This is a genomic window from Amycolatopsis sp. cmx-4-61 (genome assembly GCF_046548775.1).
In the GTDB taxonomy this organism is placed as follows: domain Bacteria; phylum Actinomycetota; class Actinomycetes; order Mycobacteriales; family Pseudonocardiaceae; genus Amycolatopsis.
On record NZ_JAEBEI010000013.1, the window covers coordinates 113,498 to 222,979 of the forward strand.

Sequence of the window (109,482 nt, forward strand, 5' to 3'; positions counted from 1 at the left end):
GCGCGCCCACGCCTTGCTGTGCTCGCGGGCCCGGTCCAGGTGCGGGTTCAGCCGCGCCGGGTGGGGCATGTAGAACTCGGGGAGGACGAACGGCTGCTCGGGCACACCGCGAGGCAACCAGCCGGCCGCGGTGTCCGCCAAGGGGAACAGCCGGGAAGCACACGAACGTGACGGGCACTTCCCCCGGCCGGCCCAGCGTGTCCGGGGTCCGATCGGCACGTGGTGGCGGGCCGTCGCACGATGGGGGAAGTCCCCGAGCGAGGAGAGCAGATGACCGACGAGAACCGGGTGGTCGACAACCCGGACGAAGACCGCTACGAGCTGTGGGCGGGGGAGAAGCTGGCCGGGATCGCGCAGTACGACCGGCGCGGCGACCTCACGGTGTTCACCCACACCGAGGTCGACGACGCGTTCTCCGGGCAGGGCCTGGGCAAGGTGCTGGCGGCGGGCGCGCTCGACGACGCCGTGGCCCACGGCCGGACGATCGTGCCGGTCTGCCCGTTCATCGCCGGGTACCTGCGGAAGAACCCGGGCTACGAGGACCACGTCCGCTGGCCGCGCGAGTAGGCCGGAAGCGCTACAAGCGTTGGGCCGTCCGGGTGATCTGAGTGGTATGTCCGGTTCCTTTGGTTATTAACCAACCTTCGTCGGTAGTGCGTTGGTTGCCTGGCAACGAAAGTGTCGGCACAGGCTTCGAACGCCCACCCTGGAGGAAGCTGATGACTCCCCGGAAGACCGCCCTCAAGACCCTGGCCGTCTTGTCGGCCGCCGCGCTGACCAGCGGTGTTTGTGCCTCGGCGGCCACCGCGTCCCCCTTGGCCTTCGCGGCACTGCAGGCCCGCGCGATCACCGGCGCCACCCAGGTGGCGGACGCCCTCGGCGCCGCGTCGGGCGGCGTCTACCTGGAAAACGGCAAGGCGGTCGTGAACGTCGTCGACGACGCCGCACTCCAGCGCGTGCAGGCCGCCGGGCTCACCGCGAAGAAGGTCAAGCACACCTTCGCCGCGCTCACGAGCGTCAAGGACCAGCTGGACGCGGTGAAGGACGTGCCGCAGACCGCGTGGGGCATCGACACGAAGACCAACCAGGTCGTGGTGAAGGTCTACGACGCGGCCAGCAAGGAGACCGCCGGCAAGGTCACCGCGGCTGCCGCGAAGTACGGCGACAGCGTCCGCGTCGAGCACCGCGCCGGCAAGCTGTCGCTGTACATCGCCGACGGCGACGCCATCCAGAACAGCCAGGGCCGCTGCTCGCTCGGCTTCAACGTGACGCGCGGCGGTGCGCCGTTCCTGCTCACCGCGGGCCACTGCACCAACCTCGGCGGCACCTGGGCCGGCGGTGACGTCTCGGGCGCCCAGGTCGTCGAAAGCGACTGCCCGGGCGCCGACTCCGGCCTGCTGACCCGCCCGAACGGCACCGGACCCGGCGAGATCAACACCGGCCAGCCGATCACGAGCGCGGCGGCCCCGACCGTCGGCGAGCAGATCGAGAAGCAGGGCTCGACCACCGGCGGCGGCAGCGGTGAGGTGACCTCGGTCGACGAGTCGGTCAACTTCGACGTCGGCGTGCTCAACCACGAGTTCGGCACCACCGCGCACACCGACCACGGCGACTCCGGCGGCCCGGCGTACGACGGCTCCACGGGCCTGGGCACGCTCTCCGGCGGCGACACCGTGACCAGCTACTTCTACCCGCTCACCCGCGAGCTGCAGGCCTACGGCCTCGAGCTCGCCTGAGCCGCGCGAAGGCCCGCTCACCGCCGTCGGGGCCGGTGAGCGGGCCTTCGCTTTCTCACGCCTCGAGGCGGCGGGCGCGGTAGACGGCGTCGGTGTGGTGGCCCTCGCCGCGCGTCTCGCACGTCTCGACCACCCACCGCCACGGGTCGCCGAGGTAGCCGGTGATCTCCTCGGGCTCGAAGTACAGCTCCTCCGGCGGCTTCTGGCCGTCGAACTCCCGCATCGCCTTCGGCGAGTGCCCGACGACCAGGAGCGAACCGCCGGGCCGGATCGCCCTCGCGGCCGCGGTGAACACCTGGCGGCGCAGGTCCGGCGGCAGGTGCATGTACTGCGCCGAGACCAGGTCGTACTGCGCTTCCGGCTGCCACTCGAGGATGTTGCGGTGCAGCCAGTTCACCGTCACGCCCGCCTCGGCGGCGGCTTCTTCCGCGCGGGTGAGCGCGGTGGTCGAGATGTCGACACCGTCGACCGTCCAGCCCTGCTTCGCGAGCCAGATCGCGTCGCCGCCCTCGCCGCTGCCGAGGTCGAGGGCGTGCCCGGGTTCCCGGCCTTCGACCTCGGTGCGCAGGTTCACGTTGACGTTCCCGCTCCAGATCCGGTGCTCGTCACGCTGGTACATCGCTTCCCAGAAGTCCTGCTTGAGCATGGCGTCGACGGTCATCGGGTGGTCGTGGGGCATGGTTCCTCCTCAAGGACGTCCCCCGAGCATGCGGCGGACGTCCCTGAGAAGGCAAACCACGTTGCCGGAATGGCAACTAAGCGGTGCCGTACACCTGCAGCTCGTACAGCGAGTAGCCGTACGACGTGCCGCGCGTGACCCCGTTCATCCGCACGTACCGCCCGGTGCCCGAGAGGCCGGTGAGGTCGTCCGTGCCGCCGTCGCCGGTCGTGGTGCGGTAGACCGTCGTCCAGGTCGAGCCGTCGGCGGACGTCTGGATGCTGTACGCCTTCCCGAACGCGGCTTCCCAGGTCAGCTTGACGTGGGTGATCGAAGCGGCGGCGCCCAGGTCGACCCGCAGCCATTCGGTGTCGCTGCCCTCCTTGGACGCCCAGCGCGTGCTCGTCAGGTTGCCGTCGAAGGCCGCGCCCGCCGGGTAGGACGACGACTCGGCCGACGACGCCGTCGCGGGTTTGCCCTGCGACAGCAGGGTTTCCTGGCCGCCGCTCGCGGTCACCGTGACCCCGAGCGACGTCGTCTTCGTGCCGCCGGTGAGCGTGACCGTCGCCGAGCCGGGCGCCGCCGTGACCGCGGCGGCGACCGTGACCGTCGAGGTCCCGCCGGCGGGCACCGACGCCGGCGAAAAGGCCACGGTGACGCCCGCGGGCGCGCCGCTCGCCGACAGCGTGCCGGCGTCGGCGGAGGTGACGGTCGCCGTCGCCGAAGCGCCCGGCGCGACCGACAACCACGACGGCGTCACGCTGAGGCCCGAGGTGCCCGCCGCGGTGAACGTCCAGCGGGCGGCGGTGCCGGAGCAGCTTCCTGCGGTGAGGGTGCTGCCCGACGCGCGGAAGCACTTGCTGCTGGTCTGGATGTCGGAGATGGTGCCGTCGGGGTTGATCGACCACTGCTGGGCCGGGCCGCCGGTGCAGGTCTGCAGCACGATCGAACTGCCGGAGAGGCCGGCGCACTTGCCGTCGATGACGAGGAAGGCGCCGTGGAAGGTGAACCGCTGCGCGGCGCTCCCGGTGCACACGGCCACTTTCAGCGTCGTGCCGCTGGCCGGGGCGTCGAGGCAGGTGCCGGTGAAGTTGTTCCTGTACTGGCCGACCGTGGTGTTCGGCCGGGCGCCGCCGTAGCACTCGCCCGTGCCGGTGTCGAAGATCGGCGTCGCGTCGTAGGGCTCGTTCGACGGCGGATCGACGACGACCGGTTCCATCACCGGCGTGTTGTCGGGGTTGTAGTGCGTGAGAGCGTCTTCGCAGTCGATCGCGTCGAAGGCGCTGCCGCCCTTGCCGCCGAGCCAGAGGTCGATGTGGCGCAGGCCGGGCCCGCCGTTGGGACCCTTGCTGTTCCAGTCGTCGGAACACTCGTCGCAGCCGTCCTCCATGATGAAGTACTTCTTCACCCGCGGGACCCAGACCTTGGTGCCGGGCTTGAGTTCGTCGCTGCTGGTGGCGAAGGTGACCGGGTCGGCGTAGGTGCCCTTGCCGCCGGCCGTGCCGTGGATCTGCGGGTAGGAGATGTCCCCGCCGGGCGGGGTGTTGTCCCACCAGCCGTAGAAGGTGAGGAAAGTCGGCTGGGTGGTGGCCGCGTTCGCCGTGGCCGCACCGGTGAGGGCGGCGGCGAGGGCGAGGAACAGGGTCACGACGAGCACGAGCGCGCGCCGGGTCATGCTGCCTCCGGGAGGACTGGGCGGACGATGACTGCGGCGTCGCTCCAGGTTCGCCGGACGGCGGCGGCCCGTCAAGACCTATTCGTAAAGTTTCCTAACAAACACGGGTTCCCGTCCCGCTCGGCGGGAAAACCCGGTGCGCCGGCGGGTCACTCGGTGAAGATGGCGGCATGAGCGAACAGCGGGAAATCGTGGTCACCGGGGGCGGCACCGGCATCGGGCTGGCGATCGCCGCCCGGTTCGCGGCGGCGGGCGAGCGGGTGACCGTCACCGGGCGGCGCCCGGACGTCCTCGAAGCGGCCGCGGCGAAGATCGGCGCGCGGGCGGTGGCGTTCGACGCGAGCGACCCGGCGGCCGTGCAGGCCGCGCTGGCGGACCTGCCGCCGCGGGTGGACGTCCTGGTCAACAACGCCGGCGGCAACACCGACCGGGTCCGCGAGGCACCCGCACCGGGTGACCTGAAGGGCCTCGCCGACGCGTGGCAGGCGAACTTCGAGGCCAACGTGCTTTCCGCCGTGCTCGTCACCGCGGCGCTGAAGCCGCGCTTCGCCGACAACGTGCGCGTTGTGACTCTCGGCTCCATCGCGGCGAAGCAGGGTTCCGGCTCGTACGGCGCGGCGAAGGCGGCGATCGAGGCGTGGAACACCGACCTCGCGCGGCAGCTGGGGGCCGGCGGGACGGCGAACGTCGTCGCGCCCGGCGTAGTCCTCGACACGGAGTTCTTCCACGGCACGGTGACCGAAGAGTGGCTCGAGGCCCGGGTTTCGGTGGCCGTCAACCGGCGGGCCGGCCGTCCGGACGAGATCGCCGGCACCGTCGCGTTCCTGGCGGCTCCGGAAGCCGCGCACCTGACGGGCCAGGTCGTCCACGTGAACGGCGGGGCCTACGGCGCCCGCTAGGCCATCCGGGTCGCAAGTGGCGCGGCCGCCCCACGGCGGCCGCGGTCCTCTCCATGGTGGAAGTGTCCAGACCACCGGAAGAGAGAGGTGATCCGCCGTGACGGCCGCTCCCGCAACCCCGGCCCTCCCGACGACCCGGCCGGCCGGCTGCCCGTTCGACCCGCCCGGCGAGTACGCGAACCTCCGGGAGACCGCGCCCACGTCGACGGTGCGCTGCCCGGCGGGCATGGACGCGCACCTCGTGACGCGGTACGCCGACGTCCGCGCGGTCCTCGCCGACCGCACGATGAGCTCGCGCGGCGCGTCTTCGGTGCACGTGCACCCGAACGCGGACCTGGACTTCGAGGTCAGCCCGGGGTCGATCATCCAGCTCGACGGCGACGCCCACGCGCGGCTGCGCAAGAAGGTGATCGCGGAGTTCACCGTGCGGCGCGTGGAGGCGCTGCGCGGGTACGTCCGGCAGCTGGTGGACAGCCACCTCGACGCGCTGCTCGCGCAGGGGGCGCCGGCCGATCTGGTGCAGCACTTCGCGTTGCCGATCCCGTCGCTGGTGATCTGCGAGCTGCTCGGCGTCCCGTACGCCGACCGGGCGCACTTCCAGCGGCAGAGCACGACGCTGGTCAGCACGGACGCGACACGGGAGGAAAGCGAGCAGGCCTACGACGCGCTTTCGGGCTACCTGGCCGAGTTGTTCGTGGCGAAGCAGCGGAACCCGCAGGACGACCTGTTCAGCAGGCTGGCTGCCGCCGAGGACTCCCTGACGATGGAAGAGCTGGTCGTGCTCGGGCTGAGCCTCCTGGTGGCCGGGCACGAGACGACGGCCAACATGATCGCGCTGAGTACGCTGGTGCTGCTGGAGCACCCGGAGCAGCGTGCGGAGGTGCTGGCCTCGCCGGAGCGGGCGGTGGAGGAGCTGCTGCGGTACCTGTCGGTGGTCCAGTTCGGCGTGCTGAGGTACGCGACCTCGGACGCCCGGGTCGGCTCGCGGGCGGTCCGGGCGGGGGAGTGGGTCGTGGCGGCGTTGAACTCGGCCAACCGCGACGAGTCGGTGTTCCCGCGCGCGGACGAGCTCGACTTCGGCCGCGAATCGCCGCGGACGCACGTGGCCTTCGGGTTCGGGGCGCACCAGTGCGTCGGCCAGCAGCTGGCGCGCGTGGAGCTGCAGGAGGCGTTGACGGGGTTGTTCCGCCGGGTCCCGGATCTGCGGCTCGCGGTGCCGCGGGAGCAGCTCGAGTACAAGCACAACACGCTGGTGTACGGGGTCCGGGAGCTGCCGGTGGCCTGGGGATTACGGTGACCGCGTGAAGCCGATGCCCGCACGCCGGCTCTGGGCGGCCGTGGAACCGTTGCACGCCGTCGTCTACTTCGCGCCCGAGACGGCCGAAGCGGCGAAGGCGGTCGGCTTGCGCGGCTACTGGATGGGGTACTTCGCGGGCCGGCTGGCGCCGCTGGGCCCGGTCGGTCCCGGGCCGGCGGCCGCGGTGCTGTTCGGCTTCGCACCGGCGATGGTGGCGCGGGCGTTGCCGGACGCGTGGTCGTTCGCCTCGCCCGAGGCGGTCGTCCGGTCCCGGCTCGAGGCAGTCTCGTCGGCGCTGAGCCGGGTGGCGGGTGACGTCTCGGAACTGAGCGCGCTGCTGTGGCGGGCGGTGGCCGCGTGCGAGTTCGGCGGGCGGCCGCTCGCGGCGGCGTGGGCGGCGGTGCCGGAACCGGCGGACCCACTGGCGCGGTTGTGGCTGGCGGCGACCATCCTGCGTGAGCACCGCGGCGACGGTCACGTCCTGGCCGCCGTCCACGCCGGGCTGAGCGGCTTGGAGACGACGCTCACCCACATCGGGGACGGAGTGCTCGGCCGCGGGGACATCCAGCCCCACCGCGGCTGGTCGGAGGCGCAGTGGGAGGCGGCGGCGGCCCGCCTGCGCGACCGCGGGCTCCTCGACGCGGACGGCGTGCTCACCGAAGCGGGGCGCGCGCTGCGCCGCCGGATCGAGGAGGACACGGACCGTCTCGCGGCGGCGCCGGTGGCCGCGCTCGGCCCCGACGTCGAGCGCCTGCTGGCGCTGGCGGTGCCGCTGAGCCGGGCGGTGATCGACCGCGGCGTCGTCCCGGTGCCGAACCCGATGGGGGTCCCGCGGCCCTGAGCCGTCGATTCCGGGCCCGGTCGTTCGACGCACCGGTGAACGCACCCGGACTTCGGAGGACTCCATGGCGCTGCTCGAAGGCAAGAACGCGATCGTCTACGGCGCCGCGGGGCGGATCGGCACGGCCGTCGCCACCGCGTTCGCCGCGGAAGGCGCGCGGGTGTTCGTGACCGGCCGGACCCGGTCCCGGCTGGACGAGCTGGCCGGCGGCATCCGCGCGGCGGGCGGGCGCGCCGAGGCGGCGGTGGTCGACGCCCTCGACGAGCGCGCGGTCGACGAGCACGCGGCCGCGGTGGCCGCCGAGGGCGGCATCGACGTCTCCGTCAACCTCATCGGCCACGGCGATGTGCAAGGGACGCCGCTGGTGGAGATGGCGCTCGCGGACTACGAGCGCCCGGTGGTCACGGCGGTGCGCACCCAGTTCCTGACCGCCCGCGCGGCGGCCCGCCACATGATCGGACGGCGCTCCGGGGCGATCCTGTTCTTCGGCGGCGCGGCCGAGCCGGTGCGCGAGTTCGCGGTCGGCGGGCTGCAGGTGGCGTTCCACGCCCTGGAGGCGATGCGCCGCCAGCTCGCGGCGGAGCTGGGCCCGCACGGAATCCGCACGGTGACGCTCCGGACGGGCGGCATCCCCGAAACGCTCCCGGCGGACTTCCCGGGCCGCGAGGCGATCGAGGAGACGATCGCGGGCAAGACGATGCTGGGCCGCACGGCCACCCTGACCGACGTGGGCGCGGTGGCGGCCTTCGTGGCCTCGGACCACGCCCGCACGATGACGGCGGCCACGGTCAACATCAGCTGCGGCGCCCTGGTGGACTGACGGGCGCCCGACGTCAGCGAGTCCCGTCGCGTTGCTCGACCACCAGCCGCTGGTGCCGGGCCGCCCGGACGCGGTCGCCGCAGGTCGTGGAGCACCAGCGGCGGCGGGCGTGCTCGCGGAAGTAGTAGCGGACGCAGCCGTGGGCCTCGCATGGGCGCACCAGGGATCCGAGCTCGCCGGTCACCACCTCGATCGCGTCACGGGCCAAGGCCGCCAACGCCGCGTCGAAGCTGCCCGGCCGCGTGCTGTGCCACTCGCGCGATGGCCCGTCCTCCCACGTCAGGCGGGGTGCGGCGGCGTCCGCCTGCGCGGCCGCGTTCACCGTCTCCACCGCCGTCGCGGCTGGATGGCCGCCTTGCGTCAACGTGGCCAGCAGCTCGCGGACCGCCGCGCGCAGGTCCGTCAATCGGCGCAGATCGACGTCGGCGACAGCCAGTCCGTGCTCGCGCAGCCACGCGGCCGCGCCGGCGGGTGCGGCGAGGTCGTCGGTCTCGCCGGCCGGTGTCAGGCGCCGGGTGTTGACCAGTGCCAGCGCGGGCGAGCGGTCCTCGCCGGGTGCCGCCGTGACCATGTCCGCCTCCCGAAGTCCGTGCCCAGTTTCCCCGGCGCGTTGACAGCCTACGCCGACTCATGGATAAATGGGCAAATAACCATGAGAGGAGACCACCGTGGTCACCGTGCACCACCGCTACGCCACCGTCGCCGGGCACCGGCTCTTCTACCGGGAGGCCGGTCCCGTCGGCGCGCCCACGATCGTGCTGCTCCACGGCTTCCCGACGAGCTCGCACATGTTCCGGCACCTCATCCCCGCGCTGGCCGACCGCTACCACGTCGTCGCGCCGGACTACCTCGGCGCGGGCGCCTCCGACGCGCCGCCCACCGGCGAGTTCACCTACACCTTCGACGCGCTCGCCGAACTCACCCGCGGCCTGCTCGACGAAATCGGCCTGGACCGCTTCGCTCTCTACATCCAGGACTTCGGCGCGCCGGTGGGCCTCCGCATCGCCGCCGGGAACCCCGATCGAGTGACGGCGATCGTCACGCAGAACGGCAACGCCTACGTCGACGGACTGGGCGTCGGCCTGCCGCAGAAGCTCGCCGCCGGCACGCTGACCGAGGACGACCTGCGCGGCATGGTCACCCTCGAGGCCACCAAGGCGCAGTACCTCGACGGCGTGCCCGACCCGTCGCTGGTCAGCCCGGACGTCTGGATCCACGACCAGGCGCTGCTGGACCGGCCCGGCGCCGCGGCGATCCAGCAGGCCCTGCTCGCGGACTACCACCACAACATCGGCCGGTACCCGGAGTTCCACGAGTACTTCCGGACCAGCCGGGTGCCCCTGCTGGCCGTCTGGGGCGGCAACGACGAGATCTTCGTCGCCGACGGCGCCCGCGCCTACGCCCGCGACCTGCCGGACGCCGAGATCCACCTGCTCGACTCCGGCCACTTCGCCCTGGAAACGCACCTGGACGCGATCGCCGGGTACATCCGGGGTTTCCTCGGCCGCGTGCTGCCCGTTGACCGGGACGCCCGTTGACCACCGGGCCGGCGCGCTCGTAGGGCTTCCCGGCGGCGAACGCGGTGGACGGGAACTCCGCGCCCGCTGAGCGAGCGCGGCCGGCGTCGATCCACAGTGGATGTACGTCCGGAACTGCTTGAGTCGGGTGAAGCAGCGATCGTGGCCGTCGCAGCCCAGGTGGATCTTGGTGGTGGGTCCGCCGCCACCACGACCGAAGATCGAAGCGCGTCACCAACACCACCACTTCGAGGACGAGCCCTAGCGCCAGCTGTCCTCGCCGAAGCCGAGGGTCACCGGGCCGCGGCGGGTGCCCGCCACCGTCTCCGACGGCAGCACCTCGTCCAGGAACGCGTAGTCCGGGCTGCGGGTGCGCGCGTGCCACTGGGCGATCTCGTGCCAGCCCGGGGCGGCCAGCGCGCCGCCGAAGTGCTGGACCGACAGGCTCGCCGTCAGGCAGGCGAACCGGAGGCGCTCCACCAGCGGCCAGCCGGTCAGGGTCGCGGCCACGAAACCCGCGCCGAACACGTCACCCGCGCCCGTCGCGTCCAGCACGTCCACCGGCAGCGCCGGGACCGCCGCCGTCTCGCCGGTCGTCCCGTCCACCGCCAGCACTCCCGCGCCGCCGCGGGTGATCACCGCGAGGGGGACCAGCTCCGCCAGCCTGCTCAGCGCCGCTTCCGGCGTGTCCGTGCGGGTGTAGCGCATCGCTTCGATCTCGTTCGGCAGGAACGCGTGGCAGCACGCCAGCTGGTCCAGCAGCGCCGCCGACCAGGCCTCCGACGGGTCCCAGCCGACGTCGGCGAACACGAGGCTGCCCGACTGGTGCGCGGTGTGGACCCACTCGGCCGTGTCGAGGCCGATGTGCGCGACCGTCGCCCGGCTCGGCGGCGGCGAACCGGCCAGCTCCGCGACCGGCACGGGCGGCGGGTGGCCGTGGGTGACCATCGCGCGGTCGCCCGCGTAGGCCAGGGAGACCGTCACCGGCGAGTGCCACTCCGGGAACTGCCGCGACCGCGACAGGTCGATGTGCTCCTGGCGGGCCAGCACGTCCCAGCAGTAGCGCCCGTAGACGTCGGTGCCGAACGCCGCCGCCAGCGACGTCCGCAGGCCGAGGCGGCTCAGCGCGACGGCGAAGTTCGCGATCCCGCCCGGCCCCGAGCCCATGCCGCCCGTCCACACCTCGGTGCCCGGCGCCGGCGGGTGTTCGAGCCCGGTGAACACCAGGTCGAAGAACAGCAGGCCGGACAGGAAGACATCGATGTCGGGTGCGGGCTCGGCCGGCACGGGCGCCTCCACGTCGGTCAGGCAGCGGTCGGCCCGAGCCTGCGTCAGCGGCGCGTGATTCGCAAGAGGGGTGCGGCTTCGGCCACGGCATGCGGAATTCCGGCTGCTAGGGTCGCCGGATGCGGCACTGCAGTCATTCGGAGCTGCGCTCCGGGCCGGGGGCGCCGCCACCCGGTCCCCCGGAAAGGCTGTGTCGTCCGGGCCTGGGTCATCCGGGCCTGTGTCATCCGGCGCCACGCCCCGAGCCGGGGGCGCTGCCACCCGCACCCTCGAAAACCCGGGACAGTCACCCGATCGGTGCCGGGCGATGAGGCTGGCGATCCTCGGCGGCGGCGGGTTCCGCGTGCCGCTGGTGCACGGGGCGCTGCTGGCCGGCGGCGAAGTCACCGAACTGGTCCTGCACGACGTCGACGCCGGCCGCCTCGCCGCGATCGAACGCGTCCTGGCCGAGCAGGCCGCCGGCGCGGCCGGCGCGCCGCGGGTCCGGACCACCACCGACCTCGCCGCCGCGGTGTCCGATGTGGACTTCGTGTTCTCGGCCGTCCGGGTCGGCGGCCTGCGCGGCCGGCGGCTGGACGAGCGGATCGCGCACGCGGAAGGCGTGCTGGGCCAGGAAACCGTCGGTGCGGGTGGGATCGCCTACGGGTTGCGGACGGTCCCGGTCGCGGTCGCCCTCGCGCGGCTGATCGGGGAGCTGGCGCCGCGCGCGTGGGTCATCAACTTCACCAACCCCGCCGGGATGGTCACCGAGGCGATGGCCGCGCACCTCGGCGGCCGGGTGATCGGCATCTGCGACTCCCCGGTCGGGTTGTGCCGCCGCGTCGCCCGCGCCCTCGGGATCGACGCGGCGACGGCGAAGTTCGACTACGCGGGACTCAACCACCTCGGCTGGCTCCGCTCGGTCCGCGTCGGCGGCGAGGACGTCCTGCCGCGGCTGCTGGCCGACACCGGCGCGTGCGAGTCGTTCGAGGAGGGAAGGCTCTTCGGCGCGGACTGGCTGCGCACCCTCGGCGCGATCCCGAACGAATACCTGCACTATTTCTACTTCGCCCGCGAGGCCGCCGGCTCCGCGTCACGCGGGGCTTTCCTGCTGGAGCAGCAACGCGGTTTCTACGCCGAACCTTCGCTGGCGTCGTGGGAACGCACGCGCCTGGAACGCGAAGCGACGTACATGGCCGAGACGCGCGAAGGGGAGCGTGACGACCTCGAGGGCGGCGGCTACGAGAAGGTCGCGCTGGCCTTGATGCGCGCCCTCGCGCACGGCGAGCGCACGACGTTGATCCTCAACGTCCGCAACGGTTCCGCGCTCCCGGGCGTGCCGGGCGACGCCGTCGTCGAGGTGCCGTGCACGGTCGACGCCGAGGGCGCCCGCCCGCTCGCCGCCGCGCCGCTGGCCGGCCACGCGCTGGGCCTGGTGACGACGGTCAAGGCCGTCGAGCGGGCGGTGCTCGAAGCGGCGGCGACGGGTTCGCGGGCGGCGGCGCTGCGGGCGTTCGCGCTGCACCCGCTGGTCGGCTCGGTGCCGGTCGCGCGGCGGCTGCTCGACGCCTACGTCGCCGCGCACCCGGAACTCGCCTACCTCGCTTGAGGCACCGCCATCGCGTTGAACTCCGCTTCGGCTTCCCGCTCGACGTAGAGCCGCCACGCCCGGTCGGCGATGGCGTCCGGATCGAGCGTGCCCACGGTGAAGCCGTGGTCCTGCGCGGTGAACACGCGGTGGATGTCGCCGCGCTCGATGAGGCCGCCGATGGTGAGGATCCCGGCGTGGACACCCTGCTCCCGCAGGGCGGCGTGCAGCGTCAGCACGTACATCCGCAGCGCCGCCGACGCCGGGGCGAGGCTGCCGAGCATCGGCATCGGGTACTTGCCGCTCAGGCCGCCGGCGAACAGCAGGGAACCCGAACCGCGGGCCAGCAGGTCCGGCAGCACGGCCTGGACCAGGTTCGCCGCCGGGAGCACGACGGAGGCGAACGACGCTCCCAGCGCGGCGGCGCCGGCTTCGGGCAGCGGCGTGATGCCCGGGCCGGAAGTGGCGTCGGCCGGCCCGAAGTACACGGCGTCGAGCTCGCCGGCGTCGGCCTTGATGCGGGCGAGCACGGCACGGAGCTGCGGTTCGTCGGTGACGTCGGCCGTGTAGGTGCGGGCGTCGATCCCGGCCAGTGACGCGCGGTAAGTGCCGTGCCGGGTGTCGGTGCGGGAAACCAGCGCGGTCGTGAAGCCTTCGCGGCCGAAGCGGTGGGCGATCGACAGACCGAGTCCGGGGCCGACCCCCAGGACGGCGAGCACTTTCGACACGGAACCTCCTGAACTTGAGTGTCTCCTCAACTTATCCCCAAGTTGAGCAAGCCGTCAACTTGTTCTGTGTCCACAATGGACGTCGTCCGGGTGAGGCCGTCCGGGCGGTTTCCGGCGTCCGGACGGGTTTCCCGTGGTCACGGGCCTTCCGTCACGCCGGGAGCGGCGCTCATCATCGGCGGCATGACCGCTGCCTATCCCGCCGAGAAGGACCATCCCGCCGTCCCGATGGGGGCGCTCTACGCCGGGCACCCGCCGATGTCCCGGATCGTGTTCCCCAGCGGGCACGAAGGCTGGCTGGTGACGCGCTACGACGACGTCCGCACGGTCTTTTCCGACCCGCGGTTCAGCCGCAACCTGCTGTACCCGGGCGCGCCGTGCCTGATCGAGCCGGGCGACTTCTCGACCGGCGAGCACAGCATCCTCAACATGGACCCGCCCGACCACACCCGCCTGCGGCGGCTGTCGGCGCAGGCGTTCACCGTCCGCCGGATCGCGGCGCTGCGGCCCCGGATCCAGGAGATCGCGGACGGGCTGCTGGCGGCGATGGTCGCGCACGGGCCGCCCGCGAACCTGGTCGAGGAGTTCGCCTTCCCGCTGCCGACCGCGGTGATGTGCGAGCTGCTCGGCGTCCCGTTCGCCGGCCGCGAGCGGTTCCGGCAGTGGTCGCGGGTGATCGTGACGCCGATGCAGCACGAGCCCGCCGACGTCGAGCAGGCCCGGCGCGACGGCGCCGAGGACATGGCCGCACTGGTGGCGGAGAAGCGGGCGCGCCCGGCGGAGGACTTCCTGAGCGCGCTGGTGCACGCCCGCGACGAAGACGGCGACCGCCTCACCGAGCCGGAGCTGATCGACCTCGCCACCCAGCTGCTGCTCGCCGGCCACGAGACGACGGTGAGCCTGATCGGGTGCGGGATCGTCCTGCTCTGCGGGCACCCGGAGCAGCTGGCGGCGTTGCGGGCCGATTCGTCGCTGACGCCGGGCGCGGTCGAGGAGATCATGCGGTACGACGGGCCGGTGGACTCGTCGCTGCTGCGCGTGGCGCTCGAGGACGTGCCGCTGGGCGGGGTGCTGGTGCGTCGGGGAGTGGCGGTGCTGGCGCACGTCGGAGCGGCGAACCGGGACGAGAACGTGTTCCGGTCGGCGGCGGAGTTCGACATCCGCCGGAAAGACGCTCCGCAGCTGGGCTTCGGGCACGGGATCCACTTCTGCCTCGGGGCGGCACTGGCCCGGCTGGAGGGCGAGATCGCCCTGCGTGCCCTGGTGGACCGCCTGCCGGGACTGGACCTGGCGGTACCGGCGGAGTCGATCGCCTGGCGACCGCCGTTGTCGGTGCGCGGGCCGGAGGAGGTGCCGGTGACCTGGTCGGTGTGAGCCTGCGCCGAACGCCCGTGCGCGTTGGCGCCACCGGCCGAGCCGCGGCTGGCGACGCTGCTCCAAGCGGGTAGAACCTGTTCCAGTTCTGCGCCGGTGCGGAGACCATGGCCCTCGCTGTTCCGCGAGCGAGGAGTACGCCATGGATGCCGACCTGACCCGCCGTCAGCTCCTGCGCGGCGGTGCCGCCGGTGTGGGGCTCGCCGTCACCGCCGGGCCGGCGGCCCCCGCCGCGGCCGCACCGGCCGGCGAGTACGACGTGGTCGTGGTCGGGTCGGGCGCGGCGGGCATGACCGCCGCGCTGACCGCGGCCAAGCGGGGGCTGAGCGTCGTCGTGCTCGAGAAGGCGCCGACCTTCGGCGGGTCCGCGGCCCGGTCCGGGGCCGGGATCTGGATCCCCAACAACCGCGTGCTGCTCGCCGCCGGCGTGCCGGACACCCCCGCGAAAGCCGCGCAGTACCTCGCCGCCGTCGTCGGGCCGGATGTCCCGGCCGCGCGGCAGGAGGCGTTCCTGCGCCACGGCCCCGCCATGATCGACTTCGTCCTGGCCAACAGCCCGCTGCGGTTCCGGTTCATGGCGGGCTACAGCGACTACTACCCGGAACTGCCGGGCGGCCTGCCGAACGGCCGGTCGATCGAGCCGGACCAGTTCGACGGCAACCTGCTCGGCGCCGAGCTCGCCCACCTCAACCCGCCCTACCTCGCCACACCGCCCGGGCTCGTCGTCTTCAGCGCCGACTACAAGTGGCTGAACCTCGCCCTGGTGAACGCCAAGGGGGCCGCGGTCGCCGCCGAGTGCCTCGCCCGCGGCACGGCCGCCGCGGTGGCCGGGCAGAAGCCGCTCACCATGGGACAGTCGCTCGCCGCCGGGCTGCGCGTCGGCCTGCAGCGGGCGAACGTCCCGGTGCTGCTGAGCACCCCGCTCGTCGACCTGAACGTCGAAAACGGCGCGGTCACCGGGGTTGTGACGCCGAACGGTCTGGTGCGGGCGCGGCGCGGGGTGATCGTCGGCTCGGGTGGCTTCGAGCACAACGCCGCGATGCGCGCGCAGTACCAGCGGCAGCCCATCGGCACCGACTGGACGGTCGGCGCGAAGGAGAACACCGGCGACGGCCACCGCGCCGGGCAGCGCGCCGGCGCGGCCTTCGACCTGATGGACGACGCCTGGTGGGGCCCGGCCATCCCGACCCCCGGCGACCCGTACTTCTGCCTGGCCGAACGGACCCTGCCCGGCGGGCTGATCGTGAACCAGGCCGGGCAGCGGTTCGTCGACGAGGCCGCGCCCTACAGCGATGTCGTGCACACCATGTACGACAGGAACCCGTCGGCGCCGGACATCCCGGCGTGGCTGATCGTCGACCAGAACTACCGCAACCGGTACCTGTTCCGCGACATCGCGCCGCTGCTGCCGTTCCCGGACGCCTGGTACGCCGCCGGCGCCGTCTTCAAGGCGTCGACGATCCAGGGCCTCGGCACGCAGATCGGCGTCCCGCCCGCCGCTCTGAAGTCCACTGTGGATCGCTTCAACGGGTTCGCCCGGTCCGGTGTGGACAGTGACTTCCGCCGCGGCGCGAGTGCGTACGACCACTACTACACGGACCCGGCGGTGACGCCGAACTCCTGCCTGGCGCCGCTGTGGGCGGCGCCGTACTACGCACTGCGGCTGGTCCCCGGCGACCTCGGCACGAAGGGCGGCATGCGCACGGACGCCCGGGCGCGGGTGCTGCGCCCGGACGGCTCGGTGATCCCCGGCCTGTACGCGGCGGGCAACGCCAGCGCGGCGGTGATGGGCCACAGCTACGCCGGCGCGGGCTCGACCATCGGCCCGGCGATGACGTTCGGGTACATCGCCGGAAACGACGTCTAGAACTCCTTTTCCACCAGCGGGAGCACTTCGGTGCCGAGCAGTTCGATCGCGCGCATGACCTCGGCGTGCGGGACGCCGGACCAGTCCATCTGCATCGCGTACCGGTCCGCGCCGGTGAGCTTGCCGACCGCGATCAGCCGCTCGGCGATCTCCTGCGGGCTGCCGACGAACAGCGCGTTCGCGTCGCGGGTGTATTCGTCGTACTCCGCGCGGCTCGGGACCGCCCAGCCGCGGGCGCGGGCGCCGTACTTCATGGTCTCGAGCCAGTACGGGTAGAAGGTTTCCTTGGCTTCCTGCGACTTCTCGGCGATGAAGCCGATCGCGCCCATGGTGACGTGCAGGTCGGCGGGGTCCTGTTCGCCGGCCTCGCCGGCCCGGCGGTAGAGGTCGACCAGCGGGGCGAACCGCTCGGGCTGTCCACCGATCACGGCGTACACCACGGGCAGGCCGAGCAGCCCGGCGCGGATCGACGACTCCGGGTTGCCGCCGGTGCCGACCGAGATGCGCAGGCGCCTGCCGTAGGGCCGCGGCAGGATCCGCGCGTTCTCCAGCGGCGGGCGGAACTTGCCCGACCAGGTCAGCGGGTCTTCGCGGTCGATGCGCAGGAGCAGGGCGAGCTTCTCCTCGAAGAGTTCGTCGTAGTCGCCGAGGTCGTGGCCGAAGAGCGGGAACGACTCGGTGAACGACCCGCGCCCGGCGAGCAGCTCGGCGCGGCCGTGGCTGAGCTGGTCGAGCGTGGTGAACTGCTGGTAGAGGCGGACCGGGTCCTCGGTGCTCAGCACGGTGACGGCGGAGCTCAGGGTGATCTGGTTGGTGACACTCGCGGCGGCGGCCAGCACGGTGCCCGGGTTGGAGATCGCGTACTGGTCGAGGTGGTGCTCGCCGAGGCCGTAGAAGCCGAGGCCCAGCTCGTCGGCGAGCTTGATCCGCTCGAGGGTGTTGGCCAGCGTCTGCGCGACGGTGGGCTGCTCGCCGGTGCGCGGGTCCGGCGCACGGTCGCCGAAGCTGTAGATGCCGAGTTTCATACAACGCTCAACTATCTCGCGGCCGGATTCGTTCCCTCGGGCTCAGCCGAGCCGGGGCTCGATGGCCTTGAGGGTCTTCTCCGGCAGCTTCAGCGCGGCGACTGTCCGCATCGTGCGGCCACCGTAACGCGGCGAATGGACGGACGGGAGGAGTTGATTGTTGGTTCCACGGCCTGGGCGGGTGGTCCCGCTGCTGTCGGAACCGTCTGCGGTCGAACTCGTCTGCCGCTGGCACCCGCCGTTGCCGTCGGAATCGCCTCGCCCCGAATTCGTCTGCCTCGGAACCCGCGGCCGGGGGAGCGCCCGGCCCGGGATCGCTGCGGGGGCCGTAATCGCCCAGACCGCCGCCGCGGCCCGGAACCCCGGGGAACCGCCGCATCCCTCAAGCCGTCCACTCGGGATCGCGGCCCAGGTAGCGCAGCAGGCTCGCCACCGCGTTGTCGTCGGGTGACTCCGGCAAGGCCGGTGCGTACGCGAAGCCGCGCAGGGGGTCGGCCAGCTGGTGGGCCACCGGGAGGAGCTGCTCGGCCAGCTTCGGCGTCAGCGGGGACTTCTGGCCCGTGGCCTTCGCGATGTCCCACGCGTGCACCGCCGCGTCGAGTGCGGCCGCTCCTGCGGCCAGTGGGGCCGGGAGGGCTCCCTGCGGCAACGGCGTCGGGACCTCCGTTGCGTCAAGCGGCACCGTTGCGAATGCCGCCGCCGCCGCGGTCAGGGTTGGCTCCAGGAACTCCGCGGGTGCGGCCGGCAGGGAACCCGACGGGGCGAACGGGTTGAAGTCGGGGCCGCCCGAACCCGTGATCGCTGCCGCGTAGCCCAGCTGGTCGCCCGCCGCGTGCTGGAGGACCTGCGTCACGTTCCACTCCGTGCACGGGGTCGGGGCCGTCCAGTCGCGCACGCCCGCGATCGCCGATCGCAGCGCTTCGTGGGCCGACGCCAGCACCGGCCAGGGTGAGCCGCTCGCCCGGCTCGCGAAGAAGCGGCGGATGTCGCCCACCAGGACGTCGGTGGCCTCGTGGGCCGCGTAGTGGCCCGCCGCGTCGCGGGGACCGCCGGAGGCCGCTGCCGTGTCGTAGCTGTTCCAGCTGACGATGTTCGCGTGGTCGCGCTCGGCGAACCGCCTGATCGACCGGAAGTCCCCCGCGAACATCGCCAGGGCCGTCGGGACCGTCGTCGGGCCCGCCGGACGCGGCTTCGCGTGCGCATCCTCGTAGTAGAAGCGGATCGACGAACCCGCCGTGCGGGTCAGCCAGTACAGCGCCACGTTCGCCAGCACGAACTCCGGAGCCAGGTGCTCGCCGAACAGCTGGGCGTTCCACGCCAGCAGGCCCAGCGGCGAGTCCGCGAGCGCGAACGCCAGCGTGTGCGGCTGCTGGCTGTGCAGGACGTTGAAGGAGAACATGTTGTCCATGAACCACTGCAGGTGCGCCAGCGCGGCCTGGTCGGCTTCGCTCAGGTCCGCCAGCTCGGCCGGGTCGCCGGTCGGGAACGAGAACAGCTGCGTGACGTGCACGCCGACCACCTTCTCCGGCGCGAGCCTGCCGATCTCCGGCGAGATCATCGACCCCGCGTCGTTGCCCACCGCGCCGTAGGACTCGTAGCCCAGGCGGCTCATCAGCTCGGCCCACGCCGCCGCCGTGCGGTGCGTGCCCCAGCCCGCCGACCGGGTCGGCCCCGAGAAACCGAATCCGGGCAGCGACGGGATGACCAGGTGGAACGTCGGCTCGTCCGCCGATCCCGGCTCGGTCAGCGGGCCGATCACGTCGAGGTACTCGACGATCGACCCCGGCCAGCCGTGCGTCAGCACCAGCGGGGTCGCGTCCGCCCGCGACGAGCGGACGTGCAGGAAGTGGATCGTCTCGCCGTCGATCTCGGTCAGGAACTGCGGGTACGCGTTCAGCCGCGCCTCGAACGCCCGCCAGTCGAACTTCTCCAGCCAGTACTCGGCCAGCGCGCGGACCCGCTCGTTCGTGACGCCGTACTCGGCGGGCAGCTCCTCCGGCCACCGCGCCCCGCGCAGGCGGTTCTCCAGGTCGTCGAGGGCGCGCTGCGGGATCTCGGCGCGGAACGGGCGGAGAAGGGGGACCGACATGACGAGCTCCTTCGATCGGGAACGGAATGCTTCGTTCCGAAGATTAGCAGACCGGAATGATCCGTTCCAGTGCTAATCTCGTCCCATGCCCGAGTCAGCCCCGCCGGAGACCGCCCTGCCCGGCCGCCGCGGCCAGGCCGCCCGCAACAACATCGTCATCCTCGACGCCGCCCGCCACGTCTTCCTCGGCGATCCCAAGGCGCCGATCTCCCAGGTCGCCGAGCGCGCCGGCGTCGGCATCAGCGCCCTGTACCGCCGCTACCCGAGCAAGGAGGCCCTGCTCTGCCGCATCTGCCACGACGGGCTCCTCATGTACATCGGCGAAGCCGAGTTCGCCGCGGAGGAGCCGGACGGCTGGGTGGCGTTGACCAAGTTCCTCGAGCGGGTGGTCGACCTCGACGTGCACTCGCTGACCGTCCACCTCGCCGGCACGTTCACCCCGACCCCCGAGATGGGCCGGGACGCGCGGCGGGCGGGCGAGCTGACGAAGCAGCTGGTCGAGCGGGCGCGGGAAACCGGGCGCCTGCGCCCGGACGCCGTCGCCGAAGACATCGGCATGATCCTCGAGTGCTGCGCCGCCATCCGTGTCGACGACGAGGAGCGCACCGCCCAGCTGCGCAGCCGGTACCTGGCGCTGCTCGTCGAAGGCCTGTCGGCCCACGGCCCGGATCTGCCGGGGCCGCCGCCGCGCCCGGGTGAGATGAACGGCCGCTGGCGTCCCTCCTGACGGGGGTGCCGCGGCGCGTCCGGATGGAGGTAACGAATTCTCCTGGCGCGACGACTGATCAGCGTCGGCTGTCCAAAAAAGACCTACGCAAGATCTGTCAGAGCGGCATTCCCCGGACCGGAACAGCGAGATGACGACTATGCAGAGAAGCTGGCGACGGACCACGATCCTGTCTTCGGTGGCCGCACTGGCCACGGCGTTCATCGCAATCGCCCCCGCCGCCCAGGCGGACACGCCCACCAGTTCCGTCGAAGTCAGCCCGGCAACGGTGCTGCCGGGGCAGACTTTCACGGTCACGCAAACCATTCACAACCCCACCGATTTCACGGTGACTTTCGCGAAGGGTGCCATTTACGGCACGCCGACCGCGATCACCGATGTCGTCGACATCGTGTCCTGCACCAACACGACGGCGGTCGGCTGCTTCCAGGCCGGCAGCAGCTACCGCGCCGCGTTCGGGGATCTCGAGGCGGGCGGCACGAAGACGACGGTGTGGACCCTGCGCGTCAAGGACACCGCGGCACCGGGGCAGTTCACGCTGCAGCACCAGTTCGTCGGTGACAACTACGCCTTCGACATCCTCGACGGCCCGGTGATCACCATCGCGAACCCCGTGACGCAGGCCGACGTCAAGGTCGCACTGGGCGCCAACGGGCACGGCGGGCTGAACGCGCGCATCGACTACGCGGTGACCGTGACGAACTCCGGCCCGTCCGCCGCGAGCGGGATCCGGGTCGTGGCCACGTATCCGGCGGGACTGTCGTTCGCGAGCGGCTCCGGCTGCACCCCCGTCAGCGGCACCCGGACCGTGAACTGTGACGTCGCTTCGCTGGCCAGCGGCGCGTCGGCGACGCCGAAGTTCTCGGTGAACGGCGGCCTGCTCGCGCTCGGTTCGTACACCACGACGGCGAAGCGGACGGCGAGTTCGCCGTCGGATCCCAACCCCGCCAACGACAGTGCGTCGAAGACGTGCTCGGCGCTCACCGGGCTCGTCGTGACCTGCTGAGGGTCGCGAGAGGCGAACCGGGCTCGGGTCCTCCGCCAGGGACACGGGCCCGGTTCCGCGTTTCCGGGACCCAGCCCGTCATCTAGCCCGTCACCGAGGCGTACAGCTTCGCGATGTCGTCGTCGAAATAGGCGCTGTAGGAAACGTCCGGGGTGTCGCCGCCGAGCTGGTAACCGCCGATCACGCCGATGACCGCGCCGTCGGTCACCCACGGCCCGCCGCTCGTCCCGTCCGGGAAACCGGGGCACGCCACGCGCAGTTGATAGGGGCCGGATTGCGTGGTGTTCCCGTCGCACACCACCGGGGAATCGGCCGTGTCGGGGTAGCCCGTGAGGGTGATCCGGTGCTCGAACCCGCGATTCGTGCCGAGCACGTTCGCGCCGGTGCGGCTTTCCAGCGACGCCGTGCTTCCGGCCTGCCGGACGGTCAGGAACGCGAAATCGAGATCCGGGTCCGCCGAAGACTTCCAGCCGTCGGCGACGGCCACCGAGGTCACCGTCCACGTCCCGAACGGCGAGACGCCGTCGTGGTAGCCGGGGACGAAGCTCATGCCGTCCTTGACGCAGTGCGCGGCGGTCAGCACGAGGTCGCCCGCGGCGGAGTGCACGACGCTCGCCGAGCAGTAGTGGCTCCCGCCCGCGAACAACGCCCCGACCGCGGACGCGGCGGAGGGTGCCGGAGGGGCCGCGACAGCCGAAGCAGCGGGTGCGGGCGCCGCGGTGGTGACCGGAGCGGCCGCGGCGGCCGAAGCAGCGGGTGCGGGCGCCGCGGTGGTGACCGGAGCGGCCGCGGCGGCCGAAGCAGCGGGGGCGGGTGCCGCGGTGGTGATCGGGGCCGGCGTGCCCGCGGCGTAGGCGTCGTCGGCGGTCGTGCCGGTGCCGAGGACCAGCCCGGTCCCCATGACCAGCAGCGCCGCCGCGGTCGTCAGCGCGGTGCGGGGAAACTTGATCGCCACCACTCCAGATCACCACAGCGGCGCCGGATCCGCAGTGTGCGGAGCCCGATGCACAGCGCTCTCATAGTGACTTCACAGCGCCGCACAGCACCCGGCGCCACGCGGCCGGTTCACCGGGGCGGCGTGAGACCCCGGCGGTGCGCCCAGGCGGCCACTTCGGTCCGGTTCGCCAGCCCGAGCTTGGCCAGCACGCTGCGGACGTGGCTTTCCACCGTGCGCTCCGACAGCACCAGCCGGTGGGCGATCTGCCGGTTGCTCAGCGCGCCGGCCACCAGCGTCGCGATCTCCCGCTCCCGGCCGGTCAGCGGGTCGGCTTCGGTCCGCACGCGCTCGAGCAGCGCGGTGGCGTCCCGCAGCCGGCCGGGCATGCCGAGCCGCCGGGCCTCGTCGGCGGCCTGCCGGGCCAGGGTTTCCGCGCGCGGAAACTCGCTGAGCGCCGCCAGTTCGACCGCCAGGCGAAGGCGTTGTGGACGACGTAGGGGCGGGCGCCGAGCCGGGTGTCCCAGGCGATCGCCGCCTCGAACAGCGGCACGGCCTCGGTGTGCCGGCCGAGGAGCGCGGCCAGCCGGCCCGCCCAGCTGCTGGAGCAGTCGCTGCAGAAGGTGCCCGCGCCGCTCGAGCCGACCGGCGGCGCACCCGCCAGCCGCGTGGCGAGCCAGTCCGCGGTTTCGCGGTCCTCGAACGCTTCCAGCAGCGGCAGGAGGTTCGGCCCGATCCCCGGGGCCTGCCCGATGAAGTCGGGGTCGCGCAACCGGGGACGCAGGGCGTCGTACTCGGCCCGTGCCTGCTCGCGGCGCCCGGTGACCAGGGCGCACAGCGGCCGGGAGATGACCGTGATGGGCAGCGGCGGGGCGCTCGCCAGCAGTTCGTCGTAGCCGCCGGGCAGCTCGGCCGGGTCGCCGACCACGTCCGCCAGCTGCTGCGCGAAGGCGAACGACATCCCGGCCGCGGACCGGTCCTCGGCCAGCTCCGCCTCGGCGAGCTCCAATGCGAGCCGGTTCTGCGTGCGGGCCTCGGTGAACGCGCCGCGGTAGGCCGCGACCGAGGCCCGCAGCCGCAGTTCGTGCCAGCGGACGAGCGGCAGCCGGGTCGTCGCGGCCAGCGCCGAGATCGCGGCCAGTTCGGCGTCGACGACGGGCACGGTGCCGACCTCGAACGCCGCGTCCAGCCGCCACTTGTGCCCCCACAGCGCCACCAGTGGCCGTCCCGTGCCACCGAGGGCGACGGCGAGCGCGCCGAGCCGCAGCCGCTCGGTCAGGGGCAGCTCGAACGGCCGGATCTTCATCCGGGCGCGGACGGCGTCGAGCAGCGCCTCCTGGTCGCCGGAGCGTTCGGCCAGCGCCAGCGCTTCGTCGGCGGCTTCGACGGCCTCGGTCGCGCGCCCGTAGTCGGCGGTCACGGCCGCCGACTGGGCCAGGAGTTTCGCGCGCACCGCCGGGTCGGCGTCCGGGCCGGTGGCCGCCAGCGCCGACGCCGTGAGCCCGGCCATCTCCGGCAGCAGGTCGGGTGCCGAGGTGTCCCGGACGACGAGCGCCGCGGCCGCCACGAGCGCCGGGTCCGACGTCAGCTCCGCGGCTTCGCGTGCGTGGCCGAGGCTGCGCGCGAACCGCCCGGCCCGGTACTCCGCGGTCGCGAGGTCGACGAGCAGGGGAGCCAGCCCGTCGCGGGTGCCCGCGCGGCGGCGGCAGTCGAGCGCGAGGCCCAGGAAGCGGGCCGCTTCGGTGAAGGCGAGGGAGCGGGTGGCGTCCCGCGCCGCCGTTTCGGCCCAGTCCGCCGCCCGGGCGAGGGCCTCGGGCGTCGCCGCGGCCCGCAGCCAGTGCCCGGCCACCACCCCCGGCTCGGCCCGGTGCTCCAGCGCGGCCGCCGTCCGGGCGTGCAGCTCTTCGCGGACGCCTTGGTCGAGGTCCGCGTGGATCCCGTCGCGCACGACGGCGTGGGCGAACCGCCGGAAGCCGGCGACGGCGGGCCGCAGGACCCCGGCGCGCACCGCCCGGTCGAGCGCCGCGACGACGTCGTCGAGCGGCTGTGCGGCCACTTCGGCGACGACGTGCGCGTCGACCTCCTCGCCGAGGACGGAGGCGATCGCCAGCAGCTCCCGCGCTCCGGCGTCCAGCCCGGCGACGGTGGTGCGGACGAGGTGCCGCAGCTCGGCTTCGCCGCCGGCGGTCGCCGAGGACCGGGCGACCGCCTTGAGGTAGAGCGGGTTCCCGCCCGAGCGCCGCAGCGCGTCCGCGGCGTCGGCGTCCGCCCGGCCCACCTCGGCCAGGTAGGCGCGGACGTCCGGCTCGGTCAGCGGGTCCAGGCGCAGGCTTTCCGTCCCCGGACGGGCCAGCAGCTCGGGCAGGGCCTCGAACAGCGGGCCCGCCACGCCGGTGTCCCGGTAGGTCGCGACGACGGCGAGCCGCGACCGGCGGATCTCCCCGGCCAGGTGCCGCAGTAGCCGCAGGGACGCCTCGTCGGCCCAGTGCACGTCCTCGAGGACGACGACGAGCCCGGCCGGCGCGGCCGCCGCGACGAGCGCGTCCGCGGCCACCGCCACGAACCGGAACCGGGCCGCGACGAGGTCGGCCCCGTCGAGCCCGGTGCCGTCGTCGAGGTCGGCGAGGGCGCGGCCGACCTCGGCACCGGCTTCCGGCAGCGCGCGGAGCACCCGCCGCCACGGCCACAGCGGCGGGGCGCCCGGGTCGTCGACGCAGCGGCCCCAGACCGCGGCCGGGCCGGCGACCGCCTCGGCCAGGCGGGTCTTGCCGATTCCCGCCGGGCCGCCGACGAGCACCAGCGCGCCGGTGCCGCCGTCCGCCGCCGCGAGCCACCCGCGCAGGCCGGCCACGGCACCGGCCCGCCCGACGAACGGTTCGCTGCGCGCCACCCGAGCAGTATCCCCTCCGCGTCCGGTTTCCGCGTCGGTCTCCGTACTGGCACTGATGTCCGGGACCGTGTCGGCGGCGAAAGTGGCTCCCAACGTACTGACCAGCGAAAAGGAGCACGTCATGCACGCCGCGATCCACCGGTTCCGGAGTCCCCTGGGGACTCACGACCTCGGGGCGGGCGCCCTCGGCGCCGCGACGCTCACCCAGCTCGGCGGCCAGGCCGGCGCCGTCGTCACCTTCTGGCCGGACGCCCCGGCCGCGGAGGCGGCCGCGGCCCGGCGCCCCGCCGGGACCACCTGGCTCGACACCGGCGGCTACCGGGTCGCCGACGTGCATTCGGCGTCCGACGCGGCCGCCTACGCCCAGATCACCTGGTTCGACGGGCCGCGCGGCGCCGAGCAGTCGGCGGCCGAGCAGCGCGCGGGCCGCGAACGCATCTGGCCCGCCGTGCGGGGCATCGACGGCGTCGGCACGACGTACGCCCTCCTCGCCGAAGACCGGTCGCTGGTCGTCGTGGCGTTCACCGCGTCGCTGGCGACGGTGGAAGCCGTCCAGGAGGCGATCATGGGCACCGAGCTGCTGCCCGGCGAGGACCCGGCGCTGCTGCCCGGCCCGGACCGGGTCGACCTGCACCGCGTGGCGCACGCGGCCCTGCCGGCACCGGCGGGTGCGCGATGAGCCCGCACACCGTCCCCGCGCTGCGCGCCGGGACGTGGACCGTCCGCAGTGGACGGACGACGGCGAGCTTCGGGATCCGCAACTTCGGCGTCAACCGGGTGCGCGGCACGATCCCGGTCCGCACGGGCGCGGTCGAGGTCCGCGACGGCGCGGTCACCGCCGTCCGGGCCGTGCTGGACCTCCGCGGCCTGGACACGCGGCACGAGCGCCGCGACGCGGACCTGCGCAAGCCGAAGCTGCTGGACAGCGGCGCCCGCCCGGAGATGACGTTCGCGGCCGACGACGTCCGGCGGCGGGACACGGGCTGGGAGGTGCCCGGCGAGCTGCGCCTGCGCGGGACTTCGTGCCCGCTGACGCTGCTGGTCGAGCCGGTCACCGGCACCCGGGTGCGGGCGACGGCGAGGCTGGACCGGGCGCCGCTCGGCATCCGGGCGCCGCGGCTGCTGGTCGGCCGGTACGTGTGGATCGTCGTGGAGGCGGAGTTCGAGCCGCCCTGCTGAGGAGGCCGCCGCCCCGGCGGCTCAGCCCGCGGCGGACGCGAACGCGGCGACCGTTTCCACGGCCTCGCGGGTCTCCCGGACGTTGTGGGCGCGGAACACCGCGGCACCCGCGTGCGCCGCGATGGCCGTCGCCGCCAGGGTGCCCGCCAGGCGGTCGTGGGCTTCGACGGCCAGTGTCTCGCCGATGAGGTCCTTGTTCGACAGCGCGACCAGCACCGGCCAGCCGGTCGCCACCAGCCGGTCGAAGTGGCGCAGCAGCTGCAGGCCGTGGCGGGTGCTCTTGCCGAAGTCGAACGTCGGGTCGATGAGCACGCCGCCGCGTGGCACCCCCGCGGCGACCGTCCGCTCGGCCGCCGCCGTCAGCTCGGCGACCACGTCCGCGACGACGTCGTCGTAGCGGGGCCAGAACGGCCGCTCCGGGGTCGGCGCCGGGTACGGGTCGGTGCGCAGCGGCATGCCCCCGACGTGCGAGCACACGTACCCCGCGCCGAACTCCGCGGCCACCTCGACCAGCTTCGGGTCGGCGCCGGCCCAGGTGTCGTTGAGCAGGTCGGCGCCCGCCTGGCAGACCTGGCGGCCGACCTCGTGGCGCCAGGTGTCGACGCTGATGACCAGCCCCGGGTGGCGGCGGCGCACCTCGGCGACGAACGGCACCACCCGCCGGCTCTCCTCGTCGACGCCGACCTCGGGGCCCTCGCCCGCCTTCACCCCGCCGATGTCGACGATGTCGGCGCCCGCGGCGACGGCGCGGTCCACCGCGGCGAGGGCCGCGGTGTCGGCGAAGGTCGCGCCCTTGTCGTAGAACGAGTCGGGCGTGCGGTTCACGATGGCCATGACCAGGGCGCGGTCGCCGGGCATGCGACGGCCCCGGAAGACCACCTCCGGCCGGTGTGACGTCATGCGCCCAACCCTGCCAGGTCACGGCCCGGTCCGGAACGCCGCGTCCGCGCCCCGGGCCGGTTATCCTCGGGCACGAACCGATCAGGGGGGCGAAGATGAGCGAGGAACCGGCCCGCGGCGACGCCGAAGCGATGGTCGCGGAGGCCAAGAAGGCGCTGTGGGTGATGGTCGGCCTGCTGGCCGTGCTGTGGGTGGTCCAGCTGGTCAACGCCCCGAGCGGCTACGACCTGAGCCGCGAGTTCGGCATCGAGGCGCGCGACCCGGCGTCGCTGCCGGAGATCCTCAGCTCGCCCTTCCTGCACTACAGCTGGGGTCACATCGAAGGCAACTCCGGGCCGCTGTTCGTGTTCGGGTTCCTCGCCGCCTACCGCGGGGTGAAGAAGTGGCTCGGGGTCAGCCTGCTGATCATCGTCGCCAGCGGGCTGGGCGTCTGGTTCATCTCGCCGTCGAACTCGGTCACGGTCGGCGCCAGCGGCCTGGTGTTCGGCTACTTCGGCTACATCATGGTGCGCGGGCTGTTCGACCGGCACCTGATCGACATCGTCATCGGGCTGGTGATGGCGTTGTGCTTCGCCTACCAGTTCACGTCGCTGCTGCCGACCCAGGAAGGGGTCAGCTGGCAGGGCCACCTGTTCGGCTTCGCCGGCGGCATCATCGGCGGCTGGCTGTTCCGCGACCGCCGTCCCCGGGCGGTCGCCGCGCCCGACCCCGCGACCGCCCTGCTGCCGAAGGACCCCGGTTAGCGGGTACGTCCACTTCGGACGGACCAGCTGCTGCCGTTATCCGTCTACTGTGGACCGAGTCGCCAGAGCGAGATGACTTCCGCGGCCCTGTCCCGCACCCGTCGCACCCGCGGTGGGCGAGAACGGCCGCCAGCACACCCGTCCCGGTGCCGATGTCGAACGCCAGGTCCATGCCCGGCAACGGCGCTTCCGTGACCAGCTCGACCGGGAAAGCAGTCGCGCCCGGCGGGCCTGGTCCGCGCGGTAACGGGGGTAGTCGCCCGGCGGAGGCGACGGGATCCGCCGGTCGACGGCGCCGAGCAGACGGCGGGCGGCCGGGTAGTCGCCGCACCAGAGCAGGGCGACGCCGTCGGACATCGTGCGAAGGGCGGCGTCGGCCGACAGGCGGTTCCGTTCTTGCTGCGGGCACGTCGAGGAACCCGCGAAGGGTGCGGGGGGTGCGAATGACCGGAGCGGCAGCTAGCTCAGGACCGCAGCGTGAACGGGAGTCACCCCGTCGACGCTAGCGGTCGACCGCGGGCCATGGCGTACAAAGGACGAAGAGGTGATGCCGGATGACGCCCTCGGTGGTGCGGCACGAGAAGCGGCGCCGATGGGCGGTCGTCGCCGTCGTGGCCGCGGTGCTCGTTTCCGCGCCCTCGGTCGTCGCCGCGCTCGCGCCGGCCGGGGCCGCGGCCGACCCGGAACGGCTGCGGGCCCTCGTCCTGGACTCCGCCGGACGGCCGTACCAGGGTTACGCCGAAAGCGTCGGCTCGCTCGCCCTGCCGGAGCTGCCGAACCTCGCCGCCGTCACCGCGCTCTTCTCCATGCGGACGCCGATGCGCGCCTGGTACGCCGGGCCCGACCGCTACCGCGTCGACATCCTCGGCACCGCCGGCGAGCACGACGTCTACCGCCTCCCCGACGGCGAGTACACCTGGGATTACGGCGACAACGCGCTGACCGAGCTGATCGGCGAGCCCGGCCTGCGGCTGCCGCGGGCCGGAGACCTGCTGCCGCCCGAGCTCGCGCGGCGGGTCCTGCGCGCGGCCGGCGGCGACGCGGTGAGTGGGCTGCCGGGCCGGAACGTCGCCGGGGTCGCCGCGTCCGGCCTGCGGCTCGTCCCCGCCGATCCGGACACGACCATCGGGCGCGTCGACGTCTGGGCCGATCCGGCGACCGGCGTCGCGGTCCGCGTCGAGGTGACCGCCCGCGGGCAGGAAGCGCCGATCCTGGTCACCGGGTTCCAGCAGCTCGACCAGACGACACCGGTCGTCGAGGCCCCGCGGCCGGTGCTCGGGTCCGGGTTCGGCGTGACGAGCGCACCGGACGTCGCCGACACGCTCGGCGCGTTCGGCCAGGTCCCGCTGCCGTCGTCGCTGGCCGGGCGGCCGGTCGTGTCGTCGAACTTCGGCGGCGTGCAGGGCGCGGCCCTCTACGGCCGCGGGCTGGCGGCCTTCGCCGTGATCGCCGTGCCGCGGACCGTGGCCAACGCGGCGGGCGACGCCGCCGGGAAGGCCGGTGCGGTGCAGGTCAAGCTGGCCGCGGGCAGCGTCGTGCAGCTGTCGATCACGCCGCTGTCACTGGGCATCGTGCGGTCTTCGGTGTCCCGGCGCTCCTACCTGCTGGCGGGGACGGTGACGCCCGCCGTCCTGAAGTCCGTGGCCGACGAGCTGTCCCGGCTGCGCCGGAGCGGCCCGTGATCGTCACGCGCGCGCTGACCAAGCGCTACGGCCGCACGGTGGCCGTCGACGGAGTCGACCTCGACGTCCGCGAGGGCGACCGCTACGGCTTCCTGGGCCCCAACGGCTCGGGCAAGACCACGCTCGTCCGGATGCTGCTCGGCCTGGTCTACGCGACGGCCGGGGAGATCGAGGTGCTCGGGAAGCCGGTGCCGAAGCGGGTCGCCGAGGTGCTGCCGGACGTCGGCGCGCTCGTCGAGGGCCCGGCCGCCTACCCGCACCTGTCCGGGCGCCGGAACCTGGCGCTGCTCGACGCCGCCGGCCGCGGCGGTGGCCGTCGCACGCGACGCCGTCGTGTCGGCGAAGCGCTCGAACAGGTCGGCCTGGGCGGTGTCGACCAGCGGCCGGTGAAGGCGTACTCGCTCGGGATGCGGCAACGGCTCGGGCTCGCCGGCGCCCTGCTGCGGCGGCCGCGGCTGCTGATCCTCGACGAACCGACCAACGGGCTGGACCCGCAGGGCATCAAGGAGATCCGGGAGCTGCTGGTGGCGCTGAACGCGGGCGGCACCACGGTGTTCCTCTCCAGTCACCTGCTGGCCGAGGTGGAACAGCTGTGCACGCGCGTCGGCGTCGTCGACCGCGGCCGGCTGGTGCTGGAGGAGGACCTGGCCACGCTGCGGGCGGCCACCGGCCGGGTCCTGGTGGGCACGCCGGACCCGGCCGAGGCGGCCGCCGTCCTCGACGGGCAGCTCGAAGCCCGTGACGGCGACCGGCTGGTCATCCGGCACGGCGACCCGGCGGCGCTGAACGCGCTGCTCGTCGAGGCGGGGGTGCGCGTGACGTCGATCCAGGCCGAACAGCGGACGCTGGAACAGGTCGTCCTCGACGTGACGGGTCCGGGGTCGGACCGGTTCGGGGCGGCGCGGTGATCGGCGTCGAACTGCGGAAGCTCGCGCTGCGGCCCCGGGTCTGGTTCAGCGTGCTGCTGCTGTGCCTGCTGCCCGCGATCGTCGGCGTCTTCCTGGCCACGGCCGACTTCGCGCCGCCGCCGGGGCAGGGCGGGGCGTTCCTCTCGGCGGTCGTCAACGACGGCGCGCTGTACCCGGCCGCCGCGCTCGCGCTGGTGCTGCCGCTGTTCCTGCCGATCGCGGTCGCCGTGGCCGCGGGTGACGCGATCGCGGGGGAGGCGGCCACCGGCACGCTGCGCTACCTGCTGGTGCGGCCGGTCGGCCGGACGCGGTTGCTGGGCGCGAAGATGGTGGCACTGGCCGTGTACGTCACCGCGGCGATCGTCATCGTCGTGCTGACGTCGCTGGTGCTCGGGGTGATCCTGTTCGGCACCGGCGGCAGCCCCGGCGTGGCCGGGCCGGGCGGGCAGCCGACCGGCGTGACGTCGTTGTCGGGGCAGTCGCTCAGTTCCTCCGCGCTGGGCCTGCGGCTGCTGGGTGCGGTGTCCTACATCGTCGTGTCGATGCTGGGGTTCGCCGCGATCACCGTGTTCCTCTCGACGGTGTCCGACTCGGCGCTGGGGGCCGCGCTGGGCGGGCTGGCCGTGCTCATCACCAGCACGGTGCTGGAGACCCTGGACGCGGCCGCCTCCGTGCGGCCCTACCTGCCGACGCACTACTGGCTGTCCTGGATCGACTTCTTCCGCGATCCGGTGCTGTGGCACAACATCGACCACGGGCTGCTGCTGCAGGCCGGCTACATCGTCGTGTTCTTCGGGGCCGCGTGGGCGAACTTCGCGACGAAGGACGTCACGAGCTGAGGCACTCCGCGGGCGCTTCGAGCGGGGTGGTGCCGAGGGCCTGCAGCACGATCTCGGTGACGGCGGGGTCGGTGGGCAGGTCGCCGTGGCCGGCCGGGTTGCCGGGGCAGACCTGCTGGAGGGAGACGTTGACGGCGCCGTCGAGGCGGGCGGAGTCCGGCGGGGTCACGGTCTCGTCGTGGTCGGTCCACAGCGACAGCCACGGCAGGCCCGGCGGGAGCGGCTGCTTGGCGAGCTCCTGCAGGAGGCTGCTGCCCGGCGCGAGCTGGACGCAGGCGGTGGGACAGCCGCCCGGCACCAGGGCGCCGCCCGCCGTCGCGAGGCCGGTGCCGTGCATCGGCGCGCCGAGCGTCACGACCCGGCGGGCCTGGTGGTCGCCGCCCTCGCGGTCGACCCACAGCCGGGCCACGACCCCGCCCGCGGAGTACCCGACGACGTCGACCGAAGGCGCGCCCTGTTCGTAGGCCTTCTCGACGGCTTCGGCGAGGACGGCGGCCTGCTCGACGAGGTCGCCGGTGCCGTCGCCGGCCAGTGCGACGACTTCGGCGGGCCGGCCGGTGGCCTGCCGGATCCGCTCGGCAAGGGTGTCCAGTGCGTCCCGGCCACCGCCGTAACCGGGCACGAGCAGGACGGGACCGGGCCTGTTCTGGTCCGGCGTCCCGGCGTCGGGCGCGGCTTTCGCCCCGGCGGAGGCGATCACGGTGACCACGACGACCGCGGCGGCGACGGCGGCGACGCCGCTCAGCATCAGCCGCCGCCGCGGGCTGAGCCCGCCCCACCAAGCCGTGATCCGCACCCCTCCATGATGCCCCGCCGGCGGGGCATCACCCGTGACTGGAGAGTCATCACGCGTGACTGGAGAGTCATCACGCGTGACTGGAGAGTCATCACGCGTGATTGCAGGGTCATCACGCGTGACTGGAGAGTCATCACGCGTGATTGCAGGGTCATCACGCGTGACTGGAGAGTCAACACGCGTTATGCCTCGTTGCGCGCGCGGGTCAGCCGGCGCCGTAGCAGACGTAACCGGAGGCTGCGGGGGAGTCCGGGAGCTCGGAACGGGCGCGGGCCAGTGCGGCGGCCGGGGTGAGGCCCGAGGCCAGGTGGCGGTGGTGGCGGAGCATCAGGGCGCGTCCGGCGTCGTCGGGGATCGGGAGGACCGTGGCCACCAGGCTCGTCGTGCCCAGGGCCAGCAGGGCCGAAGCCAGGCCGAGCAGCTCGTCGCCCGCGTGGATCGCCGAGCGGCCCGAGTCGCAGCCCGACAGCACCACCTGACGCGGCGGGCGGGCCAGCCGTTCGAGGTCGTACACCGTCAGCGGGCCGTCGGCGAGCCGCAGCGCCGAAAACAGCGGGTTGTCCGTGCGGAACTCCCCGTGCGCCGCGATGTGGCCGAGCGCGGCGCCGTCGAGCGCGGCGAGCACCGGCTCGACCCGGGCCGTGCGGCCGGTGAACCGCCGGGCGCCCGGGTAGCGGCGGGCGAGCGCGGCGGCTTCCGCGGCGGCGTGCGGCAGTCCGGGACCGGCCACGACGACGTGGTCGCCGCCGGAGCACCGCGGTGCGGTCGCCGCGCGGTGCCACAGCGCCGCCGACGGCGCCAGCGACACCGGCCGCCCGTGGCAGTTCGGCAGCGCCGGCCACGGCAGTTCGTGCAGCCGCCCGGTCGGCACGAGCACCAGCGGGCCGTCGCCCAGGGCCAGCGGGCCCAGCAGGAGATCGTCGAGCCGGCGGGCCGTCCGCGCGGCGAGGGCGGCGAAGGAACCGAGGCCGAACGCCGTCCGCCGCAGGGCGAACCGCAGTTCCTCCAGGCGGTCCGCGGCTTCGGCCGCCGAGCCGAGCTCGCAGCGCCGCAGCCGGCCGCCGGCGAGGACGAGCGCCGTCAGCCGCCCGTCGAGTTCGAGGTACTCCACCAGGGTCGCCGGGCCCAGCGCCGCGGCGAGCTCGGCGCGGGAGGGGATCGTCGTGTCCGAAGTGGACACTCCGGGAGCGTGCCGGGCGCGGTCGCGCACCGCCTTCTCGAGCCGGGCTTGCCGGCGCAGCAGGGCCGGCGTCTGCCCGGTGCCTTCGGCGAGGTCGACGGCGGTCTGGCGGAGGGCGGCGAGGTCCGCGGCCAGTCCTTCGTCGTCCGGCGGCCGGGCGGGCCGCAGCCGCAACGCGCCGGCGTGCCGGTGCTCCGCCCAGCGCAGCACGGCTTCCGGGTGGCCCGCTTCGACGGCGAGCCGCAGCCCCAGCCCGGTCAGCTCGCTCGCGTGGCCGGACGCGTGGGCGCGCAGTTCGCTCGCGCCCAGGCCGGCCCGGAACCGGCCGACCACCCGGACCCCGGCGCGCACCGCGGCGGCGGCTCCCCGGCGGTCGCCGTGGACCAGCCGCAGCAACGCCGTCGCGTGCCAGGCGCGGGCCCGCAGCTCGGCCGGGCCGCCGCGCCCGGCCCGGCCGACGACCGTCAGCTCCGCCTCCGCGAGCGCCGGACGTCCCAGCTCCAGCGCCAGTGACGCGACGATCAGCCGCGCGTCCAGCGCCGGGACCACCCAGCCCGCGGCGGTCAGCGCCGCCACCGTGCGCTGCCCGGACCGGAGCATCGCCGTCGTCCGGAGCCCGCTGTCACGGCGGGCCCGCAGGGCCAGGTAGCCGCCGAGCGCGGCCCAGCCCGGCCGGTGCTGCCGGGCCGCGGACCGCCGGGCCGCGGAGGCTTCGCGCCACGCCGTTTCCGGGTCGGCGTCGAGCAGCGCGACCTTGGCCAGCAGCAGCCGCGCCTGGACGAGGTCGACGGCGTTGCGTCGCCGTTCGTAGTCCGCGACGGCGGCTGTCGCGGCTTCGCGGGCTTCGGCGATCAGCCGGACGGAAAGGAGCGTTTCGGCGCGTTCGATCGGCAGCAGCCCCGGGTCGGTGCCGGCCGCTTCGTAGCGCGAAGCGGCTTCGTCGTAAGCGGTGAGCGCGGCCGGGATGTCGCCCCGGACGGTGGCGGCGAGCCCGCGGTTCTGCCACACCATCGCCGTGCGGCCGAGGTGGCCGGTCTCGGCGAACCCGCGCTCGGCCCGGCGCAGGTCGTCCTCGGCGCCCCGCCAGTCGCCCAGCCGGGCGAGCACGATGCTGCGGTTGGTGCGGATGGTGGCTTCGATCAAGGCGTCCCCGCCCGCCGCGCGCAGGGCGTCCAGCGCGGCCGCGAACTCCGCGGCGGCGTCACCGAACCGGCTGATTTCGGTGAGCACGACGGCCCGCTGCATGCGCAGCCGCGCCGCCGCCGTCCCGGTCAGCTCCGGCCGCGCGCGGTCCAGCTCCCGCAGCGCCTCGGCGGTGCGCCCGGTGAGCGTCAGCACGTAGCCGAGCACCCCGCGGGTCTGGGCGGCCCGCTGGCGCAGCCCGGCGCCGTCGGCCAGCCGGACCGCGGCCCGGAGCCGGGTTTCGGCGTCGGCGAGCCGGCCCGTGGACACCCCGGCGAGGCCGAGGGCGTGCTCGGCGACCGCGGCGGCCTCGGCGTGGCCGCCGGCTTCCGCGAGCGCGGCCCCGGCGAGCGCCCGCGCCTCGGCGGGCGCGGTGAAGGCGAGGTCCGCCGCGGCGACGGCCTTGGCGAGGGCGCCGGTCGTCACCGCTTGTGCCCGGTCCGGGAGGTGTGTATTTCCTGGATTGGTCCGCCGATCGGGTTGCCGACCCGGTCACCCATGACCGGTCCCGGAGGGGGACACATGACCCGATACCGCCACCGAGCCGGCGAACTGCTGGTCCATGCCGACGATTGTGCCGCGCTCGCTGCCGGGCTGGCAGGGTTCGGCTACCACCCGGCCGGGGACACCGGTGGGGTGCGCCGCTTCACCGGCACCCGCCCGGTCCCGGACGTGCTCGCCGCGCTGGGCCGCCGGGGCGCGGGCCCGCACCTCCTGTTCGGCCTCGACCGCATCATCTGGGGCGACCTGCGCCCGAGACCCACGACCGACCACCTGACCCCGGTGCCGGCGGGCGACATCCGGCACTGGGCCGGGGTGATCGACACCGGGATCGTGCTCCGGGAGCGCCGCCCGCACGAGTTCCTCGGCGAACGCGTCCACTACGACCCGGAGGACACGGTCCGGGTCGTCCGCGGCGAAGACGGGAACCCCGCCGGTTCCGCCGGGCACGGGACGTTCGTCGCGGGAGTGGTGCTGAAGCAGGCCGGGCCGGACGTGGGCGTCCGGATGAAGGGCGTCGTCGACGAGCAGAGCGGCGACGCGGAAGACCTCGCGGTGGCGAACGCGCTCGACGACCTGCGCGAGGAGGGCGTCACGCTGATCAACCTGTCGTTCTCGGGCCAGACCTTCGAGGACACGCCGCCGAAGGCGATCGAGGCCGCGCTGCGGCGGCTTTCCCCGGACACCGTCGTGGTCGCCTCCGCGGGGAACCGGGGGATGCGGCAGCGGGTCTACCCGGCCGGGATCAAGCTGGCGCCCACGGTCCCCGGCCAGGTCGACGACAAGCACGCGCTGGTGCTGCCGGTCGGCTCGGCCGACTCCTCGCGCACGCCCCGCGTCGCCGACTTCAGCAACTTCGGCCCGTGGATCGCGGCCTACGCCGACGGGGTCGACGTGGTCGGCCCGTACTTCCACCCGGGCTACCCGGTGCAGCCGCCGGAGGAAGAACCGAAGTTCAACGGCTACGCGGTCTGGAGCGGCACCTCGTTCTCGGCCGCGATCGTCACCGGCCGGATCGCCGCGGTGATGGCGACCGGCAGGAGCGCCCGGGACGCGGCCGGCGAAGTGCTCGAGGCCGCCGGCCGGATCACCGTGTCCGACGTGAACGGCAACAGCGAAGTGCCGCACGTCCAGGGGAACTAGAGACTCGCCCAGCCGGTGGTGACCGCCGTGCCGTCCGCGGCGGTCACCGTCACCCGGGTCGCGCCCCGGGGCAGGCCCTTCGCCGTGAACCAGCCTTCCGCGCCGATCGGGCTCGTGCGGCGCTCGCCCGCCACCTCGATCACCGCCTCGCCGGTCGCGCCGGTGATCAGGCCGCGCAGCGAGACCCGGCCGCCGGCGTACTCCACCTGCAGCTCCACCGACACCCGCGCCGACTCGAACGACAGCAACCGGACGTCGTCGCCCTCGGCGCGGACCGTGCCCGCCGCCGCCAGGTCCGAATCGAAGGTCAGGTCCGCGAGCTCGGCGTCGAGGTCGCGGGTGGTCAGCGCCGCGCGGGCCTGGCGGAGCACGAGGTCCGGCACCGGGTCCGCCCGCTCCGCGGCCGCGCGCAGGATGTCCATGAGCTCGTCGTCGGCGGTCATGCCCGGTCCTCCGTCCCGAGGCCGGCCTGGCCGGCCCGCTCGCGCAGCCGGCCGAGACAGCGTTGCCGGGTCGGGCCGATGCTGCCGACCGGCATGTCCAGGGCGTCCGCCACCTCCGCGTACGACGGCGGGGGCGTCGCCATGAGCACCCGCAGCAACCGGCGGCACTGGTCCGGCAGCTTCTCCAGGGCCCGCCAGAGCGCGGCGTCGCGCTCGCCGAGCAGCAGGGCCGCGTCGACGGCCGGGCCGGGCGCCGGCTCGCTCTGCCAGACCTGCTCGTCGGCCGGCCGCTCCCGGTCGGTGCGGCGCAGCTGGCGCAGGCACTCGTGCCGGGCGGTGGTGGCCAGCCAGCCGGGCAGCCGCTCCGGCTCCTTGATCCGCCCGAGGTTCTCGACGAGCTTCAGCCACGTCGTCTGGACGACGTCGGCCGCGTCGGCGTCGGACAGCCGGTGGGCGCGGGCGACCGACCAGAGCAGGCTGGCGTACCGGTCGACCAGGGCGTCCCAGGCCGCCTGGTCGCCGCGCGCGGCCGCCTCCAGCAGGGTCGTGGTGTCCACTTCACCTCCGCTTGACCCGCTCAGCCTAGCCAAGAGCAGCCCTTCGGACCCGTACGCCATCGGGGGACTCCTTCGCGTCTTCCCCCCGCTCAGCCGATCCGGTGAGAGCGCGGGAAATACCTGAACCGGGCCGGTGGCGCCCGTCGTGTGCCCGGTGGGCGTGGTGGAGACGGGGTGAGCCGGTCATGCGGATGCGGGTGCTGCTCGTCGTGCCGGTGCTCGTGGCGGGACTGGTCGCTCACGGGCAGCCGGTGGTGGAGGTGCGGGGGCGGGCGGTGCCGGTGCCGTCGAGCACCCGTGCGCCGGGGTGCGCGTTGCTCGGGGACACGCCGGTGGCGCCGGTCGCCGGACGCCGCTGGGCGGCCACGACGGCGGCCAGCACGACGGCGGCGCCCAGCAGCTGCCACGCCGTCAGCCGCTGACCGAGGACGAGCCAGCCGAGCAGGGTGGCGACCACCGGGCTCAGCAGCCCGAGGAACGTCACCTGCGTGGCGGACAGGGCGCGGATCCCGCGGAACCACAGGGCGTACGCGAACGCGGCGCCGACCAGCGCGAGGTAGGCGTAACCCGCGAGGTTCGCGCCGGACAGCGACGCGGGCGGCGCGCCTTCGATGGCCAGCGCGACCGGCACGAGCACCAGCCCGCCCGCGACGAGCTGCCAGCCGGTCGTCGCCAGCAGGGGAGCGGGCGACATCCAGCGCTTGCTCAGCACGACGCCGGTGGCCATCACGACCGCACCGCCCGCCGCGGCGGCGACGCCGATCGCGTCGAGTCGCGCGGAGGACTGCAGGACCAGCAGGCTGACGCCGGCGACCCCCGCGACGCCCGCGAGCACGGTCCGCCGGGTCAGGCGTTCGCCGAGCAGACCGGTGGACAGGCCCGCGACCAGCAGCGGCTGCAGGGCGCCGAGGGTGGCGGCGACCCCGCCGGGCAGCCGGTAGGCGGCGACGAACAGCAGGGCGAGGAACGCGCCGATGTTCAGCGTCCCGAGCACGAGCGACCGCCACCACCACTCTCCCTGCGGCAGCCGCCGGGTGAGCGCGACCAGCAGCAGCCCGGCGGGCAGCGCCCGGATGACCGCGGCGAGCAGCGGCCGGTCCGGCGGCAGGAACTCGGTGGTGACGAGGTAGGTGGTGCCCCAGATGGCCGGGGCGAGGGCGGTGAGGAGCAGCTGTTTGTTTAGCACTAAGGCAGATTACCTCAGCGCTAAGGTAACTGGCTACGCGTTCACTTACCGCTAAGGCAGCGGCTACGCTGGGGCGATGGCCGACCACGTGGACCGGGTGCTCGCCCAGTGGCACGCCGAGCGCCCCGACCTCGACGTGTCCCCGATGGCGGTGATCGGCCGGCTGTCCCGGCTGAGCGCCCTGGTCGACGCGGAACTGCGCCGCACCTTCGCCCGCCACGGGCTCGACCGTGCGACGTTCGACGTCCTGGCGACCTTGCGCCGCAGCGGGCCGCCGTACCGGCTGACCCCGACGGAGCTGATGCGCTCGGCCATGGTGACGTCCGGGGCGATCACCCAGCGGCTGGACAAGATGGAGGCGCGGGGCCTGGTCGAGCGCACGCCGAACGAGGCGGACGGCCGCGGGGTGCGGGTGCGGCTGACCGAGGCGGGCGGGGACCTGATCGACCGGGCGCTGCCCGAGCACGTCGAGACCGAGCACCGGATCCTGGCGGCACTGGACGCGGGGGAGCGGGCGGAACTGGCCGCGACGCTGCGAACGCTCCTGGAGAGCCTGGGCGGCGCCGGTTCCTGAAGCGCCCCAATGTGGCCTTCGGTGCGTAAGACGCACCGAAGGCCGCCTTGGGTGCGTGAGACGCAACCAAGGCCGCCTTGGGGCGCTTGGGACGGGGCGGGCTAGGAGATCTGACGGACCGGTTCGCTGTCCAGGAGGGAATCGAGGTCGATGCGGCCGCCCGCGGCGGCCAGGACCGCGTCGATCGCCAGGTCGACGTCGAGCTTGCGGCCGTGCTGGTCCGCGTACGCGCGCATCAGGTTGCCGATGTGCCGCTCCGGGTTGCGCCACGACGGCCACCGCAGGGACGCCTGCTTCGCCAGCTTCGCGAAGTTGGACTGGCGCACCGTCGCCTCCAGCAGCCACTCCAGGTAGACGCGCATCGCGTGGAACGCCGTGTGCGCGGGCGTCGCCACCGGGCCGTGGCCGGGGACCAGGGTGCGGGGGCGGAACGTGTCCTGGAGCCAGTCGAGCGCGTCGAGCCAGCCGGGGATCGAGCCGTGCACGGTGATCGGGGTGTCGCCGATGTACACCAGGTCGCCGGTGAACAGCGTGCCCGACCGCGGCTCGTGCACCACCAGGTCGCCGGCCGTGTGCGCGACGCCCGGCACCGCCACGACGTCGATCGTCGCGCCGCCCAGGTCGAGTTCGTGCCAGCCGGGCACCGGGCGGACCGCCTCCGGCTGCGGCGGCTCCAGCGCGCCCCAGCGCGTGCAGGTGAAGACGTTGCCGTACGTCTGCGGCCCGGCCTTGACCAGGTCGAGGCTGCCCGGGGCGGCCAGCGCGGTGCCGCCGTCGCGCAGGGCGACGCCGACGCCGTTGTGGTGCTCGCCGTGCGCGTGCGTGATCACGACCGTCAGTTCCTGCTCTCCCGCGTACTTGCGGACGTCGCGCAGCAGTTCCAGGGTCGCCTGCTCGGTGCCGCAGGTGTCGACCAGCGCGACGCCTTCGGTGCCCTGGATCCAGCCGCTGTTCGCGACGAACCACTCGGCCGGGCTCTTCACGTACGCCACGACTCCGGGCCGCGCGTGCCGGAGCGGGACGATGTTCGATCTGACGGCCGGCATGCTTTCCTCCCCTGGACGGACGCTGCGGTTAACGACGGTGACCGGGACAGGTTGCGGGGATTCCCGCGGAATGTTTCCGCCCATTTCGGTCGGCTGACCGGTCGAGAATTTCTCGGATTCTCTGCGCCCGAAGGTCTTGACAGTCGATCACGACCGTCCATACTGGTATATACCTTTATGGGAGGGTCCGGGAGAAAAATCCAGGGGGACTTCGCGCTCGTGGGCCGACGGAAGGTCTGAGGGGTCCGTCCGTCGGCCGCGCGAAGGCCCGGTCACCGGCCGTGTTGACACAGATACTGGTACGAACCAGTATGACTTCTGCCGGCCGGGAGGAGAACCATGACGGGGGTGCATCTCCGCATCGACAACCGGCTGGTCCACGGGCAGGTCACCGTCGCGTGGACCCGCCGCCTCGGCGTGCGCCGGCTGGTCGTCTGCAACGACGACGTCGCCGCCGACGACCTCCAGCGGGTGCTGCTCCCGCAGGCCGCCCGCGGGCTGCCCACGGACGTGCTGTCGGTCGAAGCCACGCTGGCCGCGGAAGCCGGAGCGGACGTGATGATCATCGCCAAGGACCCCGGGGACGCCTTCCGCCTCGTCGAGGGCGGGCTCCGGCCCGAGGTCGTCAACGTCGGCAACGTCGCGCCCCGGCCGGGCGCGGCGTACACGATGGTCACCCGCTCGGTGGCGGTCACCGCCGACGAGGCCGACGCCTACCGCAAGCTCGCCGCCGCGGGCGTCCCGCTGGTCACGCAGCTGCTGCCGCAGGACAAGCCCGCCGATTTCGTCCCGTTGCTCGACCGGAAAGGGCTCTAGCTCCAGCATGCTCGTCGCGTTGGCCCTGACCCTGTGGGCGATCTACTGCACCTACGACGGGCTCGGCCCGTTCCTGATCTACGCCCAGCGCCCGCTCATCGCCGGCTCGGTCGCCGGGCTGATCGTCGGGCACCCGCTGCTCGGCCTGCTCGTCGGCGCCACGCTGGAGCTGGCCGCCCTCGGCGTCTACACCTACGGCGGCGCGACGATCCCGGACTACCAGACCGGCGCGATCGTCGGCACCGCGCTGGCCGCGGGCGCCGCCGGGGACGCGGCCGCGCAGGCCGCGATCGGCATCGGCGTCGGGCTGCCGGCGGCCATCCTGCTTTCGGCGCTGGACCCGGTCGGCAAGATGGTCACCACCGCGCTGGTGCACCGGGCCGACGGCTACGCCGCCGACGGCAACGCGCGCGGCCTGGCGATGATCCACTGGGTCAGCCTCGTCCCGTGGGTGGCGGTGCGCGCGATCCCGACGTTCCTCGCCGCGCTCGCCGCGTCCGGCGGCCTGGTCAAGGACATCACCGCGAGCATCCCGGCCGGGTTCGTCCACGGCATGACGCTGGCCGGCTCGCTGCTGCCGGCGGTCGGCTTCGCGCTGCTGCTCGGCATGATGGAGCTGTCGCGGTACTGGTACCTGCTGCTCATCGGGTTCGTCGGGTTCGCCTACCTGCACCTGCCGGTGCTGGGCATCGCGCTGATCGGCGTCGCGGTCGCGATGCTGTTCGTGACGCTCAAGCGCGACGAACCGGTGCTCGCCGTCCCCGAGGCGGCCGCCGAGGAGTCCGCTGTGGACTCCGTTGTGGACCCCGTTGTTGACTCGATTGTGGACTCCAGGCTCACCCGGCAGGACCTGCGCCGGGTGTTCCGCCGGTACTTCTGGTCGAGCCAGATCTCCTGGAACTACGAGCGGATGCAGGCGCTCGGGTTCGCGTACTCGATCGAGCCGGTGCTGCGCCGGCTCTACCCCGAGAAGACCGACTACGTCGCCGGCCTGCAGCGGCACCTGCAGTTCTTCAACACCTCGGTGCTCGTCGGCGGCCCGCTGATCCTCGGGTCCAGCGTCGCCCTGGAAGAAGCCGGGACGCCGAAGTCGGCGGCGAGCACCAAGGTCGCGCTGATGGGGCCGATGGCCGGCATCGGCGACACCGTCGTCTTCGCGCTCTACAACAGCATCGTCTTCACCATGGGTGCTTCGTGGGCGCTGCAGGGCAACTGGCTCGGCCCGGCGTTCGCCGCCGTCATGGTGCTCGTGCCGTACGCGCTGGTGCGGCGCTGGCAGTTCTCCTTCGCCTACCGCGAGGGCAAGCGGCTGGCCGGCCACCTCGCCGCCGGGGCGCTCGCCCGCGTCGCCCAGGGGGCGACCGTGCTCGGGTTCGTCGTGCTCGGCGGGTTCATCCCGTCGATCGTCAAGGTCGTCACCACGCTGACCTACCGGCAGACCACCACGGTCCAGGGGCAGCCGGTGACGCAGTCGGTGGCGATCCAGGACCGGCTCGACGAGCTGCTGCCGTTCCTGCTCCCGGTGCTCGTCACCGCCGGGGTGTACCTGCTGACGGTCAAGGCGCGGCTGCGGCCGGTCTGGGTCATCGGCATCGTCGTCGTGGCCGGGGTCGTCCTGGGGTGGCTCGGCTGGTTCGCGCCATCGGCCCCGGCGAAGAGTTAGGAGTCCGCCATGTCCGTTCCCGTCATCCTCGCCGGCCACGGCAGCCTGCCCTCCGGCGTCGGGGAAGCCGCCGAGATGATCCTCGGCCCGCAGGCGCGGCTGAAGGTCTGCGAGCTGAGCCCGCGCGACAGCCCGGAGGAGTTCGGCGCCCGCGTGCTCGCGCTGGCCGGCGACGCCGAGGGCGTGCTGGTGCTCGCCGACCTGCACGGCGGCTCGCCGTTCAACGCCGTCCGCACGCTCGCGGCCGGGCACCCGCGCCTCCAGCTGGTGTCCGGGCTGAACCTGCCGATGCTGCTGGAAGTCCTGCTGCACACGACCGACGACGTCACCGAGCTCGCCGGGGTGGCCCGCGCCGCCGGCCGCGACGGTGTCGTCGACGTCCTGGAATCGGCCTGGTGACCGCCGCGCTCCTGCTCGCCGCGCAGGACGTCCGGATCACGCCGGGGCCCGGGCACCCGCTCGGCGGCTACCTGGCCCGGCACGGCGTCGCGACCGGCACGCACGACGACCTCGAGGCGTCGCTGATCTGGCTGTCGACCGAGGACGACCCCGGCGTGGTGTGGGTGGCGCTGGACGCCCTCGCCGTCGACGCCGGCCTGACCCGCACCCTGGCCGACGCGGTCGCCGCGGCGGTGGGCATCGACCCGGACCGGGTGCTCGTCTGCGCGTCGCACACGCACTCCGGGCCCGAGGGCTGGACCGGCCAGCTGCACCCCGGCCTGCCGGGGCAGCGGGACGCCGGGCTGGTCGGCGGCATGGCGGAGAAGGTCACCGGCGCCGCGCTGCGGCTGCGCGCCGGCCGCGGCCGCGTCCGGGCCCGCTGGCACGCGGGTTCGACGGAAGCCGTCGGCGGCAACCGCTACCGGCCGGACGGGCCGCACGACACGTCGTTCGGCGTGCTCGAGCTGCGCCGCGACGACGGCACGCCGGCCGCGCTGCTGTTCGACTACGCCAGCCACCCCACGGTCCTCGGCCCCGACAACCTCGCGTGGTCGGCGGACTGGCCGGGCGCGACCCGCCGCGAGCTGGCCACGCTGGTCGGCCAGCCGGTGGCGGCGTTCCTCCAGGGCGCGGCGGGCGACGCGAGCTCGCGGTTCGTCCGCCGCGGCCGCGACCACGCCGAGGTCCGCACGCTCGGCGGCCACCTGGCGACGTCGATCGCGCGCACGCTGGCGACGGTGTCGGCCCCGCCCGCGACGGCCGGTCCGGTCCGGCTCACGCGCTCGACGCTGCACCTGCCGTACCGCGAGATCCCGTCGCTGGAGGACAGCCTCCAGCTGCGGCAGACGGCGGAGGCGGAGTGGCAGCGCGAGCTGGCCCACCACGGCGAGGACCACCCGGCCGTCCGGATCGCGCAGACCCGCTACGAGGGCTGCGCGATGCTGGCGACGATGGCGGCGGGCGGGCGGCCGATGGGCTGCGCGGAGGTGCCGGTCAGCGTGGTGTCGCTGGGCGAGATCGCGTGGCTGCACACGCCGTTCGAGCTGTTCGCGTCCTTGGGCCTGCGCATCCGGCAGGGCAGCCCGTTCCGCCACACCCGGGTGATCGGCTACACGGACGGGTACCTGGGCTACCTGCCGGACGCGGCGGGCCACCGCGACGGGATCTACGAGTCGTACGTGACGCTGTTCGGCCCGGAGGCGGCGGACGAGCTGGTGGAGCACTGCCTGAAGGTGCTGCGCGCCCACCAGGTCAGCCGCTGCTGAGCCGGCGGAGCGGGTAGCCGAAGCGGAGCACCGTGACACCCAGGATCCCGGCGCCGCCGAGCACGAAGGCGGCCGGGACCGCCGGGTCGACCTCTTCGGGCAGCATGGGCCGGACGAACCCGCCGCGGTCGACGAGGATGGTGAACCGCTCGCCCACGGCGAACTCGGCCGCGGTGTCCAGGTCGCCGGGCAGCAGCGTCGAGCCGCCGGGCAGGACGAACCGGTAGGTGCCGCGCCCGCCCTCGGCGTAGTCCGCCCGCGCGACTTCGACCGTGACCGGCAGGCCGCGATGGGCCAGGATCACCTCGGTCACCACGGCCGGTCCGCCGAAGAGCAGGCAGGACACGCCGAGCATGGCGGTCAGGAAGGGGAAGTAGTAGAGCTCCTCCGAGGTCCAGCCGCCCCACCAGGAAACCGCCATCAGCCCCAGCGTGCTGCCGACCACGCCGAGCGCCGAGAGCCCGAACGCCCCGGCGTGCTGGTCCTCGTGCGCGGACAGGACGGCGAGCACCGCGGCCACCGTGAAGAACGCGGCCAGGGTCAGCCGCCGGTGGAGCCTCATCCGTGGGGTCACCGGCTGCTTCCTCGGCGCCTGCGCGGCGGGCCGCGGTTTCGGTACCGCCCCCGGCGCCCGAGGCGTTCGCACCCGCGGCCGGCGAGCGGACGCGGCCGTGACCGCCACCGAAACGGCGACCAAGGCGGTGAGGGCCAGCCGTCGCCGGGTCTTGGTTCTTCGCGTCGCCACCGGACCCCCTCGCGCCGTTTCCGCTACCACGCGGGCCGGGCGCCGGGGGTTGCCCCGCTCAGGACGCCGGGCTGCGCCGCGCCTGCGTGAAGACCGTGTAGCGGTCCGCCCGGTACAGCGACCGGCCCGCTTCGATGACGCCGCCGCTCTGGTCGTGCAGGGTGCCCTCGATGATCAGGCACGGCTGGGTGGCTTCGATGCCGAGCAGGGCGGCGTCGTGGCTGTTCGGCAGGACCGCGGAGATCGCGGTGTCGTTCCACTCCGGGCGCACGCCCCAGCGTTCCTCGATCGTGCGGTGCAGGGACTGGGTTTCCCAGTCGAACAGCTCGATGTCCGGGAAGCGGTCGACGGACAGGTTGGTGCGCTCCACCGCGAACGGCTCGTCCTCGACGTACCGGAGCCGCTCGAGCCGGAAGACCCGGGCGCCGGGCGGCACGTTCAGCCGTCCGGCGATGCGCGGGCCGGCGCTCTCGACCTCGGCGTGCAGCACCTTGGTCTTCGGGACGACGCCGCGGGCCTGCATGTCCTCGGTGAACGAGGTCAGCATGTCGATGTGCGCCGCCTGCCGCTGCGCGGTGAAGGTCGCGGTGCCGTGCTGGCGGTACAGGACGCCGTCCGCGACCAGCCGGTTGACTTCCTGCCGCACGGTGCCGCGGGCGACGCCGAAGTGCTCGGCGAGGAACCGTTCGGACGGCATCAGCCGCCCGGGCCCGGCCTCGGTGGCGACGCTTTCCAGGATTTCCCGCAGCTGGTCGCCCTTCGGCCGCCCCGGCTGCAGCGCGTCCGGGAGGCGCAGATCGCTCGCGGGAACGTGTTTCGGACGGGGCATGGCTTCAGTATGTCTCGCGGCGGCCGAGGAGGTAACACCCGGCGGGTCCGGGGGTACGGCGGATCACGCGCCCGGTGCCACGGTCGCTCAGCCCGTGGCGCGGTCGTTCAGCCTGGTCAGGAACTCCGCCGCGACCGCCTGGCCCGTCACGTGGCCCACCGCCCCGTACAGCGCCTCCGACTCCCGGGCCGTGCCCTCCGCCAGCATCGAGCGGCCCGCCGCGGCCTGGACCGCCGCCAGTCCCAGCAGCGCCTCCGCCTCCACCACCCGGAAGCCGCCCGCCCGGGCCGCGTCCAGTGCCGTCCGGGCGTGTTCACCCGCCTCGGCCGCGCGGCCGTCCGCGGCCAGGACCCGGGCCAGCGTCGCCGCCGCTTCCGCCAGCTGGCCGCGCAGGCCCGATTCCGCCGTCAGCGACCGGGCCTCGCGCAGGACGCGTTCCGCCGCGCCGAGGTCGCCGCGGGCCTCCTCCGCGCGGCCCAGCGCGATCAGGGCCGCCGCCTCCACCTGGCGGTCGCCGTCGCGGCGGACGCAGGCCAGGGCCGCCTCCGCCGTGGCCGCCGCCGCCGCGTCGCCGCGGGCGATCTGCAGGGCGCTCACCACGTTCAGCGCCGTCGCCTCGCCGAAGCTCGACCCGAGCTCGCGGAACACCTCCAACGCCTGGTCGAGGACCTCCCCGGACTCGGCCAGCCGGCCCGTGGCGAGCAGGATCGACCCGAGGTCGGCGAGGTTGGCCGCCTCCCAGAACGCCAGGTCCTCCTTGCGGGCCAGCGCGATCGCCTCGACCAGGCAGTCCTCCGCCTGCTCCAGCCGGCCCAGCTGCCGGTAGTGGCAGCTCAGGGAGTTCAGCGCCAGTGCCTCGCCCGACCGGTTGCCCAGCTCGCGGAACAGCTGGATCGCGCGCCGGCTGTGCTCGACGGCCTCCGAGAGCCGGCCCGTCCACTCGAGCATCGCCCCGAGGTTCTCCACCGCCGTCGCCTCGCACTGCCGCCAGCCGCACGCCCGGCTGGCCAGCACCGCCTTCTCCGAATGCCGGATGCCCGCTTCGTGCTGCCCTTCGCGGAAGTACGCGCCGCCGATGGACAGCTGGACCAGTGCCTCCGCGGGCCGGGCGCCGTGGTCCTGCGCCGCGCGCAGCACGATCGGGGCGAGCTCGAGCCACTCCGCGCGGCGGCCGTGGTCGTGGAAGAACCGCCGCAGCGCGTCGGCGAGGTACCAGGCGCCCGGGTACGGCCCGCGCGCCGCGGCCTGCCGCAGCGCCGCCGACAGGTTCGGCACCTCGACGTCCAGCCACGCCACGGCCGCGGCGGCGTCGGCGAAGACGACCGGGCTCGGCGCCGACGGCGCGTCCTCGCGGGGCAGCGCCACGATCCGCGCGCCCAGCAGCGCGACCGCCGCGTCCGCCGCCGCGCAGTAGCCGGTGAACAGCCGCTCCCACGCCTCCTCGCGCGCGGGCTCGTCCTCGTCGGCGCGGACGCACTGCTCGGCGTAGCGGCGGGCGAGGTCGTGGAACCGGAAGCGGCGGGGCGCGTGCGCCTCGAGGAGGTTCGCCGCGGTCAGCCCGCGCAGCCGGCGGGTCGCCTCCCCGGCCGGCACGTCGAGCAGCGCCGCCGCGTCGACCGCCGTGAAGTCGGCCCCCGGCACCAGCGCGAGCAGCCGGAACGCCTGCCGCAACGCGGGCGGCAGGGCCTGGTACGACACGGAAAACGCCTTGGCGACGGCGCTCTCGCCGTCGAAGCCGAGGTGGGCCAGTGGATCGCCGCGCAGCTCGTCGACCAGCTCGCCGATGCTGGCGACACCGGTGTTCGCCGCGGCGATCCGCAGGGCCAGCGGGTGGTGGCCGCAGAGCCGGGCCAGCTCGGCGGCCGCCTCCGGTTCGGCGGCCGCCCGGTCGCCGAGCAGGGCGGTCAGCAGCGCCCGGGAGTCCTCCTCGCGCAGCTGCGCCAGCCCCAGCGACCGCGCGCCGACGCGGGCGACGAGCTCGTCGAGCCGGTGCCGGCTGGTCACCAGCACCCGCCCGGACGAGGGCAGCAGCGGCAGCACCTGGGCGGTGTCGCGGGCGTTGTCCAGCACCACCAGTGCCTGCCGGTCGGCCAGCAGCGACCGGTAGAGCTTGCTCCGGTCGTCCAGGCCCGGCGGCACGTCCCGCAGGTCGACGCCGAGGGTCCGCAGCAGCTGCGCGAGCGCGGCGGCGGGGGTGAGCGGCTCGTCGTCGGCGTCGAAGCCGCGCAGGTTCACGTACAGCTGGCCGTCCGGGTAGCGCGCCCGCGCGGTGTGGGCCCAGTGCACGGCCAGCGCGGTCTTGCCGACGCCGGCGGTGCCGGTGATCACCCAGACGTCCCCGGGTTGGTCGAGCGCGGCCAGTTCGGGCGCCCGGCCCGCGAACCCGCGGACGTCCAGGGGCAGCTCGGCGGGCCGCGGGGTGGCCGGAGCGGCCGCGGGCGGAGCCGGCTCGTCTTCGCCGCGCAGGATCCGCAGCCGCAGGTCCTGCAGCGCCTGGCCGGGTTCGATGCCCAGCTCGTCGACCAGCAGATCGCGTGCCTGCGTGTACGTTTCGAGGGCTTCCCGGGTGCGGCCGCAGCGGTGCAGCGCGAGCATCAGCGCGGCCCGCAGGCGCTCGCGGAACGGGTGCTCGTCGACGAGCCGCCGCAGTTCCCCGACCACCTCGCCGTGCCGGCCGCAGCCGAGTTCCTGCTCGTACAGTTCTTCCAGCGCGACGAGCCGGCGTTCGGCCAGCGCCGGGCCCTCGTACTCCGCCAGCGCCTCGCTGACGCCGCCGAGCGGGGTCCCTTCCCACAGCGCGAGCGCCGCCCGCAGGTGCGCGACGGCGGCCGCCCCGGAGGTCGCCCTGGCCTTGGCGACCTCCTCGTCGAAGACGTCGAGGTCCCGATCGCCCGGTGCGACTTCGACGAGATAGCCGGGCGCGCGCCGCACGATCACGTCCCGGCCGAGCAGCTTCCGCAGTTCGGAGATGTGCACCTGCAGCCGCCCGCGCACGCTCGGCGGCGCGTTCTCGCCCCAGGTCAGGTCGATGAGCCGGTCTTCGGTGACCACCCGGTTGGGGTTCAGCAGCAGCGCGGCCAGCACCGACGTCTGCTTCTGGCCACCGGGCCGGACCGGGCCCCGGTCGCCGAGGATCGTGACCGGCCCGAGCAGGCGGTAGCGCACGTGATGCCCCCGAAGGCGGACCGAAGCGAAACAGAAGTGCCGTGCCGGACCCTACTGTGCCGGTGGTTGCCGATCCGACCGGCAGTCACGGCGGAACAAGGTGCCGGTGAGCGGTCGGCTCCGGTTCGCTTCCGCCTGCTTTCGGCCGGATCGGCAACGGTGGGCAGGCCGAAGGGGGCCACGGGTGGACCGAGACGACGTCGAGCGTCTGTTGTTCGTCTGCTTCCCGGACGCCGGGGAAGCCGCCGGGCGCTACCGGGCCTGGCGCGATCCGCGGATCGCCGTGCAGGTCGTGGAGCTGCCCGGCCGGGGCGAACGCCGGGACGAGCACCCGTACCGGGACATGTGGCTGCTGGTCGAGGCCCTGGCCGCGGAACTGGCCGGGGTGCTCGAGAGCCCGCACGTGCTGTTCGGCGCGGGGCTCGGCGCCCTGGTCGCCTACCGGCTGGCCCAGCGACGGGTGGCCGCGGGACTGGGGGTCTCGCGGGCACTCGTCGTGGCGCACCAGGCGCCGCCGGACCGGGCCGCGCGGGCGGTGCCGGAGCAGGCGGAACGCGCCGACGTCAGCCTGCTCGCCAGCGACGCGCACCTGCCGGTGGCGCCGCCGCTGCCGTGCCCCATCCGCGGGTTCGGCGAGCCGCACGCGATGACCGGCTGGGGGGAGCACACGAGCGCCGGGTTCGTGCTGACGCCGGCGCGGGCGCGGGACAACGCCGCCCTGCTGCGGGACGCCGTCCTGCGGTCGGCCCACCTGATCACCGCACTGGCGGGACAGGGACCGGCGCCGAAGCCGGCCGGGGCGTAACGCACGACCTCGACCGGACCGGTGCCAGCACGCAACCCGAATCCATAAGCGCTGTTACAATTCGGGCGTGAGCCGGCCATGTCCTTGACCCACGCCTTCGTCGACGTCGCCCCGCTGCGCACCTCGCGGCCGTTCCGGCGGCTGTGGCTCGGCCGCGTCTTCTCCGGCTTCGGCAGCCAGATGACGCTCGTCGCCGTGATGTTCCAGGTCTGGGAGCAGACCCGCAGCACCGTGTGGACCGGGGCCGTCGGGCTCGCGCAGGCGCTTCCCGTCGTCGTGTTCGGGCTGTTCGCCGGTTCGCTCGTCGATCGCGTCGACCGGCGGAAGGTCGCCCTCGTCGCCACGACCGGACAGGCTGTCTGCTCGGTGCTGCTTGCCGTGCAAGGGTTTCTCGGTGACGTGCCGGTGGTCGCGGTGCTGGGGCTGGTGGCCGTCCAGTCCTGCTTCGTCGCGTGCGGCGGGCCCGCCGCACGCACCTTCATCCCGCGGCTCCTGCCGCCGGCGCAGTTGTCCGCCGGGCTCGCGCTGAACCGGATCGCCTTCCAGGGCTCGATGCTGCTCGGCCCGGCGGTGGCCGGGCTCGTCCTCGGGCGGTTCGGCGTCGGCGGCTGCTACCTCGTCGACGCGCTCACCTTCTGCCTGGCGTTCTACGGCGTCTTCGGCCTCCCGGCGATGCGCCCCGGCGGCGAACCGTCGCGGCCGGGGCTGCACGGCGTGCTCGACGGGCTCGCCTTCCTCGTCCGCACGCCCGTCGTCCGCGGTGCGCTGCTCACCGACCTGGCCGCCACCGTGCTCTCCATGCCCGTCAGCCTGTTCCCGCTGGTCAACGCCGAGCGTTTCGGCGGTGACCCGCGCACGCTCGGCCTGTTCCTCTCGGCCGTCGCGGTCGGCGGGGTCGTGGCGTCGGTCTTCTCCGGGACGTTCACCCGGCGGGCGCGGCCGGGCCGGGTCATGCTCGCGGGCTCGGCGGCCTGGGGTGCCGCGCTGACGGCGTTCGGCCTGGTGCCGGACCCGTGGCTGGGCCTCGCCTGCCTGATCCTCGCGGGGGCGGCCGACACGGTTTCGGTCGTCTCGCGCGGTGCGCTGGTCCAGCTGGCGACCCCGGACGCCCTGCTCGGCCGGGTGGCGGCGGCCGAGCAGATCGTCGGCCAGGCGGGCCCCGACATCGGCAACCTGCGCGGCGGCTTGGTCGCCGGCGCGACTTCGGGTGCGTTCGCGCTGGTGAGCGGCGGCCTGCTGTGCGTGGCGGCGGTCGCGGTGGTCGGCGCGGCCACGCCCGGCCTGCGCCGGTTCCGTACCCCCGCGGGGACCGCCGCGAGCTGATTCTCGGCAGCCGCCTTCGATTTCGTCGAATTCGCGCGGCCGGGACGGGAGAAGCCGTGGCTGTCCGTTCACCTCGGCCGGGATCCGCGGCGGCGGCGAAGGACCATCGGGACCGCCATTCGTTGTCCTGCAGGTGGTTTCCGTGGATGAGCCGATCGGCCTGTAGTGCGTTGCGCCGTTCGGCCCTGCCGGACGATCGTCGCGACCCGGGAATTCCGGCACTCGTTTTTCCGCTCACGAATGAGCCGAAGCCAACCGTCGAGTGATTTCAAAATGAAGTTATCCCCGGTTCTCACAAATGGAACGGGAATCAGTCCCTTCGCTTCGTGACCGAACGTGAACGAAAAGCGCACGATTCGGCGATTCCGGCATCCAGGTGAGCGCCGCCGGGACGGGGTCGCGGATCACCCGGGCTGAAGCCGTCGCAACGGGCACTACCTGCGGTGGCAAGATCACGAAACCTCTGAATCGTGCGTAGGTTTCTTTCCCTCGGGTGCGGCGGCCCTGTGAGTGGGTTACCCGTTGACCCTCTTGTCACTCTTTCGCGTGAACTTGGCGTGACATATTTCTCGGCAACGTGTTTGCGACCCGGGAAATCGTCATCTACAGTCCCGCTGATCACGGCCGAACGAGCCGTATTCCGTGATCCCCAGAATCTTCTCCGAGGAGTGGCATGCTTCATCGCGCCTCGACACGCCGGCTCGCCGTGCTCGCCCTGGTCGCCGTCCTGCTGACCGGGTGCAGCCAGCTCAAGGGCTCCACCACCGCCGGCGCCGTCGAAAAGCCGTCGATCCGGGTGGCCGTCCTGACCACCGTCGACCTCGCCCCGCTGTGGCTCGCCCAGGAAGGCGGCTACTTCAAGGCGGAGGGTCTCGAGGTGCAGACCGACGTCGGGGCCAGCGGCCAGGAGACGCTGGCCCGGATGACCAGCGGCCAGGACGACCTCGCGCTGTCGACGTACACGCTGTTCTTCCTGGCCAAGAGCAGCGGTTCCGCCGACGTGAAGCTGGTGACCGACGGCACGTCGGCGAGCCCGCGCAGCAACGAGGTCGTCACCGTGCCCAACTCGCCGGTGAAGACGGTGAGCGACCTCCCGGGCAAGCGGATCGCCATCAGCTCGAAGAACGCCGCGTCGGACGTGCTGACCCGGTCGGTGATGCGCGACCACGGCGTCGACCCCGGCAAGGTGCAGTGGGTGCCGATGCCGCTGCCGGAGATGAGCGCCGCGCTGGCGCAGGGCCGAGTGGACGCGGCGTACCAGCCGGAACCGTTCCTGACCCAGGCCGCCCGGACGGCCGGCGCCTACCCGGTCATCGACGCGGCCAGCGGCAGCACCCAGAACTTCCCCCTCACCGGCTACGGCGCCACCGCGAAGTGGGTCCAGGACCACCCGAAGACGATGCAGGCGTTCCAGCGCGCGATGCTCAACGCCACGCGGGCCGCGGTCGACCGGGCCCGGATCGAACCGCTCGTCGTCCGCAACGCCAAGGTCGACCAGGACATCGCCAGCCTGATGGTGATGCCGACCTTCGGGTCCAACCTGGACGCCCGCCGCATCCAGCGGGTGCCGGACCTGCTGCAGCAGCTCGGCGTGGTCCAGACGAGGATCGACGCGTCGTCGATGATCGCCCCGCAGACCGGTACCGGCTGAGGCCGGCCGGAGCGGGTGAAGGGCGGGCGCGCTGGGCGTGCCCGCCCTTTCTCGTGCCGCCGGAAGTTCCCTGAACCGAAGCGGTTTCCGAAATTTTCAGACCGGCGGCCCCGGGTCCGGTTTCGGTGATTCGCACCTTGACACGACCGCCGCCGCAGCCCACCCTCTTCATACCGACCGCGCGGTACGGTCCGGTCCACATGGTGGGATAGGAGAGTCATCGATGACGCTTCAGGGTGAAGACCTGCTCGTGGTGGACGGGCTCACCGTGCGCTTCGGTGGGCTCACCGCCCTGCACGACGTCCACCTGAGCGTCGACGCCGGCACCGTCGTCGGGGTCATCGGACCGAACGGCGCGGGCAAGACGACGCTGTTCAACGTCGTCTGCGGCTTCGTCCGGCCCCAGGCGGGCCGCGTGCTGTGGCGGGGACAGCCGCTCGTCCGGCACCGCCCGGAACACCTGGCCCGGCTCGGGATCGTCCGGACGCTGCAGGGCCTCGGGCTCTTCCCCGGGCTGACGGTCCTGGAGAACGTGATGGCCGGCGCGGGCCGCCACGCCCGGACCGGCGCGCTCCCGGCCCTGGTCGGCGCCGGGCGGTCCGCCCGCGACGAAGCCGAGCTGGCCGGCCGGGCCCGGGACACCCTGGGCGAGCTCGGGATCGCCGACCTGGCCGGCCGGCTGCCGGGCGTCCTGCCCTACGGCGTCCGCAAACGCGTGGCGCTGGCCCGGGCCCTGGTGGCGGAACCGGACCTGCTGCTGCTCGACGAACCCGCGAGCGGGCTGTCGTCGGCGGAACTGGCCGAGCTGTCGACGTTGATCCGCTCGCTGCGCCGCCACATGGCGGTGGTGCTGGTCGAGCACCACATGGACCTGGTGATGCAGGTCTGCGACCGCGTGGTCGTCCTCAACTTCGGCGAGGTGATCGCGACGGGCACCCCGGCGCAGATCCAGGCCGACCCCCGCGTGGCCGAGGCCTACCTCGGCGACCCCGCCGAGGAGGCGCCCGGTGCTTGAGATCGAAGAACTGTCCGTGGCCTACGGCGCCGTCCGGGCGCTGGACGGGGTCGACATCACCGTCGAACGCGGGGGGATCACCGCCGTGCTCGGGGCGAACGGGGCCGGGAAGACCACCCTCCTGCGCACCATCAGCGGGCTGCAACCCGCCCGCGGTGGGCGGATCACCTGGGCCGGGCGGGACCTCACCGGGCTCGCCCCGGACCGGATCGCGCGCGGCGGGGTGGCCCACGTGCCCGAAGGCGGCGGGGTCATCACCGAACTGACCGTCGACGAGAACCTGCGGCTGGGCGCGTTGTGGCGGCGCGACCGCGCCGATCGGGCCGCCGCGCGGAACGAAATGTACGAGCTCTTCCCCGCACTGGCCGAACGGTCGGCGAAACCCGCCGCCACGCTCTCCGGCGGCGAGCGGCAGATGCTCGCCATCGGCCGGGCGCTGATGAGCCGGCCGTCGCTGCTGCTGCTCGACGAACCGTCGCTGGGCCTCGCGCCGCTGATCACCGCGCGGATCATGGGCATCCTGCGCGACCTGCGGGCTCGTACAGGGCTCACCGTCGTGCTCGTCGAGCAGAACGCGCACTCCGCGCTGTCCATCGCCGACCGCGGGTACGTCCTCGCGCTCGGCCGGGTCGTGGCCGTCGACACCGCGGCGGAACTGCTGGCCGACGACGGCCTCCGCCACGCCTACCTCGGTTTCTGACCGTCCAAAATGGAGGTGAACGGTCCGGTATGCAGGACTTCTTCGACCTGACCCTCGGCGGGATCTCGGCCGGCGCGGTGTACGCGGCGCTCGGGCTCGCCCTGGTCATCATCTACCGGGCCACCCGGGTGGTGAACTTCGCGCAACCCGCCCTCGCGCTGATCTCGACCTACCTCGCGTACTCGGTGACGAAGGCGACGGGCAGCTACTGGCTCGGCTTCGCCGTCGCGATCGGCGCCGGGACCGTGCTGGGCGTCGCCACCGAACGGCTGCTCATCCGGCCGCTGCGGCACCGCTCCGAGCTCAGCTCCATCATCGTCACCCTCGGGCTCCTGCTGGTGCTGCAGGCGGTCGCGGGCATGATCTGGTCCAACGAGCCGCTGGCGTTCCCGTACGCCTTCGACTTCCGCGGCCGGTTCTCCGCCAACGACCTGTTCGTGGTCCTCGTCGTGCTCGCCATCGCCGCCCTCGTGCTGGTGCTGTTCAAGTACACGCCGCTGGGCCTGCGGATGCGGGCGGCCGCGTTCGCCCCCGAAGTCGCGCGGACGCTCGGGGTCCGGGTCGGGCTGATGCTCACCGCCGGCTGGGGACTGGCCGCCGCCGTCGGGTCCCTGGCCGGGTTGCTCGCCACCCCGCCGTTCCTCTTCCCGAACGTGCTGGACGGCGTCTTCGTCTACGCGCTCACCGCGGCGGTGCTCGGCGGCCTCGACAACCCCTTGGGCACCATCGCCGGCGGGTTCGTCCTCGGCGTGGGACTGTCCTATGTGTCCGGCTACTTGGGACCGGAGATGGTGACGATCGCCGCGCTCGCCATCCTGGTGGTCGTGCTGACGCTGCGGCCCAGCGGGCTGTTCGGCCGGGCCAAGGTGAGGCGGGTATGACCGTGCGCACGAAACCGGCGGCCACCCGGGAGACGCCGGTGAAGCAGCGCCGCACGCTGCCGCCCCTGCTCGTCCACGCGCTCGCCGCGCTGGGCGCCCTCGCGGTGGTCGTGCTGCTGACCCTCGTCACCGACGAGTTCACCAACCTGCGCATCGCGACCATCGGCTACTACCTCGTCGCGGTGGCCGGGCTGACCCTGCTGACCGGCCTCACCGGCCAGGTTTCCCTGGGGCACGGCGCGTTCATGTTCATCGGCGCCTACACGGTGGCGCTGCTGGTCAAGCACGTCCCGGCGTTCCCGCTGTGGGCCGACCTGCTGCTGGCCTCGGCCGCCGGCGGGTTCGCCGGGCTGCTGGCGGGTGCGGCGGCGGCCCGCCTGCGCGGCCCGTACCTCGCCGGGGCGACGCTGGCCCTGGCCGTCGGGCTGCCCGCGCTGACCCGGAAGTTCCCCGACTTCCTGGGCGGCAGCAACGGGCTCAGCTTCACCGTCCACAGCAGACCGGCCGGGGTGGGCGTCCCGGAACTGCGCTGGCAGACGTGGATCGTCTGGCTCAGCGTGCTGCTGGCCCTGGTGCTGGTGGTGAACGTCGTCCGCGGCCGGCTCGGGCGCGACTTCCGCGCGGTCCGCGACGACGAGGTCGCCGCTTCACTGAGCGGGATCGCCGTCGGGCGCACGAAGATCCTCGCGTTCCTGATCAGCGCCGTGTGCGGTGGCCTGGCCGGCGGCCTGCAGGCGTTCCTGCTCGGCACCGCCGCACCGGGCTCGTTCACGCCCGCGCTGTCGCTGAGCCTGCTGGCCGCGGTGGTGCTGGGCGGCCTCGGGTCCCTGTGGGGCGCGCTGTGGGGCGCGGTCGCGCTCGTCTACTTCCAGGCGTGGTCGGAGGACCTCGCCGACGTGCTGCACCTGAACACCGACGTGGCCAACAACCTCCCGCTCGCGGTGTACGGCGTGATCCTCATCGTCGTCGTGCTCGCCTTCCCGCGCGGCATCCAGGGCGGTTTCCAGCGGCTCCGCGCACTTCTCCGTAAGCCCGCCGAGAAAAAGGAGAACCATGAGAACCACTAGGTACGGCGCGGGGTTGCTCGCCCTCGCCTTGGCGCTGACCGCGTGCGGCGGCGCGGGGGAGAGCGACGGCGGCGGGCAGCAGGCCGCCGATTCGGCCGTCGGCGTCACGAAGGACACCGTCGTCATCGGCACCCACCAGCCGCTCACCGGCCCGGCCGCGCCCGGGTACAGCAAGATCTCCGTCGGCGCCCGCGCGGTGTACCAGGCGATCAACGACGGCGGCGGGATCAACGGCCGCAAGATCGACTACAAGGTCGAGGACGACGGCTACAACCCGACGAAGACCGTCGAGGTCGTCAAGAAACTCGTCCTGCAGGACAAGGTGTTCGCGATCGTCGGCGGGCTGGGCACGCCGACGCACTCGAAGGTCGTCGACTACCTGAACGCCGAAGGCGTGCCGGACCTGCTGGTCTCCTCGGGCGCGCTCGCCTGGGACAACCCGCGGAAGGACCCGATGACCTTCGGGTACCAGGTGGACTACACGCGGGAAGGCAAGATCCAGGGCAAGTACGTCAAGGACACCTTCGCCGGCAAGAAGGTCGGCTACTTCACGCAGAACGACGACGTCGGCCGCGACACCCAGGCCGGGCTCGACCAGTTCGTCAAGGACCAGGTCGTCGTGCGGCAGGGCTACGACAGCGCGAACACCGACGTCACGCCCCAGCTGTCCGCGCTGAAGGGCGCCGGCGCCGACGTCGTCGTCTGCGCCTGCATCCCGGCGTTCACCGCACTGGCCATCCTGGCCGCGGCGAAGATCGGCTACCACCCGCAGTTCGTGGTCAGCAGCATCGGCGCGGACCCGGCGACGCTGTCCGGGCTGCTGCAGGACTTCGCCAAGCGCGGTGGCGCCAGCGTCTCGAGCGGGCAGCTGCTGGCCGGCCTGATCGGCACCGGCTACCTGCCGGACGTCGCCCAGACGTCGGACCCGTGGGTCGCCTACTTCAAGGGCATCCACGACAAGTACATCGCGAAGGAACCGTTCACCAACACCGTCCTCTTCGGCATGGTGCAGGCGTACACGTTCGGGCAGGCGCTGAAGGCGGCCGGGCCGGACCCGACGCGGCAGAAGGTCGTCGACGCGATGAGCTCCGGCGCGCTGAAGGGCCCCGGTCTGACGCCGTTCGGGTTCTCGAAGGACTCGCACGCCGGCTACACGGGCGCGTACGTGTTCAAGATCAACCCGGACGTCACGACGACGGTGATCCAGCCACCCGCCGTCACCGACCGTGGCACCGGCGCGATCACCCCGTACTCCGGTGAGCGCGTCACTCCGGAGCAGGTGAACCTGGTGGGCAAGTGACGATCGGGCCGGCTCGTGGGCGCCGCGGGCCGGCCCGGCCGCTCACATAGGGTGGCGACATGAGTGTCAGGGAGAAGGTCGTCCGGGCGGCCGTGCGGCTGTTCGCCGAGAAGGGCTTCGAGGCGACGACGGTCCGCGAGATCGTCGAGGAGGCCGGCGTCACCAAGGGCGGGCTGTACCACTACTTCGAGTCCAAGGACGACCTGCTCTTCGAGATCTACGCCGCGATGCTGCGGATGCAGACGCGGCGGATGGTGACGATCGCCGAGTCGGACCTGCCGCTGCCGGAGCGGCTGCACGCGATCATCGCCGACGTCGTCGTCACGAGCATCGCCGACCTCGACGCGGCGACGGTGTTCTTCCAGTCGTTCCCGCTGCTGGAGAAGTCCAAGCAGGTCCAGGTGCGCGCGGAGCGGCGGACCTACCACGAGCGGGTGCGCGACCTGGTCGCCGAGGGCCAGCGGGCCGGGATCTTCCGCGCCGACGTCCCGGCCGACCTGGTGATCAACTACCACTTCGGCGCCGTCCACCGGCTCGGCATGTGGTACCACGCCGAAGGCGAGCTGTCGGGGGAGCAGGTGGGGAAGCACTTCGCGGACCTGATGCTGCGCAGCCTCCGTCCTTAGTGGACTCCGGCCGCGGCCGGCGTTTGACTTCGCCGCCGCCGTGGTATTGACCGGGACCAACGCTGTCCCGCTCTTGGAGGGTGCTCGTGCAGATCCAGGTCAACACCGACCACAACGTCCACGGTGGCGAACGGCTGGCCAGCTACGTGTCCACCGACCTGGAACAGAGCCTGTCCCGGTTCGGCACGTGGCTGACCCGGGTGGAGGTGCACCTCAGCGAGGACGGCGGGGCCGGGCCGGAAGACAAGAAGTGCGTCATCGAGGCGCGCCCCGGCGGCAAGCAGCCGGTGGCGGTCACCCACCACGCGGCCACTGTGGACGACGCCTACGCCGGGGCGGCGCACAAGCTGGTGCGGGTGCTGGATTCCCGCTACGACCGCGCCCACGACCACAAGGGCGCCGACAGCATCCGGCACATGCCCGTCGCGGAAGACGCGGATCCGGCCGGGAACCCGCAGGACAGCACGCCGGAGATCGGTTAACCTCGACCCCGTGTCGAGCCCCGAAGCGTCCAGGACCGGGCTGCCGGTCGTCCCGGTGGCCCGATAACCTCCCCGTTCCCGGGTCACCGGGTGACCACGAAATCGTCCTGCCGATCTCGTGATCCCTGGAGCTTCCGTGCCGCTGTACCTGCTCGCCCTGGCCGTGTTCGCCATCGGCACGTCCGAATTCCTGCTCGCCGGGCTCGTGCCCGGCATCGCCGGCGCCTTCGCCGTCCCGGTGGCGCAGGCGGGGTACCTCACCTCCGCCTTCGCCGCCGGGATGGTCGCCGGAGCGCCGCTGATGGCCGCGCTCGCCCGGTCCTGGCGGCGGCGGACCGCACTCCGGTGCTTCCTCGCCGTCTTCGTCGCGATGCACGTCGTCGCGGCGCTCACGACCTTGTTCGCTCTCCTGATCGGGACGCGCCTGGTGGCCGGCGTCGCCGACGCCGGGTTCCTCGCCGTCGCGCTGGGCACCGCGACCGCGTTCGGGCGGCCCGGCCGGGCGCTCGCCGTCCTGCTGGGCGGCTCGACCGTGGCGTGCGCCGTCGGCATCCCGGGTGGGGCGTTGCTGGGGTGGCGGCCGGCGTTCCGGGTGGTCGCGCTGCTGTGCCTGCCCGCGTTCGCCGCGCTCTGGTGGATCCCCGCCACCGCCGCGGGCCCCCGGCCCACCGGCCTGCGGGCCGAAGTCGCGGTGCTGCGGCCCCTGGCCGGGGTGCTCCTGACCGGCGCGCGCTCGTCAACGCCGCCACCTTCGGCGTCTTCACCTGCCTGGCGCCGGTGGTGCTCGGCGCCTTCGGTGCCGGGTGCTTCGCCGGGTTCACCGCGGCCGGGCGGCTCGCCGACCGGTGGCCCGGCCGGGTCGTCGCCCTCGGCGGCCCGCTGCTGCTCGCCGGGTGGGTCGCGGCGGCGCTGGCCGCGCACGTCCCGGCGGTGCTCGTGACGCTCGCCGTCACCCAAGGCGCGTTGTCCTTCGCCGTCGGCGGCACAGTGATCGCCCGGATCCTGCGGCTGGGCGAGGACGCCCCGACGATGAAGGGGGCCTACGCGACCGCGGCGCTCAACGCCGGCGCCACGGCCGGTCCCGTGCTCGCCGGGGCGGTGGCGAACCCGTTCTGGCCCGCCGCGGCCCTGGTCGCGGGGGCGCTCACGGCCTACGCCTGCCTGCGCCGGACGTAGTGGGCGATCAGCAGCCCGATGGCCACCACCGCGACGGCGCCGGCGACCATCCGCACCGGCGTCCCCAGGCCCACCAGCGGGCCGGCCGCGTTGACCGCGCCGCTGACCACCAGGACCAGCCAGAGGAGGACCGGGCTCGAAGAACGCGTGGAAACGTTGTCGTTGTTCATGTCCGGAACGCTAAAGCCCGTCCTGGCCGGCGAGAATGCCGTGCGCACCCGGATGCGGGGTGGTGCCTGCGCTACCCCGCGTCCCGGCCCAGGTACGCCAGCACCGCCAGCACCCGGCGGTGCCCGGCGCCTTCGTCGGACGGCAGTCCCAGCTTCGCGAAGATGTTCCGGATGTGCTTGAGCACGGCGCCGTCGCTGACGACCAGGAGCTCGGCGATCGTGCTGTTGTTGTAGCCCTCGGCCATCAGCGCGAGCACTTCGCGCTCCCGGGCGGTCAGCGCCGCCAGGGGATCCGCGGCACGGCGGCGGGCCATCAGCTGGCCGATCACCTCGGGGTCCATCGCCGTGCCGCCCTTCGCGACCCGCTGGAGGGCGTCGAGGAACCGCTCGACCTTCCCGACGCGCTCCTTGAGCAGGTAACCGACCCCGCCGACGCCGTCGGCGAGCAGCTCGACCGCGTAGCTGGTCTCGACGTGCGCCGACAGCACCAGCACCGGCAGCGCCGGGTGGATCTCGCGGGCGCGGACGGCCGCGCGCAGCCCCTCGTCGCGGTGGGTCGGCGGCATGCGCACGTCCATCACCACCGCGTCCGGGCGGTCCTGTTCGATGAACGCCAGGAAGTCCTCGGCGTTGTCGACCGCCGTCGCCACTTCGATACCCGCCGTCTTCAGCAGCAGGGCGAGGCCTTCGCGCAGCAACGCGTCGTCCTCGGCGATCACGACCCGCATGGCAGCTCCACTCGCAGCACGGTCGGCCCACCGGGTGGGCTGGTCAGGGTCAGGGTTCCGTCGAACGCCTCCGCCCGGCGCCGGATGCCGGCCAGCCCGCTGCCGCGGTACTCGTCCGCACCGCCGCGGCCGTCGTCGCGGATTTCCAGGCGCAGCAGCGACGCCGTGCCGCCGAGGGTGATGTCCACCCGGGACGCGTCGGCGTGCTTGGTGACGTTGGCCAGCGCCTCGGCGACGACGAAGTACGCGGCGGCCTCGACCGCGGCCGGGCGGCCCGGCTCGTATTCGACGTCGACGGCGACCGGGACCGGGCTGCGCTCGGCGAGCGCGCGCACCGCCCCGGCCAGCCCGCGCTCGCTCAGCAGCGGCGGGTAGATGCTGCGGACGACCGTGCGCAGCTCGGCCAGCGCGTCGGTCGCCGTGTCCTGGGCCTTGACCAGCAGGTCGCGCGCGGTGGCCGGGTCGCGGTCGTACAGCTGACCGGCGATCCCCAGCTGGAGCACGACCGCCGCGATCCGCGCCTGCGTGCCGTCGTGCAGGTCACGCTCGATGCGCCGCAGCTCGGCGCCGTGCGCTTCCAGCGCCGCGGCCCGGGTCGCGGTCAGCTCGGCGACCCGGTCCGCCAGCACGACGCCGGGAGCGGGCGCGAGCAGCTTCCGCGCGGTGCGGGCCTGCCACCGGGCCACGCGCGGCAGCTGCAGGGTCGCCGCGACCATGGCGGCGGCCACCAGGAGGTCCAGCCCGGCTCGCGGCCAGGAGTTCACCACGATCCCGACCGAGCCTTCGATCCCGCCGGGGACCAGCGGCCAGACGAAGGACGTGATGACCTGCTGGACCGCGCCCAGCGGCAGGCCGAACGCGAGCACGCCGATGATCGTCCCGGTCGCCGCGTGGAGCGCGAGCCACGCGAGGTCGCGGCGGGTGGCCGGGTCCTTCAGCGGCGAGCCGTCGCGGTAGGGCTCGGGGATCGGCTCGCCGAGCTTGCGCGCGGCCCGGCGGCGCTCGGCCCGCACCGGCCACCGCGACAGCCGGATCATCGGCACCACCGACGGGATCCCGACGCCGAACGGGCACAGCAACAGCACGGCGAACAGCCCGAAGAGGGCGAACAGCGAAAGCATCGAGGTGCCGGCGCCGACCACCAGGTAGCGAACCGCCGACCAGCACTGACGCAGGCGGGTCGTCACGCCGACAGTGTCTCACCCCACGTCTCACCCCACGTCTCACCCCACGTCCCACCCCACCACGGTGGTGGTGCTGGCGCTACCCCCGATCCACCTCTCCACGGGATCGAACGGACGGCCCCGCCGACCTAGGTTTCCTCCAGACGCAAGAAACAGTCTTAAGGGGACAGTGAGATGACCACAGCGAGCGCGTACGCGCTGGAGCTGACCGGGGTGCGGAAGGTGTACGGCTCCGGCGACGGCGCCGTCACCGCGCTGGACGGGGTGTCCACCGGGGTGGCGCGGGGGACGTTCACCGCCGTGATGGGCCCGTCCGGCTCGGGCAAGAGCACCTTCCTGCACTGCGCGGCCGGCCTCGACCGGCCGACGTCGGGACGGGTGCTGCTCGGCGGCACGGAGATCGGCCGCCTCAAGGAAGCCGAGCTGACGCGGCTGCGGCGCACCCGGATCGGATTCGTCTTCCAGGCCTACAACCTGCTGCCGTCGCTGAACGTGCTGCAGAACATCACGCTGCCGCTGCGGCTGGCCGGGCAGAAGCCGGACCCGCAGTGGCTGCGGGAGATCGTCGAAGGCGTCGGGATCGCGAAGCGGCTGGAACACCGCCCGGCGGAGCTGTCCGGTGGCCAGCAGCAGCGCGTGGCGATCGCGCGGGCGCTCGTCACCCGGCCCGAGGTGGTGCTGGCCGACGAGCCGACCGGCGCCCTCGACACGCGCACCGGGCGGCAGGTGCTGGACCTGCTCCGGGCGATCGTCGAGCAGATGGGCCAAACCGTGCTGATGGTGACCCACGACCCGGTCGCGGCGTCGGCCGCGCACGGCGTCCTCTTCCTGGCCGACGGCAAGCTGGCCGGGCACCTGCCGCACCCCACACCCGAACGGGTGGCGGACCGCATGACGCACCTCGGGGAGTGGTGAACGTGCTGACCCTCGCCTGGCAGACCATCCGCAGCCGGCTCGGCGGGTTCGCCGGTGCCTTCATCGCGATCCTGTGCGGCACCGCACTGGTGGCCGCCTGCGGCGTCCTCATGGAGTCCGGCCTGCGGGCCGGCGTCCCCACCGAGCGGTACGCGGCCGCGGCCGTCGTCGTCGGCGGGGCGCGGTCGGTGCACCCGCCCGGGGCCGACGCGCTGTCGACCGAGCAGGTCGGCGAGCAGCCGCCGGTCCCGGCGGCGCTGGCCGGGCGGATCGCCGCGGTGCCCGGCGTGCGCGCGGCGGTGGCGGAGCAGAGCTTCCCCGCCCACGTCGTGACCCGCGCCGGGCAGGTGCTCGCCGACCGGGAGTCGCTGGGGCACAACTGGGACGCGGCCGTGCTGGCCCCGTTCACCCTGCGCGGCGGCACCGCACCCGCGGCCGCCGGCGAGGTCGTGCTGGACGCCGACCTGGCCCGCCGGGCCGACGTCGGCATCGGCGGGCAGGTGCGGATCACCACCCGGTCGGGTCCGGTGCCGTTCAAGGTCAGCGGCATCGTCGACGGCCTCTCGCGCCAGTCGGCGATGTTCTTCACCGCCGGCCGGGCCGCGGAGCTGGCCGGCCGGCCGGATCAGGTCCACGCGATCGGTGTCCTCGCCGATCCCGGCGTCACGCCGGAGACCCTCGCCGAGCGGGTGCGTGCGGTGACCGGCGACGCCGAGGTGGCCACCGGCGTCGAACGCAGCAGCGTCGAATTCCTCGACGTCGGCCAGACGCGGGTGCTGCTGCTGGCCATCGCCGGCTCGTTCGGCGGGTTCGCGCTGCTCGTCGCGGTGTTCGTGGTGGCGAGCACGCTGGCACTGACGATCAACCAGCGGCGCCGGGAGTTCGCGTTGCTGCGTGCGGTCGCGGCCACCCCGCGGCAGATCCGCAAGCTCATCGGCACCGAGACGACGCTGGTCGCGCTCGTCGCCGGCGTGCTGGGGAGCGTGCTCGGGCTGTCGGTGGCGTCCGGGCTGCGGGACGCGTTCGCCGCGATCGGCGTCATCCCGGCCGACTTCGGGCTGGCGATCAGCCCGCTCCCGCCGGCGGCCGCGGTCCTGCTCGGCCTGGGCGCGGCCCGGCTGGCGGCCTGGGCGGCGGCTCGGCGGCCGTCGTCGATCCGGCCGGTCGAAGCACTGGGCGAGGCCGCGGTGGAACGCCGTGAGCTCGGCCGGGGGCGCCTGCTGACCGGCTGGGGCCTGGTGCTGGCCGGCACCGGCGGTGCGCTCGTCCCGCTCTTCGTGCGCGGCGAGATCGCCGCCGCGGTCTCGACGATGTCCACCCTGGTCGTCGTCATCGGGCTGGCCGTGGTGGGTCCGCAGGTGATCGGGCTGGCGACCCGGTTCCTGGTGCCCGTGCTCGCCCGGACCTGGCGGATCAGCGGGTACCTCGCGGGCGCGAACGCCCACGCCAACGCCCGGCGCGTCGCCGCGGCCGTGACCCCGCTGATGCTGGCGGTGGCGTTCGCGCTCGCCACGTTCTACGGGCCGACGGCCATGACGGCGGCGGCGCAGCAGGAGTCGGCGCGGTCGACGACCGCCGACTACGTGCTGACCGCGCCGGGCGGTGTCCCGCCGGAGGTCGCCGCGGCGGCCGGCCGGGTGCCCGGGGTCGCGGCGGCGACGCCGGTGGTCCGCACGTCCGCGATCACCGCGACGAAGGTGAGCGACAGCGTGGAGGTCCAGCGGACGCCCGCGCAGGGGCTGGCGGGCGACCAGGCCGGCGCCGCCCTCGAGCTGGGTGTCGACGCCGGCCGGCTCACCGACCTGACCGGGGACACCGTCGCGCTGAGCCGCTCCGAAGCGGACTGGCTGGACAAGAAGCTCGGCGACGAAGTGGAGTTCTACTTCGGCGACGGCGTCCCGGCGAAACTGCGGGTGGTCGCCACCTACACGCGCGACCTGGCCTTCGGCGACTTCGTGCTGCCGGTCGCGCTGGCCCGCGAGCACGTCGGCGGCCGGCTCGACGACTCGGTGCTGGTCCGGCGGCAGCCCGGCGCCGACGCGGGCGCGGTGGCTTCGGCGCTGAACGCCCTGCAGTACCCCGGTTTGGTGGTGGCGCCGGCGGCGGCCGCCGCGCACGGGGAAGGCGGGGAACAGCAGGCGCAGTTCTACCTCAACCTGGTGGCGGCCGGCGTGATCGTCGGGTACCTGGCGATTTCGGTGGCCAACACGCTGGTCCTCACGACCGCGCAGCGCGGCCGCGAGTTCGCGCTGCTGCGGCTGGTGGGCACGACCCGCCGCCAGGTGACCCGCATGATGCGGCTCGAAGCCCTGACCACGGTGGGGATCGCGGTGGTCATGGGGACACTGGTCGCGGTGGTTCCGTTGGCGCTGCTGAACTTCGGGCTCCGGGGCAGCCCGGTCCCCGCCGGCTCGCCGGTTGTCTACATCGGAATCATCGCCGGTGCGGCCGCGCTCGGGATGGTGGCGATCGGGGTGGCGACGTCGGTGGCGCTGCGAGCCCGGCCGATCGACGCGATCGGTCTGCGCGAATAGCGCGTGCGGGGTGGGCCCGCCCACCCCGCACCCGTTTTCCGAAACCGGGAAAGTTTCCGGGAACCGACTGGCGAATGCGCCGCGGGGTATCGAAACTTTCCGAAAGTTATTGCCCCACCACGGGGGCCGCTCGCATGCTTTTGCCATCCTGGCTCGCCTGCCAGCCTCGACGAGGAGGAAGCATGCTCACCAAGAAACGCGGCCGCAGCAGGATGTTCGCCGGCGGCGCCGTCCTTGCGCTGATCGCCGCATTCCTGCCCGGCACCGCCTGGGCCGACACGGTCGTCACGTCCAACCAGACCGGCTACAACAACGGATATTACTACTCGTTCTGGACCGCCGGCGGCGGCTCGGTCTCCATGACGCTCGGTTCCGGCGGGAACTACCGGACGAACTGGAGCAACGTCAACAACTTCGTCGCCGGCAAGGGCTGGGGCAACGGCAGCCGGCGGACGGTGAACTACTCCGGCAGCTTCAACCCCTCCGGCAACAGCTACCTGTCGCTCTACGGCTGGACGTCCAACCCGCTCGTCGAGTACTACATCGTCGACAACTGGGGCAGCTGGCGCCCGACCGGGACGTACAAGGGCACCGTGACCAGCGACGGCGGTACGTACGACATCTACGAGACGACCCGCTACAACGCGCCGTCCGTCGAGGGCAACAAGACGTTCAACCAGTACTGGAGCGTCCGGCAGCAGCGGCGGACCGGCGGCAGCATCACCACCGGCAACCACTTCGACGCGTGGGCCCGCGCCGGCATGCCGATGGGCAGCTTCAACTACTACATGATCCTCGCGACCGAGGGCTACCAGAGCAGCGGCAACTCGAACATCAACGTGGGGTGACCATGCGTCGGCTGAGCACTTTCCTGGCCACGGCGGCCATCGCCGTGGCGAGTACGATCGCCGTGGGCGCGCCGGCGCAGGCCGCCGCGTGCGGCGGGTACGTCGGCCTGACCTTCGACGACGGGCCGTCGAACGCCCACACCCCGGCCATCCTGAACGCGTTGCGGCAGAACGGGTTGCGGGCCACGATGTTCAACGAGGGCCAGTACGCGGCCGCGTACCCGGCCCAGGTCCGCGCCGAGGTGAGCGCGGGGATGTGGGTGGGCAACCACAGTTACACGCACCCGCACCTGACCCAGCAGAGCCAGGCACAGGTGGACTCGGAGATTTCCCGGACCCAGCAGGCGATCGCGGCCGCCGGCGGTGGCACGCCGCGGCTGTTCCGCCCGCCGTACGGGGAAACGAACGCGACGGTCCAGGCGGTCGAGGCCAAGTACGGCCTGCGCCAGATCATCTGGGACGTCGACTCGGGTGACTGGAACAACGCGAGCGTGGACGCGATCGTCGCGGCCAACGCCCGGCTCACGAACGGCCAGGTCATCCTGATGCACGAGTGGCCGGCCAACACGCTGTCGGCCATCCCGCGCATCGCGCAGACACTGGCGAGCCGCGGCCTCTGCGCCGGGATGATCTCGCCGCAGACGGGGCGGGCGGTCGCCCCGGGCTGAGGCGGGCGGTGGCGCGGCGGTTGCACCCCGCCGCGCCACCTCCTACTCGACGTACCACTCCACGCGGACCGAGTCCGCGGCGGGCGGCCGGATCCGCACGCACGCCCGGTGGGTCACCAGCAGTCCGGTGACCCGGCAGAAGCGCGGTTCCCCGTCGATTTCCGGCGCGGGGGTGAAGTTCCGGGCCAGCAGGTGGTCCTGCCACACTTCGGCGGCGTGGGCGCCGCGGGATTCCACGACCCGCCAGCAGCCGCCGGAACCGCAGGCGATGTCCTTGGTGTTGCGCAGCTGCGCCGGAGCGGGCAGGACGCCTTCGTCGCCGGGCGCCTGCTGCCAGCCCTCGACCAGCACGCCGCCGGTGACGACGAACCCGGCGAGCACCAGCAGCAACGGCCCGCGCCGGCGGGCGCCGGCCGCGCAGACCACCGCCGCCACCGTCGTGTGCAGCCAGTAGACCTCGATCGCCGCCGGGACCCACGGTCCGACGAGGCCCAGTTCGCGTGGCAGGACGAACCACGCCAGCAGCCCGAGCAGGACCAGCCCGGTGGCCACCCCGACGCGGTCCGGCCGCGCGGCCGTGCTCCAGACGAGGATCGGGAGCAGGCCGAACACCCCGGCGAACGGGTCGTTCCGCGCGAACACCGCGATAGCGATCGCCGCCACCACGAATGCGCCGCGCCACCAATGGGTTTTCACTTGCTCCGCGGTCAGCACCCCGACAGTGTGCCCGGTGTGACGGCCGCGAGTGCCGGTCTGTTGTGGATGTTTCGTGGAGATTCCGTGGCCTCCAATTCCGGAATGGCCGGGAATGGGAGTCGGCGATGATTTCGGTAGGAGTTTTCCCGGGGTGGCGCTGGTCGCGAAGGCAAGCGGGCGGTTAACTCGGACATTTCACCGCCGCGGCGACGGCCGGTCGGCTCGCGTTCCCGCAGCGTTCACTTCGCGCGCCCGCCGCCTTCATTTGCGGTGCCTAAGTTTCTCCGCGTGGACGCACCCTTGGCAGTGAGAGCCCGCGGGATCACCAAGTGCTTCGGAGACGTCGTCGCCCTCGACGGCATCGACTTCGACGTGGCCCCGGGGCGGATCCACGGCCTGGCCGGCCCGAACGGCGCCGGCAAGACGACGCTGCTCGGCCTGCTGCTGAGCCTGGCCGTCGCCGACGAAGGGCGGCTGGAAATCCTCGGGACGCCCGTCGGCCGGGCGCTCGCCGCGGCCGCCGGGGTCGCCGGGTTCGTGGACGGGCCCGGGCTCTACCCGTCGCTCACGGCGCGGCAGAACCTCGCCGCACTGGCCAGGCTGGGCGGCCACCGCGTCGGCACCGTCCTGGAGGAGGTGGGGCTCGCCGACGTCGCCGACGACCGGGTGCGCGGGTTCTCCCTCGGCATGCGCCAGCGGCTCGGCCTCGCGGCGGCGCTGCTCACCGCACCGCGGCTGCTGGTGCTCGACGAGCCGGCCAACGGCCTGGACCCGGCGGGCAAGAAGCACGTCCACGGGGTGCTGGAGCGCCTGGCGGCGGACGGCACGGCGGTGGTGCTGTCCAGCCACCGGATGGACGACCTCGAGGCGCTGTGCGCGGAGGTGACCATCTTGTCGACCGGCCGCGTGGTCTTCACCGGCCCGCTCGCGAAGCTCTCGGCGGAGAACGGCGAGCTGGAGTACCGCCTCCGCACCTCGGATCCGGCCGCCGCCCGCCGGGTGATCGCGGACACGCGCGGAATCCGGCCGGTCGAGGCCCCGCGCGAGGCCGATGGGGTGGCGGTGGTGCGCGCGCTCGTGCCCGCGCTGGACGAACTGGTCCTGCGGCTGGGCCGGGACGGAATCGCGGTCCGCGAGCTGGCCCCGGTGGTGTCGCCGCTGGAAGCGGCGTTCCTCGCACTGACCGAGGAGGGCGGCCGATGACCGCGCTCGCCCGCTCTTCCCGCAGTGGAACGGGCTTTGCCGCCGAGGTTTCGATGACCGCGCTTGCCTGGGCTTGCGGCGGTGGAAAGGGCTTTGCCGCCGAGGCTTCGATGACCGCGCTTGCCTGGGCTTGCGGCGGTGGAAAGGGCTTTGCCGCCGAGGCTTCGATGACCGCGCTTGCCTGGGCTTCCGGCGGTGGAAAGGGCTTTGCCGCCGAGGCCTCGATGACCGCCCTCGCTCGCCCTCTCCGCCGCGAAGCCGCCTCGCCGCTTCTCCCCGCCCAGCCGCAGGAGGCCCTCCGATGACCGCGACCCTCACCGCCGCTCCGGCGCGGCCCGTGCCGCTCGCGCGGGCCTACCGGTTCGAGCTCGTCAAGCTCTTCGCCGCCTGGCGCATCCGGCTGCTCGTGCTCGCCTGCTGGCTGGCTCCGGCCGTCTTCGTGGCCGCCGTCAGCGAACAGAGCTCGCTGCCCGTCGACACGCTCTTCGGCCGCTGGATGAACGCCACCGGGTGGGCCGGGCCGCTCGTCATGCTCGGCTTCGCCGGGACCTACGCCCTGCCGCTGCTCACCTCCGTCGTCGCCGGGGACGTGTTCGCCGCCGAAGACCGGCTCGGGACCTGGCGGCACCTGCTGGTCGCCGTCCGGTCCGCGAGCCGGCTCTTCGCCGCGAAAGCGCTGGCCAGCCTCACCGTCCTCGTCGTGCTCGTCGCCGGGATGGCCGTCTCCGGCACCGTCGGCGGCCTCCTCACCGCCGGGAACCGGGCCCTCGTCGGCTTCGACGGGCACCTGCTCACCCCGGGCGACGCCGCCGGGCGCGTCCTGCTCGCCTGGGTGAGCGTGCTCGCCCCGACCCTCGCGCTGGCCGCGATCGGGCTGCTCGGGTCCGTCCTCTGGGGACGGTCGCCGATGGGGCTGCTCCTGCCCGCCGTCGTCGCCCTCGCGATGGCGCTCGCCCAGCTGCTGCCGCTGCCCGTCGCCGTCCGCCTGGCCCTGCCCAGCTACGCCTTCATCGCGTGGAACGGCCTGTTCACCGACCCCGCGCAGCTCGGGCCGCTGCTCATCGCGACCGGTGTCAGCCTGGCGTGGGCGGTGGCCGCGACGGCGCTGGCGTACCGGCTGTTCGTCCGCCGCGACTTCACCAACGCCGCCCACGAGGGCTCGGGGCGCCGGGCGCTCGCCGTGCTGCCCCTGGCCGCCCTCTTCGCCGTCACCGCCGGGATCATCGCCGCGGCGACGCCCGCGCTGGGCTCCGGGATCACCCAGGAGAAGGTGCAGCAGTCGGTCGCCACGGCGTTCGCGCACCTCTACCGCCTGCAGGCCGGGCAGCTGCACCGTCCCGACGTCACCGAAGCGCAGCTGGCGGCCACGGCCGCCTGCACCAAGGGCGACGGCCTCGTCGAATCCGCCGGGCCCGGCAACGACTGGCGCTGCGTCGTCTCCTGGCACCTGCCCGGCGTCGCGGCCACCGGGACCGCGATCTACCAGCTGGACGTCACCGCGGACGGGCGGTACGTCGCCGACGGCGACGGGCCGAAGGAGGTCAACGGCTACTTCCAGGTGCGGACCCCTGACGGGGACCAGCCCAACCCGCTCTGGCAGTTCGACGCCAACGTCGAGCTGCTTCCCACCACGAAGGGATAACCGATGCAGGTAACCCGCCGCAGGCGGCAGACCAGGAAGGGCGGAACCGGCCGCCGGTTCCGGTTCGCGACAGCGGGGTCGATCACGCTCGCGCTGGTCGCCGCCGGCACCGGCGTCGGCGTCGCGTCCACGCGGCAGTTCGGCGAGGACCAGGTCGGCCAGGTCACCGACCAGGGCCAGGTCGTCGCCGCCGACCAGTACCTCGACCCGATCGGCGACCGGCTGGTCGTCGACAACGGCAAGATCATGGCGTCCTCGGTCAGCCCCGACGGCAGTCACCTGGCCGCCCTGACCACCGACGGCGGGATCGCGCTCACCGTCGTCGACCTGAAGAGCTGGAAGGTGCAGCAGCTCGTCGGCAACTCGGCGACGGCGAACCTGCGCATCACCGGCAACGACGTCGGCCAGGAAGGCCCGTCGTACTCGCCGGACGGCAAAACCCTGTGGCTGGCCCAGACCGACGGCTACACCAAGTTCACGGTGAACCCGGACGGCAGCGTGGCGGCCCCGGTGCCGGTCAAGATCCCGGCGGACGGCGCGAAGCACGCGCTGGTGGCCCAGGCCGTCTTCTCGGCCGACGGGTCCACTGTGTACTCCGCGGTCAACGGCCAGAACCGGGTGGTCGCACTCGACGCGGCGACCGGGGCGATCAAGCAGAGCTGGGCCGTCGGCAACGCGCCGCGCGACCTGGTCCGCGTGGGCAGCAAGCTGTACGTCAGCAACGAAGGCGGGCGCCCGGCGCGGCCCGGCGAACCGACGCTGAACTCCTACAACACCCAGGTGCCGGCCAGCCGGTTCACCGGCGCCACCACGAGCGGCACGGTCAGCGTGATCGACCTGGCGAACGCGGGCGCCGCACCGAAGAGCATCGACGTCGGCCTGCACCCGACCGCCGTGTACGCCAAGGACGGCGCGCTGTTCGTCACGAACACCGCGAGCAACACGGTTTCGGTCGTCGACACCGGCCGCGACCAGGTCGTCCAGACCATCGCGACCCAGCCGTGGCCGGAAGCGACGGTCGGGTACGAGCCGGACGGCGTCACCCTCACCGCCGACGGCCACCTGCTGGTGACGCTCGGGCGCGCCAACGCCGTCGCTGTCTACCGCTACCACCGGGCGCAGGAGCCGGTGAGCTACGTCGGCCTGCTGCCGACGGACTACTTCCCGACGGCGATCGCCACCGTGGGCCCGGACGTATTGGTCTCCAACACCCGCGGGATCGACGCCCGCCGCCCGACCACCGCGGCCGGGCACGGCACCCACGACACGACGTCCAGCCTGCAGAAGTTCCGGCTGCCGCCCGACCCGGCGATCCGCGGGTACACGGCGAAGGTGTTCCGGCAGAACGGCTGGACACCCGGTTCGGTCCAGGTGGCCCACGACAACGGCCACCGCAACCCGGTGCCGGTCCCGGCGCGGCTCGGCGACCCGTCCACGATCAAGCATGTCTTCCTGCTGGTGAAGGAAAACCGCACCTACGACCAGGTGTTCGGCGACGACGCCCGCGGCAACGGCGACCCGTCGGTGACGCAGTTCGGCGAGAACGTCACGCCGAACCAGCACGCCCTCGAGCGGCAGTTCGGCCTGTACGACAACACCTACGACATCGGCACGAACTCCGCCGAAGGCCACAACTGGCTGATGCAGGCCGACAACCCGGAGTACACCGAGTCGTCGGCGGGGGAGTACCTGCGCAGCTACGACACCGAGGACGACGCGCTCGGCCACCAGAGCTCCGGGTTCCTCTGGACCGGGGCGCAGGCGGCCGGGAAGTCGGTGCGGGACTTCGGTGAGTTCCAGCAGTTCCTGACCAAGCCGGCCGGGGCGAGCTGGCAGAACCTGTACTGCGACGCCAGGAACATGGCCGCCACCGGCGAGCCGACGGCGTACCCGCTGGTGTCGTCGTCGCCGATCCCGTCGCTCAACGACGTTTCGGTGCCGGGCTTCCCGAAGTTCGACACGTCGGTGCCGGACGTCTACCGCTACCAGATCTGGAAGGACGACTTCGAAAAGCACGGGCCGGCCAACCTGAACATGTTCTGGCTGTCCAGCGACCACACCGGCGGCCCGCCGAACGCGGCCGCCCAGGTCGCCGACAACGACCTCGCGGTCGGCCGGATCGTCGACACGATCTCGCACAGCCCGTACTGGAAGGACTCGGCGATCTTCGTCGTCGAGGACGACTCGCAGGCCGGGCTGGACCACGTCGACGGCCACCGGGCGCCGGTGCAGATCATCAGCCCGTACGCCCGCCACGGCGTCGTCGACAGCCACTACTACTCGCAGATCACGATGATCCGGACGATCGAGCAGATCCTCGGGGTCAAGCCGATGAACCAGAAGGACAGCGCGGCGACGCCGATGAGCGCGGCGTTCCAGCAGAAGCCCGACTTCACGCCGTTCACCGCGCTGCCGAACCGGACGTCCCTGACGGACGGCCTGAAGACCCCGCCGTCCTGCGGCCCCGACACCCCGGCGGCGGCGAACCCGGCCGCGGCCCCGGTGCCGTCGTCGGCGGTGCCGTCGGACAAGCAGCCCGTGGCGGCGCAGTGGCAGGAGTGGACGACGCACCAGCGCCTCACCGGTCCGGACGCCGTCGCCGACTACGCCAACCCCGCGCAGATGAACCACTTCACGTGGTACCAGACGCACGGGTGGCGGCTGCCCTACCCGGGGGAGAACCAGGTGTACGCCCCGGAGCAGGTGCCGGGCGCGTTCCTCCCGTCCGCGGAATCGGACGGCTGACCGGGTCACCGGGAGGCTCCCGCGCGGGGCCTCCCGGTGCCCACCGGCTGCTGCTCAGCGGGCCGGCCGCAGGTGCTCGGCGCGCCAGTGGCGGCCCCGCCGCGGCTCCCGCCAGTGGCGGCCCCGCAACGGGCGGGCCGGGCCGCGGGCCGCGTCGAACGCCGGCCGGTGCGCCGCGAACGCGTCGGCCGTGAGGCCCATCAGCACCGGGTAGCGGACCTCGCCGCGGCGCAGCTCGGTGTCGCGGGGGCGGCCCTCCTCGCGGAAGCCCAGCTCGCCGTGCAGCGCCAGCGACGCGAAGTTGCTGCCGTTGATGCTGACCTCGCATTTGCGGTACCGCCGCAGCTCGAACATGAACGCCAGCAGGACCGTGACGGCGTCGGCGGCGTACCCGCAGCGGCGGTACTGCGGCCCGATCCCGATCCCGTAGCTGAAGTGGCCGGTGGCCGGGTCGGCCTGGATCCAGATCGACCCGACGAGCGTCCGGTTGTGCAGGGTCTCGATCGCGAAGTGGAAGTCGTCGCCCGCCGTGTCGCGGTGCGTCGCCCAGTGGCGGTAGCCGCCGATTTGCCGGTCGGAGGCGCGGTCGAACCCGATCAGGGTGCGCCGGTCCGCCGGGCGGACCTCCCGCAACCGCACTTTCCACCCCGCCCAGCTCATCGGCAGTGATGGTACAGCCCGGTCACCAGTGGCACGGGGTGGTCAGGTCGTCGAGCCGCCCGAACCGTTCGTCCTCACGACCGCCTTGACGAACACCGGGTTGACCTTCGCGGAACCGGCTGTCACAACGTCGGCCCCACCGGTGTCTCGAGGGCGTTCCCCCTCCGACGACACAGTGAGGACGAAGCCATGGACACCCGCCTCGACCTGTTCACCACCGACACCGGCGCCCGGCTGGCCAAGCGGCTCGCGAGCCTCGGGCAGGTCATCGACCGGTCGCCGCTGCCGGCGCGGACCCGGGAGCTGGTCAGCCTGCGGGCCAGCCAGATCAACGGGTGCGGCTGGTGCCTCGACATGCACGCCAAGGAGGCCGCCGCGGCCGGCGAGTCGGCCGTCCGGCTCGCGCTCGTCGCCGCCTGGCGGGAGTCGACCGTGTTCAGCGAGGCCGAGCGGGCCGGGCTCGCGCTGGCCGAGGAGGGCACCCGGCTCGCCGACGCCGCCGGAGGCGTCTCCGACGAGACCTGGGCCCGCGTGCGCGAGCACTACGACGACGAGCAGGTCGCCGCGCTGGTCGCGCTGGTCGCCCTGATCAACGCGGCCAACCGGCTCGCCGTGATCGTGCACCAGAAGGGCGGTTCCTACGAGGCCGGGATGTTCGCCGCCATGGCCGACCGCGGCTGAGCCCGCCCGATCAGCGCGGCGAGGACCGTGCCGAGCACGCCCCGCCGATGCGCCCGGCCACGTCCTCGCCGAGCAGGCTGCCGAACACGGCCACCCCGGACGCGGCGCCGATCGACCGGGCGAAGGTGACCACCGTGCTGGCCGCCCCGAGGTCGGCCGACGGCACCGCGTTCTGCGCCGGTGACGGCGAAGTACCCGATCAGCGCGAGTTGCGCGGTCGGGAGTCATCGGGTGGCCGGGACGGTGATGGTCTTGTACTCGGTGTAGGTGCCGAGCCCGACGGCGCCGTACTCGCGCCCGAGGCCGCTGGCCTTGAACCCGCCGAAGGGGCCGTCGAAGCCGATCGGCGCGCCGTTGATCGTCACGGTGCCGGTCCGCACGCGGCGCGCGACGGCGAGCGCGTGCGCCGGGTCCGCCGACCACACCCCGCCGGACAGGCCGTATTCGGAGTCATTGGCGATGCGGACGGCGTCGTCCTCGTCGTCGTAGGCGATGACGACCAGGACCGGGCCGAAGATCTCCTCCTGCGCGATGCGCATCGCGTTGTCGACGTCGGCGAAGAGCGTCGGCGTGACGTAGTTGCCGGCTTCCAGCCCGGCCGGCACTTCCGGCCCGCCGGTGACGAGCCGCGCGCCCTCTTCGATGCCGGTGCGGATGTAGCCGCGGACGCGCTCCTGCTGGTCGCGGCGGATCATCGGGCCGATGAACGTGCCGTCGTCGGCCGGGTCGCCGACGCCCAGGGACTCGATCAGGTCCTTCAGGCCGGCGACCACCTCTTCGTAGCGGCTGCGCGGCGCGAGGACGCGGGTCTGCGCGATGCACGACTCGGCGTTGTTGAGCAGGGAACCGAACTTCAGGCCCTGGACCGCCGCGCCCAAGTCGGCGTCGGGGAGGATGATCGCGGCCGACTTGCCGCCGAGTTCGAGGCTGACGCGCTTGAGCTGCTCCCCGGCCAGTGCCGCGATGCGGCGCCCGGCGCGGGTGGACCCGGTGAAGGCGATCTTGTCGACGTCGGCGTGCTTGACCAGGTACTCGCTGGTCTCGCGGTCGGCGGGCAGGACGCTGATGACGCCTTCGGGCAGGCCGGCGTCGGCGAGCAGTTCGGCGAGGAGGTTCATGCTCAGCGTGTTCTCGGGCGAAACCTTGAGGACGACGGTGTTGCCGGCGAGCAGCGCGGGGACGATCTTGGCCGACGCCGAGGAGAACGGCGAGTTCCACGGGATGATCGCGGCGACCACGCCGATCGCCTCGCGGCGCACGACGGACCGGAACGGCGCGGCGGGGTCCACCGGTTCGAGGGTCTCTTCCCAGCCGAACTCCTCGGCCGCCTTGAGGTAGGCGTCGACCTGCCGGGTCAGGCTCGGCTGGCCGGCCTTGGTGAACCAGAGGGCGGACCCGTTCTCGGCGGAGATGAGGGCCGCGATCTCGTCGGCGCGCTTTTCGCGCAGCGCGGCCAGCTTCCGGACGACGGCGATCCGCTCGGCGGGCGGAGTGTGTGGCCACGGACCGTCGTCGAAGGCCTGGCGCGCGGCGGCGACGGCCCGGTCGACGTCTGCGGGCAGCGCCTGCACGGCGCGGCCGATGACCGCGTTGTCGTGCGGGGAGCGGATGTCCAGCAGCTCGGGACTGCTCGGGCCCGTCCACGTGCCGCCGATGAACAGTTCTTCGTAGGTGATCACTGGGTGCCTCCCGATGAGTATCTGCCACATCAAAGTAGCACTTACAACGGTCAATGAGCGCACCTGTGAGTCACTGCACAGGGGCGGTAGTTCCCGGGAATGTCTCAGTGCTGTGGCGGTATGGTGGGGGAGTGAGAGCCGACGCCGCGCGCAACCTCGAACTGCTGCTGACCACGGGCGCCCGCATGCTCGCCGAAGACCCGGCCACGAGCATCGCGGCGATCGCGGCGGAAGCGGGGGTGGACCGGCGCACGGTGTACCGCCGGTTCACCGGCCGCGAGGAGCTGCTGGCGGCCGTCTACCAGGCCCGCCTGGCCGCGATCGAAGCGGCGATCGAGGCGGCCCGCCTGCGGGAGGCGCCGGTGCCGGTGGCCCTGCACCGGTACGTCGAGGGCATCGTCGGGGTCAACCGCACCTGGCCGGCCGAGATCAGCAGGATGCGCTCGGACCCGGAGATCTGGGCCCGCCGCCTGCGGGCGGTCGAGGAGGTGGACCGGTTCCTCCGGCGGGCCACGGACGAGGGCTTCCTGCGGCCGGACCTGCCCGCCCGCTGGCCGGGCAACGTGCTCGGCTCCCTGGTGCACCTGTCCACGCGGGAACTCCCGGACCTGAGCGACGCCCAGGCGGCCGACGTCATCGTCGACACGTTCCTGCGCGCCTTCGGCAAAGCCGAAGCTCCCTAGCGGCCGGCGCTCACGACCGGCTGCGGCCGATCGACGGCCCCGGGCCCAGGCGCCGGGCCCAGGCGCCGGGCTAGGCGCGCTGGTGCTCGCCCGGGGCGTTGGTGCCGGTGTCGGAACCCGAGAGCTGCCGCGCGGTGTTGACCAGCCCGACCATGCTGAACGCCTGGGGCGTGTTGCCCACCTGGCGGCCCGCCTCGGTGTCGTACTCCTCCGCCAGCAGCCCGACGTCGTTGCGCAGCCCCAGCAGCTGCTCGAACAGCCCGCGCGCTTCGGCCGTGCGACCGGTCGCGTGGAGGGCGTCGGCGAGCCAGAAGCTGCACGCCAGGAAGCTGCCTTCGCCGCCGGGCAGCCCGTCGACGCCGCCGTCGGCGTCGGCGTCGTAGCGCCGGACGAACCCGTCGTGGGCCAGCTCCGCCCGGACCGCGTCCACCGTGCCGCGGACCCGGGGGTCCTCGGCGGGCAGGAAGCCGACGCGGGGGATGAGCAGCAGCGCCGCGTCGAGGCCGCGGGAACCGTAGAACTGGGTGAACGTGGCGCGGTCGGCGTCGTACCCGTGGGCGCAGACGTCCTGGTGGATCTTCTCGCGCAGGGCCCGCCAGTCCGCGACCGGCCCGTCGAGGCCGTGGGCCTGCACCGTGTGCACCGCGCGGTCGACGCCGGCCCAGGCCATCACCTTGGAGTGCACGAAGTGCCGGCGCGACCCGCGGACCTCCCACAGGCTGTTGTCCGGCTGGTCCCAGTGGCTTTCGAGGAAGTCGAGCAGCCCGCGCTGCAGGTCCCAAGCCGGGTGGAACGTCGGGAGCCCGGCTTCGCGGACCAGGTGCAGCCCGTCGAGGACCTCGCCCCAGACGTCGAGCTGGAACTGGCCGGCCGCGGCGTTGCCGACCCGGACCGGCGTGGAGCCTTCGTAGCCGGACAGCCAGTCGAGCGTCGATTCCGCCAGCCGCCGGGTGCCGTCCAGGCCGTACATGATCTGCAGGTCGGCGGGGTCGCCCGCGACGGCGCGGACGAGCCATTCGCGCCACGCCTTGGCTTCCTCGTGGTAGCCGGTGCCGATCAGGGCCTGCAGCGTGAAGGTCGAGTCGCGCAGCCAGCAGTAGCGGTAGTCCCAGTTGCGCGGCCCACCGAGCTGTTCCGGCAGGGACGTCGTCGCCGCGGCGACGATCCCGCCGGTCGGGGCGTGGGTGAGGGCCTTGAGGGTGATCAGGGCGCGCCGGACCGCCGGCGGCCACTGCCCGTCGTAGCGGCACCGGCCGATCCAGTCCGCCCAGAAGCGTTCCGTGTCGGCCAGCGCGGTTTCGGCGTCGGCGAACCGCGGGCGCGGCCGGTAGGAGGCGCTGTGGGTGAGGACGAACGGGACGCGCTCCCCGGCGGAGACGGTGAACTCGGCGTGCGTGGCCAGGTCTTCGCCGTGCAGCGGCACCGGGGTGCGGACCCGGATCGCGTCGGGACCGGCGATCGCCACGAACTCGCCGTCCTCGTTCCGCACCCACGGGATGACGGAGCCGTAGTCGAGCCGCAGCCGCAGCAGCATGCGCATCGGCACCCGCCCGGACACGCCCTCGACGATCCGGACGACGTCGGCGGCTTCCCCGCGCGGGGGCATGAAGTCCAGGATGCGGACCGTGCCGTCCGGGGTGTCCCACTCGGTCGACATGATGAGCGAATCACCGCGGTACGAGCGCCGGGTCGCGGGGCCGCCGCTCGCCGGCGCGAGCCGCCAGGTGCCGGCGTGCTCGTCGGCCAGCAGCGCGGCGAAGCAGGCCGGGGAGTCGAAGCGCGGCAGGCAGAGCCAGTCGATCGCGCCCTCGCGCGACAGCAGGGCGGCCGTGTGCAGGTCACCCAGCAGGGCGTAGTCCTCGATCAGGGCCATCTCAGTGCGCCCCTTCGAGGTCGATGACGACCTTGACGTCGTCGTCGGAGGCTTCGGAGGCTTCGGAGGCTTTGAAGGCGTCGGCGGCCCTGGCCAGGGGCACCCGCCGGGTGACGAGTCCGCCCAGCCAGTCCAGGTCCGCGCGGCCGAGCGCGTCGGCGGCGGCCCGGTAGTGGCGGAGGTTGGCGTTCACCGACCCGATGACGGCGTTGTTCTCCAGGACGATCTCGCGGTTGATGGTCCCGGCGTCCACGGTGAGGTTCCGGCCGGTGGGGGAGACGCCGGTGAGGCAGACGATCCCGTACGGGCCGGTGCCCGCCATCGCGTCGAACACCAGCGAGCCGACGCCGGTGGCCTCCAGGACGATGTCGGGTTCGAGCGCGGACAGCACCTTGTCGGCCGGGTCGTGGTGGTAGGTCGCGCCGAGCGCCTCGACCAGCCGGGGCTTGGGCCCGTCGGTGACGCGGTCGAGCACGTGGACGTCGAGACCGCGCTGCACGCCCAGCAACGCGCCGAGCAGCCCGATCGGGCCCGCGCCGGTCACCAGCACCCGCCGCGGCTCGAACCAGGCGCGTTCCCCCACCCGCTGGATCTGCTCCCAGGCCTTCGCGACCACCGTCGTGGGTTCCATCAGCACGCCGACGTCCCGCAGGCGCGGATCGAGACGGACCGCGTAGTCCGCCTCGACGGTCCACAGTTCGCTGCCGTAGCCGTCGAGCTGCTTGATGCCGCGCTCGGTGTAGCGGCCGTTGCGGCACATGTCGAACTCCCCGGCCGCGCACGCGCCGCACGGCACGGGGTCGGGGCGCCGGACGACCCCGACGACGAGGTCGCCCTCGGCGAAGTCCCCGGCGGCGGCGAGCACCTGCCCGAGTGATTCGTGGCCCAGCACCAGGCGGTCCCGGCCGGGCGGCGCCCAGCCGTATTCGCCGCGGGCGATCTCCTTGTCCGTGCCGCACACGCCGAGGGCGAGACCCCGCACGAGCAGTTCGCCCTGCGCCGGCCGCGGATCGGGGACCGTGTCGACCCGCAGGGACCCCTGCTGTTCCGGCACGACGGTCAGTGCTCGCATTGCTCCGCTCCTTCCCACGACGCGACGGCGTGGCCGTCGGACCGCTCGCCCAGGATTAGACGCTCTTGCGTTCGGCAAAACATGCATGCGCGCAAGAAGACCGGGCAAATCCGGCGATCGGGTGCGGAACGGCCGGGCGAGGCCGGGAGCGCGGCCCCGCCCGGTGCGGTTCAGCCCGCGGCGACGATGCGCCACCGCTGGTTGGCGCTGCTGCTGTCCCCGTACTGGGCGAGGTCGGCTCCGCTGCCGGTGCGGCCCATGCCGTCGAGGTACTCCCCGGTGGCGCCGTTGCGGATGCGGACGTTGTTCGCGTCCGTCACCACCGACCACTGCTGGTTGGCGCTGCCGCTCCCGGCGTACTGACCCACCGCGGCGCCGCTGGTGGTCCGGCCGGCGCCGTCGAGGTACAGGCCGGTGGCGCGGTTCCTGATGCGCACCCGGTTGCCGGAGTTCTCGATGACCCACTGCTGGTCGAACCGGGCGGGGTCGCCGCTCGCCTGGCCGGCCGCGGAGCCGCCGGCGGTGCGCCCCAGGCCGTCGACGCAGAGACCGGTGGCGGCGTTGACGATCCGCACGTAGGTGCCGCCCCCGGTGCCGAGGCCCCACGCGTACCGCAGCCGGGTCAGCCCGCTGGGGTTCGACAGCGTGAGCCGGATGCCGTCCCCGGTCCCGGCCTTGGTCGTCAGGCTGTACCAGTCGCCGTCGCGCAGGCCCGGCCAGTACACGCTGCCGGCGCCGAGGCTGCGCAGTTTCGCGCTGACGCCCCGGATGTAGTCGGCGAAGAACGACCCGCTCGGGACGCTGTAGTCGATGGTGTCGTAGTGCACGCCGTTCTTGCTGCCGGGGGACATCGGCCCGCCCCACTCGGTGACGACGGTCCGGTCGGCGTACCCGCCGATGTAGCCGCCGAGGTGGTCGGCCCACTCGGTTTCGCTTTCGTAGCCCGCGAAGAAGGAGTAGTCGTGGGCGGCCAGCAGCGTCCCGTCGAGCCGCCGGTCACCGCCGACCGCGGGGACGTTCTGGGCGTACCCGGTGCCGTCGAGGATCACCCGGCCGCGCGGCACCCCGGGGTAGCGCGCCAGCCAGGCGGTGTAGAAGTCGTTCAGGGCGCCCGCGCTGTAGGCGTACGGCTCGTTGATGACTTCGAAGTAGGCGTTCGGGTTGCTGCCGTACTTGGCGACGATCGTGTCCCACATCTGCTGGAAGCGGGCCGTGTCCGGCGGCTTCCCGCCGGTGTAGGCCCAGTACGCCAGGATGACCTTGCCCTTGGCGAGCGCGGTGTCGATCGCCCCGGTGTAGGTACCCCAGTAACCGGAGACGGTCGGTTCGTTGACCGGCATCCGGACGGTGTCGGCGCCGGTGATCGAGTACAGCTGGCCCACGACCTGGTTCGCCGTCGTGGCGGCCGAGGCGTAGGTGTCCGAGGCGCCGAGCCCGGACACGTAGAGCACGCCGTTGACGAAGTTGTCCCGCGGGTCGGCCCAGTTGACGCCCTTGAACGCGGCGGTGGACGCCTGGGCCTGCGGCGGGACGGCGCTCAGCAGGCCGGCCGCGAGCGTGGCCAGCGCCACCAGCCGGAACGCTTTCGCCAGCGTCCTGCGGAACACGGAGTGGGTCGGTCTCATCGGTTCGTTCCTTCCCGGATCCCTGCGCAGCTTGGACACACTGGTAACACCCTCGCGGGGGAACCGGCCAGGGTTCCGAAGCGAAACGCTCAGGATCGGTCAGGAAAGAACACGTGCCGCATTGAACAGAAGGGTTCTGTTCAATGCGGCACGTGTTCCCGCGGTCAGCCGAAGTTCACGTCACTGCACCACATGTACGTCTGGTCCTGGTGCGAAGCCTGCCAGATCGTGAAGATGACGTGGTGGCCCCGGTAGGCGCCGGACGTCTGGACGGTGAAGTTGATGTCCTTCGCCGGGGCGTAGCGGCCGGTCTGCGTGACCTGGTCGAGGTTGCCCCAGCCGAGGCGCTGGGTGGTGGGGTCGTAGCCGTTCTTGCTGACGTAGACCCGGATGAAGTCGGCGCCGTGGCTGGCCTGGTCGTACAGGTGCATCGAGAACGTGCTGCCGATGCTGGTGGCCCGCCACGCGCCCGGCGTGTTCAGGGAGTTGTTGCGCGCCAGGCCGTTGCTGCACAGCTGCCCGTCGGGCGTCGCGCCCTGGAAGTTGCCGTGCAGCCCGTCCCGCAGGGCGCTCATCCAGTTCCACATGGTGTCGGCGTTGGCCTGGAAAGCCTGGTAGCACATGGGATCCTGCTGCTGCATGGCCGGGTTCGTGTGCTGGCTGCCCCAGTCCCGCCAGCACTGGTAGGCCCGGGTGGCGGGGTCGACGATGGTCCCGTGCGCCGAGGCGGTGGGGACGCCGGCGAACAGGCAGGCCAGCCCGGCGGCGACGAGGGCGACGAGCCCCCGCCGACCGGCGCCGGAGAAGGTGCGCTTGCGCATGGATGAGCCTCCGTTCTCGGAATGAACGAGCGGTGGTGGTTCATGTGGGAGCGCTCCCAGGATGTCCGCAGCCTATCCCCGATCCGGACAAACTTCAACCAATCACCGGAAAGGTTTTGTGGTTATTCCCCGTCGTCCGCGTGAAACGGTTCCGGTTTCGAAAAGAACGGATTTCCCGCCGAAACTTTCGTTTTCCGGCCGGTCAGCCGCGGTCGTGGAGGGTGATCCGGTAGCCGTCGGGGTCGGCGAAGGTGAACGTCCGGCCGAAGGGACCGTCGATCGGCGCGGAAACGATGGGGTGACCGTCGGCGGCCAGCGCGTCGTGGATGGCCTGGACGTCCGTGGCGTGCAGCCAGATGGCGGCCCCGATGCCGGGCTGGGGTGCGGAAGCGAGGTCGGTGCCGGGAACGACGTCCCGCAGGGCGAACGCGATCGGCTTCGTCTCGAAGACGACGGCGTGCGGCGGTCCGGCCGGTGCGCGGACGAGACCGAGGTACTGCTCGTAGAACGCCTGCGACGCGGCGAGGTCACTCGCTTGGAGGGAGATGAAGTCGGGGCCGGTGACGGGCACGGTGGAGCTCCTTTCGTGTCAGGTTCCTGACACGCCCACCGTATGTCAGGATCCTGACATGAGTCAAGCCGGCGACGGCTCGTCCGCCCGCCCGGTCCGGGCGGCCCGCTCCCGGTAACCACCGGCCTGCACGCCGAACAACCCCGTCGCCGGAAAGGGTGACGCCGGTGGTCTCGCCGCCGAAGAAGATCCGGCTCGGCATCGTGTCGTAGCCCTGCGGGAGGGACGCCACGAGCAGGGTCCGCGCGATCGCCTGACGGCTCGGGCGGGTCTCGGCGCGGGAACCCTTTCCGCCCAGGGGTTCCCGCGCCGGAGCGCTCAACCCTTGGCGCTCAGCTCGAGCAGCCGGCCGGTGAGGTCGAGCTGGCCCTCGATGCTGTCGGTCAGGTACGCCAGGTCCACGAACGTGTGGTCCGGCGCCACCAGTTCGACGATCCGGTTGACCGACTCGGCGATCTCCTCCGCCTTGGTGCCGGGGGCGGCGTTCACGCGCAGGGCGACGCCGAGTGCCTGCGGGTCGCGGCCGGCGCGCTCGGCGTCGGCGCGGAGCTTGGCCAAGGTCGAGGTGAGCACGTCCGCGGGGAACTGTTCGGGCACCGACCACACCGGGAGCCAGCCGTCGGCCCGCTCGGCGACGCGGCGCAGTGACCGCTCGCTGAAGCCCGCCAGGTGGATCGGCGGCTTGCGCACCGGCTTCAGGCCCACGTGGGACTCCGCGACGGTGTAGCCGACGCCCTCGTGGGCCACGGTGTCCTCGGACCACCACTTCTCGAGCAGGTCCAGCAGGTCGTCGAGCCGCTTGCCGCGCTCGGCCATCGGCACGCCGACGGCGTCGTACTCGTCCGGCGACCAGCCGATGCCCAGCCCGGGGAGGAGCCGGCCGTTGCTGGCGACGTCGATGCTGGTCAGCAGCCTGGCGAAGTTCGCGGGCTGGTACTGGGTCGCGTTGATGGTGCTGGAGCCGAGCACCGCGGTCTCGGTCACGGCGGCGGCGATGGCCAGCGCGGTGAACGGGTCCTGCGCCGTGTGGAACTCCTCGGGCATGGTCTCGTAGCCCGGGTACGACACGACCGGGGCGACCGGCGACAGCAACCGGTCGCCGACCCAGAGACCGGCCGCGCCGGCCCGTTCCGCTTCGCGCGCGTACCGCGCGATCCCGCCCGGTGTGGCTGCCGCTTTGCCGAAGACCGGAAGGGTGAACCCGAGTGGCATTGCTTCTCCCCTGAAAAGTGAACGGACGCGATCGGTCCTGTTGCCACTTCTACCGCGATCCGGTTGCTTGGGCAAGCAATCCCGGGTCCTGTTCCCGGGACGCCGGATGCCCTATGCTGGGGGCAACGGTCAAGCCGACGGCCGGAACGGTTTTTCCCCTGCGCTCGGGGCATCAGTTGTCGCGCGGCCTGTTCCGCGGTTCCACTTCAGCGTTGTACCTAGGGTGTGGCCGACGAAAGCAGGCCACCATGACCACCTCTCCCTCCACGCTGCCCGCGGTCGAGTCGCCGGACATGCTCCGCCTCGCCACCCACCGGCCCGAGCCGGGCACCGCCGTCGTCGAAGTCGCCGGGGAGCTGGACCTCGCCACCGCCCCGCGGTTGCGCGAACTGCTCGTCGCCCAGACCACCAACGCCCTCACCCACCTGGTGATCGACCTGCGCGGCGTGCAGTTCCTCAGCGCGACGGGCCTGGCGGCGGTCGAGCACGGCTACCTGCTCGCCCTCGAGCGCGGCATCGCCTGCACCGTCCGGGTCGACCCCGGCAGCCGGGCGCTGCGCGTCATCCGCCTGCTGCCGCAGCGCTTCGCCGAGGCGATCGAAGCGGCCTGACGCGGGAGGCGAACGGGGCTCCATCCGACGCACCGAACGATCGCGAGCCGCGAATGGTCGAGCAGTCCCGTCTCCCGCCCGGCGCCGCCTCCCGCGAGGCCTGGGCTTCCCTGATGGAGGAGGCGGGCAACCGGCAGACGGTCGCGGGCCTGTGGCCGAACCGCCACTACCGGCGCGAATTCGAGCGCAGGGCGGCGGTCGAAGACGCCTTGGCGGGGTCGTGACGGCGGGGAAACCGGAGCCGCTGGTGGTGACCCTGGCGGTCGACGAGCGGGCCCAGACCGCCTGGAACGCCCTGCGCCGCCGGTGGTTCCCGCCGGAGCGGCTGCACGTCGACGCCCACTTGACGCTGTTCCACGCGCTCCCGGGCGAGCACCTGGCGGCGATCCTCACCGGCAGCGCGGAAGTGGCGGGCGGCACGGCGCCGTTCGAGCTGACGGTGGCCGGCGTGCGGTCACTCGGCCGCGGCGTCGCGCTCGACGTCGTGTCGCCGGCGCTGGTGCGGCTGCACGCGGCCTTGCGGACGCGCTGGTCGTCGTGGCTGACGGCGCAGGACGCCCAGCCGCTGAAGCCGCACGTGACGGTCCAGAACAAGGTCGCTCCCGAGACGGCGGCGGAGACCCTCCGGCAGGTGCGGCGCGATCCGGGGCCACCGACGGCGACCGCGACCGGCCTGACCGTCTGGCGGTACGTCGGCGGCCCGTGGGAGTTCGCGGCCGCGGTCCCCTTCGCCGGATGACCGCGCGGCGGACCCCGTGGGGCGCACTGCTCATGTAGCGATCGTGTAGCACCGGCCAGCACGCTTCCCCCATCCGTGGAGGACGGGGAGGGACGTGAGCAGGTCACCTTTACCGCCGGTGCCGGCCGGGCGGGAGGACATCGACGTCGACGTCGACGTGCTGTTCGGGGCGGTGCCGAGCCGGCAGCTCGACGCGTCGCTCGACGCGGCGGCCGCGTTGCACGCCAAACACCGGATCCGGCGGGGGCTGGTCTGCTCGCTGCGGGGGGCGTTGTTCGACGCCTGCTCCGGCAACGACGAAACGCGCAAAGCCGGCGAACGCGCGGGCCTCGTCCCGGTCGGTGCCGTCGACGTGCGCGACGCGCTGACCGCCGAGACCGAGATCGGGCGGCTGGCCGCCGCCGGGGTGCGGCTGCTGCGGCTCTTCCCACCCGAGCAGTGGATCGAACCGGACTCTCCCGGCCTCGCGCACGTCGTGGACGTCGCGGTCGCGCACGGGATGGTGCTGCTCACCAGCGGGGACTTCAGCCGGTTCTGGCGGCCGTTCGCCGGCCGGGGCGCGCGGGTCTGCTTCCTCGACGTCCACGCCTACCGGGTGGCGGACTTCGTCGTGCTCGCCCGCCGCGAACCTGGGTTCGTGGCCTCGACGCGGGTGTTGTGCGGCCCCGACTCCATCGAGCGGATCGCGGGCGAGGTCGGCGCGCACCACCTCGCCTACGGGTCGCGGGCGCCGCTGAACGACGTCTGGTCCTCGGCGCTGCGGCTGCGCACCGCCGGGCTCGACGAGCAGGCGTGGCGGCAGGTGGCGGGCGGCACCGCCACGGCGTGGCTGGCGGACCCGGCGTGATCATCGACGTGCACGGCCACGCCGGGCCGTGGTTCTTCAGCACCGACGTGGGGAGCGTCGAGCTGAACCTCGCCCTGATGGACCGCTACGGCATCGACCGGCAGATCGTCTCCGCGTCCGAGGCGGTCACCTACGACGTGGTGGCCGGCAACCGGTGGCTGGCGGAGGTGCTCCGGACCCAGCCGCGGCTGCTCGGCTACGTCGTGGTCAACCCCAACGACCTCGCCGCCGCCGCGCGGGAACTGGAGAAGTACCGGCCCTCCGGCCGGTTCGTCGGGGTCAAGGTGCACACGACCTACTCGGGGCAGCCGCTGCTGTCGGGGGCGGTCCGGGACGCGCTGGCGCTGGCCGCCGACGCCGGGCTGCCGGTGCTCGTGCACACCTGGGACGAAAGCGTGCTGGGCCTGGTCGACGTGCTGGAGCGGCTCCCGCGGCTGCGGGTGATCGCCGGCCACATGGGCGGCCCGGCGTGGCGGGCGGCGGTCGAAGCGGCCGGCCGCAGCGATAGGCTCTACCTGGAACCGTGCTGCTCGATCACCGATCGTGGCCGGTTCCGGTACGCACTCGACCGGATCCCCCTCGCGCAGCTGCTGTTCGGCACGGACAGCACCCTGGTCGACCCCGCGATCGCGATGGGCGTGGTGCTGGAGGCCGACCTGACCGACGAGGAGTACGAGCACGTGATGTGGCGCAACGCGGCCCGCCTCTTCGGCATCGGACCGGGAGCCACCGCGTGAGGACGCCGGCGCTGCTCATGACCGCCGTGCTGATCGCGGCCGCCGTCGTGGCGTGCGGCTCCGGCGACAGCGGCGCGGTGACGCTGTGGATGTACCCGGTCATCACCGACCAGGCCCGGAGCGTGGCCTTCTGGCACCGGGTCGAAACCGGCTTCGAACGCGAGTCCGGGATCGACCTGGACGTCGAGCTGCAGCCGTGGGCGAGCCGGCAGGAAAAGCTGGGTGCCGCCCTGGTGGCGGGCACCGGCCCCGACGTCGTCCTGCTGCAGCCGGACATGATCCCCCAGTACGTCGGGGAAAACGTGCTGCTGCCGGTAACCGATGTGCTCGCGGGCGGCCGGCGCCCGTTCCCGCCGCGGGTGGTCGAGGCGCTCACGGTCGACGGGCAGGCCTACGGCGTGCCGCTGTACCGGACCGTGACGACGACCGTCTACAACCGGAAGCTGTTCGCGGAAGCGGGGATCACGGACCTGCCGCGGACGTGGGACGAGGTGGAGGCGGCCGCGCCGAAGCTCGCCGCCCACGGCATCCCGGTGCTCGACTACGCGGGGTCCACCGAGGAAACGCTCAACCTCACCTTCTACCCGCTGCTGTGGCAGGCGGGCGGTCGCGTGTTCACCCCGGACGGCCGGAAAAGCGCGTTCGCCTCCCCGGAAGGTGTTGCGGCGCTGCGGTTCCTGGCCGACCTCGAGAAGGTGCACGGCCTGCCGCCGGACGCCGCGACCAAGCGCACGGCGGTGGCCGGCGACGCCGTGGCGACGGGCCGGGCGGCGATGGCCCACGCCATGACCGAGTCCGCGGCGCGCGGGGTCATCGCCGCGTTCGGCGCGCAGAACGTCGCGATCGGGCTGCCGTTGCGGGGCCGGTCGCGGGTGACCTTCGGGACGCCCGGCGGGCTGTCCCTGCTGCGCCGGGCCAAGAACCCGGACGCGGCGCGGAAACTGCTCGCCTACCTCATGTCGCCGTCCGTGGTCGGCGAACTGTGCGCCGAATCCGGCTACTTCCCGCCCTGGGACGGCTCCTCGCCGCCGGCCGACCAGGTGGACCGGGACTTCGCCCAGGCGCTCCCGTTCGCCTCCGCCGGGGACAACCACCCCCAGGCGCGCAAGGTGATGGGCCTGCTCGCACCGCACGTGCAGGCCGCGCTCCTGGGCCGCGCGACCCCGGAGCAGGCGCTCGCCGACGCCGCCGGAGAGGCCGACGCCCTGCTCGGCAGCGGCCGATGAGGCGGTGGCGCGAGCCGCTGACCGTGCTCGTCTTCCTGCTCCCGGTGCTCGTGCTGTTCGCGATGTTCCGGTTCGTGCCGATGCTGGGCGCGGTGGGGCTGAGCCTGACCGACTACCACCTCGGCGGGGACTGGCGGTTCGTGGGCGCGGAGAACTACCGCAGCCTCGCCCGGGACGCCGTCTTCCTGGGCAGCCTGCGCACCACGCTCGGCTACGCCGCCGTCTACGTGCCGCTGACCGTGGTGGTCGCGCTGGGCACGGCGTTGCTGCTGCACGCCGTGCCGCGCGGCCGCGGTCTCTTCCGCGCCGCGTTGTTCGCGCCCTACGCCACCAGCCTGGTGCTCTCCGCCGTCGTCTGGCGGTGGGTGCTCGAACCCACCGGCTTCCTCGAGCAGCCGTCGCTGGTGCTGCCCGCCTTGGCCGTGGTGGGCGCCTGGAAGGGATTCGGCTACGCGATGCTGATCCTGTTCGCGGGGATCCGGAACGCACCGGCCGACTGCCTGGAGGCGGCGAAGGTCGACGGCGCGAGCGCCGGGCAGCGCTTCCGGCACGTGCTGCTGCCCGCGCTGCGGCCCGCCTTGTTCTTCGTGGTCGTGGTGGAAACCGTGGGGGCGCTCCAGGTCTTCGACACCGTCTACGTGCTGACCGGCGGCGGCCCGGTCCGGGCCAGCTACACGCTGGGCTACGCGGTGTACGACTTCGGTTTCCGCTACTTCGACGTCGGCCGCGCCGCGGCGGCCGGGGTGGCGGTGTGGGCCATCGTCCTGCTGGTGTCGCTCACCCAGCGCCGGGCCTTCGGCCGGAACCCGTGATGCGCCGCCTCGGGCCCGCCGCCCTGCTGGCGCTGGCTTCGCTGGTGGCGATCGGCCCGTTCCTGCTGATGCTGCTCGTGGCGCTCTCGCCGCGCAACGCCCCGACGCTGCCGGACCGGCTGCCCACCTCGCTCACCCTCGGCAACCTCACCGCGGTGCTCTCGACCGGGAGCTTCCTGCGCTGGACGGCGAACACGGTGGTCTACTCGGTGGTGTCGGCCGCGGCCGTGCTGGTTTCGGCGTCGATGGCCGCGTACGTGTTCGCCCGCAAGCGCTTCGCCGGCCGGGACGCGCTGCTGTGGTCGCTGCTGTCCACGGTGATGGTGCCCTTCCACGCCCTGCTGATGCCGTCGGTGGTGGTGATCTCCCGGCTCGGCTGGTCGGACACCTACTGGGGCCTGATCGTCCCGACGCTGGCCAACGCCCAGGCCGTCCTGCTGCTGCGCCAGTTCATCCGCGCGCTGCCCGGCGAGGTCTTCGACGCCGCCCGCGTCGACGGGGCGGGGGACTGGCGGGTGTACCTCGGCATCGTGCTGCCGCTGTGCCGCCCGGTGCTCGCCACGCTCGGCGTGTTCGTCTTCCTGTGGCACTGGAACGACTTCCTGTGGCCGCTGGTGGCCACGGGCTCCGATCGGATGCGCACGCTGACCGTCGGATTGTCCACTTTGGACTCAGGCCGGCTGACCGCCGCGGAGACGATGTCCATGGCCACCATCACCGGGCTGCCCTGCCTGCTGGTCTTCGTCCTCGTGCAACGCCACCTGACCGGCACGATCACCTTCACCGGCCCGGGACGCTGAGGCCGAGCAGGCGCTGGGCGGCAGCGGCCCGTTCCCGGTGCTTCGCCATGCCGAACCGCTCGAACAGCCGCGACGCCCGGTCGAAGCGGCCGGCGGCTTCGTCCGCGCGCCGGTTGCGGTGAGCCACCCAGCCGAAGCTGTACTGGGCGCAGGCGTCGGCGACGCTGCCGTCTTCGGGCGCGAAGACCGCCAGCGACCGCGCCATCAGCGTCGACGCCCGGTCCCCGTCGCCCTGCTCGGCGCAGGTGGCGGCGAGCACGTGCAGGGCCAGCGCTTCGTCGCGCGGGCAGGACGCGGCGTCGAACAGCTCGATGGCTTCGGCCAGGGCCCGCTCGGCCGCTTCGCGGTCACCCCGGGCCTTGTGGTGCAGCCCGAGGCTGAACGACACGCAGCCCTGGCCGTACCGGCTGCCCAGGCGGCGGAAGGTCGTGAGCGCCTCGTCCAGGCACCGCGCGGCTTCTTCGAGCCTGCCCCGGTCCCGGTGGACGATGCCGAGCCCCTGCAGGGCGAAGGCCCGGCCCCCGGCGTCCGCGCAGCCGTCGAAGCCCGCCCGGGCCCGTTCGAGCGCGGCGGCCGCTTCTTCGAGGTCGCCGTGGAACAGGTGCACGCTGCCGAGGCCCAGGTTCGCGTACGCGCGCCCCCGGTGCTCGCCGAGTTCGCCGAACAGGACCTGCGCCAGGGCGAAGTGCTCGCTCGCTTCGTCGTAGCGGCCCCGGTAGAACGCCAGCGCGCCGAGGCCCTGGTGCAGGATCGCCCGGCTGCGCCGCGCCCCGGCCCCGACGGCGGCCGCCAGCGCGAGTTCGTGGGTGTGCTGCCACAGGTCGTAGTGGCTGCGCAGGTCGAAGAACGTCGTCAGGGCGCAGGCGATGTCGCAGGCCGGGGTGGTCATGCCGAGACGGAGGGCCTGTTCGAGCACGGCGACGAGGGCGTCCCGCTCGGCGTCCAGCCAGGCGAGCGGCTCGGCCGTCGGCGGGCCGTCGTGCCCGTGCCCGGAGAGCCGCACCTTGAGGAACCGGCACGGCAGACCGGCTTCCGCGCGCACGGCCCGGTCCCGCCAGGCGCCGAACGCCCGGCGCAGGGCGGCCGTCCGCTCGGCGGGGGAGTCGGCGGAACCGGCGCGTTCCCGGGCGAACACGCGCAGCAGATCGTGGAAGCGGTAGCGGACCTGCCCGGCCGCGTCGGTGCCGGCGACCTCCAGCAGGTGCACGTCGGCCAGGCTGTCGAGGACGTCTTCGGCCACCGGCAGCTCGACCTCCAGCAGCGCGGCGAGGACCCAGGCGGCGAAGTCGGCGACGTCGAGCAGGCCCAGCAGGCGGAACGCCCGCTGCTGCACCTCGTCGAGCGCCTCGTAGCTCCACGCCAGGCTGGCCCGCGCCTCCAGGTCGTCGATGCGCAGTTCGTTGAGCCGGGTGCCCTCGTCGGCGAGCCGTTCGGCCAGCCTGCCCACCGTCCACTGGCCGCGGCGGGCCAGCCGGGACGCGGCGATGCGCAGCGCCAGCGGGAGGTTGCCGCAGTACCGGGCCACCGCGGCGGCGGCGGCCGGCTCGGCGGTCGTCCGCGCCGGACCGGCGATCGACGACAGCAGCCGCACCGATTCCGCCGGGCCGAGCACGTCGAGGCACACCGTGTGCGCGGCCACCAGCTGCACGCGGCTGGTGACGAGCACGGCCGAGCCCGCCGATCCCGGGAGCAGCGGCCGGACCTGCGCCATGCTCGCGACGTCGTCCAGCACGATCAGCACCGGCCGGGCCGCCAGCTGCGACCGGTACAGCGCGGCACGGGCCTCGAAGTCCTCCGGCACCGCGTGCGGGTGCACGCCGAAGGCGACGAGCAGGGTCGCGAGCACGGCGGACGGCTCCCGCGGCGACGAGCCGGTGCCGCCCATCCGGACGTAGAGCTGGCCGCCGCCGAAGTGCGCGCCGACGTCGTGCGCCACGCGGACGGCCAGTGCCGTCTTGCCGACCCCCGCCTTGCCGGTGATGGCCGCGACCACCGAGCGGGCCGGCCGGGTCAGCAGGCGGCGCAGTTCGGCCGCTTCGGCCGCCCGTCCGGTGAAGTCGTCGATGTCGGGCGGCAGCTGCATCGGCCGCACCGCGGTGCCCGCCTCGGGCGGCGTACCGCGCAGGATCACTTCGTGCAGCTCCCGGACCGGCTCGCCCGGCTCGACGCCGAGCGCTTCGACGAGCACGCCCCGCAGTTCCCGGTAGGTGTCCAGGGCCTCGGCCCGCCGCCCGGCGTGGTGCTGGGCGAGCATCAGCCGCTGCCAGAGCCCCTCCCGCAACGGCAGCCGCCGCACCAGCGCGGCCAGCTCGGGGACGAGGGTGCGGTACTGGCCGGCCGCCAGGCGTGCGTCGGCGAAGTCCTCGCGGGCCGCGGCGGCCAGCTGCTCCAGCCGCACCACCTCGGTTTCGAGCCAGCCGGCGCAGGGGACGTCCTCCAGCGGTTCCCCGCGCCAGCAGGACCAGGCCTCCTCCCAGATGGCCACCGCCTTGACGGCGTCACCCGCGGCCAGCGCCGTGCGCGCCTCCTCGGCCGTGGTCCGGAAGACCCGGCTGTCCTGCTGGTCGGGTTCGACCAGCAGGCGGTACCCGCCACGGTCGGTGACGAGCACGTCGGTCAGGCCGATCTCGGCGAGGTCGCGGCGCAACCGGCTCACGTAGGTGTGCACGTTCGCGACGGCCGAGGCCGGCGGGCGTTCGCCCCACAGCGCGTCGACGAGAGCGCCGAGGCCGACCGGCTGCGGGGTGCGGAGCAGCAGCGCGGCGAGCAGAGCCCGCTGCCGCGGCGCCGCCGGCTTCAGCGGCCGTCCGGCGTTCGTCACCTGCAGCGGACCCAGGATCCCGAACCGTGCCGTGTCCCCCAAGGCTCCCACCCCCTCGCCCCGACGACTACGCAGCGTAGCAGAGCGTTCGGGGTCTCAGCTGGGCCGAACGGGGGATATGCGCTGTAGCAGCCGTGTAGGGGACGTATGGGGCCGGCTTCGAAGATGGCCTCCGGGTCGATCGCCGCCCCGGCGGACGGACGAACCGAGGAGGACGGATGAGGAAGCTTTCGGCGACCGTCGCCGCCGGAGCGGCGCTGTTCGCCGGAGTGGTGACCCCGGTGGCCGCCGGCGCCACGACGGCGTCACCGCAGACCGTCCTGGCCGGCGGCCGGTGCACCGGCTACGGCGTCGTGCGGACCACCACGTCGGTGGTCGCCGTGCACACCGGTGCCGGCCCGGGCTACCGCGTCGTCAAACTGCTGTCCCGGGGCAGCCACGTGAGCTGCCGGCCCCTCACCGTGGGACACCCGGATGCCCCGTGCGGCCCGTCGTGCCGCCCACCATCGCCTCGGAGGAACGCGTGAACCGCACCGGAGTCGCCGCCGTGGGGCCTACGACGCCGATCAGGTGAACCTGATCGGCAACCACATCCCGGCCGTGACGCATTTGTTCGTGGTCCCGAGCTGATCGTCCGGTAATCCGCTGGCCGCGGGAAGCGCGGTCACGCACACTGGCCGTCGATGACCGAGGATGCCGACGACCACTGGCACTACGCGTCCGCCACGACGCTGCGGGGAGCTCTGCAACGCGGCCAGGGCGCGGCCGGCGCCCGGGTCGCGGCCCGTGGGGCCGCACCGGAACTCGTGCTGGACTGCGTGCGCCGCGACTACCGCTGGGACCGGCAGGTCGACGAGCGGACGACCTACCTCGTCCGGCTCGTCCTCGACGTCGGGCTGCCCGTCGACCCGATCGTCGACCAGCTCTGGCGAACCGGGCGGACCTCCGGCTACGACGGCAACCGGTTCGGTCAAAGCGTCGACCTGCTGGCCGCCCTCGCCCGGACAGGGGTTCCCGCGGCGAAGGACGCTCTGCGCCGGTACGTGGGCGAGGGTGAACAATGGATCGAGGTCCTGCAGGCCGTGGCCGGCGCCTGGCCCGGCGAGTGGTGGGACGACCTCGCGCCCATCGTGGCCGGCCGTGCGGCGGACGCCGCTCCGGAGGAGGTCTTCGCCGGTCAGGATCCGTGGCCGGCGTGGGCGGGCCGGGACCGCCGGATCGACGTCCTGGTCGGGCGCGCCCGACCGGCTCCCGCCCGGCGGTGTCCGAGCCTGCCCCATCGCGGCGCGCCGGTCGACGGGTTGCTCGGCCTGCTCGCGGATCCGGATGCGCACCCCGAACTGCTCTCGGCGGTGCTGCACGAGTTCGCGCGTCACCGCGACCCGGAGCCGCGGTTGCTCGAGGTCGCCGACCGGCTGGCGGCCCGCCCGGACGCGAGGCGGATCGGCCTGGTCCGCGCACTCGCGAAGCTGGGCCCGCGGACCGTGCGACACGCTCGGCAGTGGGCTCGCAGTCCGGCTCATCCGCTGTGGTGGACGGCGGTGGTCACGCTGACCGAGCACGGGACGGTGGCCGACGTCCCCGCGCTGCTGGCCGCCCTCGACCGCCTGGACCGCGACCGCGACGACTGGTGCGGGTACGACGCCTTGGCCCGCGGCTTCGCCCGCCTCGGCGTCACCGAGGCGGCGCCGAGGCTTCGTTCGCTGTGGCACCGAAGCCCGCACTCGTACGAACGGGCCGCCTACGTGGAAGCGTTGCTGACCCTGGATCCGGACGCCACGCGGCCGTTGCTGCCCGATGCGCTCGCCGACTGCGAGGGCGACGTCCGGATGGTCGCCGCGCGGCACACGCCGCTCACCGGTGAGGTCCGCCGCCGGCTCGGCCGGCTGCGTGATTGTCCCCTCGAGAACGCCGACGTGCGTGCGGCCGCCGCCCGCCGCCTCGCGTCGGCCTGACCGGCCTTGCCTTGACTCTCAAGCCGGTCGAGACAGCACAGTGGCGGTATGGACAAGCTCTACCCCATCGGGGACGTCGCTCGCCGCACCGGTTTGAGCGTGAGTGCGATCAGGTTCTACGCCGACGAGGGTGTCGTCGCGCCCACCCGTCTCACCGAAGGCGGCTTCCGGCAGTACGACGTGCACGCCGTCGCCCGGCTCGAACTCGTGCGCAGCCTGCGGGACCTGGGTGCGGGTCTCGAGGACATCCGCCGGGTGCTGGCCGCGGAAAGCACGCTGCAGGAGTTGGCCGTCCGGCACCTGCGGCTGGTCGAGGACCAGCTCCGGCAGTTCCGCGCGCGCCGGGCCGTGTTGCGGGTCATCGTGCGGCAACCCACCACGGCCGAGCAGGTGAGCTTGCTGCACAAGCTCGTGTCGATGTCCGACGACGAGCGTGACCGGCTCATCAGCCGGTTCTGGGACTTCGTGACCGACGGCCTGGACGTCCACCCCGGCTACCTGGACCGGCTGCGCAGCCGGCGGCCGCGCCTGCCGGAAGAGCCGTCCACCGAACAGCTCGAGGCGTGGATCGAACTCGCCGAGATCGTGCAGGACGACCAGTTCCGCACCGCGCTGCGGGCGCACTTCCACCGCGCGTTCGCCACCGAGCAGGGCAGGCTGATGGCCACGCCGGAGATGCTCGCCCGCGCCGAGCGGCGGCGGCTCCTCTACCTGGAGGCCCGGGCGGCGCAGCAGGCCGGCGTGCCGCCGGAGTCCCCGCAGGCCCGGGACATCGCCGAGCGGATGGTGGCCGACTCGGCCGGCTTCGTCGCCGCCATGACCGGTGAGCACGACGTCGGCAAGGCCCGCCGCAGCATGGCCGGCTTCGACCGGGCGGCATCGGCGCAGCTGCGCGCCCGGATGCCGGGCACGGACCTGGTGGTCCGGTACGGCACCCTCGTGGCCAGGGTCAACGGCACCCCCGAGCCGGACCCGGACAAGACGGCGGCGGTCCAGGAGTGGCTGGCGGCCGCCCTGCGTCAGGAGACCACCTGACGCGGTCAGAGTGCGGGCTTGCCCGGCTGGTAGAGCCAGGTCCGGAAGAACGAGCCGAGGTCGCGGTGGGTCAGCCGCTCGACGAACTCGATGAACTGCCGCGTCGAGACGTTGCCGTACCGGTGCGTCGCCGGCCACCGGTCGAGCACGGTGAAGAAGGCGCGGTCGCCGATCTTCGTGCGCAGTGCCTGCAGGGTCATCGCGCCGCGGTTGTAGACGAGGTCGTCGAAGATGTGGTCACGCCCGGGGTCGGCGACCACGCCGGTCCAGTCCTTCTCGTCGGCGTAGGCCTTCGCGAAGGTCTGCTGCACCGGGACGTTGTTGAACTTTTCCTGGTAGAGCCATTCCGAGTAGGTCGCGAAGCCTTCGTTGAGCCAGATGTCCGACCAGTGCACCGGGGTGAGGCTGTCGCCGAACCACTGGTGGCCGAGTTCGTGGGCGAGCAGGTCGCCGTCGACGTCGCTGGTGTCCTGGTCGTAGACCGGCCGGCTCTGCGTCTCGAGGGCGTAGCCGACGCCGACGTCGGCGAGGATGCCGCCGGTCGAATCGAACGGGTACGGCCCGTACAGCGACGATTCCCAGTCGACGACCTGCGCGGTGGTCCGGTTGAACACCTCGCCCTGACCCGGCTTGGTGTCGATGGACTTGCCGATGGCGGTGATGTCCGGCAGGCCACCGGCCCTCACGCCGCGGGTGACGTCGTAGTCGCCGATCGCGAGCATGCTCAGCTCGCTGGCCATCGGCCGGTTCATGGACCAGCGGAAGGTGGTCCGGTGGTCGTGCGTGGTGGTGGGCCCGGGTTCGCCGTTGGCCAGCACGGTGAGCCCGGCCGGCACGGTGACGGTCTGCGTGTAGGTCGCTTTGTCGTCGGGGGTGTCGTTGACCGGGTAATAGGTCGCCGCGCCGATCGGCTGGTTGAGCGCGACCGCGCCGTCCTTGGTGGCGACCCAGCCGGAGACCCCGAGCGCCGGGTCGTCGATCCGCTGCGGGACGCCGGCGTAACTCACCGAGACGACGAACGGGCTGCCCTTCCGCAGGCCGTGCGGCGGGGTGATCACCAGCTCCTGGGCACCGCTGCGGGTGAAGGCGGCGGTCACGCCGTTCACCGAGAGCCTGCTGATCGTCAGCGGCCCCTGGAAGTCCAGGTCGAACCGGGAGAGATCCTGGGTGGCGGTGGCGAGAACGGTGGTCGTCGCGTCGATCGCTCCGGTGTCGGGGCTGAAGGCGAGCCGGATGTCGTAATGGCCGACGTCGTAGCCGCCGTTGCCCATGTCGGGGAAGTACGGATCCCCGGCGCCCGGCGCACCGGGGGAGTACCGCGGCGCTTGGGCCGCCTCCGCGGCCGGGCTCGCCGCGGCCAGCAACCCGGCGGACAGCGCACAGGAGAGGATCACCAATTGGCCACGCCTACCGTGGGTGCCTCGCATCGGTCCTCCTCGGCCTCGACGCTGAAGGGTAGGTCCGATCGGACACGCGGATCAACCCTCGAGGACGTGGCCGGGGTTGCCCGGCGCCGGATGTCCTTCAGCGCAAGGCGTTCTCGACCAGTGCGACGGTTTCGCGCGGATTGTCGACTTGGAGGACCAGGCGGGCGTAGCGCTCGTCGGCGAGTTCGATCACGACGGCCTTCGCCGCGTCCTTGACGTCCCAGAACACCTTTTCGCCGTCGAGGTGGAAGGTGCCGGCCGTGATCACGCCGGGCACGTGGGCACCCGGCGCGCGGATCCCCTTGGGATCGGCGGCGATGCCGGGGTCCGCGGTGGCGCCCCGGACGTTGGCCAGCGGGATGGTCAGGCTGCTCTTGAGGGCCCAGAGCTTGTCGAGACCCTCGATGACGACAACGAGATCGTCGCCGTCGATGTGGACCAGTGCCATGCCGGTTTCCTTGTCAGTCGGTCAGTGGGTCGGTGGGTCAGTCGGTCAGTCGGTCAGTCGGAAGAATCGAAGCGCCGGGCCAGCGCGGCGCCGACACCGTCGGGGGCGCCGCGCAGGTGGATGCCCAGTGCGGCCGCCGTGAGGGCGGCGGCCAAGGCCGGGGGAACACCGAGCGCGCCGGCGATCGCCTGGTCGACCGCGGCCAGCGCCGCGCTCACTTCGGCGGCCACCTCCTCGTCGGCCGGTGCCCGTTCGACCGCCGCGAGCAGCAGCAGCCCGAGGTCGGCCGACGTGACCAGCCGCAGCGCGGTCGCGGCATCCGGTGCCGCGGCGAGCGCTTCGACCAGGGGACGGACGTCGTCGGCGAGGTGACGGCGCAGCGCGACCAGGTAGAGACCGCGCTTGCTGCCGAAGGTCTTGTACAGGCTGTTGCGGTGCACGCCGAGGTGGGTGACGAGGTCGTCGACGGACACCCCGTCGTACGCGCGGCCGCCGAACAACGCCACGGCCGCGCGCACCACCTCGTCCTCGTCGAACGCCCGTCGCCTGCCCATGCCCCGACGATAGCGTTTTGAGGAACGATCAGTCAAGAACGATCGTTCCTCAATTTCCTCGTCGTCGGAGCGCCGATCAGGTTTTCGCGCCCCGCCCGTCTATAAGGGGGAGATCGAACTCACGGAAGGCGTGACACATGCGGAAACTGACCTTCGCCATGAACGTGACCCTGGACGGCTACGTCGCCGCGCCCGGCGACGACCTCGGCTGGAGCGGGGGTGGGGGACCGGATTCGTCGCCGAGCGACGAGCTGTTCCAGTGGTGGTCGGACCGGGTGGCGGCGACGGGCCTGGCGCTGTACGGGCGCAAGCTGTGGGAGGCGATGAGTTCCCACTGGCCGACCGCCGACCGGCAGCCCGGCGCCACCCCGGCGGCGATCGAGTACGCCCGCCGCTGGCGGGACATGCCGAAGGTGGTGTTCTCCTCGACGACCAGCCCGGTCGGCTGGAACGCCCGCCTGGTCACCGCCGACGCGGTCACCGAGATCGCCCGGCTCAAGGCCGGGGACGCCGGCCCGATAGACATCGGCGGCGCGACGCTGGCCGGGGCGGCCATGCGGGCCGGGTTGATCGACGAGTACGTGCTGGTCACGGTGCCGGTGTTGGTGGGCGGCGGCACGCCGTTCTTCACCGCGCTGGACAGCTGGGTGAACCTGACCCTGGCCGAGACCCGGACGTTCCCCGGCGGCGTGCTGCTGACCCGGTACGAGACGAGGCGATGAACCCGGGCGGGAACTCGTCCGGTCACAGGGCCGGCGGCAGGCCCAGCCAGGGTTTGCCGGTGGCGTCGAACCCGGTGAGCTCGGCGATCTTCCCGTCGGCGACGTGCAGGACCGCGACGGCGAACAGCCGGTACGCCGGATCGCCGGGGGCGCGCAGGTACAGCGCGGCGGCCGGCATGCGGTTGACCGTCGTGGTGGTCCCGCGCCAGTCGTCGTGGCCGCGCTGGAAGAGCCCGCCGGAGACCCAGCCGTCCACCGCGTCCGTGGCCCCGGTGAGCACGGTGCCCGGATCGGGCAGCATCGCGAAGCGCAGATCGTCGCGCAGCAGGGAGACCAGCCCGTCGAGGTCGTTGCGCTCGTGGGCGTCGATGTAGGACTGAACCACACGGCGCTCGGCATCGGACAGCTCGTGGGTGGCGGGACTCCGCCAGTCGAGGCGGCGGTCGGGCAGTTGCGCGCGCATGGTCACGCGCGCCCGCTGCAGCGCGCTGGTCACCGAGGCAAGGGTCAGCTCGAGGGCGCCGGCGGCCTGCGGCGCCGTCCACCCGAGGACATCGCGCAGGATGAGCACCGCCCGCTGCCGCGGCGGCAACCGCTGGACGGCGACGATGAACGCGAGCTCGATCGTCTCCCGCGCGACCACGGATTCCTGCGGATCCTCGGGAAGCATCCGGTCGGGATAGGGCTGCAGGTAAGGCACCTCGGAGGCTACGGGTGTGCGGTAGTCGCGTTTTTCCAGGAAGTCGAGGCAGACGTTGGTCGCGATCCGGTACAGCCACGTCCGCAGCGCAGCGTGGCCCTTGAACGACTCCCGCTTGTGCCACGCGCGCAGGAACGTCTCCGGCGTCATGTCCTGGGCGTCCTCGTAGTTGGCGAGCATCCGGTAGCAGTGCACGTGCAGCTCACGCCGGTGGCGCTCGGTGACGAGCGCGAACCGCGCGGCGTCCCCCGAGCGGGCCGCCGCGATGAACGCGGCCTCGTCGGCGCCCGGCGATCCGGGGTCGGTCATGGTCGTCAATCCTTCCACCGGTAGGGGCCTACCGAGAATTGACGACGTGGCGGCGGATTTCTCATCGGTGACGCGGCCGGCGCGGGTGAAAGGCTGCCGAGGAGCCGATCCGGCCGGCCGTGTCAGGTCGTCGGGTGCGGGATGTCCGCAGCACACCTAGGGCATGTGAACCGTGCGGAGGAACTCCGGCAGCCGCCACGGGCGGCGGCCGCCCACGCGGACCTTGCCCGTCCCGACCGCGCGCAGCGGGGAGATCCGGCCGAACATCATCGGCACCAGCACGGCCGGGTCGAAGGTGAGCCGGACGTCGGCGCTGCCGTCGGGTTCCTCCGCCCGCAGGCCGCCGTTCTGCAGCACCATCACCACCGGCGTGGTGTACGCCGAGCGGAACTCGACGGCGATCCGGCGCGGCGACGGCTTGGCGTAGTCCAGCAGGCTTCCGACGTCGTTGCGGACCATGCCGACGAAGAACAGCTCGAGGAACGACGCTTCGTTCACCGGGTCGATCCGCCACGGCGCGCCGCTCGCGCGGGCGACGTCCCAGCCGTGGATCTCGAGCTCGTTGATCAGGTGCGCGAGCAGGCCGGCCAGTGGCACGCGGCTGCCGCCCAGCCACCAGACCGGCTTGTCGGGGTCGAGGTCCCGGGTGACCCGCAGGACCTCCGCGACGTCCGCGCGCAGCCGCTCGGCCAGGCGCCGCGGGTCGCGCTCGGGGTAGGCGGTCATCGCGATCTCGTTCATCGCCGACACCGTCTCGATGTTCGCCGACGCCATCGGCGCTTCCAGTTCCGGCAGCGGCAGCGGGCCGCCGTCACCGCCGGCCATCACGGTGTAGACGAGGGCGATCCAGCCGACGTGCGCGGCCGTCTCGGCCACCGACCACTTGCCGACGGCCTTCGCGTGCGGGTCCGGCGCGTTCTCCACGGCCGTCGCGAACCGCTCGCCTGCCGTGGCGAAGGCCGCGCGCACTGCCTGCCACTGCGCGAGTCGGATCGTCATGCTCCGACGGTAGCTCCCGGAACGCCGGACCCCGCTCTCCCAGACTGCGGTTGTCCCCGCCCGGCGGGGAAACCCGCGGCGGTAACCGGCCGGTCGGGGGGCGTGCCGGCCGGTTACCGCCGCACCGAGGAAGACGGAACCCCGCGCCGGGAATGACGCCCGGCTCAGCGCTTTACTCGATCGAGTGACAAACGGCGGGAACACCCCTCACCGCGGCGAAACGGACGGTTCAGTTGTCACGGCAGTTCTTCCGTGTCGCGCAGCACAAGCCAGGTGCACACTCCGGCCAGGGCCAGTTCCGGAACCGCGCAGGCGACGGCCCGGCTGAATTCGGTGCCGGGGCGGGCCGTGAGGACGTCGAACCAGGCGTCCATCGCCATGAGTGCCGCGACCGCCGACGCCGACAGGCGGGCGCGGGCATCACCCCGGTGGTACCACCGCGCGGTGGTCGCGCAGCCGAGCGCCACGGCCAGGTCGAGTCCGATCCACGCGGCGGGCCAGTGCCGTACCTCGGTGGTCGCGGGCAGGGTCCGGCCCAGCACGAACACCCACGGCACCAAGCCCGCCGCCACGGCACCCAGGACGCCGGGCACCCACTTGACCCGCGGTCGCGCCCGGACACCCGGCGACATCGCCGTGCGTGCCCGGGGCATCGTCTGACCGGTCATGGAACTCCTTCGTCGAACGTCGTGGTGCTGCCGCCGACGCCGTGCCGGGCGGCCCTGCGGCGAAACCTTGCCGCCGGAGCCGGCCGAAATCAGTAGCCCGTGGTTCCGACTTCGTGGTGGTGCCTGCTACCGCACCGATCCGGATGGCTGCGCGCCGGCCGGCCACGGTGCAGCGGAACCGGGTACTGGGTTCACCATGGAATCGGGTGCAGGTTTCCTGGCACTGGCCTCCTGCGGTGCCCTAGCGTCGTGCCATGACGATTCCAGCCGGACTGAGCCGCACCGTCCTGCGGACGCGGCGGGACACCGGCTTTCTCGCCGCCGGTGTGCTGCCGCACCTGGCGCTGGTGCCCGTGTGGTCCTGGGCGGCGGCGACCACCACCCGCACGGGGAACTGGCTCCTCGCGGTTTCCGTCTCGGCCGCACTGGTCCTGCTCGGAGCCCCGGTGCTGACGGCCGTTCAGCGGGCTCGCCACCGGGTGCTCCTCGGGGTGGACGTCCCCCGGCTCACCCCCGTCGCGCCGGAACAACGGACGTGGGCCTCGACCGTCCGGTGGCTCGCGGCGACGCGGCCTTGGCGCAAGATCGGCTACCACCTCCTGCTGGGCCCGCTGCTCGCGCTGCTGGAGCTGCTGGTGCTCGCGGCGGCGGCGGCGTGCCTGGCCGGCGTCACCGCCTACGCCTGGTCATGGGCGCTGCCCACCGGAATCCGCCGGGACTGGTTCGGCTCCCTGACCCAGCTGCCGGCCTACGCGGCGGCCGGACTCCTCCTCCTGTGCGCCCTGCCCTGGACCGCGCGGGCAGTGGCCCGGGCCGAGGCGCGGGTGGCGTCGGGCCTGCTCGGACCCAGCCGGGCGCAGCGGCTGCAGGAGCGGGTCGATCAGCTGGCCGTGAGCCGGACCGACTTGATCGAGGCCGTCGACGCGGAGCGCCGCCGGATCGAGCGCGACCTGCACGACGGCACCCAGCAGCGGTTGGTGTCCCTCGCGGTCAACCTGGGGCTGGCCATGGCCACCCGCCCGGACCTGCCGGGTGCTGCCCGCGAGGTCATCGCGAGCGCGCACCTGGAGGCGAAGGAGGCGATCGCGGAACTCGCTGACCTGGTGCGGGGACTGCACCCGGCCGTGCTCGACGACCGAGGTCTGGACGCGGCGTTGTCCGGCCTGGCTGCCCGCACGCCCCTGCCGGTGCGGCTGCGGGTCAACCTGGAAGAGCGGGTGGCGCCCAACGTGGAGTCAGTCGCGTACTTCGTGGTCTCCGAGGCGCTGACCAACGCCACGAAGCACGCCAACGCGATGCGGGCCGAGGTGATGGTCCGGCAGGTCGGCGAAGTGCTGCGAGTGCGCGTCACCGACGACGGGCTGGGCGGTGCCGACGCCGCCGCCGGCACGGGGCTGACCGGCCTGGCCAAGCGGGTCGGCTCCCTCGACGGGGCCTTCCACGTGAGCAGCCCCGCCGGCGGGCCCACCACCATCACCGCGGAGCTGCCGTGCGCGCGGTGATCGCCGAGGATTCGGTGTTGCTGCGGGTCGGCCTGACCAAGGTGCTGGAGATGGGCGGGTTCCAGGTCGCCGCGGAAGCCGGCGACGCGGCGGGACTGTTGGCGGCAGTGGCGGAGCACCGGCCCGAACTCGCCTTGATCGACGTCCGGATGCCGCCGGGCTTCACCGACGAGGGGGTGCGGGCGGCGATGGAGATCCGCCGGCGCTGGCCGGGGACGCCGGTGGTGCTGCTTTCGCAGTACGTGGAAGAGCGGTACGCGGCGGACCTGCTGTCGGCGAACACCAGTGGCGTGGGCTACCTGCTCAAGCAGCGGGTCGCCGACGTCGCCGACTTCGTCGCGGCGGTCCGGCGAGTGGCGGACGGGGGCACGGCCCTGGACCCGCAGGTCGTCGCCCAGTTGCTGCTGCGGCGCGACAACGACCCGTTCGCGCGGCTGACCCCCCGCGAACGGGAGGTGCTCGGCCTGATGGCCGAGGGGCGCTCCAACGCCGGCATCGCGCAGGCGCTGGTGGTCGGCGAGAGCGCCGTGGCGAAGCACATCAACAACATCTTCGCCAAGCTCGACCTGCCCGTGGTCGACGCGGACCACCGCCGCGTCCTGGCCGTGCTGCGGTTCCTCGGGGCGTCCCGGGCCTGACCTGCCCAGCCGTGCAGAGCTTCCGTGAACTTGCCGACCAGTTGAAGCCGCTCGAACTGTGGGAGCGCGACCTGCCGCCGGACTCCGCCAATCCCGAGGTGCGGTCCGACCGAGCGCACCACCCCACCGGGATCAGCCGGCTTCGTACACCTCGGCGCTCAGGATCGTGCGCCTGGGCACCGCGTGGCCGCGATGCATCTTGACCAGAAGATCGACGGTGGCCACCGCGAGGCGGTGGGGGTCCTGAACGACAGTGGCCCGCAAGGGGCTGTCCCCGGCGTCGATCAGCGCCTTGGCTTCCAGCACGCCGTCGACGCCGACCACGTGAGTGGCGGCGGTGGCCGCCGAGGAGGACATCGAGATGGCGTCGACCGCACCGAGGGCCATCTCGTCGTTGGTGCAGAAGATCGCGTCGAGGTTCTGGCCGGGCTCCAGTTGCCGGATGTGGGCGCGCGTCGCACTGTAGGCCCGTGATCGCATGAACTCGCACTGGTCGTCGATGGTGATCTCGACGTCGGGAAATGCGGAGTGCAGCACTTTTTCGCAGCGTTGTTGCCTGCTGCAGTGTTCGCCGCTGGCGATGATGAGCACGTGAGGGCAGTTCTTCCCGCGTAACTGCTTCACCAGCCATTGGCCGGCAAGTTCGCCGAGTTCGCCCGTGTCGTATCCGATGAACGCACTGTTGTCCGGGTACTCGAAATCTGCGGGGAAGGGTTCGATGTCGGTGAACACGACCGGAAGGCGAAACTCGCGACAGAACCTCGTCAGGTCCTCGCGGAGCCGGGACACCTCGGCGGCGATGATGACACCTCCGAGGTAAGATTTCTTCTTGCTCAGGATGCGGCGCAGGTGGTGAGCTTGCGCGCCCGCGTCGTAGTCTCGGTCCGGCACCTTGAGCGCCAAGTCGATGTCGTCCCTGTCCAGTGCGCTGTGGACGCGTTGGATCAGTGCGGCGACGTAGTACTTCTGGTTGAACGCCGACGTCATCAGGAAAGCGGTGCTCGACCGTTTCCGGTTCGGGCGCGTTGCGGCGAATCCGGCCAGGCAGGAAATCGCCACGACGGTGGAAGCCAGTGCGGACCACGCCACGGTGGCCCCTGCCGAAATGCCGGCTTGCAGACCTTTGGTGAGAATGGCCAAAATGATGCCGCTGATGACGGAGGTCGTCACCGTGAACAGTGCCGGCGTTCGATCACGGTCCAGACGAGTCATCAGGATCCTCCCCTTGACAACGTTGCTCGACGAGATCTTCCCGCGTCATGCGGATTCTTTCTCTCAGCGAACGGGGCACTCTAGCGCATCGGCGCGATCATTCCCAGGCTTCCCGACGGGGACCGGATCACCGTCCGCATGCTGCTGCAGCACAGCAGCGGCCTCTACAACTACTCCGACGACCTCGCCGGCGACCCGGCCGGACTCCAGCGGCACTGGGAGCCGCGGGAGCTGGTGGCCATGGCCACCGCGCACCCGCCGCGCTTCCCGCCCGGTACTTCCTCGAAGTACTCCACCACCGCCGACCTCGACACTTCGCCGCGGCTCTGTTCGGCGGCCGGCTGCTCCGACCGGCCCAGCTGGAGGAGATGACGGCCCTGTCGCCGGGCGGGGTTCACGGCCTCGGCTCGAGCACCGATGTGGTGTCCTGCGGTGTCCGCGTGTGGGGCCACACCGGTGACGTCCCCGGCTACGACACGTTGCTCGCCATGACCCGCGACGGCGTACCCGGCTGCAGCTGTCCGTGACGACCGCGGCCCAGCAGGTCCTGCTCCGGCACAGCGCCGGCGCGATCGCGGGTGCTGCTGAGCTACGCGCTCGCCGCGGAGAAGCCGGTGCAGCTGATCCCCGGGGCCGGTCAGAGCATCCACCGGTGGATGCCGTTCAACGTGGCGCAAAACTTCCTGACCGGCACGGGGCATCCAACGCGCGCGCCCACGGGGCAGGACCGGTGTCGTTGTCCACGGCGACTTCGGATCAGGGCTGGGCGCTGGCCTGCTTCGCCGCCATCACCTTCGGGTTGTTCGCTTTCGCGGTCACCGTAGCGAAAACCCGCGACGCCTGACCCGTGGTCGAGCAGGTAGCGGTCGAGCCGCCGCGGATCGAGGCCGGGCCGGCGCGGTGCGGTGCTCGCCGAAGCGGGCCGGAGGAAGACCTGCTCCCACTCGACGTCCTCGGCGTGTCCCGTCCCCGCTCAGTGGTGCTCGGTGCGGTAGAACTGTTCCGCGGTCACGGTTTCCGGCACGCCGAGTTCGGCCGCGATCGCGGCGATGCCGGCGGCCCCGACGGCGGGATCGGCTTGGCCGTCGGTGGTGAAGTACGGCGCGATGAACCTGTCGTAGTGGGCGCGGGCCTCGGCCTCGGTCTGGCCGCCCAGGAACGTCCGCAGGTGCCGCACCGTCGTGTCGGGATCGTCGTGGATCACCCGCAGGGCGCGGCGGTGGGCGCGGATCATGGCCTGCACCGCGGGATCGTCCGGTGAGACGTACGTGGGGTCGACAGCCACGCCCACGGTGGGGATCCGGAAGTGGTCGCCGACCCAGGCCAGCAGCTGCCAGCCGTGTTCGGCGGCGACCGCTTCCGGGGCCATGGTGCTGCCGACGTAGGCGGCGTCGATCTCCCCGGACCGCAAGCGGCGCAGGTCCATGCCGTAGTCGCCCGGCTGCCGGACCACGCAGTCGACGTCCCGGTCCGGGTCGAGACCGGCTTGGCGCAGCACGATCCGGGCGAAGCAGCCGGGCGGGGTGTTCGGTGCGTGCACCGCCAGCCGCTTGCCGTCCAGGTCGGCCAGCGACGTGCCGGACCGGGCCAGGAACCAGAACAGCGGGCGGTCGGTGTTGACAGTGAGCGCAACCCACGGGGTGCCGTCGGTCAGCCGGGACAGCAGCGCACGCCCGAGCCCGATGGTCGCGCCGTGGCGCAGCCGCTCGATGTCCCAGGCGCAGCCGTCGTGCAGGGCGACGCGCACGTCCTCCGCGGCGTAGAGGTCCTCCTGGTCGGCGATGTAGGCGACGAGTTCCTCGTGCAGGCCTCGGCCGACGTAGGCCAGATCGATCGTGGGCATGACCCGTCCTTCCTCAGTACATCGCCATGCCGCCGTTGACCGCGGCGGTGGTGCCGGTCATGAAGGAGTTGTCTTCGCCGGCGTAGAAGGCGACCACGGTGGCCACGTCCGCCGGAACGGCCAGGCGGCCCAGCGGGGTGGCGGCCGTCTGACGCCGCCTCTGCTCGTCGTCGAGGACGTGGGAGATCCTGGTTTCGGCCACCGGGCCGGGTTCGACGACGTTGACGGTGATGCCCTGAGGGCCGAGTTCCTGGGCCAGGTAGCGGGCGAACTGGGTGAGCGCGGCCTTGGCCGTGCCCAGCGCGATCATGCCGGCGCGGGGCTGGCGGCTCAGGCCGGTGCCCAGGTAGATCAACCGGCCCCACTGCTGCGCGGTCATCGCGGGCAGCACCGCCTTGGTGACCACGAACGCGGCTCGCAGCTCGTCGTCGAGCTTGCCGCCCAGTTCGTCCCAGGTCATCTCCTCGAACGATTTGATCGCGTACGGGGTCAGCGCGTTGTGCACCAGCACATCGATCCCGCCCCAGGCGGACCGGACCCGTTCGACCAGGGCGTCGACCGCCGCGACGTCGCGCACGTCTGCCTGGACGGCCATGGCCTCGCCGCCGGCGGCTTCGATCTCGGCGGCGACCTCTTGGGCCGCGTGCTCGCTGTGCAGGTAGTTGATCACCACCCGCATGCCGCGCTCGGCCAGCAGGCGCGCGGTGGCCGCGCCGATCCCGCTGCTGGACCCGGTGATCAGGGCGACCCTGGTCATGGGCTGACCTCCTGTTCGTCGCCGGGGCGCAGCGCCCCGTAGAGGACGGTGTCGACCGCCGTTCGCAGCAGATCGGCCGCGCTGTGGCCGAGTTCGCGCGGCAGCGGTGAGTTCAGCAGCCGTTCCACCGCGCCGCGGGTGATTTCGCCGAGCAGTTCAGGGGGTGCGGACAGCATCCCGCGCCGGTGCCCGGCGCGGAAGAGGGCGTCCAGCCGTTGGTAGACGACTTCGTCGATGCGCTGCTCGACGTACTTGCGCAGCACGGCGTCGCCGCGTCCGGTGGCCAGCTGGGCCGCGCCGATCCGCTCGAGCTCCCGGCCCGCCGCGAGCAGGAACCGCCGGACCTGCTCGGCGAACGGCTGGTCCCGCGTCTCTTCGGCCGCCGCGGCCAAGGCTCGTTCGATGGCATCGAACTGCCGTTCCAGCACGGCGGTCAGCAAGCTGTGCTTGTCCGGGAAGTGCCGGTACAGCGTCTTCTTGCTCATCCCCAGCTCGCGGGCGAGATCGTCCATGCTCATCCGCCCGGGGCCGAGGAACATCCGGCTCGCGGCGTCGAGGATCGCCTCGACGCGGCGCTGGTCGGAAACTGAGGAAACTATTTTCGTCTCCATAGTTTCCATGATGGCTCGCCGCACCATCGTCGTCAAGGCGATGTACGCTCCATCACCGCTCGAAGGGATACTCGGTGGCTGCCCGGCACGAGCCGCACGAGACGCGGCCACCGGGCGTCCACATCGGACAGACCGAGCCGCCTGATCATGCGATCGGCCGCTCCCGCGGCGGCTGGAGCACCAAAGTGCGCCACCTCGTCGACGGGAACGGCCGCCCGCTGGTCGGGCCTGGGGAGGCCGGGCACGCGCCCTCTCAAGGCCGTCGCAGCCAGTGCGGGATGACGGCCAGGACGGGCACTGACCGCGTCAGGTGACGCGAAAGACCGGCCAGCCGATCTCGGTGCGCCACGCAGCGGGATCGGCTGTGTCACGAGGGCCGACGACGTAAACCTCCCGTACCGGCCCGGCCACCGACATCGCGTTCTCCACCACCCAGGTCCCCAGTTCGCCGTAGGTGACCTCGACGCCGTCGTGCTCGCCGACGTGGGTGGTGACGGCCAGTTCCGCGGCCGGAAGAACTGCGGGGTGCACGCGCCCGGTGCGAGGCGGCGCCGCGGTCGGCAGGTAGACGAGCGCGTGACCGCGTTCCTGTTCGAAAAGGGCGTTGTCGTAGCAGCCGCCCGGCGGTCCGGTCACGGAGGCGCCGACGGCTGCCTCCAGTTCGGCCATCGCGCCGGCGAACCAGGTCTCGACGTCGCCATGCCCGACCTCGGCCTCCACCGCCGCGACCGTCCGGGCGGGCTCCGCACGCAGCTCGACGTCGATCGGCGCGGGGTCGGGCCGGAGCAGGCGCCGCAACGACACGACCGCGGCCCGGGTGCGGTCGAGCACGTCCTCGAGGCGTTGCAGGTGGTCCGCGACCAAGGCCGCCCGGACACCGGGATCGGGGGTCCGCAGGATTCGCTGCACGTCGCTCAACGGGACGTCCAGTTCGCGGAGCCGGTGGATGACCTGTGCGGTCGGGATCTGGTCGACGCCGTAGTAGCGGTAACCGGTGATCTCGTCCACCACGGCGGGTTCCAGCAGGGCCGCGTCGTGGTACCGGCGCAGGGTGCGCACGCTCAAGTGGGTCAGCCGCGAGAACTCCCCGATACTCAGCACCTCTCCATTCTGGACTCTCTCCCCGGGGGAGAGTCCACGGCTTGACCCTCCCACGCCGCGAGATCACACGATGGGCTCATGACACAGCACACCGATCTCCCGTCCGATCTGCTCCCGGCCACCGTGCGCGAGTTCTTCGCCGCCCACGTCGTCCGCGACGCCGACACCGCCTCGTCGTTCCTCACCGAGGACGCGGTGGTCGTCGACCAGGACGAGACCTTCCGCGGCCGAGAAGAGATCCACGCGTTCCTGCGGGACGCCGGGTCCGAGTTCGAGTACACGACCGAACAGATCGGCGCTCGCCGCGTCGACGGCGCCCACTGGGTGGTGACCGTGCGGCTCGAGGGCACCTTCCCGGGTGGCGTCGCCGAGCTCGACTACCGGTTCGCGTTGCGGGATGACCGCATCGCCGAACTCGTCATCGCCAACCACGCAGCCTGACCGAATCCGCG

The 109,482-nt window shown here is 73.0% G+C and carries 108 protein-coding genes and 1 pseudogene (1 of these 109 running past the window's edge); 63 read left to right on the plus strand and 46 right to left on the minus strand.

Annotated features, from left to right (window positions below):
• On the minus strand, window positions 1-69 hold the 5' end (the start) of the coding sequence (locus ACLJOU_RS30790) for a terpene synthase family protein (protein ID WP_410572496.1). 2,121 nt of this gene lie to the left of the window's left edge; only the first 69 of its 2,190 coding nucleotides appear in the window; its start codon is at window positions 67-69; its stop codon lies beyond the left edge, outside the window.
• A 201-nt stretch (window positions 70-270) separates the two neighbouring features.
• On the opposite strand from ACLJOU_RS30790, the gene ACLJOU_RS30795 reads away from it, so the two are divergent.
• Window positions 271-567: a GNAT family N-acetyltransferase gene (locus ACLJOU_RS30795; RefSeq protein WP_410572202.1), complete on the plus strand. Its 297-nt coding sequence runs from the start codon at window positions 271-273 to the stop codon at window positions 565-567.
• A gap of 152 nt (window positions 568-719) precedes the next feature.
• Window positions 720-1,736 carry a S1 family peptidase gene (locus ACLJOU_RS30800; RefSeq protein ID WP_410572203.1) on the plus strand — a complete coding sequence of 339 codons (1,017 nt, stop codon included), beginning with the start codon at window positions 720-722 and terminating at the stop codon, window positions 1,734-1,736.
• Between the two features lie 55 nt (window positions 1,737-1,791).
• On the opposite strand, the gene ACLJOU_RS30805 is transcribed toward ACLJOU_RS30800, so the two are convergent.
• Window positions 1,792-2,415, minus strand: coding sequence for a class I SAM-dependent methyltransferase (locus ACLJOU_RS30805; RefSeq protein ID WP_410572205.1), 624 nt, complete (start codon window positions 2,413-2,415; stop codon window positions 1,792-1,794).
• A gap of 76 nt (window positions 2,416-2,491) precedes the next feature.
• Window positions 2,492-4,069, minus strand: a complete 1,578-nt coding sequence (locus ACLJOU_RS30810) for a discoidin domain-containing protein (protein WP_410572207.1) — start codon at window positions 4,067-4,069, stop codon at window positions 2,492-2,494.
• Between the two features lie 170 nt (window positions 4,070-4,239).
• Between ACLJOU_RS30810 and ACLJOU_RS30815 the strand changes: the two genes are divergently transcribed.
• The 4 genes from ACLJOU_RS30815 to ACLJOU_RS30830 all read left to right on the plus strand — a co-directional run bounded on the left by ACLJOU_RS30815 (window position 4,240) and on the right by ACLJOU_RS30830 (window position 7,926).
• Complete coding sequence (locus tag ACLJOU_RS30815) at window positions 4,240-4,968, plus strand: SDR family oxidoreductase (protein ID WP_410572208.1); 729 nt, start codon at window positions 4,240-4,242, stop codon at window positions 4,966-4,968.
• 97 nt (window positions 4,969-5,065) lie between these two features.
• Entirely contained in the window at window positions 5,066-6,265 is a 1,200-nt protein-coding gene (locus tag ACLJOU_RS30820) for a cytochrome P450 (RefSeq protein WP_410572210.1), read from the plus strand.
• Between the two features lie 13 nt (window positions 6,266-6,278).
• Window positions 6,279-7,106 (plus strand): SCO6745 family protein, encoded by an 828-nt coding sequence (locus ACLJOU_RS30825; protein WP_410572498.1) that lies wholly within the window; start codon window positions 6,279-6,281, stop codon window positions 7,104-7,106.
• 64 nt (window positions 7,107-7,170) lie between these two features.
• Window positions 7,171-7,926: an SDR family NAD(P)-dependent oxidoreductase gene (locus tag ACLJOU_RS30830; protein ID WP_410572211.1), complete on the plus strand. Its 756-nt coding sequence runs from the start codon at window positions 7,171-7,173 to the stop codon at window positions 7,924-7,926.
• A gap of 13 nt (window positions 7,927-7,939) precedes the next feature.
• Here the strand turns inward: ACLJOU_RS30830 and ACLJOU_RS30835 are convergent, their stop codons facing one another.
• Window positions 7,940-8,497: a CGNR zinc finger domain-containing protein gene (locus ACLJOU_RS30835; protein ID WP_410572213.1), complete on the minus strand. Its 558-nt coding sequence runs from the start codon at window positions 8,495-8,497 to the stop codon at window positions 7,940-7,942.
• A 97-nt stretch (window positions 8,498-8,594) separates the two neighbouring features.
• Between ACLJOU_RS30835 and ACLJOU_RS30840 the strand changes: the two genes are divergently transcribed.
• The gene (locus tag ACLJOU_RS30840) at window positions 8,595-9,464 is read left to right on the plus strand and encodes an alpha/beta fold hydrolase (RefSeq protein WP_410572215.1); all 870 of its coding nucleotides are present in this window, start codon (window positions 8,595-8,597) and stop codon (window positions 9,462-9,464) included.
• A 240-nt stretch (window positions 9,465-9,704) separates the two neighbouring features.
• Here ACLJOU_RS30840 and ACLJOU_RS30845 read toward each other — a convergent pair whose 3' ends face one another.
• Entirely contained in the window at window positions 9,705-10,730 is a 1,026-nt protein-coding gene (locus ACLJOU_RS30845; protein WP_410572216.1) for a carbohydrate kinase family protein, read from the minus strand.
• 307 nt (window positions 10,731-11,037) lie between these two features.
• Between ACLJOU_RS30845 and ACLJOU_RS30850 the strand changes: the two genes are divergently transcribed.
• Window positions 11,038-12,318, plus strand: coding sequence for a 6-phospho-beta-glucosidase (locus ACLJOU_RS30850; RefSeq protein WP_410572218.1), 1,281 nt, complete (start codon window positions 11,038-11,040; stop codon window positions 12,316-12,318).
• Here ACLJOU_RS30850 and ACLJOU_RS30855 read toward each other — a convergent pair.
• The gene (locus ACLJOU_RS30855) at window positions 12,306-13,025 is read right to left on the minus strand and encodes an SDR family NAD(P)-dependent oxidoreductase (protein WP_410572219.1); all 720 of its coding nucleotides are present in this window, start codon (window positions 13,023-13,025) and stop codon (window positions 12,306-12,308) included. The genes ACLJOU_RS30850 and ACLJOU_RS30855 overlap by 13 nt on opposite strands.
• Before the next feature lie 183 nt (window positions 13,026-13,208).
• Between ACLJOU_RS30855 and ACLJOU_RS30860 the strand changes: the two genes are divergently transcribed.
• The gene (locus ACLJOU_RS30860) at window positions 13,209-14,399 is read left to right on the plus strand and encodes a cytochrome P450 (RefSeq protein WP_410572221.1); all 1,191 of its coding nucleotides are present in this window, start codon (window positions 13,209-13,211) and stop codon (window positions 14,397-14,399) included.
• 142 nt (window positions 14,400-14,541) lie between these two features.
• A complete protein-coding gene (gene kstD, locus ACLJOU_RS30865) occupies window positions 14,542-16,266 on the plus strand; it encodes a 3-oxosteroid 1-dehydrogenase (protein ID WP_410572223.1) in 1,725 nt (574 codons plus the stop codon).
• On the opposite strand, the gene ACLJOU_RS30870 is transcribed toward kstD, so the two are convergent.
• Complete coding sequence (locus ACLJOU_RS30870) at window positions 16,263-17,291, minus strand: LLM class flavin-dependent oxidoreductase (protein WP_410572225.1); 1,029 nt, start codon at window positions 17,289-17,291, stop codon at window positions 16,263-16,265. The genes kstD and ACLJOU_RS30870 overlap by 4 nt on opposite strands.
• A 382-nt stretch (window positions 17,292-17,673) precedes the next feature.
• Window positions 17,674-19,380, minus strand: coding sequence for a TIGR03086 family metal-binding protein (locus tag ACLJOU_RS30875; protein WP_410572226.1), 1,707 nt, complete (start codon window positions 19,378-19,380; stop codon window positions 17,674-17,676).
• Between the two features lie 85 nt (window positions 19,381-19,465).
• Between ACLJOU_RS30875 and ACLJOU_RS30880 the strand changes: the two genes are divergently transcribed.
• Both ACLJOU_RS30880 and ACLJOU_RS30885 read left to right on the plus strand, forming a co-directional pair.
• Window positions 19,466-20,107: a TetR/AcrR family transcriptional regulator gene (locus tag ACLJOU_RS30880; RefSeq protein WP_410572228.1), complete on the plus strand. Its 642-nt coding sequence runs from the start codon at window positions 19,466-19,468 to the stop codon at window positions 20,105-20,107.
• A gap of 178 nt (window positions 20,108-20,285) precedes the next feature.
• Window positions 20,286-21,113, plus strand: coding sequence for a DUF11 domain-containing protein (locus tag ACLJOU_RS30885; protein WP_410572500.1), 828 nt, complete (start codon window positions 20,286-20,288; stop codon window positions 21,111-21,113).
• Between the two features lie 82 nt (window positions 21,114-21,195).
• Here the strand turns inward: ACLJOU_RS30885 and ACLJOU_RS30890 are convergent, their stop codons facing one another.
• The 3 genes from ACLJOU_RS30890 to ACLJOU_RS30900 form a co-directional block, all read right to left on the minus strand.
• A complete protein-coding gene (locus ACLJOU_RS30890) occupies window positions 21,196-22,071 on the minus strand; it encodes a trypsin-like serine peptidase (RefSeq protein WP_410572229.1) in 876 nt (291 codons plus the stop codon).
• A 107-nt stretch (window positions 22,072-22,178) separates the two neighbouring features.
• Window positions 22,179-22,394: a response regulator transcription factor gene (locus tag ACLJOU_RS30895; protein ID WP_410572231.1), complete on the minus strand. Its 216-nt coding sequence runs from the start codon at window positions 22,392-22,394 to the stop codon at window positions 22,179-22,181.
• Window positions 22,370-24,937, minus strand: a complete 2,568-nt coding sequence (locus tag ACLJOU_RS30900) for an ATP-binding protein (RefSeq protein ID WP_410572233.1) — start codon at window positions 24,935-24,937, stop codon at window positions 22,370-22,372. The genes ACLJOU_RS30895 and ACLJOU_RS30900 overlap by 25 nt, the downstream gene beginning before the upstream one ends.
• Before the next feature lie 121 nt (window positions 24,938-25,058).
• On the opposite strand from ACLJOU_RS30900, the gene ACLJOU_RS30905 reads away from it, so the two are divergent.
• Window positions 25,059-25,616 carry a hypothetical protein gene (locus tag ACLJOU_RS30905; RefSeq protein ID WP_410572235.1) on the plus strand — a complete coding sequence of 186 codons (558 nt, stop codon included), beginning with the start codon at window positions 25,059-25,061 and terminating at the stop codon, window positions 25,614-25,616.
• On the plus strand, window positions 25,613-26,116 hold the full coding sequence (locus tag ACLJOU_RS30910; RefSeq protein WP_410572237.1) for a YceI family protein: 504 nt from the start codon (window positions 25,613-25,615) through the stop codon (window positions 26,114-26,116). The genes ACLJOU_RS30905 and ACLJOU_RS30910 overlap by 4 nt, the downstream gene beginning before the upstream one ends.
• 21 nt (window positions 26,117-26,137) lie before the next feature.
• On the opposite strand, the gene folP is transcribed toward ACLJOU_RS30910, so the two are convergent.
• A complete protein-coding gene (folP, locus tag ACLJOU_RS30915) occupies window positions 26,138-27,016 on the minus strand; it encodes a dihydropteroate synthase (protein ID WP_410572239.1) in 879 nt (292 codons plus the stop codon).
• Between the two features lie 95 nt (window positions 27,017-27,111).
• Here folP and ACLJOU_RS30920 point away from each other — a divergent pair, with 95 nt between their 5' ends.
• The 4 genes from ACLJOU_RS30920 (at window position 27,112) to ACLJOU_RS30935 (ending at window position 31,188) form a co-directional block, all read left to right on the plus strand.
• A complete protein-coding gene (locus tag ACLJOU_RS30920; protein ID WP_410572240.1) occupies window positions 27,112-27,759 on the plus strand; it encodes a rhomboid family intramembrane serine protease in 648 nt (215 codons plus the stop codon).
• 554 nt (window positions 27,760-28,313) lie between these two features.
• Window positions 28,314-29,441: a hypothetical protein gene (locus tag ACLJOU_RS30925; protein ID WP_410572241.1), complete on the plus strand. Its 1,128-nt coding sequence runs from the start codon at window positions 28,314-28,316 to the stop codon at window positions 29,439-29,441.
• The gene (locus tag ACLJOU_RS30930; protein WP_410572242.1) at window positions 29,438-30,349 is read left to right on the plus strand and encodes an ABC transporter ATP-binding protein; all 912 of its coding nucleotides are present in this window, start codon (window positions 29,438-29,440) and stop codon (window positions 30,347-30,349) included. The genes ACLJOU_RS30925 and ACLJOU_RS30930 overlap by 4 nt, the downstream gene beginning before the upstream one ends.
• Window positions 30,346-31,188, plus strand: coding sequence for an ABC transporter permease (locus ACLJOU_RS30935; protein WP_410572243.1), 843 nt, complete (start codon window positions 30,346-30,348; stop codon window positions 31,186-31,188). The genes ACLJOU_RS30930 and ACLJOU_RS30935 overlap by 4 nt, the downstream gene beginning before the upstream one ends.
• On the opposite strand, the gene ACLJOU_RS30940 is transcribed toward ACLJOU_RS30935, so the two are convergent.
• Entirely contained in the window at window positions 31,178-31,984 is an 807-nt protein-coding gene (locus ACLJOU_RS30940) for a lipase family alpha/beta hydrolase (RefSeq protein ID WP_410572245.1), read from the minus strand. The two genes, ACLJOU_RS30935 and ACLJOU_RS30940, sit on opposite strands and share 11 nt — an antisense overlap.
• 205 nt (window positions 31,985-32,189) lie before the next feature.
• Window positions 32,190-34,772, minus strand: a complete 2,583-nt coding sequence (locus ACLJOU_RS30945; protein ID WP_410572247.1) for a CHAT domain-containing protein — start codon at window positions 34,770-34,772, stop codon at window positions 32,190-32,192.
• A gap of 96 nt (window positions 34,773-34,868) precedes the next feature.
• Between ACLJOU_RS30945 and ACLJOU_RS30950 the strand changes: the two genes are divergently transcribed.
• Window positions 34,869-35,990, plus strand: coding sequence for a S8 family peptidase (locus tag ACLJOU_RS30950; RefSeq protein ID WP_410572249.1), 1,122 nt, complete (start codon window positions 34,869-34,871; stop codon window positions 35,988-35,990).
• On the opposite strand, the gene ACLJOU_RS30955 is transcribed toward ACLJOU_RS30950, so the two are convergent.
• The 3 genes from ACLJOU_RS30955 to ACLJOU_RS30965 form a co-directional block, all read right to left on the minus strand.
• A complete protein-coding gene (locus ACLJOU_RS30955) occupies window positions 35,987-36,433 on the minus strand; it encodes a hypothetical protein (protein ID WP_410572250.1) in 447 nt (148 codons plus the stop codon). The genes ACLJOU_RS30950 and ACLJOU_RS30955 overlap by 4 nt on opposite strands.
• Window positions 36,430-36,990 (minus strand): RNA polymerase sigma factor, encoded by a 561-nt coding sequence (locus tag ACLJOU_RS30960; protein ID WP_410572252.1) that lies wholly within the window; start codon window positions 36,988-36,990, stop codon window positions 36,430-36,432. The genes ACLJOU_RS30955 and ACLJOU_RS30960 overlap by 4 nt, the downstream gene beginning before the upstream one ends.
• A 238-nt stretch (window positions 36,991-37,228) precedes the next feature.
• The gene (locus ACLJOU_RS30965; protein WP_410572253.1) at window positions 37,229-38,176 is read right to left on the minus strand and encodes an EamA family transporter; all 948 of its coding nucleotides are present in this window, start codon (window positions 38,174-38,176) and stop codon (window positions 37,229-37,231) included.
• Between the two features lie 76 nt (window positions 38,177-38,252).
• Between ACLJOU_RS30965 and ACLJOU_RS30970 the strand changes: the two genes are divergently transcribed.
• Window positions 38,253-38,750 (plus strand): MarR family winged helix-turn-helix transcriptional regulator, encoded by a 498-nt coding sequence (locus ACLJOU_RS30970; RefSeq protein ID WP_410572255.1) that lies wholly within the window; start codon window positions 38,253-38,255, stop codon window positions 38,748-38,750.
• Between the two features lie 101 nt (window positions 38,751-38,851).
• On the opposite strand, the gene ACLJOU_RS30975 is transcribed toward ACLJOU_RS30970, so the two are convergent.
• Window positions 38,852-39,796, minus strand: a complete 945-nt coding sequence (locus tag ACLJOU_RS30975) for an MBL fold metallo-hydrolase (RefSeq protein ID WP_410572256.1) — start codon at window positions 39,794-39,796, stop codon at window positions 38,852-38,854.
• Window positions 39,797-40,135: 339 nt separating this feature from the next.
• Between ACLJOU_RS30975 and ACLJOU_RS30980 the strand changes: the two genes are divergently transcribed.
• Genes ACLJOU_RS30980 through ACLJOU_RS30995 form a run of 4 tightly spaced genes read left to right on the plus strand, consistent with a single transcriptional unit; the run spans window position 40,136 to window position 43,981 of the window.
• Complete coding sequence (locus ACLJOU_RS30980) at window positions 40,136-40,612, plus strand: PTS system mannose/fructose/N-acetylgalactosamine-transporter subunit IIB (RefSeq protein ID WP_410572258.1); 477 nt, start codon at window positions 40,136-40,138, stop codon at window positions 40,610-40,612.
• A 19-nt stretch (window positions 40,613-40,631) separates the two neighbouring features.
• Window positions 40,632-42,275 (plus strand): PTS system mannose/fructose/sorbose family transporter subunit IID, encoded by a 1,644-nt coding sequence (locus ACLJOU_RS30985; RefSeq protein WP_410572259.1) that lies wholly within the window; start codon window positions 40,632-40,634, stop codon window positions 42,273-42,275.
• Between the two features lie 9 nt (window positions 42,276-42,284).
• Window positions 42,285-42,674 (plus strand): PTS sugar transporter subunit IIA, encoded by a 390-nt coding sequence (locus ACLJOU_RS30990; protein ID WP_410572260.1) that lies wholly within the window; start codon window positions 42,285-42,287, stop codon window positions 42,672-42,674.
• Entirely contained in the window at window positions 42,671-43,981 is a 1,311-nt protein-coding gene (locus tag ACLJOU_RS30995; protein WP_410572262.1) for a hypothetical protein, read from the plus strand. Before ACLJOU_RS30990 ends, ACLJOU_RS30995 begins: the two co-directional genes overlap by 4 nt.
• On the opposite strand, the gene ACLJOU_RS31000 is transcribed toward ACLJOU_RS30995, so the two are convergent.
• The 3 genes from ACLJOU_RS31000 to ACLJOU_RS31010 all read right to left on the minus strand — a co-directional run bounded on the left by ACLJOU_RS31000 (window position 43,968) and on the right by ACLJOU_RS31010 (window position 48,720).
• Window positions 43,968-44,555 carry a hypothetical protein gene (locus ACLJOU_RS31000; protein ID WP_410572264.1) on the minus strand — a complete coding sequence of 196 codons (588 nt, stop codon included), beginning with the start codon at window positions 44,553-44,555 and terminating at the stop codon, window positions 43,968-43,970. The two genes, ACLJOU_RS30995 and ACLJOU_RS31000, sit on opposite strands and share 14 nt — an antisense overlap.
• Window positions 44,556-44,784: 229 nt before the next feature.
• A complete protein-coding gene (locus ACLJOU_RS31005) occupies window positions 44,785-45,555 on the minus strand; it encodes a GntR family transcriptional regulator (protein ID WP_410572265.1) in 771 nt (256 codons plus the stop codon).
• Window positions 45,556-45,642: 87 nt separating this feature from the next.
• Window positions 45,643-48,720 carry a BTAD domain-containing putative transcriptional regulator gene (locus tag ACLJOU_RS31010; protein WP_410572267.1) on the minus strand — a complete coding sequence of 1,026 codons (3,078 nt, stop codon included), beginning with the start codon at window positions 48,718-48,720 and terminating at the stop codon, window positions 45,643-45,645.
• 184 nt (window positions 48,721-48,904) lie between these two features.
• Between ACLJOU_RS31010 and ACLJOU_RS31015 the strand changes: the two genes are divergently transcribed.
• The 11 genes and pseudogenes from ACLJOU_RS31015 to ACLJOU_RS31065 all read left to right on the plus strand — a co-directional run bounded on the left by ACLJOU_RS31015 (window position 48,905) and on the right by ACLJOU_RS31065 (window position 59,746).
• Entirely contained in the window at window positions 48,905-49,525 is a 621-nt protein-coding gene (locus tag ACLJOU_RS31015) for a thioesterase II family protein (RefSeq protein ID WP_410572269.1), read from the plus strand.
• Between the two features lie 78 nt (window positions 49,526-49,603).
• Window positions 49,604-50,848, plus strand: a complete 1,245-nt coding sequence (locus tag ACLJOU_RS31020) for an MFS transporter (RefSeq protein WP_410572271.1) — start codon at window positions 49,604-49,606, stop codon at window positions 50,846-50,848.
• 673 nt (window positions 50,849-51,521) lie between these two features.
• Window positions 51,522-52,499, plus strand: a complete 978-nt coding sequence (locus tag ACLJOU_RS31025) for an ABC transporter substrate-binding protein (protein WP_410572273.1) — start codon at window positions 51,522-51,524, stop codon at window positions 52,497-52,499.
• A 223-nt stretch (window positions 52,500-52,722) separates the two neighbouring features.
• Window positions 52,723-53,514, plus strand: coding sequence for an ABC transporter ATP-binding protein (locus ACLJOU_RS31030; protein WP_410572274.1), 792 nt, complete (start codon window positions 52,723-52,725; stop codon window positions 53,512-53,514).
• Window positions 53,507-54,214: an ABC transporter ATP-binding protein gene (locus ACLJOU_RS31035; protein ID WP_410572276.1), complete on the plus strand. Its 708-nt coding sequence runs from the start codon at window positions 53,507-53,509 to the stop codon at window positions 54,212-54,214. The genes ACLJOU_RS31030 and ACLJOU_RS31035 overlap by 8 nt, the downstream gene beginning before the upstream one ends.
• A gap of 29 nt (window positions 54,215-54,243) precedes the next feature.
• Window positions 54,244-55,095 (plus strand): branched-chain amino acid ABC transporter permease, encoded by an 852-nt coding sequence (locus ACLJOU_RS31040; RefSeq protein WP_410572277.1) that lies wholly within the window; start codon window positions 54,244-54,246, stop codon window positions 55,093-55,095.
• On the plus strand, window positions 55,092-56,162 hold the full coding sequence (locus tag ACLJOU_RS31045; protein WP_410572279.1) for a branched-chain amino acid ABC transporter permease: 1,071 nt from the start codon (window positions 55,092-55,094) through the stop codon (window positions 56,160-56,162). Before ACLJOU_RS31040 ends, ACLJOU_RS31045 begins: the two co-directional genes overlap by 4 nt.
• Window positions 56,149-57,462, plus strand: a complete 1,314-nt coding sequence (locus ACLJOU_RS31050) for an ABC transporter substrate-binding protein (RefSeq protein WP_410572281.1) — start codon at window positions 56,149-56,151, stop codon at window positions 57,460-57,462. Before ACLJOU_RS31045 ends, ACLJOU_RS31050 begins: the two co-directional genes overlap by 14 nt.
• A gap of 59 nt (window positions 57,463-57,521) precedes the next feature.
• Entirely contained in the window at window positions 57,522-58,088 is a 567-nt protein-coding gene (locus ACLJOU_RS31055) for a TetR/AcrR family transcriptional regulator (protein ID WP_410572283.1), read from the plus strand.
• 86 nt (window positions 58,089-58,174) lie between these two features.
• The gene (locus ACLJOU_RS31060) at window positions 58,175-58,570 is read left to right on the plus strand and encodes an HPF/RaiA family ribosome-associated protein (protein WP_410572285.1); all 396 of its coding nucleotides are present in this window, start codon (window positions 58,175-58,177) and stop codon (window positions 58,568-58,570) included.
• A gap of 136 nt (window positions 58,571-58,706) precedes the next feature.
• A pseudogene (locus ACLJOU_RS31065) lies at window positions 58,707-59,746 on the plus strand (MFS transporter).
• Here the strand turns inward: ACLJOU_RS31065 and ACLJOU_RS31070 are convergent.
• From ACLJOU_RS31070 to ACLJOU_RS31080, 3 genes are all read right to left on the minus strand, one after another.
• Entirely contained in the window at window positions 59,722-59,916 is a 195-nt protein-coding gene (locus ACLJOU_RS31070; protein ID WP_410572286.1) for a hypothetical protein, read from the minus strand. The pseudogene ACLJOU_RS31065 and the gene ACLJOU_RS31070 sit on opposite strands and share 25 nt — an antisense overlap.
• 71 nt (window positions 59,917-59,987) lie before the next feature.
• Window positions 59,988-60,644: a response regulator gene (locus ACLJOU_RS31075; RefSeq protein WP_410572288.1), complete on the minus strand. Its 657-nt coding sequence runs from the start codon at window positions 60,642-60,644 to the stop codon at window positions 59,988-59,990.
• On the minus strand, window positions 60,632-61,831 hold the full coding sequence (locus ACLJOU_RS31080; protein WP_410572289.1) for a sensor histidine kinase: 1,200 nt from the start codon (window positions 61,829-61,831) through the stop codon (window positions 60,632-60,634). The genes ACLJOU_RS31075 and ACLJOU_RS31080 overlap by 13 nt, the downstream gene beginning before the upstream one ends.
• A 171-nt stretch (window positions 61,832-62,002) precedes the next feature.
• Here ACLJOU_RS31080 and ACLJOU_RS31085 point away from each other — a divergent pair, with 171 nt between their 5' ends.
• The 4 genes from ACLJOU_RS31085 (at window position 62,003) to ACLJOU_RS31100 (ending at window position 66,793) form a co-directional block, all read left to right on the plus strand.
• Window positions 62,003-62,743: an ABC transporter ATP-binding protein gene (locus ACLJOU_RS31085; RefSeq protein ID WP_410572290.1), complete on the plus strand. Its 741-nt coding sequence runs from the start codon at window positions 62,003-62,005 to the stop codon at window positions 62,741-62,743.
• The gene (locus tag ACLJOU_RS31090) at window positions 62,737-65,277 is read left to right on the plus strand and encodes an FtsX-like permease family protein (protein ID WP_410572292.1); all 2,541 of its coding nucleotides are present in this window, start codon (window positions 62,737-62,739) and stop codon (window positions 65,275-65,277) included. Before ACLJOU_RS31085 ends, ACLJOU_RS31090 begins: the two co-directional genes overlap by 7 nt.
• A gap of 182 nt (window positions 65,278-65,459) precedes the next feature.
• Window positions 65,460-66,125, plus strand: a complete 666-nt coding sequence (locus ACLJOU_RS31095; protein WP_410572294.1) for a glycoside hydrolase family 11 protein — start codon at window positions 65,460-65,462, stop codon at window positions 66,123-66,125.
• 2 nt (window positions 66,126-66,127) lie between these two features.
• On the plus strand, window positions 66,128-66,793 hold the full coding sequence (locus tag ACLJOU_RS31100; RefSeq protein ID WP_410572296.1) for a polysaccharide deacetylase family protein: 666 nt from the start codon (window positions 66,128-66,130) through the stop codon (window positions 66,791-66,793).
• A gap of 42 nt (window positions 66,794-66,835) precedes the next feature.
• Here ACLJOU_RS31100 and ACLJOU_RS31105 read toward each other — a convergent pair whose 3' ends face one another.
• Window positions 66,836-67,456, minus strand: coding sequence for a hypothetical protein (locus ACLJOU_RS31105; RefSeq protein WP_410572298.1), 621 nt, complete (start codon window positions 67,454-67,456; stop codon window positions 66,836-66,838).
• Window positions 67,457-67,795: 339 nt separating this feature from the next.
• Here ACLJOU_RS31105 and ACLJOU_RS31110 point away from each other — a divergent pair, with 339 nt between their 5' ends.
• From ACLJOU_RS31110 to ACLJOU_RS31125, 4 genes are read left to right on the plus strand one after another with little or no spacing between them, the layout of a single operon-like run.
• The gene (locus tag ACLJOU_RS31110; RefSeq protein ID WP_410572502.1) at window positions 67,796-68,692 is read left to right on the plus strand and encodes an ATP-binding cassette domain-containing protein; all 897 of its coding nucleotides are present in this window, start codon (window positions 67,796-67,798) and stop codon (window positions 68,690-68,692) included.
• Window positions 68,689-68,997, plus strand: a complete 309-nt coding sequence (locus tag ACLJOU_RS31115) for a hypothetical protein (RefSeq protein ID WP_410572299.1) — start codon at window positions 68,689-68,691, stop codon at window positions 68,995-68,997. The genes ACLJOU_RS31110 and ACLJOU_RS31115 overlap by 4 nt, the downstream gene beginning before the upstream one ends.
• A complete protein-coding gene (locus tag ACLJOU_RS31120) occupies window positions 68,994-70,334 on the plus strand; it encodes an ABC transporter permease (protein ID WP_410572301.1) in 1,341 nt (446 codons plus the stop codon). Before ACLJOU_RS31115 ends, ACLJOU_RS31120 begins: the two co-directional genes overlap by 4 nt.
• Before the next feature lie 3 nt (window positions 70,335-70,337).
• Window positions 70,338-73,079 (plus strand): alkaline phosphatase family protein, encoded by a 2,742-nt coding sequence (locus ACLJOU_RS31125; protein ID WP_410572303.1) that lies wholly within the window; start codon window positions 70,338-70,340, stop codon window positions 73,077-73,079.
• Between the two features lie 54 nt (window positions 73,080-73,133).
• Here ACLJOU_RS31125 and ACLJOU_RS31130 read toward each other — a convergent pair whose 3' ends face one another.
• Window positions 73,134-73,739, minus strand: coding sequence for a GNAT family N-acetyltransferase (locus ACLJOU_RS31130; RefSeq protein WP_410572305.1), 606 nt, complete (start codon window positions 73,737-73,739; stop codon window positions 73,134-73,136).
• A 189-nt stretch (window positions 73,740-73,928) separates the two neighbouring features.
• Here ACLJOU_RS31130 and ACLJOU_RS31135 point away from each other — a divergent pair, with 189 nt between their 5' ends.
• Window positions 73,929-74,420 (plus strand): carboxymuconolactone decarboxylase family protein, encoded by a 492-nt coding sequence (locus tag ACLJOU_RS31135; RefSeq protein WP_410572307.1) that lies wholly within the window; start codon window positions 73,929-73,931, stop codon window positions 74,418-74,420.
• Window positions 74,421-74,430: 10 nt separating this feature from the next.
• On the opposite strand, the gene ACLJOU_RS31140 is transcribed toward ACLJOU_RS31135, so the two are convergent.
• Both ACLJOU_RS31140 and ACLJOU_RS31145 read right to left on the minus strand, forming a co-directional pair.
• The gene (locus ACLJOU_RS31140) at window positions 74,431-74,586 is read right to left on the minus strand and encodes a hypothetical protein (protein ID WP_410572309.1); all 156 of its coding nucleotides are present in this window, start codon (window positions 74,584-74,586) and stop codon (window positions 74,431-74,433) included.
• A 58-nt stretch (window positions 74,587-74,644) separates the two neighbouring features.
• The gene (locus ACLJOU_RS31145) at window positions 74,645-76,099 is read right to left on the minus strand and encodes an aldehyde dehydrogenase (RefSeq protein ID WP_410572311.1); all 1,455 of its coding nucleotides are present in this window, start codon (window positions 76,097-76,099) and stop codon (window positions 74,645-74,647) included.
• A 131-nt stretch (window positions 76,100-76,230) separates the two neighbouring features.
• Between ACLJOU_RS31145 and ACLJOU_RS31150 the strand changes: the two genes are divergently transcribed.
• Window positions 76,231-76,782: a TetR/AcrR family transcriptional regulator gene (locus ACLJOU_RS31150; RefSeq protein ID WP_410572313.1), complete on the plus strand. Its 552-nt coding sequence runs from the start codon at window positions 76,231-76,233 to the stop codon at window positions 76,780-76,782.
• Between the two features lie 70 nt (window positions 76,783-76,852).
• On the opposite strand, the gene ACLJOU_RS31155 is transcribed toward ACLJOU_RS31150, so the two are convergent.
• The 6 genes from ACLJOU_RS31155 to ACLJOU_RS31180 form a co-directional block, all read right to left on the minus strand.
• Window positions 76,853-78,655 carry a glycoside hydrolase family 15 protein gene (locus ACLJOU_RS31155; protein WP_410572315.1) on the minus strand — a complete coding sequence of 601 codons (1,803 nt, stop codon included), beginning with the start codon at window positions 78,653-78,655 and terminating at the stop codon, window positions 76,853-76,855.
• Between the two features lies 1 nt (window position 78,656).
• Window positions 78,657-79,727, minus strand: a complete 1,071-nt coding sequence (locus ACLJOU_RS31160) for a glucose 1-dehydrogenase (RefSeq protein WP_410572316.1) — start codon at window positions 79,725-79,727, stop codon at window positions 78,657-78,659.
• 170 nt (window positions 79,728-79,897) lie between these two features.
• Complete coding sequence (locus tag ACLJOU_RS31165; RefSeq protein ID WP_410572318.1) at window positions 79,898-81,352, minus strand: RICIN domain-containing protein; 1,455 nt, start codon at window positions 81,350-81,352, stop codon at window positions 79,898-79,900.
• A gap of 164 nt (window positions 81,353-81,516) precedes the next feature.
• Window positions 81,517-82,173 carry a lytic polysaccharide monooxygenase gene (locus ACLJOU_RS31170; RefSeq protein WP_410572319.1) on the minus strand — a complete coding sequence of 219 codons (657 nt, stop codon included), beginning with the start codon at window positions 82,171-82,173 and terminating at the stop codon, window positions 81,517-81,519.
• Between the two features lie 202 nt (window positions 82,174-82,375).
• The gene (locus ACLJOU_RS31175; RefSeq protein WP_410572321.1) at window positions 82,376-82,744 is read right to left on the minus strand and encodes a VOC family protein; all 369 of its coding nucleotides are present in this window, start codon (window positions 82,742-82,744) and stop codon (window positions 82,376-82,378) included.
• 318 nt (window positions 82,745-83,062) lie between these two features.
• The gene (locus tag ACLJOU_RS31180; RefSeq protein ID WP_410572323.1) at window positions 83,063-83,956 is read right to left on the minus strand and encodes a TIGR03619 family F420-dependent LLM class oxidoreductase; all 894 of its coding nucleotides are present in this window, start codon (window positions 83,954-83,956) and stop codon (window positions 83,063-83,065) included.
• Between the two features lie 248 nt (window positions 83,957-84,204).
• On the opposite strand from ACLJOU_RS31180, the gene ACLJOU_RS31185 reads away from it, so the two are divergent.
• The 8 genes from ACLJOU_RS31185 to ACLJOU_RS31220 all read left to right on the plus strand — a co-directional run bounded on the left by ACLJOU_RS31185 (window position 84,205) and on the right by ACLJOU_RS31220 (window position 89,728).
• A complete protein-coding gene (locus ACLJOU_RS31185; protein ID WP_410572324.1) occupies window positions 84,205-84,567 on the plus strand; it encodes an STAS domain-containing protein in 363 nt (120 codons plus the stop codon).
• Between the two features lie 53 nt (window positions 84,568-84,620).
• On the plus strand, window positions 84,621-84,791 hold the full coding sequence (locus tag ACLJOU_RS31190; RefSeq protein WP_410572325.1) for a hypothetical protein: 171 nt from the start codon (window positions 84,621-84,623) through the stop codon (window positions 84,789-84,791).
• A complete protein-coding gene (locus tag ACLJOU_RS31195; protein ID WP_410572326.1) occupies window positions 84,788-85,306 on the plus strand; it encodes a 2'-5' RNA ligase family protein in 519 nt (172 codons plus the stop codon). The genes ACLJOU_RS31190 and ACLJOU_RS31195 overlap by 4 nt, the downstream gene beginning before the upstream one ends.
• 94 nt (window positions 85,307-85,400) lie before the next feature.
• A complete protein-coding gene (locus ACLJOU_RS31200; protein ID WP_410572328.1) occupies window positions 85,401-86,153 on the plus strand; it encodes a hypothetical protein in 753 nt (250 codons plus the stop codon).
• On the plus strand, window positions 86,150-86,890 hold the full coding sequence (locus ACLJOU_RS31205; RefSeq protein WP_410572329.1) for an amidohydrolase family protein: 741 nt from the start codon (window positions 86,150-86,152) through the stop codon (window positions 86,888-86,890). The genes ACLJOU_RS31200 and ACLJOU_RS31205 overlap by 4 nt, the downstream gene beginning before the upstream one ends.
• The gene (locus ACLJOU_RS31210; protein ID WP_410572331.1) at window positions 86,887-88,116 is read left to right on the plus strand and encodes an ABC transporter substrate-binding protein; all 1,230 of its coding nucleotides are present in this window, start codon (window positions 86,887-86,889) and stop codon (window positions 88,114-88,116) included. The genes ACLJOU_RS31205 and ACLJOU_RS31210 overlap by 4 nt, the downstream gene beginning before the upstream one ends.
• Window positions 88,113-88,928, plus strand: a complete 816-nt coding sequence (locus ACLJOU_RS31215) for a carbohydrate ABC transporter permease (RefSeq protein ID WP_410572333.1) — start codon at window positions 88,113-88,115, stop codon at window positions 88,926-88,928. The genes ACLJOU_RS31210 and ACLJOU_RS31215 overlap by 4 nt, the downstream gene beginning before the upstream one ends.
• The gene (locus ACLJOU_RS31220; protein WP_410572335.1) at window positions 88,928-89,728 is read left to right on the plus strand and encodes a carbohydrate ABC transporter permease; all 801 of its coding nucleotides are present in this window, start codon (window positions 88,928-88,930) and stop codon (window positions 89,726-89,728) included. The genes ACLJOU_RS31215 and ACLJOU_RS31220 overlap by 1 nt, the downstream gene beginning before the upstream one ends.
• Here the strand turns inward: ACLJOU_RS31220 and ACLJOU_RS31225 are convergent.
• Window positions 89,709-92,591, minus strand: a complete 2,883-nt coding sequence (locus tag ACLJOU_RS31225; protein ID WP_410572336.1) for a BTAD domain-containing putative transcriptional regulator — start codon at window positions 92,589-92,591, stop codon at window positions 89,709-89,711. The two genes, ACLJOU_RS31220 and ACLJOU_RS31225, sit on opposite strands and share 20 nt — an antisense overlap.
• Window positions 92,592-92,767: 176 nt before the next feature.
• On the opposite strand from ACLJOU_RS31225, the gene ACLJOU_RS31230 reads away from it, so the two are divergent.
• From ACLJOU_RS31230 to ACLJOU_RS31240, 3 genes are all read left to right on the plus strand, one after another.
• Entirely contained in the window at window positions 92,768-93,076 is a 309-nt protein-coding gene (locus ACLJOU_RS31230; protein ID WP_410572338.1) for a hypothetical protein, read from the plus strand.
• A 156-nt stretch (window positions 93,077-93,232) separates the two neighbouring features.
• A complete protein-coding gene (locus ACLJOU_RS31235; protein ID WP_410572339.1) occupies window positions 93,233-94,504 on the plus strand; it encodes a hypothetical protein in 1,272 nt (423 codons plus the stop codon).
• 48 nt (window positions 94,505-94,552) lie between these two features.
• Window positions 94,553-95,539 (plus strand): MerR family transcriptional regulator, encoded by a 987-nt coding sequence (locus ACLJOU_RS31240; RefSeq protein WP_410572341.1) that lies wholly within the window; start codon window positions 94,553-94,555, stop codon window positions 95,537-95,539.
• 5 nt (window positions 95,540-95,544) lie between these two features.
• Here ACLJOU_RS31240 and ACLJOU_RS31245 read toward each other — a convergent pair whose 3' ends face one another.
• The 3 genes from ACLJOU_RS31245 to ACLJOU_RS31255 all read right to left on the minus strand — a co-directional run bounded on the left by ACLJOU_RS31245 (window position 95,545) and on the right by ACLJOU_RS31255 (window position 97,968).
• Window positions 95,545-96,966 carry a M1 family metallopeptidase gene (locus ACLJOU_RS31245; protein ID WP_410572343.1) on the minus strand — a complete coding sequence of 474 codons (1,422 nt, stop codon included), beginning with the start codon at window positions 96,964-96,966 and terminating at the stop codon, window positions 95,545-95,547.
• Window positions 96,967-97,063: 97 nt separating this feature from the next.
• Entirely contained in the window at window positions 97,064-97,414 is a 351-nt protein-coding gene (locus tag ACLJOU_RS31250; protein WP_410572345.1) for a hypothetical protein, read from the minus strand.
• Between the two features lie 53 nt (window positions 97,415-97,467).
• The gene (locus ACLJOU_RS31255) at window positions 97,468-97,968 is read right to left on the minus strand and encodes a TetR/AcrR family transcriptional regulator (protein WP_410572347.1); all 501 of its coding nucleotides are present in this window, start codon (window positions 97,966-97,968) and stop codon (window positions 97,468-97,470) included.
• A 137-nt stretch (window positions 97,969-98,105) separates the two neighbouring features.
• On the opposite strand from ACLJOU_RS31255, the gene ACLJOU_RS31260 reads away from it, so the two are divergent.
• Complete coding sequence (locus tag ACLJOU_RS31260) at window positions 98,106-98,690, plus strand: dihydrofolate reductase family protein (RefSeq protein ID WP_410572349.1); 585 nt, start codon at window positions 98,106-98,108, stop codon at window positions 98,688-98,690.
• 22 nt (window positions 98,691-98,712) lie between these two features.
• Here ACLJOU_RS31260 and ACLJOU_RS31265 read toward each other — a convergent pair whose 3' ends face one another.
• From ACLJOU_RS31265 to ACLJOU_RS31275, 3 genes are all read right to left on the minus strand, one after another.
• A complete protein-coding gene (locus ACLJOU_RS31265) occupies window positions 98,713-99,699 on the minus strand; it encodes an RNA polymerase subunit sigma-70 (RefSeq protein ID WP_410572351.1) in 987 nt (328 codons plus the stop codon).
• Window positions 99,700-99,855: 156 nt separating this feature from the next.
• Window positions 99,856-100,698: a maleylpyruvate isomerase N-terminal domain-containing protein gene (locus ACLJOU_RS31270; protein WP_410572353.1), complete on the minus strand. Its 843-nt coding sequence runs from the start codon at window positions 100,696-100,698 to the stop codon at window positions 99,856-99,858.
• A gap of 236 nt (window positions 100,699-100,934) precedes the next feature.
• Window positions 100,935-101,366, minus strand: coding sequence for a hypothetical protein (locus tag ACLJOU_RS31275; RefSeq protein ID WP_410572355.1), 432 nt, complete (start codon window positions 101,364-101,366; stop codon window positions 100,935-100,937).
• Window positions 101,367-101,620: 254 nt separating this feature from the next.
• On the opposite strand from ACLJOU_RS31275, the gene ACLJOU_RS31280 reads away from it, so the two are divergent.
• Both ACLJOU_RS31280 and ACLJOU_RS31285 read left to right on the plus strand, forming a co-directional pair.
• The gene (locus ACLJOU_RS31280) at window positions 101,621-102,868 is read left to right on the plus strand and encodes a sensor histidine kinase (RefSeq protein WP_410572357.1); all 1,248 of its coding nucleotides are present in this window, start codon (window positions 101,621-101,623) and stop codon (window positions 102,866-102,868) included.
• A complete protein-coding gene (locus ACLJOU_RS31285; protein ID WP_410572359.1) occupies window positions 102,856-103,506 on the plus strand; it encodes a response regulator in 651 nt (216 codons plus the stop codon). The genes ACLJOU_RS31280 and ACLJOU_RS31285 overlap by 13 nt, the downstream gene beginning before the upstream one ends.
• A gap of 132 nt (window positions 103,507-103,638) precedes the next feature.
• Here the strand turns inward: ACLJOU_RS31285 and ACLJOU_RS31290 are convergent, their stop codons facing one another.
• Window positions 103,639-104,718: a sugar ABC transporter substrate-binding protein gene (locus ACLJOU_RS31290; RefSeq protein ID WP_410572361.1), complete on the minus strand. Its 1,080-nt coding sequence runs from the start codon at window positions 104,716-104,718 to the stop codon at window positions 103,639-103,641.
• A 138-nt stretch (window positions 104,719-104,856) separates the two neighbouring features.
• Between ACLJOU_RS31290 and ACLJOU_RS31295 the strand changes: the two genes are divergently transcribed.
• From ACLJOU_RS31295 to ACLJOU_RS31305, 3 genes are all read left to right on the plus strand, one after another.
• Window positions 104,857-105,090 carry a serine hydrolase gene (locus ACLJOU_RS31295; protein ID WP_410572363.1) on the plus strand — a complete coding sequence of 78 codons (234 nt, stop codon included), beginning with the start codon at window positions 104,857-104,859 and terminating at the stop codon, window positions 105,088-105,090.
• Window positions 105,087-105,245, plus strand: a complete 159-nt coding sequence (locus ACLJOU_RS31300; protein WP_410572365.1) for a hypothetical protein — start codon at window positions 105,087-105,089, stop codon at window positions 105,243-105,245. Before ACLJOU_RS31295 ends, ACLJOU_RS31300 begins: the two co-directional genes overlap by 4 nt.
• 125 nt (window positions 105,246-105,370) lie before the next feature.
• Window positions 105,371-105,562 carry a hypothetical protein gene (locus tag ACLJOU_RS31305; RefSeq protein ID WP_410572367.1) on the plus strand — a complete coding sequence of 64 codons (192 nt, stop codon included), beginning with the start codon at window positions 105,371-105,373 and terminating at the stop codon, window positions 105,560-105,562.
• Between the two features lie 129 nt (window positions 105,563-105,691).
• Here the strand turns inward: ACLJOU_RS31305 and ACLJOU_RS31310 are convergent, their stop codons facing one another.
• The 4 genes from ACLJOU_RS31310 to ACLJOU_RS31325 all read right to left on the minus strand — a co-directional run bounded on the left by ACLJOU_RS31310 (window position 105,692) and on the right by ACLJOU_RS31325 (window position 109,030).
• Window positions 105,692-106,561, minus strand: a complete 870-nt coding sequence (locus tag ACLJOU_RS31310; protein WP_410572369.1) for an ABC transporter substrate-binding protein — start codon at window positions 106,559-106,561, stop codon at window positions 105,692-105,694.
• Window positions 106,562-106,574: 13 nt separating this feature from the next.
• A complete protein-coding gene (locus ACLJOU_RS31315; protein WP_410572371.1) occupies window positions 106,575-107,318 on the minus strand; it encodes an SDR family NAD(P)-dependent oxidoreductase in 744 nt (247 codons plus the stop codon).
• Window positions 107,315-107,929 carry a TetR/AcrR family transcriptional regulator gene (locus tag ACLJOU_RS31320; RefSeq protein ID WP_410572373.1) on the minus strand — a complete coding sequence of 205 codons (615 nt, stop codon included), beginning with the start codon at window positions 107,927-107,929 and terminating at the stop codon, window positions 107,315-107,317. The genes ACLJOU_RS31315 and ACLJOU_RS31320 overlap by 4 nt, the downstream gene beginning before the upstream one ends.
• Window positions 107,930-108,235: 306 nt before the next feature.
• A complete protein-coding gene (locus tag ACLJOU_RS31325) occupies window positions 108,236-109,030 on the minus strand; it encodes a MerR family transcriptional regulator (protein ID WP_410572375.1) in 795 nt (264 codons plus the stop codon).
• A gap of 78 nt (window positions 109,031-109,108) precedes the next feature.
• Here ACLJOU_RS31325 and ACLJOU_RS31330 point away from each other — a divergent pair, with 78 nt between their 5' ends.
• Window positions 109,109-109,471, plus strand: a complete 363-nt coding sequence (locus ACLJOU_RS31330) for a nuclear transport factor 2 family protein (protein WP_410572377.1) — start codon at window positions 109,109-109,111, stop codon at window positions 109,469-109,471.
• The last annotated feature ends 11 nt before the right edge of the window (window positions 109,472-109,482 follow it).

Excerpts from the sequence above, each read along its gene's own strand:
- ACLJOU_RS30795 (WP_410572202.1), top strand. The coding sequence starts at position 271 with ATGACCGACGAGAACCGGGTGGTCGACAACCCGGACGAAGACCGCTAC.
- ACLJOU_RS30800 (WP_410572203.1), top strand. The coding sequence starts at position 720 with ATGACTCCCCGGAAGACCGCCCTCAAGACCCTGGCCGTCTTGTCGGCC.
- ACLJOU_RS30805 (WP_410572205.1), bottom strand. The coding sequence starts at position 2,415 with ATGCCCCACGACCACCCGATGACCGTCGACGCCATGCTCAAGCAGGAC.
- ACLJOU_RS30810 (WP_410572207.1), bottom strand. The coding sequence starts at position 4,069 with ATGACCCGGCGCGCGCTCGTGCTCGTCGTGACCCTGTTCCTCGCCCTC.
- ACLJOU_RS30815 (WP_410572208.1), top strand. The coding sequence starts at position 4,240 with ATGAGCGAACAGCGGGAAATCGTGGTCACCGGGGGCGGCACCGGCATC.
- ACLJOU_RS30825 (WP_410572498.1), top strand. The coding sequence starts at position 6,279 with ATGCCCGCACGCCGGCTCTGGGCGGCCGTGGAACCGTTGCACGCCGTC.
- ACLJOU_RS30830 (WP_410572211.1), top strand. The coding sequence starts at position 7,171 with ATGGCGCTGCTCGAAGGCAAGAACGCGATCGTCTACGGCGCCGCGGGG.
- ACLJOU_RS30835 (WP_410572213.1), bottom strand. The coding sequence starts at position 8,497 with ATGGTCACGGCGGCACCCGGCGAGGACCGCTCGCCCGCGCTGGCACTG.
- ACLJOU_RS30850 (WP_410572218.1), top strand. The coding sequence starts at position 11,038 with ATGAGGCTGGCGATCCTCGGCGGCGGCGGGTTCCGCGTGCCGCTGGTG.
- ACLJOU_RS30860 (WP_410572221.1), top strand. The coding sequence starts at position 13,209 with ATGACCGCTGCCTATCCCGCCGAGAAGGACCATCCCGCCGTCCCGATG.
- kstD (WP_410572223.1), top strand. The coding sequence starts at position 14,542 with ATGGATGCCGACCTGACCCGCCGTCAGCTCCTGCGCGGCGGTGCCGCC.
- ACLJOU_RS30870 (WP_410572225.1), bottom strand. The coding sequence starts at position 17,291 with ATGAAACTCGGCATCTACAGCTTCGGCGACCGTGCGCCGGACCCGCGC.
- ACLJOU_RS30875 (WP_410572226.1), bottom strand. The coding sequence starts at position 19,380 with ATGTCGGTCCCCCTTCTCCGCCCGTTCCGCGCCGAGATCCCGCAGCGC.
- ACLJOU_RS30880 (WP_410572228.1), top strand. The coding sequence starts at position 19,466 with ATGCCCGAGTCAGCCCCGCCGGAGACCGCCCTGCCCGGCCGCCGCGGC.
- ACLJOU_RS30905 (WP_410572235.1), top strand. The coding sequence starts at position 25,059 with ATGCACGCCGCGATCCACCGGTTCCGGAGTCCCCTGGGGACTCACGAC.
- ACLJOU_RS30910 (WP_410572237.1), top strand. The coding sequence starts at position 25,613 with ATGAGCCCGCACACCGTCCCCGCGCTGCGCGCCGGGACGTGGACCGTC.
- folP (WP_410572239.1), bottom strand. The coding sequence starts at position 27,016 with ATGACGTCACACCGGCCGGAGGTGGTCTTCCGGGGCCGTCGCATGCCC.
- ACLJOU_RS30920 (WP_410572240.1), top strand. The coding sequence starts at position 27,112 with ATGAGCGAGGAACCGGCCCGCGGCGACGCCGAAGCGATGGTCGCGGAG.
- ACLJOU_RS30925 (WP_410572241.1), top strand. The coding sequence starts at position 28,314 with ATGACGCCCTCGGTGGTGCGGCACGAGAAGCGGCGCCGATGGGCGGTC.
- ACLJOU_RS30950 (WP_410572249.1), top strand. The coding sequence starts at position 34,869 with ATGACCCGATACCGCCACCGAGCCGGCGAACTGCTGGTCCATGCCGAC.
- ACLJOU_RS30955 (WP_410572250.1), bottom strand. The coding sequence starts at position 36,433 with ATGACCGCCGACGACGAGCTCATGGACATCCTGCGCGCGGCCGCGGAG.
- ACLJOU_RS30970 (WP_410572255.1), top strand. The coding sequence starts at position 38,253 with ATGGCCGACCACGTGGACCGGGTGCTCGCCCAGTGGCACGCCGAGCGC.
- ACLJOU_RS30975 (WP_410572256.1), bottom strand. The coding sequence starts at position 39,796 with ATGCCGGCCGTCAGATCGAACATCGTCCCGCTCCGGCACGCGCGGCCC.
- ACLJOU_RS30980 (WP_410572258.1), top strand. The coding sequence starts at position 40,136 with ATGACGGGGGTGCATCTCCGCATCGACAACCGGCTGGTCCACGGGCAG.
- ACLJOU_RS30990 (WP_410572260.1), top strand. The coding sequence starts at position 42,285 with ATGTCCGTTCCCGTCATCCTCGCCGGCCACGGCAGCCTGCCCTCCGGC.
- ACLJOU_RS31005 (WP_410572265.1), bottom strand. The coding sequence starts at position 45,555 with ATGCCCCGTCCGAAACACGTTCCCGCGAGCGATCTGCGCCTCCCGGAC.
- ACLJOU_RS31020 (WP_410572271.1), top strand. The coding sequence starts at position 49,604 with ATGTCCTTGACCCACGCCTTCGTCGACGTCGCCCCGCTGCGCACCTCG.
- ACLJOU_RS31025 (WP_410572273.1), top strand. The coding sequence starts at position 51,522 with ATGCTTCATCGCGCCTCGACACGCCGGCTCGCCGTGCTCGCCCTGGTC.
- ACLJOU_RS31030 (WP_410572274.1), top strand. The coding sequence starts at position 52,723 with ATGACGCTTCAGGGTGAAGACCTGCTCGTGGTGGACGGGCTCACCGTG.
- ACLJOU_RS31040 (WP_410572277.1), top strand. The coding sequence starts at position 54,244 with ATGCAGGACTTCTTCGACCTGACCCTCGGCGGGATCTCGGCCGGCGCG.
- ACLJOU_RS31045 (WP_410572279.1), top strand. The coding sequence starts at position 55,092 with ATGACCGTGCGCACGAAACCGGCGGCCACCCGGGAGACGCCGGTGAAG.
- ACLJOU_RS31050 (WP_410572281.1), top strand. The coding sequence starts at position 56,149 with ATGAGAACCACTAGGTACGGCGCGGGGTTGCTCGCCCTCGCCTTGGCG.
- ACLJOU_RS31055 (WP_410572283.1), top strand. The coding sequence starts at position 57,522 with ATGAGTGTCAGGGAGAAGGTCGTCCGGGCGGCCGTGCGGCTGTTCGCC.
- ACLJOU_RS31070 (WP_410572286.1), bottom strand. The coding sequence starts at position 59,916 with ATGAACAACGACAACGTTTCCACGCGTTCTTCGAGCCCGGTCCTCCTC.
- ACLJOU_RS31075 (WP_410572288.1), bottom strand. The coding sequence starts at position 60,644 with ATGCGGGTCGTGATCGCCGAGGACGACGCGTTGCTGCGCGAAGGCCTC.
- ACLJOU_RS31085 (WP_410572290.1), top strand. The coding sequence starts at position 62,003 with ATGACCACAGCGAGCGCGTACGCGCTGGAGCTGACCGGGGTGCGGAAG.
- ACLJOU_RS31095 (WP_410572294.1), top strand. The coding sequence starts at position 65,460 with ATGCTCACCAAGAAACGCGGCCGCAGCAGGATGTTCGCCGGCGGCGCC.
- ACLJOU_RS31100 (WP_410572296.1), top strand. The coding sequence starts at position 66,128 with ATGCGTCGGCTGAGCACTTTCCTGGCCACGGCGGCCATCGCCGTGGCG.
- ACLJOU_RS31115 (WP_410572299.1), top strand. The coding sequence starts at position 68,689 with ATGACCGCGCTCGCCCGCTCTTCCCGCAGTGGAACGGGCTTTGCCGCC.
- ACLJOU_RS31120 (WP_410572301.1), top strand. The coding sequence starts at position 68,994 with ATGACCGCGACCCTCACCGCCGCTCCGGCGCGGCCCGTGCCGCTCGCG.
- ACLJOU_RS31125 (WP_410572303.1), top strand. The coding sequence starts at position 70,338 with ATGCAGGTAACCCGCCGCAGGCGGCAGACCAGGAAGGGCGGAACCGGC.
- ACLJOU_RS31130 (WP_410572305.1), bottom strand. The coding sequence starts at position 73,739 with ATGAGCTGGGCGGGGTGGAAAGTGCGGTTGCGGGAGGTCCGCCCGGCG.
- ACLJOU_RS31135 (WP_410572307.1), top strand. The coding sequence starts at position 73,929 with ATGGACACCCGCCTCGACCTGTTCACCACCGACACCGGCGCCCGGCTG.
- ACLJOU_RS31155 (WP_410572315.1), bottom strand. The coding sequence starts at position 78,655 with ATGGCCCTGATCGAGGACTACGCCCTGCTGGGTGACCTGCACACGGCC.
- ACLJOU_RS31160 (WP_410572316.1), bottom strand. The coding sequence starts at position 79,727 with ATGCGAGCACTGACCGTCGTGCCGGAACAGCAGGGGTCCCTGCGGGTC.
- ACLJOU_RS31165 (WP_410572318.1), bottom strand. The coding sequence starts at position 81,352 with ATGAGACCGACCCACTCCGTGTTCCGCAGGACGCTGGCGAAAGCGTTC.
- ACLJOU_RS31170 (WP_410572319.1), bottom strand. The coding sequence starts at position 82,173 with ATGCGCAAGCGCACCTTCTCCGGCGCCGGTCGGCGGGGGCTCGTCGCC.
- ACLJOU_RS31180 (WP_410572323.1), bottom strand. The coding sequence starts at position 83,956 with ATGCCACTCGGGTTCACCCTTCCGGTCTTCGGCAAAGCGGCAGCCACA.
- ACLJOU_RS31185 (WP_410572324.1), top strand. The coding sequence starts at position 84,205 with ATGACCACCTCTCCCTCCACGCTGCCCGCGGTCGAGTCGCCGGACATG.
- ACLJOU_RS31190 (WP_410572325.1), top strand. The coding sequence starts at position 84,621 with ATGGTCGAGCAGTCCCGTCTCCCGCCCGGCGCCGCCTCCCGCGAGGCC.
- ACLJOU_RS31215 (WP_410572333.1), top strand. The coding sequence starts at position 88,113 with ATGAGGCGGTGGCGCGAGCCGCTGACCGTGCTCGTCTTCCTGCTCCCG.
- ACLJOU_RS31220 (WP_410572335.1), top strand. The coding sequence starts at position 88,928 with ATGCGCCGCCTCGGGCCCGCCGCCCTGCTGGCGCTGGCTTCGCTGGTG.
- ACLJOU_RS31230 (WP_410572338.1), top strand. The coding sequence starts at position 92,768 with ATGAGGAAGCTTTCGGCGACCGTCGCCGCCGGAGCGGCGCTGTTCGCC.
- ACLJOU_RS31235 (WP_410572339.1), top strand. The coding sequence starts at position 93,233 with ATGACCGAGGATGCCGACGACCACTGGCACTACGCGTCCGCCACGACG.
- ACLJOU_RS31240 (WP_410572341.1), top strand. The coding sequence starts at position 94,553 with ATGGACAAGCTCTACCCCATCGGGGACGTCGCTCGCCGCACCGGTTTG.
- ACLJOU_RS31245 (WP_410572343.1), bottom strand. The coding sequence starts at position 96,966 with ATGCGAGGCACCCACGGTAGGCGTGGCCAATTGGTGATCCTCTCCTGT.
- ACLJOU_RS31250 (WP_410572345.1), bottom strand. The coding sequence starts at position 97,414 with ATGGCACTGGTCCACATCGACGGCGACGATCTCGTTGTCGTCATCGAG.
- ACLJOU_RS31255 (WP_410572347.1), bottom strand. The coding sequence starts at position 97,968 with ATGGGCAGGCGACGGGCGTTCGACGAGGACGAGGTGGTGCGCGCGGCC.
- ACLJOU_RS31260 (WP_410572349.1), top strand. The coding sequence starts at position 98,106 with ATGCGGAAACTGACCTTCGCCATGAACGTGACCCTGGACGGCTACGTC.
- ACLJOU_RS31265 (WP_410572351.1), bottom strand. The coding sequence starts at position 99,699 with ATGACCGACCCCGGATCGCCGGGCGCCGACGAGGCCGCGTTCATCGCG.
- ACLJOU_RS31270 (WP_410572353.1), bottom strand. The coding sequence starts at position 100,698 with ATGACGATCCGACTCGCGCAGTGGCAGGCAGTGCGCGCGGCCTTCGCC.
- ACLJOU_RS31275 (WP_410572355.1), bottom strand. The coding sequence starts at position 101,366 with ATGACCGGTCAGACGATGCCCCGGGCACGCACGGCGATGTCGCCGGGT.
- ACLJOU_RS31280 (WP_410572357.1), top strand. The coding sequence starts at position 101,621 with ATGACGATTCCAGCCGGACTGAGCCGCACCGTCCTGCGGACGCGGCGG.
- ACLJOU_RS31290 (WP_410572361.1), bottom strand. The coding sequence starts at position 104,718 with ATGACTCGTCTGGACCGTGATCGAACGCCGGCACTGTTCACGGTGACG.
- ACLJOU_RS31295 (WP_410572363.1), top strand. The coding sequence starts at position 104,857 with ATGCTGCTGCAGCACAGCAGCGGCCTCTACAACTACTCCGACGACCTC.
- ACLJOU_RS31300 (WP_410572365.1), top strand. The coding sequence starts at position 105,087 with ATGACGGCCCTGTCGCCGGGCGGGGTTCACGGCCTCGGCTCGAGCACC.
- ACLJOU_RS31310 (WP_410572369.1), bottom strand. The coding sequence starts at position 106,561 with ATGCCCACGATCGATCTGGCCTACGTCGGCCGAGGCCTGCACGAGGAA.
- ACLJOU_RS31315 (WP_410572371.1), bottom strand. The coding sequence starts at position 107,318 with ATGACCAGGGTCGCCCTGATCACCGGGTCCAGCAGCGGGATCGGCGCG.
- ACLJOU_RS31320 (WP_410572373.1), bottom strand. The coding sequence starts at position 107,929 with ATGGAGACGAAAATAGTTTCCTCAGTTTCCGACCAGCGCCGCGTCGAG.
- ACLJOU_RS31330 (WP_410572377.1), top strand. The coding sequence starts at position 109,109 with ATGACACAGCACACCGATCTCCCGTCCGATCTGCTCCCGGCCACCGTG.